This is a genomic window from Pseudomonas sp. SWRI50, from assembly GCF_014269095.1.
Taxonomy (GTDB): Bacteria; Pseudomonadota; Gammaproteobacteria; order Pseudomonadales; family Pseudomonadaceae; genus Aquipseudomonas; species Aquipseudomonas kermanshahensis.
The window spans coordinates 1-115,343 of sequence record NZ_JABWRW010000004.1 but is presented as its reverse complement, the minus strand read 5'-3'; the positions used below and the strand labels follow the sequence as shown (position 1 = coordinate 115,343).

93 protein-coding genes and 1 tRNA gene (1 of these 94 running past the window's edge) are annotated in these 115,343 nt (G+C 63.1%); 40 read left to right on the top strand and 54 right to left on the bottom strand.

Going from position 1 to position 115,343, the window contains the following annotated elements; all coding sequences use genetic code 11:
• Window positions 1–2,952 carry the 5' portion of a multidrug efflux RND transporter permease subunit TtgB gene (gene ttgB, locus HU750_RS06030; RefSeq protein WP_186677644.1) on the bottom strand. The gene continues 201 nt to the left of window position 1, outside the view, so only the first 2,952 of its 3,153 coding nucleotides appear in the window; its start codon is at window positions 2,950–2,952; its stop codon lies off the left edge, out of view.
• A gap of 3 nt (window positions 2,953–2,955) precedes the next feature.
• Window positions 2,956–4,110 (bottom strand): toluene efflux RND transporter periplasmic adaptor subunit TtgA, encoded by a 1,155-nt coding sequence (ttgA, locus tag HU750_RS06025; protein ID WP_099455197.1) that lies wholly within the window; start codon window positions 4,108–4,110, stop codon window positions 2,956–2,958.
• A 254-nt stretch (window positions 4,111–4,364) separates the two neighbouring features.
• On the opposite strand from ttgA, the gene ttgR reads away from it, so the two are divergent.
• The gene (gene ttgR / locus HU750_RS06020) at window positions 4,365–4,997 is read left to right on the top strand and encodes an efflux transport transcriptional regulator TtgR (protein ID WP_027594099.1); all 633 of its coding nucleotides are present in this window, start codon (window positions 4,365–4,367) and stop codon (window positions 4,995–4,997) included.
• 169 nt (window positions 4,998–5,166) lie between these two features.
• On the opposite strand, the gene HU750_RS06015 is transcribed toward ttgR, so the two are convergent.
• Window positions 5,167–6,618 (bottom strand): MFS transporter, encoded by a 1,452-nt coding sequence (locus HU750_RS06015; RefSeq protein WP_186677639.1) that lies wholly within the window; start codon window positions 6,616–6,618, stop codon window positions 5,167–5,169.
• 347 nt (window positions 6,619–6,965) lie between these two features.
• On the opposite strand from HU750_RS06015, the gene HU750_RS06010 reads away from it, so the two are divergent.
• Window positions 6,966–7,835 (top strand): oxaloacetate decarboxylase, encoded by an 870-nt coding sequence (locus tag HU750_RS06010; RefSeq protein WP_027594101.1) that lies wholly within the window; start codon window positions 6,966–6,968, stop codon window positions 7,833–7,835.
• Between the two features lie 18 nt (window positions 7,836–7,853).
• Here HU750_RS06010 and HU750_RS06005 read toward each other — a convergent pair whose 3' ends face one another.
• Together HU750_RS06005 and HU750_RS06000 are read right to left on the bottom strand one after the other, a co-directional pair.
• The gene (locus tag HU750_RS06005; RefSeq protein WP_172960383.1) at window positions 7,854–8,027 is read right to left on the bottom strand and encodes a hypothetical protein; all 174 of its coding nucleotides are present in this window, start codon (window positions 8,025–8,027) and stop codon (window positions 7,854–7,856) included.
• Between the two features lie 68 nt (window positions 8,028–8,095).
• Window positions 8,096–9,004: a LysR family transcriptional regulator gene (locus HU750_RS06000; RefSeq protein ID WP_186677638.1), complete on the bottom strand. Its 909-nt coding sequence runs from the start codon at window positions 9,002–9,004 to the stop codon at window positions 8,096–8,098.
• Window positions 9,005–9,108: 104 nt separating this feature from the next.
• On the opposite strand from HU750_RS06000, the gene HU750_RS05995 reads away from it, so the two are divergent.
• Window positions 9,109–9,984 (top strand): MBL fold metallo-hydrolase, encoded by an 876-nt coding sequence (locus HU750_RS05995; protein ID WP_186677636.1) that lies wholly within the window; start codon window positions 9,109–9,111, stop codon window positions 9,982–9,984.
• A gap of 27 nt (window positions 9,985–10,011) precedes the next feature.
• Complete coding sequence (locus HU750_RS05990) at window positions 10,012–10,626, top strand: NAD(P)-dependent oxidoreductase (RefSeq protein WP_027594104.1); 615 nt, start codon at window positions 10,012–10,014, stop codon at window positions 10,624–10,626.
• On the opposite strand, the gene HU750_RS05985 is transcribed toward HU750_RS05990, so the two are convergent.
• Window positions 10,620–11,492: a LysR substrate-binding domain-containing protein gene (locus HU750_RS05985; protein ID WP_099430317.1), complete on the bottom strand. Its 873-nt coding sequence runs from the start codon at window positions 11,490–11,492 to the stop codon at window positions 10,620–10,622. The two genes, HU750_RS05990 and HU750_RS05985, sit on opposite strands and share 7 nt — an antisense overlap.
• Before the next feature lie 114 nt (window positions 11,493–11,606).
• On the opposite strand from HU750_RS05985, the gene HU750_RS05980 reads away from it, so the two are divergent.
• Window positions 11,607–13,244, top strand: coding sequence for a 5-guanidino-2-oxopentanoate decarboxylase (locus HU750_RS05980; protein WP_186677634.1), 1,638 nt, complete (start codon window positions 11,607–11,609; stop codon window positions 13,242–13,244).
• A gap of 19 nt (window positions 13,245–13,263) precedes the next feature.
• Here the strand turns inward: HU750_RS05980 and HU750_RS05975 are convergent, their stop codons facing one another.
• Entirely contained in the window at window positions 13,264–14,184 is a 921-nt protein-coding gene (locus tag HU750_RS05975; protein ID WP_027594107.1) for an AraC family transcriptional regulator, read from the bottom strand.
• Between the two features lie 199 nt (window positions 14,185–14,383).
• Between HU750_RS05975 and HU750_RS05970 the strand changes: the two genes are divergently transcribed.
• Together HU750_RS05970 and HU750_RS05965 are read left to right on the top strand one after the other, a co-directional pair.
• Window positions 14,384–14,677 (top strand): putative quinol monooxygenase, encoded by a 294-nt coding sequence (locus tag HU750_RS05970; protein WP_027594108.1) that lies wholly within the window; start codon window positions 14,384–14,386, stop codon window positions 14,675–14,677.
• Between the two features lie 56 nt (window positions 14,678–14,733).
• Window positions 14,734–14,967, top strand: a complete 234-nt coding sequence (locus tag HU750_RS05965; protein ID WP_027594109.1) for a hypothetical protein — start codon at window positions 14,734–14,736, stop codon at window positions 14,965–14,967.
• Here HU750_RS05965 and HU750_RS05960 read toward each other — a convergent pair whose 3' ends face one another.
• Window positions 14,968–15,579, bottom strand: coding sequence for a flavin reductase family protein (locus HU750_RS05960; RefSeq protein WP_027594110.1), 612 nt, complete (start codon window positions 15,577–15,579; stop codon window positions 14,968–14,970).
• Window positions 15,580–15,696: 117 nt separating this feature from the next.
• Window positions 15,697–16,023 (bottom strand): hypothetical protein, encoded by a 327-nt coding sequence (locus HU750_RS05955; protein WP_099455190.1) that lies wholly within the window; start codon window positions 16,021–16,023, stop codon window positions 15,697–15,699.
• 339 nt (window positions 16,024–16,362) lie between these two features.
• Between HU750_RS05955 and HU750_RS05950 the strand changes: the two genes are divergently transcribed.
• Window positions 16,363–17,121 (top strand): COG4705 family protein, encoded by a 759-nt coding sequence (locus HU750_RS05950; protein WP_186677633.1) that lies wholly within the window; start codon window positions 16,363–16,365, stop codon window positions 17,119–17,121.
• On the opposite strand, the gene HU750_RS05945 is transcribed toward HU750_RS05950, so the two are convergent.
• The 5 genes from HU750_RS05945 to bglX form a co-directional block, all read right to left on the bottom strand.
• Window positions 17,100–18,143, bottom strand: a complete 1,044-nt coding sequence (locus tag HU750_RS05945) for a DUF4172 domain-containing protein (RefSeq protein ID WP_186677631.1) — start codon at window positions 18,141–18,143, stop codon at window positions 17,100–17,102. The genes HU750_RS05950 and HU750_RS05945 overlap by 22 nt on opposite strands.
• A 111-nt stretch (window positions 18,144–18,254) precedes the next feature.
• On the bottom strand, window positions 18,255–19,574 hold the full coding sequence (locus HU750_RS05940) for an MFS transporter (RefSeq protein WP_085273593.1): 1,320 nt from the start codon (window positions 19,572–19,574) through the stop codon (window positions 18,255–18,257).
• A 281-nt stretch (window positions 19,575–19,855) separates the two neighbouring features.
• Window positions 19,856–21,181 carry a two-component system response regulator MifR gene (mifR, locus tag HU750_RS05935; RefSeq protein ID WP_085273592.1) on the bottom strand — a complete coding sequence of 442 codons (1,326 nt, stop codon included), beginning with the start codon at window positions 21,179–21,181 and terminating at the stop codon, window positions 19,856–19,858.
• Window positions 21,175–22,932: a two-component system sensor histidine kinase MifS gene (gene mifS / locus HU750_RS05930; protein ID WP_186677629.1), complete on the bottom strand. Its 1,758-nt coding sequence runs from the start codon at window positions 22,930–22,932 to the stop codon at window positions 21,175–21,177. The genes mifR and mifS overlap by 7 nt, the downstream gene beginning before the upstream one ends.
• Window positions 22,933–23,060: 128 nt before the next feature.
• Window positions 23,061–25,352, bottom strand: a complete 2,292-nt coding sequence (gene bglX / locus HU750_RS05925; RefSeq protein ID WP_186677626.1) for a beta-glucosidase BglX — start codon at window positions 25,350–25,352, stop codon at window positions 23,061–23,063.
• A gap of 186 nt (window positions 25,353–25,538) precedes the next feature.
• Between bglX and HU750_RS05920 the strand changes: the two genes are divergently transcribed.
• Both HU750_RS05920 and HU750_RS05915 read left to right on the top strand, forming a co-directional pair.
• Window positions 25,539–26,156, top strand: coding sequence for a TPM domain-containing protein (locus HU750_RS05920; RefSeq protein WP_186677623.1), 618 nt, complete (start codon window positions 25,539–25,541; stop codon window positions 26,154–26,156).
• Window positions 26,157–26,251: 95 nt separating this feature from the next.
• A complete protein-coding gene (locus HU750_RS05915) occupies window positions 26,252–27,472 on the top strand; it encodes a class I SAM-dependent methyltransferase (protein WP_186677619.1) in 1,221 nt (406 codons plus the stop codon).
• 309 nt (window positions 27,473–27,781) lie between these two features.
• On the opposite strand, the gene HU750_RS05910 is transcribed toward HU750_RS05915, so the two are convergent.
• On the bottom strand, window positions 27,782–28,792 hold the full coding sequence (locus HU750_RS05910; protein ID WP_186677618.1) for a DUF4917 family protein: 1,011 nt from the start codon (window positions 28,790–28,792) through the stop codon (window positions 27,782–27,784).
• Between the two features lie 134 nt (window positions 28,793–28,926).
• On the opposite strand from HU750_RS05910, the gene HU750_RS05905 reads away from it, so the two are divergent.
• From HU750_RS05905 to HU750_RS05890, 4 genes are all read left to right on the top strand, one after another.
• A complete protein-coding gene (locus HU750_RS05905; RefSeq protein ID WP_186677616.1) occupies window positions 28,927–29,466 on the top strand; it encodes an RNA polymerase sigma factor in 540 nt (179 codons plus the stop codon).
• A complete protein-coding gene (locus HU750_RS05900; protein ID WP_186677613.1) occupies window positions 29,459–30,421 on the top strand; it encodes a FecR family protein in 963 nt (320 codons plus the stop codon). The genes HU750_RS05905 and HU750_RS05900 overlap by 8 nt, the downstream gene beginning before the upstream one ends.
• Window positions 30,422–30,493: 72 nt before the next feature.
• Window positions 30,494–32,875 carry a TonB-dependent receptor gene (locus HU750_RS05895; RefSeq protein ID WP_186677611.1) on the top strand — a complete coding sequence of 794 codons (2,382 nt, stop codon included), beginning with the start codon at window positions 30,494–30,496 and terminating at the stop codon, window positions 32,873–32,875.
• Window positions 32,876–32,882: 7 nt separating this feature from the next.
• Entirely contained in the window at window positions 32,883–34,481 is a 1,599-nt protein-coding gene (locus HU750_RS05890; protein ID WP_186677608.1) for an alpha/beta hydrolase-fold protein, read from the top strand.
• Between the two features lie 154 nt (window positions 34,482–34,635).
• Here the strand turns inward: HU750_RS05890 and HU750_RS05885 are convergent, their stop codons facing one another.
• The 6 genes from HU750_RS05885 to HU750_RS05860 form a co-directional block, all read right to left on the bottom strand.
• Window positions 34,636–36,336 (bottom strand): SulP family inorganic anion transporter, encoded by a 1,701-nt coding sequence (locus HU750_RS05885; RefSeq protein WP_027594124.1) that lies wholly within the window; start codon window positions 36,334–36,336, stop codon window positions 34,636–34,638.
• A 227-nt stretch (window positions 36,337–36,563) separates the two neighbouring features.
• A tRNA-Gly gene (locus HU750_RS05880) sits at window positions 36,564–36,637 on the bottom strand.
• A gap of 124 nt (window positions 36,638–36,761) precedes the next feature.
• Window positions 36,762–37,646, bottom strand: a complete 885-nt coding sequence (locus HU750_RS05875; protein WP_186677605.1) for an alpha/beta fold hydrolase — start codon at window positions 37,644–37,646, stop codon at window positions 36,762–36,764.
• 496 nt (window positions 37,647–38,142) lie between these two features.
• A complete protein-coding gene (locus tag HU750_RS05870) occupies window positions 38,143–38,835 on the bottom strand; it encodes a pseudouridine synthase (protein ID WP_186677602.1) in 693 nt (230 codons plus the stop codon).
• 33 nt (window positions 38,836–38,868) lie between these two features.
• A complete protein-coding gene (locus tag HU750_RS05865) occupies window positions 38,869–39,090 on the bottom strand; it encodes a cysteine-rich CWC family protein (RefSeq protein ID WP_027594127.1) in 222 nt (73 codons plus the stop codon).
• Window positions 39,083–40,573 carry a sensor domain-containing diguanylate cyclase gene (locus HU750_RS05860; protein ID WP_027594128.1) on the bottom strand — a complete coding sequence of 497 codons (1,491 nt, stop codon included), beginning with the start codon at window positions 40,571–40,573 and terminating at the stop codon, window positions 39,083–39,085. Before HU750_RS05860 ends, HU750_RS05865 begins: the two co-directional genes overlap by 8 nt.
• Before the next feature lie 212 nt (window positions 40,574–40,785).
• Here HU750_RS05860 and HU750_RS05855 point away from each other — a divergent pair, with 212 nt between their 5' ends.
• Complete coding sequence (locus tag HU750_RS05855) at window positions 40,786–41,226, top strand: hypothetical protein (protein ID WP_186677599.1); 441 nt, start codon at window positions 40,786–40,788, stop codon at window positions 41,224–41,226.
• 137 nt (window positions 41,227–41,363) lie between these two features.
• On the opposite strand, the gene dspII is transcribed toward HU750_RS05855, so the two are convergent.
• Window positions 41,364–42,470 carry an enoyl-CoA hydratase/isomerase DspII gene (gene dspII / locus HU750_RS05850; RefSeq protein WP_186677595.1) on the bottom strand — a complete coding sequence of 369 codons (1,107 nt, stop codon included), beginning with the start codon at window positions 42,468–42,470 and terminating at the stop codon, window positions 41,364–41,366.
• Between the two features lie 126 nt (window positions 42,471–42,596).
• On the opposite strand from dspII, the gene ung reads away from it, so the two are divergent.
• Entirely contained in the window at window positions 42,597–43,289 is a 693-nt protein-coding gene (gene ung, locus HU750_RS05845) for a uracil-DNA glycosylase (RefSeq protein WP_027594131.1), read from the top strand.
• Window positions 43,290–43,325: 36 nt separating this feature from the next.
• On the opposite strand, the gene HU750_RS05840 is transcribed toward ung, so the two are convergent.
• The 5 genes from HU750_RS05840 to HU750_RS05820 form a co-directional block, all read right to left on the bottom strand.
• Window positions 43,326–44,357 carry an AbrB family protein gene (locus HU750_RS05840; RefSeq protein WP_186677592.1) on the bottom strand — a complete coding sequence of 344 codons (1,032 nt, stop codon included), beginning with the start codon at window positions 44,355–44,357 and terminating at the stop codon, window positions 43,326–43,328.
• Window positions 44,350–45,864 carry a tripartite tricarboxylate transporter permease gene (locus tag HU750_RS05835; protein ID WP_027594133.1) on the bottom strand — a complete coding sequence of 505 codons (1,515 nt, stop codon included), beginning with the start codon at window positions 45,862–45,864 and terminating at the stop codon, window positions 44,350–44,352. Before HU750_RS05835 ends, HU750_RS05840 begins: the two co-directional genes overlap by 8 nt.
• A gap of 3 nt (window positions 45,865–45,867) precedes the next feature.
• Window positions 45,868–46,326: a tripartite tricarboxylate transporter TctB family protein gene (locus HU750_RS05830; protein ID WP_027594134.1), complete on the bottom strand. Its 459-nt coding sequence runs from the start codon at window positions 46,324–46,326 to the stop codon at window positions 45,868–45,870.
• A gap of 139 nt (window positions 46,327–46,465) precedes the next feature.
• Window positions 46,466–47,446: a Bug family tripartite tricarboxylate transporter substrate binding protein gene (locus tag HU750_RS05825; RefSeq protein WP_186677589.1), complete on the bottom strand. Its 981-nt coding sequence runs from the start codon at window positions 47,444–47,446 to the stop codon at window positions 46,466–46,468.
• 32 nt (window positions 47,447–47,478) lie between these two features.
• Window positions 47,479–48,768, bottom strand: a complete 1,290-nt coding sequence (locus tag HU750_RS05820) for an OprD family porin (RefSeq protein ID WP_186677586.1) — start codon at window positions 48,766–48,768, stop codon at window positions 47,479–47,481.
• A 200-nt stretch (window positions 48,769–48,968) separates the two neighbouring features.
• Here HU750_RS05820 and tctD point away from each other — a divergent pair, with 200 nt between their 5' ends.
• A complete protein-coding gene (gene tctD, locus HU750_RS05815; RefSeq protein ID WP_027594137.1) occupies window positions 48,969–49,640 on the top strand; it encodes a two-component system response regulator TctD in 672 nt (223 codons plus the stop codon).
• Entirely contained in the window at window positions 49,633–51,012 is a 1,380-nt protein-coding gene (tctE, locus tag HU750_RS05810) for a two-component system sensor histidine kinase TctE (protein WP_027594138.1), read from the top strand. The genes tctD and tctE overlap by 8 nt, the downstream gene beginning before the upstream one ends.
• Before the next feature lie 166 nt (window positions 51,013–51,178).
• Here the strand turns inward: tctE and HU750_RS05805 are convergent, their stop codons facing one another.
• Together HU750_RS05805 and ygfZ are read right to left on the bottom strand one after the other, a co-directional pair.
• Window positions 51,179–51,985, bottom strand: coding sequence for an HDOD domain-containing protein (locus HU750_RS05805; RefSeq protein ID WP_027594139.1), 807 nt, complete (start codon window positions 51,983–51,985; stop codon window positions 51,179–51,181).
• Between the two features lie 55 nt (window positions 51,986–52,040).
• On the bottom strand, window positions 52,041–52,982 hold the full coding sequence (gene ygfZ, locus HU750_RS05800) for a CAF17-like 4Fe-4S cluster assembly/insertion protein YgfZ (RefSeq protein ID WP_186677583.1): 942 nt from the start codon (window positions 52,980–52,982) through the stop codon (window positions 52,041–52,043).
• Between the two features lie 133 nt (window positions 52,983–53,115).
• Here ygfZ and HU750_RS05795 point away from each other — a divergent pair, with 133 nt between their 5' ends.
• Together HU750_RS05795 and HU750_RS05790 are read left to right on the top strand one after the other, a co-directional pair.
• A complete protein-coding gene (locus HU750_RS05795) occupies window positions 53,116–53,370 on the top strand; it encodes an FAD assembly factor SdhE (protein ID WP_027594141.1) in 255 nt (84 codons plus the stop codon).
• The gene (locus tag HU750_RS05790; protein WP_186677581.1) at window positions 53,354–53,818 is read left to right on the top strand and encodes a protein YgfX; all 465 of its coding nucleotides are present in this window, start codon (window positions 53,354–53,356) and stop codon (window positions 53,816–53,818) included. The genes HU750_RS05795 and HU750_RS05790 overlap by 17 nt, the downstream gene beginning before the upstream one ends.
• Window positions 53,819–54,114: 296 nt before the next feature.
• Here the strand turns inward: HU750_RS05790 and nadB are convergent, their stop codons facing one another.
• Window positions 54,115–55,719, bottom strand: a complete 1,605-nt coding sequence (nadB, locus tag HU750_RS05785; protein WP_099430295.1) for an L-aspartate oxidase — start codon at window positions 55,717–55,719, stop codon at window positions 54,115–54,117.
• Between the two features lie 433 nt (window positions 55,720–56,152).
• On the opposite strand from nadB, the gene rpoE reads away from it, so the two are divergent.
• From rpoE to pdxJ, 10 genes are all read left to right on the top strand, one after another.
• Window positions 56,153–56,734 (top strand): RNA polymerase sigma factor RpoE/AlgU, encoded by a 582-nt coding sequence (rpoE, locus tag HU750_RS05780; RefSeq protein ID WP_003252049.1) that lies wholly within the window; start codon window positions 56,153–56,155, stop codon window positions 56,732–56,734.
• Between the two features lie 31 nt (window positions 56,735–56,765).
• Entirely contained in the window at window positions 56,766–57,359 is a 594-nt protein-coding gene (locus HU750_RS05775; RefSeq protein WP_027594143.1) for a sigma-E factor negative regulatory protein, read from the top strand.
• Window positions 57,360–57,367: 8 nt separating this feature from the next.
• Window positions 57,368–58,333 (top strand): MucB/RseB family sigma factor regulatory protein, encoded by a 966-nt coding sequence (locus HU750_RS05770; protein WP_186677578.1) that lies wholly within the window; start codon window positions 57,368–57,370, stop codon window positions 58,331–58,333.
• A gap of 209 nt (window positions 58,334–58,542) precedes the next feature.
• Window positions 58,543–59,949, top strand: coding sequence for a DegQ family serine endoprotease (locus tag HU750_RS05765; protein WP_371097684.1), 1,407 nt, complete (start codon window positions 58,543–58,545; stop codon window positions 59,947–59,949).
• Window positions 59,950–60,221: 272 nt separating this feature from the next.
• Complete coding sequence (gene lepA / locus HU750_RS05760; RefSeq protein WP_024717450.1) at window positions 60,222–62,021, top strand: translation elongation factor 4; 1,800 nt, start codon at window positions 60,222–60,224, stop codon at window positions 62,019–62,021.
• A gap of 5 nt (window positions 62,022–62,026) precedes the next feature.
• Window positions 62,027–62,881, top strand: coding sequence for a signal peptidase I (gene lepB / locus HU750_RS05755; RefSeq protein ID WP_027594147.1), 855 nt, complete (start codon window positions 62,027–62,029; stop codon window positions 62,879–62,881).
• Window positions 62,882–63,042: 161 nt separating this feature from the next.
• Window positions 63,043–63,732: a ribonuclease III gene (rnc, locus tag HU750_RS05750; RefSeq protein ID WP_027594148.1), complete on the top strand. Its 690-nt coding sequence runs from the start codon at window positions 63,043–63,045 to the stop codon at window positions 63,730–63,732.
• Window positions 63,725–64,627, top strand: a complete 903-nt coding sequence (era, locus tag HU750_RS05745) for a GTPase Era (protein WP_186677565.1) — start codon at window positions 63,725–63,727, stop codon at window positions 64,625–64,627. Before rnc ends, era begins: the two co-directional genes overlap by 8 nt.
• A 149-nt stretch (window positions 64,628–64,776) precedes the next feature.
• Complete coding sequence (recO, locus tag HU750_RS05740) at window positions 64,777–65,460, top strand: DNA repair protein RecO (protein WP_186677562.1); 684 nt, start codon at window positions 64,777–64,779, stop codon at window positions 65,458–65,460.
• A 61-nt stretch (window positions 65,461–65,521) separates the two neighbouring features.
• Entirely contained in the window at window positions 65,522–66,244 is a 723-nt protein-coding gene (gene pdxJ / locus HU750_RS05735) for a pyridoxine 5'-phosphate synthase (RefSeq protein WP_189662533.1), read from the top strand.
• A 127-nt stretch (window positions 66,245–66,371) separates the two neighbouring features.
• Here pdxJ and HU750_RS05730 read toward each other — a convergent pair whose 3' ends face one another.
• Entirely contained in the window at window positions 66,372–67,754 is a 1,383-nt protein-coding gene (locus HU750_RS05730) for a heavy metal sensor histidine kinase (protein ID WP_186677558.1), read from the bottom strand.
• On the bottom strand, window positions 67,751–68,425 hold the full coding sequence (locus tag HU750_RS05725; protein ID WP_027594153.1) for a heavy metal response regulator transcription factor: 675 nt from the start codon (window positions 68,423–68,425) through the stop codon (window positions 67,751–67,753). The genes HU750_RS05730 and HU750_RS05725 overlap by 4 nt, the downstream gene beginning before the upstream one ends.
• Window positions 68,426–68,664: 239 nt before the next feature.
• Between HU750_RS05725 and HU750_RS05720 the strand changes: the two genes are divergently transcribed.
• The 4 genes from HU750_RS05720 to HU750_RS05705 all read left to right on the top strand — a co-directional run bounded on the left by HU750_RS05720 (window position 68,665) and on the right by HU750_RS05705 (window position 72,456).
• Entirely contained in the window at window positions 68,665–68,868 is a 204-nt protein-coding gene (locus HU750_RS05720) for a hypothetical protein (protein WP_186677555.1), read from the top strand.
• Window positions 68,869–69,068: 200 nt separating this feature from the next.
• On the top strand, window positions 69,069–70,232 hold the full coding sequence (locus tag HU750_RS05715) for an alpha-xenorhabdolysin family binary toxin subunit A (protein ID WP_186677552.1): 1,164 nt from the start codon (window positions 69,069–69,071) through the stop codon (window positions 70,230–70,232).
• A 13-nt stretch (window positions 70,233–70,245) separates the two neighbouring features.
• The gene (locus tag HU750_RS05710; RefSeq protein ID WP_186677539.1) at window positions 70,246–71,241 is read left to right on the top strand and encodes an alpha-xenorhabdolysin family binary toxin subunit B; all 996 of its coding nucleotides are present in this window, start codon (window positions 70,246–70,248) and stop codon (window positions 71,239–71,241) included.
• A 69-nt stretch (window positions 71,242–71,310) separates the two neighbouring features.
• The gene (locus HU750_RS05705; protein WP_186677523.1) at window positions 71,311–72,456 is read left to right on the top strand and encodes an alpha-xenorhabdolysin family binary toxin subunit A; all 1,146 of its coding nucleotides are present in this window, start codon (window positions 71,311–71,313) and stop codon (window positions 72,454–72,456) included.
• Between the two features lie 3 nt (window positions 72,457–72,459).
• On the opposite strand, the gene cmoB is transcribed toward HU750_RS05705, so the two are convergent.
• The 7 genes from cmoB to HU750_RS05670 form a co-directional block, all read right to left on the bottom strand.
• Window positions 72,460–73,416, bottom strand: a complete 957-nt coding sequence (gene cmoB / locus HU750_RS05700; protein ID WP_186677508.1) for a tRNA 5-methoxyuridine(34)/uridine 5-oxyacetic acid(34) synthase CmoB — start codon at window positions 73,414–73,416, stop codon at window positions 72,460–72,462.
• Window positions 73,413–74,156 carry a carboxy-S-adenosyl-L-methionine synthase CmoA gene (gene cmoA, locus HU750_RS05695; RefSeq protein WP_186677507.1) on the bottom strand — a complete coding sequence of 248 codons (744 nt, stop codon included), beginning with the start codon at window positions 74,154–74,156 and terminating at the stop codon, window positions 73,413–73,415. Before cmoA ends, cmoB begins: the two co-directional genes overlap by 4 nt.
• Before the next feature lie 132 nt (window positions 74,157–74,288).
• A complete protein-coding gene (locus HU750_RS05690) occupies window positions 74,289–74,681 on the bottom strand; it encodes a protease inhibitor I42 family protein (RefSeq protein ID WP_027594160.1) in 393 nt (130 codons plus the stop codon).
• A 108-nt stretch (window positions 74,682–74,789) separates the two neighbouring features.
• Window positions 74,790–77,210 (bottom strand): endopeptidase La, encoded by a 2,421-nt coding sequence (gene lon / locus HU750_RS05685; protein ID WP_186677506.1) that lies wholly within the window; start codon window positions 77,208–77,210, stop codon window positions 74,790–74,792.
• 148 nt (window positions 77,211–77,358) lie between these two features.
• Entirely contained in the window at window positions 77,359–79,770 is a 2,412-nt protein-coding gene (locus HU750_RS05680; protein ID WP_186677504.1) for a glucose/quinate/shikimate family membrane-bound PQQ-dependent dehydrogenase, read from the bottom strand.
• Between the two features lie 31 nt (window positions 79,771–79,801).
• Window positions 79,802–81,136, bottom strand: a complete 1,335-nt coding sequence (locus HU750_RS05675; RefSeq protein ID WP_186677502.1) for a carbohydrate porin — start codon at window positions 81,134–81,136, stop codon at window positions 79,802–79,804.
• Between the two features lie 320 nt (window positions 81,137–81,456).
• Window positions 81,457–83,508: a TonB-dependent receptor gene (locus HU750_RS05670; RefSeq protein WP_186677500.1), complete on the bottom strand. Its 2,052-nt coding sequence runs from the start codon at window positions 83,506–83,508 to the stop codon at window positions 81,457–81,459.
• A 164-nt stretch (window positions 83,509–83,672) separates the two neighbouring features.
• On the opposite strand from HU750_RS05670, the gene HU750_RS05665 reads away from it, so the two are divergent.
• Window positions 83,673–83,894 carry a VF530 family protein gene (locus HU750_RS05665; protein ID WP_027594165.1) on the top strand — a complete coding sequence of 74 codons (222 nt, stop codon included), beginning with the start codon at window positions 83,673–83,675 and terminating at the stop codon, window positions 83,892–83,894.
• Between the two features lies 1 nt (window position 83,895).
• Window positions 83,896–84,537, top strand: a complete 642-nt coding sequence (locus tag HU750_RS05660; protein ID WP_186677498.1) for a Pr6Pr family membrane protein — start codon at window positions 83,896–83,898, stop codon at window positions 84,535–84,537.
• 172 nt (window positions 84,538–84,709) lie between these two features.
• Here HU750_RS05660 and HU750_RS05655 read toward each other — a convergent pair whose 3' ends face one another.
• From HU750_RS05655 to HU750_RS05645, 3 genes are all read right to left on the bottom strand, one after another.
• Complete coding sequence (locus HU750_RS05655; RefSeq protein WP_085273569.1) at window positions 84,710–85,471, bottom strand: siderophore-interacting protein; 762 nt, start codon at window positions 85,469–85,471, stop codon at window positions 84,710–84,712.
• A complete protein-coding gene (locus HU750_RS05650) occupies window positions 85,464–86,009 on the bottom strand; it encodes a PadR family transcriptional regulator (RefSeq protein ID WP_186677494.1) in 546 nt (181 codons plus the stop codon). Before HU750_RS05650 ends, HU750_RS05655 begins: the two co-directional genes overlap by 8 nt.
• Window positions 86,010–86,096: 87 nt before the next feature.
• Entirely contained in the window at window positions 86,097–89,234 is a 3,138-nt protein-coding gene (locus HU750_RS05645) for a transglycosylase domain-containing protein (RefSeq protein ID WP_186677493.1), read from the bottom strand.
• A 419-nt stretch (window positions 89,235–89,653) separates the two neighbouring features.
• Here HU750_RS05645 and HU750_RS05640 point away from each other — a divergent pair, with 419 nt between their 5' ends.
• Window positions 89,654–91,072 (top strand): amino acid permease, encoded by a 1,419-nt coding sequence (locus tag HU750_RS05640; RefSeq protein WP_186677492.1) that lies wholly within the window; start codon window positions 89,654–89,656, stop codon window positions 91,070–91,072.
• A gap of 38 nt (window positions 91,073–91,110) precedes the next feature.
• Here HU750_RS05640 and HU750_RS05635 read toward each other — a convergent pair whose 3' ends face one another.
• The 3 genes from HU750_RS05635 to HU750_RS05625 form a co-directional block, all read right to left on the bottom strand.
• A complete protein-coding gene (locus tag HU750_RS05635; RefSeq protein WP_027594171.1) occupies window positions 91,111–92,730 on the bottom strand; it encodes an FMN-binding glutamate synthase family protein in 1,620 nt (539 codons plus the stop codon).
• Window positions 92,731–93,056: 326 nt separating this feature from the next.
• On the bottom strand, window positions 93,057–93,854 hold the full coding sequence (locus HU750_RS05630) for an RHS repeat-associated core domain-containing protein (protein WP_186677491.1): 798 nt from the start codon (window positions 93,852–93,854) through the stop codon (window positions 93,057–93,059).
• Between the two features lie 326 nt (window positions 93,855–94,180).
• Window positions 94,181–98,461: a DEAD/DEAH box helicase gene (locus tag HU750_RS05625; RefSeq protein ID WP_186677490.1), complete on the bottom strand. Its 4,281-nt coding sequence runs from the start codon at window positions 98,459–98,461 to the stop codon at window positions 94,181–94,183.
• Between the two features lie 127 nt (window positions 98,462–98,588).
• On the opposite strand from HU750_RS05625, the gene HU750_RS05620 reads away from it, so the two are divergent.
• Complete coding sequence (locus tag HU750_RS05620; protein WP_186677489.1) at window positions 98,589–99,002, top strand: NUDIX hydrolase; 414 nt, start codon at window positions 98,589–98,591, stop codon at window positions 99,000–99,002.
• On the opposite strand, the gene metR is transcribed toward HU750_RS05620, so the two are convergent.
• On the bottom strand, window positions 98,986–99,903 hold the full coding sequence (metR, locus tag HU750_RS05615) for a transcriptional regulator MetR (RefSeq protein WP_027594174.1): 918 nt from the start codon (window positions 99,901–99,903) through the stop codon (window positions 98,986–98,988). The genes HU750_RS05620 and metR overlap by 17 nt on opposite strands.
• A gap of 196 nt (window positions 99,904–100,099) precedes the next feature.
• Here metR and HU750_RS05610 point away from each other — a divergent pair, with 196 nt between their 5' ends.
• Window positions 100,100–101,095 carry an alpha/beta fold hydrolase gene (locus HU750_RS05610; RefSeq protein WP_186677487.1) on the top strand — a complete coding sequence of 332 codons (996 nt, stop codon included), beginning with the start codon at window positions 100,100–100,102 and terminating at the stop codon, window positions 101,093–101,095.
• 36 nt (window positions 101,096–101,131) lie between these two features.
• Here HU750_RS05610 and aauR read toward each other — a convergent pair whose 3' ends face one another.
• From aauR to HU750_RS05580, 6 genes are all read right to left on the bottom strand, one after another.
• On the bottom strand, window positions 101,132–102,460 hold the full coding sequence (gene aauR / locus HU750_RS05605) for a two-component response regulator AauR (RefSeq protein WP_085273564.1): 1,329 nt from the start codon (window positions 102,458–102,460) through the stop codon (window positions 101,132–101,134).
• Window positions 102,457–104,361 carry a two-component sensor histidine kinase AauS gene (gene aauS / locus HU750_RS05600; RefSeq protein WP_186677485.1) on the bottom strand — a complete coding sequence of 635 codons (1,905 nt, stop codon included), beginning with the start codon at window positions 104,359–104,361 and terminating at the stop codon, window positions 102,457–102,459. Before aauS ends, aauR begins: the two co-directional genes overlap by 4 nt.
• A gap of 67 nt (window positions 104,362–104,428) precedes the next feature.
• Window positions 104,429–105,163: an amino acid ABC transporter ATP-binding protein gene (locus HU750_RS05595; RefSeq protein ID WP_027594178.1), complete on the bottom strand. Its 735-nt coding sequence runs from the start codon at window positions 105,161–105,163 to the stop codon at window positions 104,429–104,431.
• On the bottom strand, window positions 105,160–105,831 hold the full coding sequence (locus HU750_RS05590) for an amino acid ABC transporter permease (protein WP_099455152.1): 672 nt from the start codon (window positions 105,829–105,831) through the stop codon (window positions 105,160–105,162). The genes HU750_RS05595 and HU750_RS05590 overlap by 4 nt, the downstream gene beginning before the upstream one ends.
• The gene (locus tag HU750_RS05585) at window positions 105,832–106,578 is read right to left on the bottom strand and encodes an amino acid ABC transporter permease (protein ID WP_027594180.1); all 747 of its coding nucleotides are present in this window, start codon (window positions 106,576–106,578) and stop codon (window positions 105,832–105,834) included.
• 142 nt (window positions 106,579–106,720) lie between these two features.
• Window positions 106,721–107,638 (bottom strand): glutamate/aspartate ABC transporter substrate-binding protein, encoded by a 918-nt coding sequence (locus HU750_RS05580; protein ID WP_027594181.1) that lies wholly within the window; start codon window positions 107,636–107,638, stop codon window positions 106,721–106,723.
• 319 nt (window positions 107,639–107,957) lie between these two features.
• On the opposite strand from HU750_RS05580, the gene HU750_RS05575 reads away from it, so the two are divergent.
• Window positions 107,958–112,355 (top strand): NEL-type E3 ubiquitin ligase domain-containing protein, encoded by a 4,398-nt coding sequence (locus HU750_RS05575; protein WP_186677484.1) that lies wholly within the window; start codon window positions 107,958–107,960, stop codon window positions 112,353–112,355.
• Between the two features lie 39 nt (window positions 112,356–112,394).
• Here the strand turns inward: HU750_RS05575 and glpD are convergent, their stop codons facing one another.
• Together glpD and glpR are read right to left on the bottom strand one after the other, a co-directional pair.
• Window positions 112,395–113,933 (bottom strand): glycerol-3-phosphate dehydrogenase, encoded by a 1,539-nt coding sequence (glpD, locus tag HU750_RS05570; protein WP_186677483.1) that lies wholly within the window; start codon window positions 113,931–113,933, stop codon window positions 112,395–112,397.
• A gap of 451 nt (window positions 113,934–114,384) precedes the next feature.
• Window positions 114,385–115,140: a DNA-binding transcriptional repressor GlpR gene (glpR, locus tag HU750_RS05565; protein WP_186677481.1), complete on the bottom strand. Its 756-nt coding sequence runs from the start codon at window positions 115,138–115,140 to the stop codon at window positions 114,385–114,387.
• Between the last annotated feature and the right edge of the window lie 203 nt (window positions 115,141–115,343).

The window sequence follows — 115,343 nt, the reverse complement described above, 5'->3', positions numbered from 1 at the left end:
TACCACGCCAAGGATGAACGCCAGCGAGGTCATGATGATCGGGCGCAGACGCATGCGGCACGCCTCGATCGCGGCGTCGTACAGGCTGCGGCCCTGCTCGTGCAGTTCTTTGGCGAACTCGACGATCAGGATCGCGTTCTTCGCCGCCAAGCCGATGGTGGTCAACAGGCCGACCAGGAAGTACACGTCGTTGGACAACCCGCGCAGGCTAGTGGCGATCAGTGCACCGATGATCCCCAGCGGTACGACCAGCACGACGGCGATCGGGATCGACCAGCTTTCGTACAGGGCTGCCAGGCACAGGAACACGAACAGGACCGAGAGGGCGAACAGTGCCGGCATCTGCGAGCCGGAGAGTTTTTCCTCGTAGGACATGCCGGTCCAGGAGAAGCCGATACCGCTTGGCAGTTCGCCAGCGATACGCTCAACCTCGGCCATGGCCTCACCGGTACTGTAGCCAGGCGCTGGCGCACCGAGGATTTCCATCGCCTCGACGCCGTTGTAGCGGGACAGCTTCGGCGAACCGTAGGTCCATTCACCTTTGGCGAAGGAGGAGAACGGCACCATCTCGCCTTTGCCGTTGCGCACATACCACTTCTGCAGGTCTTCTGGGCTCATCCGGGCGTTCGGTTCGCCTTGGATGTACACCTTCTTGACCCGGCCACGGTCGATGAAGTCGTTGACGTAGCTGGCACCCAGGGCAATCGACAGGGTGTTGTTGATGTCGGCAATGGTCACGCCCAAGGCGCTGGCACGTTCGTCATCGATGGTCAGCTGGTACTGCGGCTCATCGTTCAGGCCGTTCGGGCGCACGGCGCTGAGCACCTTGCTCTGCGCGGCTTTTGCCAGGAACTGGTTGCGTGCTTCCATGAGTTTGGCATGGCCGACACCGCCGCGGTCTTGGAGGAACACGTCGAAGCCGGTGGCGTTACCCAGTTCGAGTACGGCAGGCGGGGCGAAGGCGAATACCATCGCATCGCGGAAGGTGAAGAAGTGCTGCTGGGCACGCTGGGCCAGGGCGAACACGCTGTTCTCCTTGGAGCGCTCATCCCACGGCTTGAGCATGATGAAGGCCATGCCCGAGCTTTGACCGCGGCCGGCGAAGTTGAAGCCGTTGACGGTGAACACTGACGACACGGTATCGGCTTCGTCCTTGAGCAGGTACTCACGCATCTGGTCGACCACCGCCTGGGTGCGTTCAGCACTGGAGCCTGCCGGGGTCTGCACCTGGGCAAACAGCACGCCCTGGTCTTCTTCAGGCAGGAACGCCGTCGGGATGCGGGCGAACAGCCAGATCATGCCGACCACGATCAGCGCGTAGGCCAGCAGGAATGGCACCTTGTTGCGCAGGATGGTACCGACGCTGCGCTCGTAGCCGTTTACGCTGCGGTCGAAGTTACGGTTGAACCAGCCGAAGAAACCACCCTTGGCCACATGGTGCTCGCCCTTTTTCAGCGGCTTGAGCATGGTGGCGCACAGTGCAGGGGTGAAGATCAGCGCCACCAGCACCGAGAGGCCCATGGCCGAGACGATGGTGATGGAGAACTGCCGATAGATCACACCGGTGGAGCCGCCGAAGAAGGCCATTGGCAGCAGTACCGCCGACAGCACCAGGGCGATACCCACCAGGGCTCCCTGGATCTGCTCCATGGAGCGCTTGGTCGCTTCCTTGGGTGGCAACCCCTCTTCGGACATTACCCGCTCGACGTTTTCCACCACGACGATGGCGTCGTCCACCAGCAAGCCGATGGCCAGGACCATGGCGAACATGGTCAGGGTGTTGATGCTGAAGCCCGCAGCGGCAAGGATGCCGAAAGTACCCAGCAATACCACCGGTACGGTCATGGTGGTGATGATGGTGGCGCGGAAGTTCTGCAGGAACAGGTACATCACCAGGAACACCAGGACCACGGCTTCGATCAGGGTGTGGATTACCCCGCTGATCGATTCGGTGACCACCGGCGTGGTGTCATACGGGAACACGGCCTTCACGCCAGGCGGGAAGAACGGCTCGAGGTCGCTGATGGTCTGGCGCAGGGCCTTGGCGGTGTCCAGGGCGTTGGCACCGGTGGCCAGCTTGACCGCCAGGCCCGACGCCGGCTTGCCGTTGAACTGGGCGCTGACGGCGTAGTTCTCGCCACCCAGGCCTACTTCGGCGACATCGCCCAGGCGTACTTGGGAACCGTCGCTGTTAACCTTGAGCAGAATCTTCTCGAACTGCTCGGCGGTTTGCAGGCGGGTCTTGCCGATGATGGTGGCGTTGAGCTGGGTACCCGGCAAGGCCGGCAGGCCGCCAAGTTGGCCGGAGGACACCTGCACGTTCTGCGCGGCGACTGCGGTCTTGACGTCGACTGGGGTCAGCTGGAACTTGTTCAGCTTGGCCGGATCGAGCCAGATACGCATGGCGTACTGCGCACCGAACACCTGGAAGTCACCCACGCCGGCAGTCCGCGAAATCGGGTCCTGCATGTTCGAGACGATGTAGTTGGCCAAGTCGTCCTTGGTCATGCTGCCATCTTCGGACACCAGGCCGATCACCAGCAGGAAGTTTTTAACCGCCTTGGTGACGCGGATACCTTGTTGCTGCACTTCTTGCGGCAACAGCGGCGTAGCCAGGTTCAGCTTGTTCTGAACCTGTACCTGCGCGGTGTCGGCGTTGGTGCCTTGCTCGAAGGTAGCGGTGATGGTCATGCTGCCGTCGGAGTTACTTTCCGAAGACACATAACGCAGGTTGTCGATACCGTTGAGCTGCTGCTCGATGACCTGCACCACGGTGTCCTGCACCGTCTGCGCCGAGGCGCCCGGGTAGGTCACGGCGATGGCGATGGCCGGTGGCGCGATGCTCGGGTACTGGTTGATCGGCAACTTCAGGATCGACAGTGCCCCGACCAGCATGATCACCAAGGCGATCACCCAGGCGAAGATCGGGCGATCGATAAAGAACTTCGACATGGTTTACTCCGCTTTGGCGTCTGCTTTCGCCGCGTTGGCCTGATCAGGGCTGGCCGGCTTGTTGACGTTGGTGGCTTCGCTGACCTTGACCTCGACGCCTGGGCGCACGTATTGCAGGCCTTCGGTGATCAGGCGGTCGCCTGGGTTCAAGCCTTCCTCAATCAGCCAGTCGCTGCCCAGGGTGCGGCTGGCCTTGAGCTGACGCAGTTCGACCTTGTTTTCCTGGTTGACCACCAGTGCGGTCGGCGCGCCCTTGAGGTCGCGGGTCACGCCCTGCTGTGGGGCCAGGATGGCGTTGGCGTTGACCCCGGCGCGCAGGCGGGCATGCACGAACATGCCAGGCAGCAGGGTGTGGTCGGGGTTCGGGAAGATCGCGCGCAGGGTCACCGAGCCGGTGGTCTCGTCGACCGCGACTTCGGAGAATTCCAGGCGACCCTGCTGCTTGAACAGGCTGCCGTCTTCGAGCACCAGTTGCACTGAGGCGGCGTTGTCGCCGGCCTTTTGCAGCTGGCCGCTTTCCAGGTCACGGCGCAGCTTGAGCAGCTCGGCGGTGGACTGGGTGACGTCAACGTAGATCGGGTCGAGTTGCTGGATGGTCGCCATGGCGTTGGTCTGGCCATTGCTCACCAGTGCGCCCTCGGTGAACGTGGAACGGCCGATGCGGCCGCTGATCGGTGCCAGGACCTTGGTGTAGCGCAGGTCGATCTGGGCGCTTTTCAGTGCTGCCTCGGCCTGCAATCGTTTGGCATTGGCGTCGTCGTATTCCTGTTTGGAGACGGCTTGTTCATCGATCAGCTGCTTGTACCGCTCGGCCAGCGAGCGGGTCGCCTGCAGGTTGGCCTGGGCATTGGCCAGGTTGGCTTCATAGACGGCAGGGTCGATCTGGTAGAGCTGCTGGCCTTCCTTGACGTCGCTGCCTTCTTTGAAGAGGCGCTTGAGGATGATGCCATTGACCTGTGGGCGCACTTCGGCGACGCGATAGGACGTGGTACGCCCCGGCAATTCCGAGGTCAGGGTGAAGGCTTGTGGTTGGAGGGTCACGACGCCGACCTGAGGAGCCTGCGCGGCAGGCGCTGCTTCTTCTTTCTTGCAGCCACTGAGCAGTGTTGCCAGGGCGACGGCGGAAACCAGAGCGGTAACGGCTGGCTTGAATTGCATGAGGATCCTCGGGGCGCTGGAGCAGGAGACGCTCAAGAGTAATGGAAGAGTCTTGTCAGAAAAATGCTATCGGGTGGATAAATAGCTTGCTAAGGAATATACTTACATTCATGGTTGTTTGTAAATACCGCTGGGTAGTACTTGGCTACTGCCGCAGCCCTTGATTAGCCCATCCGGGAGGCGCCCTGCAGAGGCGACCCCGGCGGTTTCCCCGTATGCGCCGCGCGCTCGGGCCCAGATGAGGTTGTACTGCCATGGTCCGTAGAACCAAAGAAGAAGCCCAGGAAACCCGCGCCCAGATTATCGAGGCGGCGGAAAAGGCCTTCTACAAGCGCGGGGTTGCGCGAACCACCTTGGCTGACATCGCCGAATTGGCGGGCGTGACCCGAGGTGCGATCTACTGGCACTTCAATAACAAAGCTGAACTGGTGCAGGCGTTGCTCGACAGCCTGCACGAAACCCATGACCACCTTGCGCGTGCGAGCGAAAGCGAGGATGAACTGGACCCGCTTGGTTGCATGCGCAAGCTGCTGTTGCAGGTGTTCAACGAGCTGGTGCTCGATGCCCGAACCCGGCGTATCAATGAGATTCTGCATCACAAGTGCGAGTTCACCGATGACATGTGTGAAATTCGCCAGCAGCGCCAGAGCACGGTGCTGGATTGCCACAAGGGCATTACCCTGGCGCTTGCCAATGCAGTGCGCCGGGGCCAGTTGCCTGCCGAGCTGGATGCCGAGCGCGCGGCGGTGGCCATGTTTGCCTATGTCGATGGCCTGATCGGGCGCTGGTTATTGCTGCCAGACAGTTTCGATCTGCTGCGTGACGTCGAAAAATGGGTCGACACTGGGCTGGATATGCTGCGCTTGAGCCCGGCTCTGCGCAAATGACTCTTTGTTAAGGATTGTGAGGGAGTGTTTCCTCATTGTATTAACGGGGCATTAAAAGCGGGGGCCGCGCTGCGGCCCATCGCAGGCAAGCCAGCTCCCACAGGCGTGGCGCTGTACTTGTAGGAGCGGCCTTGTGTCGCGAAAGGGCCGCAACGCGGCCCCAGCAGGCTCAACGCCCACGCAATTGCCGGTCCGGCAACGCCAACGCCACCACCAGCCCCAGCAGTGCGATCACACCACTGCCCATCAGCAAATGCCTGAACGTCTCCAGCAACCGCGCTTGGGTCTGCGGGTCTGCTTCGCCAGCCTTCAGGCTCCCCAGCAATGGATTGCCCAGCAACTCGAACCCACCTTGGTGCAGCAACGCCAGCAGCAGGCTGGACATGCACGCCACACCCATGGCGCCGCCGAGTGAGCGGAACAGGTTGGTGGTACTGGTAGCCACGCCGATGTCCTTGATGTCTACGGCGCTCTGCGTGCCCACCAGCGAAGTCGGAAATTGTAGCCCGCAGGCTATGCCGGTCAGCAGCATGAATACGGCACTGAGCAGGGCCGACTGCGGCGGTGTGATCGCCATGGCGAAGATGGCCACCGGCATCAACAGCGCCCCGGCGAGAATTTGCGGCTTGTAGCGCCCGGTGAGGCTGGTCATGCGGCCCCCGGTAAAGGCGCCCATCGGCAGGCCCATCGCCAGTGGCAGCAGGTGCAATGCCGCGCTGTCGGCGCCTGCCCCGGTGATGCCTTGGTAGCGCAAGGGCATCAGCATGGTCAGGGAAATCGACTGGAAACTGGCGAAAAAGATCACGCCCCAGCACAGCACCGCGACGCGGTTGCCGAACAGGCCGAGGGGCAGCAGGGGCTCCTGGCAGCGCCGCTCGTGGGCAATGAACAGCATCAGGCCAAGCACCGCGCAGGCGAACAGCGCCAGCACCGGCGGCGCTGTCCAGGCGTGCCCTTGGCCAACCAGGGTAATGCCCAGCAGCAGGCTGCCCAGGCCAAGAATCAGTAGCACCGCGCCCAGGTAGTCCACCTGGGCCTCGCGCCGCTTCAACGGCATGTCGCCGAGCGCTCGGTGGATCGCCCACAATGCGACCAGCCCCAGCGGCAGGTTGATCCAGAACACCCAGCGCCACGACAGGTACTCGGTCAGCCAGCCACCGAGCACCGGCCCGGCGACGCTGGCCACGGCGTACATACTGCTGAAGTAGCCCTGGTAACGCCCGCGTTCGCGGGGCGGCACGAAGTCACCGATGATCGCCTGGCTGACCGACACCATGCCGCCCGCGCCAACCCCTTGCAGCACGCGCGCCAGCACCAGTTGCTGCATGTCCTGGGCCAGGGCGCAGGCAATCGACGCCAGGGTGAACAGCGAGATGCCGGTCAGGATCATCCGCCGCCGGCCGTACAGGTCGCCCAGCTTGCCGTAGATCGGCACCGCCACGGTCATCGCCACCATGTAGCCAGAGATCACCCAGGCAAGCAGGCCGACATCGTTGAACTGGGCCGAGATGGCCGGCAACGAGACGGCGACAATGGTTTGGTCCAGCGCACCGAGGAAGATGGCCAGCATCAGGGCGGTGAGCACGTTGCGCAGCACGGTCGGGGGCAGGGCGGCAGTCACGGGGTTACCTTGGCAATGGGCTTGAGGCCGATGAATTGTAACCTGACTTAGGTAGCTTCCTATGTACTATCTGCATCCCCTATGCAAGATCGGCATTGGCGCATTCATCCAGTGAGGCATGGCTGCGTGATATCGTGGCTAGACCGCAGGGGCTGTAATCCGTGGCCTGCACCAGCTTGGTGCAGCTATTTGCCGCAGGGTTTTCGTGCCGCTGTATCCCACACCTTTTATTCCTCTGCCTGCATGTCGAGCATGACCGCCCAGATGGCGACGGTTGGAACAGGTCAGGTAGACCCGATTCAGGGGTCGGTAGCAACCGTTCAATTTCACGTTATTGCGGAGTGATCATGCCCAGGGCTTCCCACCAAGATTTGCGTTTTGCCTTCCGCGAGCTGCTCGCTTCAGGTTCCTGCTACCACACAGCGTCGGTGTTCGACCCGATGTCGGCGCGCATTGCCGCCGACCTGGGCTTTGAAGTCGGCATTCTTGGCGGTTCGGTGGCTTCGCTGCAGGTACTGGCTGCGCCGGATTTTGCCCTGATCACCTTGAGCGAGTTCGTCGAGCAGGCCACGCGCATTGGCCGTGTGGCGCAACTGCCGGTGCTCGCCGATGCCGACCACGGCTACGGTAACGCGTTGAATGTCATGCGCACGGTCATTGAACTGGAGCGTGCCGGTGTGGCGGCGCTGACCATCGAAGATACCCTGCTGCCGGCCCAGTTCGGGCGCAAGTCCACCGACTTGATTCCGGTTGAGGAAGGCGTCGGCAAGATTCGCGCTGCGCTTGAAGCACGGGTCGATTCGTCGCTGTCTATCATCGCCCGCACCAACGCCGGTGTACTGACCACCGAAGAAATCATCGTGCGTACCCAGAGCTACCAGAAGGCCGGGGCCGACGGTATCTGCATGGTCGGGGTGAAGGATTTCGAGCAGCTCGAGCAGATCGCCGAGCACCTGACCGTGCCCTTGATGCTGGTGACCTACGCCAACCCCAACCTGCGCGATGACGAGCGCCTGGCGCGCCTGGGCGTGCGCATCGTGGTCGATGGCCACGCCGCGTACTTCGCCGCCATAAAGGCTACTTATGACTGCCTGCGCCTGCAGCGCGGCCAGCAGAACAAGTCCGAGAACCTCAGCGCCACCGAACTCTCGCACACCTACACCCAACCCGAGGATTACATCCGCTGGGCCAAGGAGTACATGAGCGTCGAGGAGTGACCGGCAGGGCGCCGTCGCTCAACGCACGGCGCTCAAGGTGGCGCTTTGTGGCACGCAGTGTTCGTGCTGACAATGGGCGGCCGAGCTGGGTTGGTTGCGCAGCAGCTCGACCCGCCAGCAAGCCGACCCGTACAGCCCGGCGATGGCAAACAGCGCCATGACCAGCGCGAACCTTCTTGTTTTGATGCCCATGGTGCTCACCTCCTGTTACAACGCCAGGTGATACCTCTAAGCGTAGGCCAATCCTCGGCGCCGTGGGGTTACACCAGGTCCTGATCCCATTCCGGCTCGTCCTTGAACCGCTGCGCGAGAAAATCCAGCATGCTGCGCAAGGTCGCCGGCATGTGCTTGCGCGAGGTATAGACCGCATTCAGGTTGAGTTCGCGTGGCCGTGCTTCGGGCAGCAGGCGCACCAGTTCGCCCGTGCGCAGGGCGGCGGCAGCCTGGTAGGTCGGCAACATGGCGATGCCGGCACCGGCCAGTGCCGCCTTTTGCAGGGTCATCGCCTCATTCGCACTGATGTTGCCCTCGACCGGGACGGCAACGGCTTGGCCCTGCACCTCGAAATGCCAGAGGTGATGGCCGAAGTAGGCATGGGTCAGGCAGTTGTGCCCGCTCAATTCCTCGATCCGCTGCGGCGTGCCGTGCTCACGCAGGTAGGCCGGTGCCGCGCACACCACCGAACGGCACACGGTCAGACGCCGGGCGATCAGGTTCGGGTCCAGGTCGTTGCTGGTGCGGATGGCCAGGTCGATGCGCTCGTCCACCAGGTTGACCGTGCGATCGAGCATCTGCAGCTCGACCTTCACCCCGGGGTAGCGCCGTACATATGCGGCCACGGCATCCACCAGTTGAGCCTGCCCGAATGACGTACTGACGCTGATGCGCAGCGCGCCGCGTGGGGCGTCGTCCGGTTGGCGCACGGCCACCTGCAGTTCACCGGCAAGTTCCAGCAGTTGGCGGCAGCGTGGCAGTGTTTCCTGGCCGGCGGCGGTCAGGCTCAACTTGCGCGTGGTGCGCTGCATCAGCCGCGCACCGACCCAATCCTCCAGTTCCGCCAGGTAGCGTGAAACCACCGGCCTGGACAGTTGCAGGTGGTCCGCTGCCGCCGATTGGCTGCCCAGGTCGATGACAGTGACAAAAACGCGCATCGCGTTGAGACGGTCCATGATTTGCCCGATTTTAGAAACAAACTATGTTTGAGCATCGCATTTTTTGTTATGGATCGGGCAACTAAGCTGTTGAGCATTCTTCTTCAAGACGGACCGTTGCGATGTCGCTATTCACTCCCTTGCGTGGCCTGATGCTGGCCTGTGTTGCGCTGACCGGCCAGGCGCTGGCTGCCGAACCTTTGCAGTTGGACGTCTACAACCCTGGCCACGAGGCGATTTTCCCGGTCAGTTCGGTGATTGTCAGTGGCGAAAAGGACGCCGTGCTGGTCGATGCCCAGTTCGGCAAGGCCCAGGCCGAACAGGTGGTCGAGCGCCTGCGTGCCGGTGGCAAGCGGCTGACAACCATCTACATCAGCCATGGCGACCCGGACTACTACTTCGGCCTCGACACACTGACCCAGGCTTTCCCACAGGCCAAGGTCGTCGCCTCTGCGGCTACCGTCGCGCATATTCGCCAGACCATGGACGCGAAGCTGGCCTACTGGGGCCCGCAAATGGGCGCGGATAAACCGGCTCGCCTGGTCGTGCCTGAGGTGCTCGACGGCCATCGCCTGACCCTGGAGGGCCAGGCGCTCGACGTGGTCGGCCTGGACGGCCCGCAACCTGATCGCAGCTTTGTCTGGATTCCGTCGATCAAGGCGGTGGTCGGTGGGGTGGTGGTATCGGAACACATCCATGTGTGGATGGCCGATACCCAGTCGGCCACGTCGCATGCCGACTGGCTGGGCACGCTCAAACGGATCGAGCAGCTGGCACCGCGCACCGTGGTCCCCGGCCATTACCTTGGCCAAAGCAGCCGTTCGCTCGCGGCCGTGCGCTTCACGGCGGACTACATTCAGGCATTCGATGCCGAAACCGCCAAGGCAAAAGACGCCGCTGCGTTGGTGGCTGCGATGAAAAAACGCTACCCGGACCTGGCCGACGAGAGCTCGCTGGAGCTCGGCGCCAAGGTCGCCAAGGGCGAGATGAAGTGGTAATTCCGTTCAACTGATGGAGTGTTTCTCATGAGCAAGATCGCAATCATTGGCGCCACCGGCCGTGCCGGCAGCCAGTTGCTGGAAGAAGCCCTGCGCCGTGGCCACAGTGTGGTGGCCATTGCCCGCGACCCGTCGCAGCTGCAGGGACGTGAGGGGGTGACCGTCAAGGCACTCGATGCCAAGGACAGCGCAGCGCTGCAAGCGGCTGTCGCCGGTGTGGACGCGGTGTTGAGTGCTGCGCATTTCTCGACGATCGAAGCGCACGCCATCATCGAGCCGGTCAAGCGTGCCGGGGTCAAGCGCCTGCTGGTGGTGGGCGGGGCGGGTAGCCTGCTGTTGCCTTCAGGGCACCGGGTGATCGACAGCCCGGACTTCCCCGAGGCCTACAAGGCCGAAGCGAGCGCGGGTGTGCGTTTTCTTGAGGTACTGCGCCAAGAGCCGAACCTGGACTGGACCTTCCTGTCACCGTCGGCGGAGTTTGTCGAAGGCGAACGCAGCGGGCACTACACGCTAGGCAAGGATCATCTGCTGATCGGTGCCGATGGCAAGAGCTGGATCACCTTTGCCGACTACGCGATTGCCATGCTCGATGAGCTGGAGAAACCCGCGCATTCGCGGGCGCGGTTCACCGTCGGTTATTGAGCCACTGCCTGCAGCCAGTCCAGCAACTCGACCAGCCCGGCTGGCTGTTGCCTGGCCTGGCTGACCAGGTAATAGCCTTTTCCGGTCGTCACCTTCAGGGCAAACGGCATGCACAGCCGCTTGCTGCGCAGGTCATCGCCGATCAGCGACCAGTCGCCGATGGCCACTCCGGTGCCCTGGGATGCCATGGCCATCGCCATGTCCAGCGTTTCGAAATGCTGCTTTGGCCCCTGTACATCGAACGTGGCCCCGGCCGCCTGCAGCCATAAACGCCAGTCATGCTCGTCACGCGAGGGGTGCAGGAGCATGTGGCGCATCAAGTCGTCGATATTGGCCAACGGCAACGGGCCTTGCAGCAGGGAAGGGGCGCACACTGGCGTCAGTTGCTCGTCGAACAGCTTGCGCACCTGCAAGCCCTGGTTCGGCGCGCTGCCATACACCACCGCCGCATCAAAGCCTTCGCGGGCAAAATCCACCCCATGCTGCACCGTGGTAGTCAGCTCTACTGGCACATCCGGGCGCAGCGCCTGCCATTCCATCAGGCGCGGCAGCAGCCAGCGCATCACGCAGGTTGGCGCCTTGAGTTGCAATGTGGCGCTATGCCCGCCGACTTCCCGCACGCCTTGTTCGATCAGGGCAAACACCTGTTGCACCCTGGGCAGCCAGTCCTGGCCTTCACGGGTCAGGCTCAGGCCACGGGCCTGGCGCTGGAACAGGGCGTAACCGAGGTGCGCTTCAAGCGCGGCGATCTGCCGGCTCACGGCACCTTGGGTGATGTGCAACTGCTGCCCCGCACGGGTGAAATTGCAGTGCTGGGCAGTCACCAGGAAGGTGTGCAAGGCGGGCAGGGGAGGAAGGCGTTTCATTGCACTGAGCCATGATTTGAAGACATGGCTAGTATGTGTTTTTTTGCATTGTGGCGATAGCGCTGCCTTGGGTCCAATAAGCGCAGATTTCAACAAGACTCAAGGTAAACACACATGGCAACCTGCGGCGAAGTACTGGTCAAACTCCTTGAAGGCTATGGTGTGGACCATGTCTTCGGCATTCCAGGCGTGCATACCGTTGAGCTCTATCGCGGCTTGGCAACGTCCTCCATTCGTCATATCACCCCGCGCCACGAGCAAGGTGCCGGCTTCATGGCCGACGGCTACGCACGCACGCGCGGCAAACCCGGTGTGTGCTTCATCATCACCGGCCCAGGGATGACCAATATCACTACCGCCATGGGCCAGGCCTATGCCGATTCGATCCCGATGCTGGTGATTTCCAGCGTGCAATCGCGCGATCAGCTGGGCGGCGGCCGCGGCAAGCTGCACGAACTGCCCAACCAATCTGCACTGGTGTCGGGTGTGGCAGCCTTCTCCCAAACCCTGATGAGCGCAGACGACCTGCCCCAGGTACTGGCCCGGGCCTTTGCCGTGTTCGACGGTGCTCGCCCGCGCCCGGTGCATATCGAGATTCCGCTGGACGTACTGGTCGAGCCGGCCGATCACCTGTTGCCGGCCCGCCCGGTCCGCAGCAGCCGGGCAGGTGCCGCGCCGCAGGCCGTGGCGCAGATGGCCGAGCGCCTAGCCCAGGCGAAGCGCCCGTTGATCCTGGCCGGCGGCGGTGCATTGAACGCTGGCGCTTCGCTGGCACGCTTGGCAGAGCAGCTTCAGGCACCGGTGGCATTGACCATCAACGCCAAGGGCTTGCTGGCTTCCAATCATCCTTTGCAAATCGGCTCGACTCAGTCGCTGCCGGCTACCCGTGCGCTGGTGGCCGAAGCGGATGTGGTGTTGGCCATCGGTACCGAGCTGGCCGAAACCGACTATGACGTGACCTTCAAGGGCGGCTTCGAGATCCCGGGCAGCTTGCTGCGGATCGACATCGACCCGGACCAGACGGTGCGCAACTATCTGCCTGAGCTGGCGCTGGTCGCTGACGCCGACCTGGCCGCCGAGGCACTGTGCGTTGCCTTGCAACAGCAGCCGCTGCCGGCGCGTGAAAGTACCTGGGGGCCAGCACGCGTCACGCAGCTGCGCCAATCGCTGGCGGGCGGCTGGGACCAGCCGACCCTGAGCCAGACCCGCCTGCTGACCAGTATCCTCCAGACACTGCCCAACGCCATTCTGGTCGGGGATTCGACCCAGCCGGTGTACTCCGGCAACCTCACGCTGGACATGGATGAGCCTCGCCGCTGGTTCAATGCCTCGACCGGATACGGCACCTTGGGCTATGCACTGCCGGCGGCGATGGGCGCTTGGCTGGGCAGCGCCGCGCAGATCGCCGAGCGCGCGCCGTCGGTTTGCCTGATTGGCGATGGTGGCATGCAGTTCACCCTGCCGGAGCTGGCCAGTGCAGTCGAGGCGCAGGTGCCACTGATCGTGCTGCTGTGGAACAACCAGGGTTACGAAGAAATCAAGAAGTACATGGTCAACCGCGCCATCGAGCCGGTCGGGGTGGATATCCATACCCCTGACTTCATCGGCGTGGCCCGGGCGTTGGGCGCTGACGCGGAGCATGTGAGTGATGTCGCGCAGTTGCAGGCGGCACTGGGGCGTGCGGTGGAGCGCAAAGGGCCGACGTTGATTCAGGTTGATCAGAATCAGTGGCAGGCGGCCGTTGCAGGTTAACTGAAACTGCCGGTAACCCTTACCCCGCTGTGGCGCGCAACCGCGCCACATCGCGGATCGGTGGTGCGCCATACAGCCGGCTGTACTCGCGGCTGAATTGCGAAGGGCTTTCATACCCCACGCGATAGCCCGCCACCGCTGCCTCAAGCCCGTCATTGAGCATCAGCCGCCGGGCCTCCTGCAGGCGTAATTGCTTCTGATACTGCAGCGGGCTCATCGACGTCACGGCCTTGAACCGATGGTGCAAGGTCGAGGTGCTAAGGTTGACCTCACGGGCCAGGTCCTCGATGCGCAACGGCTGCTGGAAGTTCTGGTTGAGCCAGGTGATGGCCTGGCATACCCGATGGGTCTGGCTGTTGGCCAAGGCGATTTCATACAGCCGATAACCCTGCGGCCCACGCAGCAGGCGGTAAAGGATTTCGCGGCGGATCAGCGGCGCCAGCATGGCAATGTCCCGCGGCGAATCCAGCAGGCGGATCAGGCGCAGCAGCGCATCCAGCAACGCTGCATCGGTCTTCTCCACATACAAGCCACGGCCAGAAGGCAGGCTGGGCACCAACATCGGCCCGCTTTCGGCAATCAGCTGGCTGATCTCGGCCGGGTCCAGGTCCAGCCGCAGGCCCAGGCTTGGGTTTTCCGGGCTGGCATCAAGCTTCACGCCGCTCAGTGGTAAGGTCACCGACACCACCATGTAGTGCAGCGGGTCGTAGACGTACTGTTCGTCACCCAGAAACAGGCTCTTGCTGCCATGGGCAAGGACGCACAAGGCCGGCTGCGCCAAGGTGGGCACCGAGCGGACACTCTCCCGATAGCTGACCAGGTACAGGTCGTCGATGGCCGACGCGCTGCCGGGTGGGTCGCCGGCATGCCGGCGGATCAGCTCGGCCAGCTCCTGGCGTTGCACTTCCAGGGTCGGTTCGATGGACGTGGGGGTGGTCATGGTGGCTTCCTCTACTGACTGACGCAGCATAGGTTTGGGCAATGGCGGGCGCTAGTCGAAAGCTGCACGGCGATTGCCTGATCCTGCCGCGGTGCAGGATCAGGCAATCGCCCGGCAGTAATAGCCTAACGCGTCGCGCGGGCCAGCCTCTAACCTTGGCAGCCTGGTTTTTCGTCCGCCTGCTCAAGGAGATCGTGCAATGACCCTACGACAACCGGTCACCCACTTGGCTTTCATCCGTGCCAGCAGCGGTCGTTCGGCGGAGCTAGGCGCGCGCCTGCGCGATCTGCTCGAACCCTCGTTGCGTACACCGGGGTGCCTGAGCTTCACGGTCCAGCGCTCGCAGGCCGACGCCGACCTTTGGCTGCTCAGCGGCAGTTGGCGTGATCAGCAGGCGATGAGCGGCTACTTCGCTTCGCCAACCCTGGAGGTATTCGGTGAGCTGGTGCAGGCGCAAGTGGTCAGCAGCCTGGACCTGCATACCTTCGATTGATTGCTGACGGGCACAGGTTAAAATGTCGCCCTTCGATCAACTACCCAGAGCGCAGCATGGCACGTAGAGAATTCCCGCAGTTCGAAGCCGTTTCGGCGATGGTCCCGGTGGAAGGTGGTGGCTACAACGCCGCCATCGCGGTGAAGGCGCTGGGCATGGGCGGGGCGCCGCGCTTTCACAAGGTACTGGACGGCCAGGTGTTCAAGGGCGCCATGGCGGCCGATGAGGCCGCCTGCGCCGAGCTGGAACGCCTGCAGGGCGTCACTGAAGAGGGCGAGCTGATCTGGTGATCAGTTGCCCACTTGCGGCCTGGCCATCTTGAACAGGTTGCCCAGTTCGAAATAGTCCGCCGGGCCGCCGCCACGCAGGATCGGTTCGGCGGCGGCGGTGTCGTAGATACCGTTTTTCAGCAGGTGCTCGGCAATGTGCACCGCCACCACTTCACCGAGGATCAGCCAGCTGGGCACCGACTCCTGGTCTGCCCGTTTCAGCTGGACGATCTGGCTCACCTTGCACTCGAACGCCACCGGGGTTTCGCCCACCCGTGGCACTTTGACGACGCGTGACGGCGCTGCTGTCAAACCGCTGAGTTCGAATTCATTGACGTCTGCCGCTACCGCCGCGCAGCTCTGGTTCATCGCCTCGGCCAACGGCCGGGTCGCCAAGTTCCAGACGAACTCGCCGGTCTGCTCGATGTTGTTCAGGCTGTCTTTGCGCCCGACGCTGCAGAAACCGATGATCGGTGGGATGTAGTTGAAGGCGTTGAAGAAGCTGTAGGGCGCCAGGTTCAGGCGGCCTTCGCGGTCGTGGGACGAGATCCAGCCGATTGGGCGGGGGCCGACGATGGCGTTGAAGGGGTCGTGGGGCAGGCCGTGGCCTTTGGCGGGTTCGTAGTAATACATCGGTGCTGGGCTTGCTGGCCCTACCTCTTGGGGGACGAGGCGCTAGTGTGCCAAGCCTTTGCCCGGCTGGAAATGATCAAGCCCGGCCGAAGCCGGGCTGGTTGCACGCATCAGGGGTTAGCTGATGCGGTGGGCGTTGGTGCGGTCGAAGCCGTCTTCTGCAAAACGCTGGCCGCCGGTGCGGTCGAAGCCATCTTCTGCAAAACGTTGAGCGCCAGTGCGGTCGTAGCCGTCTTCGGCGAAGCGCTGGGCGCCGGTGCGGTCGTAGCCATCTTCAGCGAAGCGTTGGCCGCCTGTGCGGTCGAAACCGTCTTCAGCGTACGCGGCGGATTGGCTCTGTACCGCTGCGAAGGTGTGGGCGCTGGTGCGGTCGAAGCCGTCTTCGGCGAAGGCGCCAGTGGCGATTACCGAGAGGGCCAGGGTGAGGATCAGTTTGTTTTTCATGGTCGTTGCTCCAGGGGTGCGAGAGGTTGTTTGTTTCTATGGGTTTAATCCTACGCCGATAAAATTGATAAAAAAGCGCAAAAAATAGCGTCTAGTTATCGATTATATCGATGTGTATGCCCGTGTCAGCGATGAGCCCTCCAGTGGGCTGAGGGGAACGTTGCAGGGTATGGATCAGCGTTTCGCCAGCCATTGCAGGATGACGACGTCGAATTAATGCGGCGTTAAGGACGAAAATAAGCCTGCAGGCGGTAATGAACGCTTTTTTCATACGCCATAAACCGATTTTTCAGTCTTTGTTCAGCACCATCGCCGCACTTAAAACCGGAGCGGCAAGCAATGAATAAACTCCCGCAAATCACCTTGGCCTTCTGGGTCATGAAGATCTGCGCAACGACCCTGGGCGAGACGGCGGGCGATTTGCTGTCGATGACTCTGAATATCGGCTACGCGCTGAGCTCGCTGATGTTGATCAGCGTGTTTCTGCTGACCCTGCTCGGCCAGCTCTACTCACGGCGCTACCACCCGATGCTCTATTGGCTGGTGATTCTTTCCACCAGTACGGCCGGCACCACCATGTCCGACTTCATGGACCGCACGCTGGGCTTGGGCTACGCCGCAGGCTCGTCGATTCTGATCGGCATCTTGCTGCTGACCTTCCTGGTGTGGCGCCTGAGTGGTAACCCCTTGGACGTCACCCGTATCAAGAACCGCGCGGGCGAGTTGTTCTATTGGGTGGCGATTCTGTTCTCGAACACCTTGGGCACCGCCTTGGGCGATTACCTGGCAGATGATTCGGGGCTTGGCTTTGCCGGTGGTGCCTTGCTGGTGGGCAGTGCCATCGCGCTGGTGGTTGTGGCGCGTTACTGGACACGCATCCCTGGCGTTGTGCTGTTCTGGGTCGCGTTCGTCCTGACCCGCCCGTTCGGCGCCACCCTGGGCGACGTCCTGACCAAGCCACACGAGAAGGGTGGGCTGGACTTCGGTACGGTCGGCTCCTCGGCAGTGCTGGCCGGTGTGCTGCTGGTACTGGTGCTGATGCTGATGGCGACCTATTACCAACGGCGCGAGCCGCGTCAGGTGCTGGAGATGTCCTGAGTATTGATGCGATAACGGGTACTGCGGCCCCCGCCCGGCAGACGGGCCAGGCAAGCCTTGTCGAGCAGGTCGGTGAGGTGGCGGGTTGCAGTGGCCTTGGAGACTTTCGCAACGGCCTGGTACTGCGCGGCATTGATACCTTCTTCGAAGCCGCGTGGGCCCCCGTCGAGCAGCCGGTTGAGCACCTTGACCTGTTCGGGTAAAAGGCCGTCCGCCCGATGCACATGCCAGAACCTGGCTTTGGTGAGTATCCAGTCGATGTTCAGCAACGCCTGCTCGAGGCTGCGCAGCAGGGTTTCAAGGAACCAGGTCAGCCACCGGGTAATGTCGAGGCCGTCCTTCTGGCTGCTCTCCAGTATCTGGTAGTAGCCAGCCCGGTCTTCCAGGATGCTGGCAGACAGGGCGTAGAAGCGGATTGCCTGCTGCTCGGCCTGGGCCAGCGCCAAGTCGGTGATGGCGCGGGTCAGGCGGCCATTGCCATCGTCGAACGGGTGCAAGGTGACGAACCAGAAATGGGCGACACCTGCGCGTAACAGGGGGGCCAGGTGGGTGGCGTGGCGGCTGCTGGCAAACCAGTCGAGAAAAGCTGCAACCTGCTCTTCAAGGCCATCACGGGGCGGTGCCTGAAAGTGCACCGTGGGCTTGTCGAGGCGACCGGAGATCACCTGCAGGGTTGTCTCGTCACGCAGTTGGCCCACCAGAACTGCTTTGCTCAGGCCATCTTCCGCCGCTGGGAACAACCAGTGATGCCAGGTGAGCAGGCGCTGCAAGGTCAGCGGTTGGTCGTACCCGCGTGTCGCATCCAGCATCAACTCAGCCAGCCCTTCGCTCCGCGCAGTAGTCGCGCCTTGCTCATGGATGCCCAGCCGTCGAGCGAGGGACGAGCGCACCGAACCCACGTTCAGCTGTTCAAGGCGTCCTTGCATCTCGACGCAACTGCGTAGCAATGGGGCAAGGGCGTCGCTTTGCCACTGGAAATGGGGCCAGTCGGATTGCTGCCATATCCATAGTGGGCTGTTCATGATCGCTCCAACTTATCGGTGAGCCGAATAGGGCCGTTAATCGGCTCACGCCATAAAAAAGGGGCGCCCCGTGCAACGGAGCGCCCCTTTTTCATATCTGCCGGATCAGTATCAGTCGGTGGTGATGCGCGAATGATGCTTGGTGTCTTTCATGGTCGCGTACACCAGCAGCGAGCAGGCGATGCAGCCGGTGACGTACCAGTAGAAGCCGGTTTCCATGCCATTGCTCTTGAACCACAGGGCGACGTATTCGGCGGTGCCGCCGAAGATGGACACGGTCAGGGCGTATGGCAGGCCAACGCCCAGGGCGCGGATTTCAGTCGGGAACAGTTCGGCTTTGACCACTGCGTTGATCGAGGTGTAGCCACTGACGATGATCAGCGCCGCCATGATCAGGAAGAACGCGCCCCACCAGGTTTGCACGGTGTGCAAGGTGCTCAGGATCGGCACAGTGAACAGCGTGCCGAGTACACCGAAGGCGATCAGGATCGGGCGCCGGCCGATCTTGTCGGACAGGCCGCCGATCACCGGCTGCAGGCACATGAACAGGAACAGCGTGGCGGCCGAGATGGTGGTCGAGTCGCTGATGCTCATGCCCACGGTGTTGACCAGGTACTTTTGCATGTAGGTGGTGTAGGTGTAGAAGGCCAGAGTGCCGCCCATGGTCAGGCCGACCACGGTCATCAGCTCTTTGGGATGACGCATCAGGGTGCGCATCAGGCTTTCTTTGGACTTTTCCTTCTTGGTGAAGGAGGCGGTCTCTTCCATGCCGCGACGCAGGTACAGCGCAACCACCGCGCACAGCGCGCCGATCACGAAGGGAACACGCCAGCCCCAGGCATACAGCTGCTCGGTGGTGAGCGTCTGTTGCAGGATGATCAGCACCGCCAGGGCGATGAGCTGGCCAGAAATCAGGGTCACGTACTGGAAGCTGGAGAAGAACCCACGGCGCTCCTTGCTGGCCATCTCGCTGAGGTAAGTGGCCGAGGTGCCGTATTCACCGCCCACCGACAGGCCCTGCAGCAAGCGTGCGAAGACCAGCAGGATCGGCGCGGCGACGCCGATGGTTTCATAGCCGGGGGTCAGGGCGATGAGCAGCGAGCCCCCGCACATCAGCAGGACCGAGGCCATCAGCGCGGCCTTGCGGCCTTTGCGGTCGGCATACAGGCCCATCAGCCAGCCACCGATTGGGCGCATGAGGAAGCCCACGGCGAAGATCGCGGCGGTGTTGAGCAGTTGTGCGGTGGTGTCGCCAGCGGGGAAGAAGGCTTTGGCGAAGTACAGCGAGAATGCGGCGTAGACGTACCAGTCGTACCATTCGACCATGTTGCCGATGGACCCACTGAAGATCGACTTCAAACGGCTGGCGGTGGTTTTTTCTGCGGCCGGCGCGACGGCCGCCCCGGTTGGCAGGGAGGTGGCGTTATCCATCAGGGATACCTTCTCGTTGTTTTTGTGGAGCGCGCCGGAGCGCTGCTTACCACGGTGATTGCAGAAGGTGTGCCAAATGGGTGCGAGGTGATTCATTTGAGGGCGCTGCACCCCGTTCGCAGGCAAGTCCGGCTGCACCAAGCCCACTGCGCATGCGGGCTTGGTGGGAGTGGGCTTGCCCGCGAAAGGCCGCAAGGCAGCCCCATGCAGGTAAAGCGTTGGCGTCATGGATGAGCGGATTTCCGCTCATCTAGCGCTGAAGGTAAGCAGAAATTCGCCTATTACAGGAAGTCTTCGCGCACCAACCCGTGCCGCTGCATTTTCTCGTTCAGCGTACGCCGCGGCAGTTGCAAAGCCTCCATCACCCCCTTGATCTCCCCTTTGCTCTGTCGCAACGCCGCCCGCAAGCACTGCGCTTCAAACGCCTCCATCTGCTCGCCCAGCGACTGCCCGGCCGGTGCCACTTCTATGTTCGGCGAGCCCAGCCCCAGCGCATGCCGCTCTGCCGCGTTGGCCAACTCGCGCACGTTGCCCGGCCAGTCGTGGGAAAGCAGCTGTGCCAACTGGCTGCCGCTGAGCGGCGGCGCTGTTCTGCCCAGTTTTTCAGCGCCAGCACGGGCAAAGTGCTCGAACAGCAAGGGAATGTCCTCTCGTCGCTCTCGCAAGGGGGCCAAGCGCAGCTCGGCAACGTTCAAGCGATAGGCTAGGTCTTCGCGAAAGCGCCCTGCGCGGGCTTCTTCCAGCAGGTCCGGTTTGGTCGCGGCGATGATGCGCAAGTCGACGCTGATGCTCTGGTTGGCGCCCAGGCGTTCGAGCTTCTGTTCCTGGATCACCCGTAGCAGTTTTGCCTGCTGGGCCAGGGGCATGCTCTCGATCTCGTCAAGAAACACCGTGCCCCCGTTGGCATACTCAAGCTTGCCGATCCGCTTGCCCTGGGCGCCGGTGAAGGCGCCGCTCTCATGGCCAAACAGCTCGGCTTCGAACAGTGATTCAGGGATTGCCGCGCAGTTGAGGGCCACGAAGGGTTTGCCCGCACGCGGGCCGAAGTCGTGCAGGCAGCGGGCCACGCGCTCCTTGCCACTGCCGGTTTCGCCGCGGATCAGCACATTGACCGGCAGGCCGGCCAGCTCCAGCACCTGCCGGCGCAGCTGTTGCAGGCCCTGGGACATGCCCAGCAAGGTGTTTTCGAGGCGTGACTTGAGGTCGGCCTGCTCGTGCAGCCGGCGGTTTTCCAGCACCAGCTGGCGCTTTTCCAGGGCGCGACGCAGGCTGCCCAGCAGGTGCTGCGGTGTGAAGGGTTTTTCGAGGAAGTCGTAGGCCCCCTTGCGCATGGCGTCCACCGCCATCGGCACATCGCCATGGCCAGTCAGCAGGATCACCGGCAGGTCGGGGTCCTCTGCCTGCAAGCGCTCGAGCAGTTGCAGGCCATCCATGCCCGGCATGCGTACATCGCTGATGATCACGCCGGCAAAATGCTGTGGCAATTGCGCCAGGCAATCCTCGGCCCGGGCGAACAGTTGCACGCTGAAGCCGGACAGGCTCAGCCATTGCTCGACCGCCGTGCGGATACTGGCTTCATCATCGACGACGATCACTGAATTCAACATACAGGCTCCACGTCACGGGGCAGGGTAAGGCTCAGGCGGGCGCCGCCTGGCAGGTTCTCGGCCTGCAGTTGGCCGCCGGCTTCGTGGACGATGCCATAGGAAATGGCCAGGCCAAGGCCCAGCCCTTCGCCCACGGGTTTAGTGGTGAAGAAGGGGTCGAAGACCTTGGCCAGGTGTTCTTCGGCAATACCGCCTCCTGAATCGAGCACGCTCAGCCGCCATTGGTCGTGATCCAGCTCGATGCGGATCTCCAGGCGTTTGTAGCGCTTGTCGGCCATGGCGTCGAGGGCATTGCGCAGCAGGTTGATCAGCACTTGCTCCAGGCGGATGGCGTCCCCGCGCACCCAGGCTGGGCGTGCCAGGTACAGCGCGACCTCGACGCCCTCGCTGCGAATACGGGTATCCAGCAGGTGCAGGGCCTGGTCGACCACGCCGGCCAGGTCCAGGCGCTCGCGCAGCCCGACCGGGCTGTTGCGGGCAAAGGTCTTCAGGTGGCTGGTGAGCGCAGCCATGCGCGTGAGCATCTGTTCCAGGGGTTCAAGGGCCTTGCGCGCTTCGTCGTAGCGGCCATGGTCGAGCAGCAGGCGCAGGGTTTCCAACTGCATGCGCTGGGTGGTCAGCGGCTGGTTGATCTCGTGGGCCATGGCCGCCGACATCTGCCCGAGGGCGGCCAGCTTGGCTGATTGCACCAGGCCTTCTTGCGCTGTGCGCAGTTCACGGGTGCGTTCTTCGACCTGGCGCTTGAGTGCTTCGCGGCTGCGCTGGCGCAAGCGTGCCAGGCGCAGGCGCTGGCTGACGAACAGCGCCGCGAAGACCAGGCTCAGCCACACGGCCGCAGCGCCAAGGGCGGCGTTGCGGCCGTCGGCGGCGACCTGCGGTTTGCGCAACAGGTGCAAGGTCCAGTCTTCACCTTGCAGCGGCAGGCGTTCCCATAGGTACTCGGCGACGCCCTCCGGGCCTTGCACGCGGGCCAGGTGGCTATTGTCGGCAAAACGGGTCAGTACCTGATGCTGCAGGGGCACCAGGGGTTGTTTGTCATACTGGCGGGTTTCAGCCAGTTCTGCACGGTCAGCGCCGCTCAGCGGCTGCAGCTCGCGGTAGCGCCAGCCGTCCTGGTTGGCGATGAAGGTAATGCCACGGGCATCGCTGACCAGCAGGATATCGTTGCCCTGGCGCCATTCACGTTCCAGCTCGGGGAATTCGAGCTTGACCACCATGGCACCGAGGAAGCGGCCATGCTCATCATTCACCGCGCTGGCCAGGAAGTAGCCTGGCACGCCACTGGTCACACCCACCGCGTAGAAGCGGCCGCTGCCTTGGCTGCGGGTCTGTTTGAAATAGGGGCGAAAGCCGTAATTGGAGCCCACGTAGCTACTCGGCAGCCGCCAGTTACTGGCCGCGATGGCCAGCCCGGTGCGGTCGAGCAGTTCGAGGGTAGACGAGTTGGCTGCACCGTTGATGCGTTCGAGCTTGCGGTTCAGGGCGTCTTGTACCGGCTCGCTGACCGGGCCGCGCAGGGCTGCGATCAGTTCCGGGTCGAGTGCCAGCACGGCGGGCAGGGCGCGGTAGCGTTCGATCAGGGTATGCAGGGCGTTGGCGTACAGGCCCAGTTGCTGGTTGGCGCGCTGGGCGTCGTCTGCCATGGCCTGGCGCTTGGCCTGGTGCATGGCCCAGCCGGCGCTGAGCGCGGTGCCGAGCAGGATGAACAGGACGATCAGCCCCAGACGCAGGGCGCGAAAGGAAAACGGCATGGGGCGGATCCGAAAGATGAGGAATTCAGTGCCGGCCCTATCGCTGGCAAGCCAGCTCCCACAGGTATTGCAAAGCCCCGGTGGGAGCCGGCTTGCCGGCGATAGGGCCAGTACCGGCGTTCAACCGCTTACAACAACTCGAAACTCTTCTGCTGAACCGCCTCGGAATCCAGCCCTACCTGGACATTGAACTCCCCAGGCTCTGCAACCCGCTGCAGTTGGCCATTGTAGAACTTCAGGTCTTCCTCACTGATGCTGAAGGTCAAGGTTCGCGACTCGCCCGCCTTGAGCATCAGTTTCTGGAAGTTCTTCAGCTCTTTGACCGGGCGGCTCATGGAGGCCGAGACATCCTGCAGATACAGCTGCACCACGGTCTCGCCGTCACGCTTGCCGGTGTTCTTCACCGTGACCTTGGCCTCCAGCGTACCGCCACGCTTGAGGTCCTTGCTCGACAGGGCCAGGCCCGACAATTCGAAGCTGCTGTAGCTCAAGCCATAACCAAACGGATACAGCGGGCCGTTGGGCTCTTCGAAGTACTGCGAGGTGTAGTTGCCGGGCTTGCCGGGTGTGAACGGCCGGCCAATACGCGTGTGGTTGTAGTACATCGGAATCTGCCCGACCGAACGCGGGAAGGTGATGGCCAGCTTGCCGGACGGGTTGTAGTCGCCGAACAGCACGTCAGCGATGGCATTGCCGCCTTCGGTGCCGCTGAACCAGGTTTCCAGCAGGGCGTCGGCCTGCTCGCGTTCCCAGGCGATCGACAGCGGGCGGCCATTCATCAGCACCAGTACCAGCGGCTTGCCGGTGGCTTTCAGGGCCTTGATCAGTTCGCGCTGGCTGGCCGGAATTTCCAGGGTGGTACGGCTCGACGACTCGTGAGACATGCCACGCGACTCGCCGACCACCGCGACCACCACGTCGGACTGCTGCGCGGCCTTGACCGCTTCATCGATCAATACCGCGGCAGGGCGCAGGTCGTTGACGATTTCCGGGGCGTCGAAGTTGAGGAAGTTCAGGTAGTCGAACATCGCCTTGTCGCCGGTGACATTGGAACCCTTGGCGTAGACCAGCTTGGCCTTGCCTTCCACGGCGCGGCGCAGGCCTTCGCGAACGGTCACCGAATGCACCGGTTTGCCGTCGGCCGCCCAGCTGCCCATCATGTCGATGGGCGCATCGGCCAATGGGCCGACCAGGGCAATGGTGCCGGCCTTCTTCAGTGGCAGGGTCTGGTTGCGGTTTTCCAGCAGGACCAGGCTGCGGCGGGCCACGTCACGCGCGGCATCGCGGTGCAGGCGGTCGTTGCCGTAGTAGTCCTTGAGGTCGGTTTCGGCTTTGCCGATCCGCACGTACGGGTCTTTGAACAGGCCCATGTCGTACTTGGCGCCAAGCACTTCGCGCACCGCCTGGTCCAGTTCGCCCTGGGTTACTTCACCGTCCTTGAGCAGCCCTGGCAGCTCTTCGCCATACAGGGTGTCGTTCATGCTCATGTCGATACCGGCCTTGATCGCCAGTTTGGCCGCTTCACGGCCGTCACGGGCAACCCCGTGGCGGATCAGTTCCTGGATGGCGCCGTGGTCACTGATGGTCACACCTTTGAAGCCCCACTCCTTGCGCAGCAGGTCGTTCATCAACCAGGTGTTGGAGGTGGCCGGCACGCCGTTGATCGAGTTCAACGCCACCATGACCCCGCCAGCACCGGCATCGAGCGCGGCGCGGTAGGGCGGCAGGTAGTCGTTGTACATTTTCGTCAGGCTCATATCGACCGTGTTGTAGTCGCGGCCGCCCTCCACCGCGCCATACAGGGCAAAGTGCTTGACGATGGCCATGATGCTGTCGGGGTTGGCCGGGCTGCTGCCCTGGAACGAGCGGACCATCACCTGGCCGATTCGCGAGGTCAGGTAGGTGTCTTCACCAAAGCCTTCACTGGTGCGGCCCCAGCGCGGGTCGCGGGCGATGTCGACCATCGGCGCGAAGGTCATGTCCAGGGCGTCGGCAGCGGCCTCGATGGCCGCAGTGCGGCCGACCTTGGCAATCGCGTCCATGTCCCAGGTCGCGGCCATGCCCAGGCCGATCGGGAAAATGGTGCGCTCGCCGTGAATAGTGTCGTAGGCGAAGAACATCGGAATCTTCAGGCGGCTGCGCATGGCGGCGTCCTGCATCGGCCGGTTCTCGGGCGCGGTGCGCGAGTTGAAGGTGCCACCGATGCGGCCTGCGGCGATTTCTTCGCGGATTTGCTCGTGGGTCATCTCCGGGCCGATGCTGATCAGGCGCAGTTGGCCGATTTTTTCGGCCTCGGTCATCTGGCTGATCAGGTGATCGATGAACGCCTGCTTGTCCTGCAGGGGCGGAGCGGTAGGGGCGGCGAGGGCCGCCTGACTGACAAGGCCCATGGCCAGGCCCAGCAAAGACAGTTTCATCATCAATTCCGTTGTGGGGCCTCTGCCGTATCCACCGTGATACGCGCGCGGCCGAAGTTTTCAGGCGGCTATTGTTGTACAGTTCGGGGGCGATTCTTCCAGCGGCGGATTATGCCTGAATATGTCGGCGGCTGATGGCACCCTGAATGCCTGGACAACAACAATAAGAACGATCGAGAGACCGCTGGCATGACCCCCCTCAACGAATACGATCAACGTCAGATCGCCGAAGCCATTGCCCGTGCCGAACGGCGTACCGATGCCGAACTGGTAACGGTGCTGGCCCGCCGTGCCGACGATTACGCCTACCTGCCACTGTTCTGGGCCGCGGTGCTGGCGCTGGCCGTGCCGGGCTTGCTGCAGATGCTGCTGGGCTGGCCCGGTATCCGTGGCCTGCTGGTGGCCAACGTCGTGCTGTTCATCGGCTTGTGCCTGCTGCTGCGCCACCCGCGCCTGGTCGGCTGGCTGATCCCGCGTGCCTGGCGCCGCTGGCGGGCGTCGAGCCTGGCCCGCCAGCAGTTTCGCGAGCAGAACCTGCAGCGCACCCGCGGTGCCACGGGGGTGCTGATTTTCGTCAGCGAAGCGGAGCGGCACGTGGAAATCCTGGTCGACCAAGGGGTGGAGCAATACCTCGATGCCAGTGCCCGTGCGGCCATCGTAGGGCGCTTTGCCGAACAGGTGCGTCAGGGCCGGACCTTGCAAGGCTTTGTCGATTGCATCGACACCTGCGGTGAGTTGCTCAGTGAGCACGTGCCGCGCACCCATGCCCGCAACGAACTGCCCAACCGTTTGGTGATTCTGGACTGACAAAAGCGGGCGTATGGATTGGGGGGCCAGCCTCACACCTGTAGAATGCGTGGCATTGCGCAACGCGCTCCCCGCAACTCGAGGCACCGTTTTTCATGTCCGCCAGTCCTTCCGCTTCCACCGCGCCAGAGGCGCGCGCCCAGTTCCTTGAGCTGCTGAGCGCTGCCCTGCACGGCAATACCTTGGTCAAACTGGTGCTGGCGCGCCATGTGGGTGCCGATCAGACCCTGCAGCGGATCATCGCCAAGCCACTGCAGGTCAAGGGCCAGCCCTGCCTGTCATTGGTGTATCGCCACCAGACCCGTGACATCACCCGCAACCTGCCACTGGAGCAGGCCGAAGCGCTGGTTGCCGAGCTGCTGCCTGACAGCTTTCGCAATGCGCACCTGTTCGATGCGGACGGCGAAGTGCAGCTGACCTTCAGCAAGAAAGGCAAGCCCATGCTCCAGCGCCACGGCGCCCAGGCGCCGCGTGATGCGGCTGCGAGCAGTGGCCATGACCGGGAGAAAAAGCGTTACCTGGAGCTGTCGCGGCCCTTTTTGCGTGACCTGGGCGTGACCGATGCGCAAGGTGCGCTGATCCCGTCGATGTCGCGCAAGTGGAAGCAGATCAACAAGTTCATCGAGGTGTTCGAGCACGCCCTGGCCAGCGCGCCGCTGCCGGCCGAACAGGCCCTGCGCGTAGCCGACTTTGGCTCGGGCAAGGGTTACCTGACCTTCGCCATGCACGACTACCTGCGCAACACGCTGGGCCGCGATGCCCAGGTGACCGGCGTGGAGCTGCGCCAGGAGATGGTCGACCTGTGCAACGCCGCGGCCTCGCGCCTGGACCACCCAGGCCTTGAATTCCAGTGCGGCGATGTACGCAGCGTGGTGCCCGAAGCCATCGAGGTGATGATCGCCCTGCACGCCTGCGACATCGCCACCGACTACGCCATCCACACCGGCATCCGCTGCAACGCCGCGATCATCATGTGCTCGCCGTGCTGCCACAAACAGATCCGCCCGCAACTGCACAGCCCAGGCTTGCTACAGCCGATGCTGCAGTATGGGTTGCACCTGGGGCAGCAGGCCGAGATGCTCACTGACAGCCTGCGAGCGCTGTACCTGGAAGCCTGTGGCTATGAAACCAAGGTGTTCGAGTTCATTTCGTTGGAACACACCAACAAGAACAAGATGATTCTCGCGGTGAAGCGCAAACAGCCGGTGGATAACGCGGCGCTGCTGGAGAAGATTGCGCAACTCAAGGGGTTTTATGGGGTGCAGGAGCATTGCCTGGAGACGTTGTTGCGGGGGGATGGGTTGATTGAGGGTTGAGGGGTGGGCTTTTGTGCGCATGCCGTGAGTACTGCAGCGGCTGTAAGACCGAGCGCCGCCCGCGCGGCGCTTCGCAGCACAAGGCTGCTCCTACAATCTGTTTCGGGCCAATTATTCCTGTGGCATGGTCGCGCGGCCCCTTCGTGCCCGCCTCAATATCGAGTCGAACCAAGAAGGCGTTCGCGCGCCGCCTTCACAGGCGTGACTGGCCCGAAACAGATGTAGGAGCAGCCTTGTGCTGCGAAGCGCCGCGCGGGCGGCGCTCGGCCTCAAAGGCGCCAAAAATGTTGTGGCGAACAGATACCTAACTCAACGCCGAGCAGCCGGCACGTCGATCGCCAAGTCAGCCAACCCCAACGGGTGCGTACTCGCATCGAAAAAGTGCAGCGCAGTCGCCGGTAAATCCCCGAACCGGTCGATGAAGTGCTGCTTCTGATTGATCACCGACGCCTCCCCCAACGGCCGAATGGCAATCGACAAATGGCGAGGGTGTGCCTGTCGAACCGCCTCGACGAGGTGCTGGTCACTGCTGTCCAGATGCTGCCCGAACAGGCATAGCCCCTGGCTCTCCTGCGCCAATTGCGCCAAGCACCAGCTGAGGTAGTCCGAGTGACGAATGGCGCGCAGCTTTTCGTCGCTGCGGTCTTCATTGATGAACAAGGGCACTTCACCCGGAATGTTCACGGCAAAGCCATCGAGCAACTCGGCGCTCTCTGCGCTGCGTTGGCGGGTGGTGCCATCCGGCAGTTTCAACAGGTGCAGGCCGCCATGCAGGTGCAGCACGCGGGTGCCTTCACTGCGGGTGCGGCGTACGTCGAAAAAGCCTTGCTCGTCGAACAACTCGGCAAAACCTTGGGGGGCGTGCTGCACGGCCCAAGGCACGATCAGGTCGTAGTTGCTGGTGTAGACGTTGCGATAGCCGCGCAAGGCCTGGTTCAACATGGCCAGCGTGGCGGCTGGCATCAAAGGCCATGGCAGGTGCACCGTGCGCACGGCATGAATCAGCGCTTCCTTGATCGAGTAGTAGCGGTTCAGCGGTGCCGTGGAGTTGATGGCCAGGGCCGCGTTGACCCGCACCGTGCTGTTGAGGGCACTGAGCACGGGCTCGAACAATTCGGTGGCGAGTGACTTGAACAAGGCTTGGTCGCTGATCGCCAGGCCTTTTTTGCGGCCCGCGCGCTGCGCTTCCTCGAACAGCGAGAAATAGCCAAACGGCTTCCACAGTGCACGGCTGGCGCCGTTGCCCAGCAGCAGGGCGTCGCAAGGGTGGCGTTGGTCGAGTTCTGGCCAGGGGGTGAGGTAAGCGTCAAGTGCGGGCATGCGGGGTCCGTTGGGCGGAGCGGAAAACGGGGCGACTGTAGCATGTCATTCAAGCGCGAGGTGATTGAGGCTGGCGAGGACAAGAAGTCATGTGTGAGAATGATACGGATTCCTATTAGCGACGCTCACCTTCAATGACATCCTTTTCCACACCCTGGAGCGGCCCTGCGCCGGCCTTGCAGGCGGTCGTCGATGATCTGCTGGCCAACTACAGTGACCTGCGTCGCTACCTCAGCGGGCGCCTACGCAACCCCGACGACGCCGCTGACATCGCTCAGTCCAGCTTTGCCCAGGCCTATGCTCACGCGCTGAATGCGCCGGTACTCAATGCGCGCGCGTTGTTGTTCCAGGCGGCGCGTAACTTGTGCATCGATCAGTACCGGCGGCGCAGCACCGAGTTGACGGCGCTGGAGGACTGGCTGGTGCGCGTCGACGGCTTGAGCCCCAGCGTCGAGGACATCCTGATCGCGCGCGAGCAGTTGCAGCAACTGATTGCACTGATCGAGCGCATGCCGCGCCTGCGCCGTGAAGTGTTCGTGCGGGTGCGGCTGTATGGCCAGAGCCACCGCGAAGTGTGTGAGGCGCTGACGCTGTCGGCCAAGTCGGTGGAATTGCACATCGCCCGCGCGGTGTTCGACCTCTCCGAACTGCGCCTGGCCAGCCGCCATGGCTGACCCGGTTGCCGCACGCAAGGTGCAACAGGCCTTGGTCTACCTCGCGGCGATGCATGGCGACGACCCCACGCGTGTGCGCGAAGCCAGCGGCCAGGCGCTGCGCTGGCGGCGTAAGAGCGACGAACATGAGCGCGCCTGGCTTGAGGCCGAGCAGCGCTGGCAACTGGTGCATCGCCTGGCGCCGCAATTGCGCGGTGCCCTTCAGCCGCAGCCGCATGACCCGAGCCGTCGGCGCCTGCTGCGCCAGGGCGGCGCGTTGGCGGTACTGCTGGCGGCAGGTGGCTGGCTGGGCTGGATGTGGCAGCGCACCGCTGCATTCCACCAAGACCTGCAGACCGCGCACGGCGAACAGCCCCGCAGCCTGGCCTTGCCCGATGGCAGCCAACTGCTGGTGGCGGCCGAGAGCAACCTGCGTATCCGCTTCGACCATGGCCAGCGCCAGGTGATGCTGTTGCACGGCAATGTCTTCTTCGACGTCGCCCATGAGCACTGGCGGCCCTTCCATATCAGCACCCGTGTGGGCAGTGTGCAGGTGCTGGGCACCGCCTTCACGGTCAGCGACCGGGGTGACCGGGTGTTCGTGGCGGTGGCCCGCGGCCGGGTTCAGGTGCGTGACCTGCACGGTGGCGAGCGCACCCTTGGCGCTGGCGAACGCGTCTGCATTGATGGTCAGGGGCGCCTGAGCAACCTGCATGCGCAGGGGCAGCTCGGCCCGGACGTCGACCATTGGCAACGCGGTTGGTGGTCTTACACCGACCAGTCGCTGCGTGAAGTGATCGGCGAGCTCAATGCCTATCTGCCGCGGCCCGTGCTGCTGGCGCCGGAAGTCGCCGAACTGAAGCTGACCGGCAGCTTCCCCATCGACCAGCCGCAGAAACTGCTGGATGCGTTGCCACGCATTCTGCCGGTGCGCCTGAGCGAACGGCAGGGCAGGGTGGAACTGTTGGCGCGCTGAAAAAAGTTTTGAGGGGTAAGCCGCAGGAGCGGCGTCATCAACGGTGAACCCCTCCAAGAGCAAGGACCCTTCATGTCGTTCGCCTCCACCCGTTTATCCGTGCCCCTGCGCCACCTGGCCCTGGCCTGTGCCTTGGGCAGCCTGTTGTCGCCGGGCATGGCCCTGGCTGACAGCCAGCCATTGGCCCTGGATTTTCCGAGCCAATCGCTGGAAACCACGGTGCACGCGCTTGCCCGCCAGTCCGGTGTGGCCATTGCCGCTGACAGCCGGGTACTCGCGGGCCGCACTGCGCCAGCCCTGCATGGGCGCTTCAGCGTGCTGCAAGCCTTGCAGCAGTTGCTGATCGGCACCGACCTGGTGGCCGAGGAGCACAACGGCGTGGTGACCCTGCGCAGCACCGCCGAGGACGGCGCCTTGACCCTCGGCGCCACCAACGTCAACGCCGCCGGTTTCAACAGTGAACTGCCCGAGGCCTACAGCGGCGGCCAGGTGGCGCGCGGTGCACGGCTTGGCATGCTGGGCAATCGCGACATCATGGACACGCCGTTCAACATCACCGCCTACACCGCCAAGACCATCGCCGACCAGCAGAGCGGCACGGTTGGCGCCGTGCTGCGCAATGACCCGTCGATCCGCTTCAGCACCGGCGAAGGCCATGCCTACGAGAACTTCATGATCCGTGGCTACGGCCTGGAATCCTCGGAGCTGGCGGTAAATGGCCTGTACGGCCTGGCGCCGGATGGCCATGTGCCGACCGAATTCCTCGAACGGGTCGAAGTGCTTAAAGGCCCAAGCGCATTGCTCAGCGGCATGGCGCCCAATGGCGGGGTGGGCGGCAATGTCAACCTGGTACCCAAGCGTGCCGGCGATGCTCCACTGACCCGGTTGACCACAAGCTACGTTTCCGACGGCTACTTTGCCCAGCACATCGACGTGGCCCGACGCTTTGCGGATGGGCGCTTGGGTGTCCGCTTCAATGGGGTGTATGGCAGTGGCGACATGGGCGTCGACGAACAGTCGAAGGACCGCACGCTGGCCGCCCTGGCGCTGGATTACCGAGGTGACGACTTCAAGCTCGAATTGGATGCCTACGAGACCCATGAGAAACTCGACAACGGCAGCCCGATGATGGCGGGCTTCAGCGAGCTGGGATACGTGACCAAGGCGCCCAAGCCCGATACCAACGTGCTGGAAGGCATCTATGCCAAACAAGTCAGCAAGGCAGTGGTGCTGCGTGGCGAGTACCAGCTCAACGACGACTGGACGGCATTTGCCAGTGTGGGTGGGGCGCGCACGTACTACGACGGCTTCCTGAACGGCACCCGCATCCGAGTACAGGCGGCCGATGGCAGCGCCAAGGGGCAGACATACAACCAGGCCGGCTACACCCACAGCCTGGCCAGCGAGGCCGGCCTGCGTGGAAACTTCATGACGGGGCCGGTCACCCACCAGCTGGTGTTGACGACGTCGCTGCTGCACCAGGACATCGGCCGAGCGCCCACGGTCACCGGCGCCACCTACGACACCAACCTCTATCGCCCGGTCAAAGGGGTGATTGCCGGTGATCACGGCTCGAACGACAAGACCGGCGACAATACCTTGTCCAGCTTCGCCCTGGCCGACACCCTCGGTTTCTTCGACGAGCGTGTGTTGCTGACCCTGGGTGCGCGTGCCCAGCGGGTTCGGCAGAAGATGAGCAAACCAACGGCCTATGACGAACGCAAACTGACCCCGGCCTTTGGCATCGTGGTCAAGCCTTGGGATGCGCCGGTGTCGCTGTACGCCAACTACATCGAAGGCCTGACCCAAGGTGGCACGGTGACCGAGGTGGGGGCCCTGAACAAGGACGAGCAATTTGCGCCGTACGTGGCCAAGCAGATGGAAGCGGGCGTGAAGTGGGACCTGGGCACGTTCAGCCATACCCTGGCAGTGTTCCAGATCGAGAAACCCAGCATGGTCAAGAACACCCGCGGCGACACCTTCTGGTACACCGATGATGGCGAGCAGCGCAACCGTGGCGTGGAATGGAACATGTTCGGTGAAGCCGCCCCTGGCGTACGCCTGCTGGGCGGGGTGACCTACACCCGCGCCGAACTGAGCAAGACGGCCAACGGTACCCTGGATGGCAACACCGCCCGCGGTGTACCGGCCTGGTCGGCCAACCTCGGCGCCGAGTGGGACCTGCCCTGGGTCGATGGCCTGACCCTGACGGCACTGGGCATTCACAGCAGCTCGCAGTACCTGGACGACGAGAACACGCTGAAAATCCCACAATGGACGCGCTACGACCTGGGCGCGCGCTACGCCACCCGCGTGCTGAGCAAGGACGTGACCCTGCGCGCCAGCCTGGAGAACGTCGAGAATCGTGCCTACTGGGCGGGGGTGTTCAACCCGGGGTATGCCACCGTCAGCGAACCGCGCACCTTGAAGCTGTCCGCCAGCGTCGACTTCTGAGGTGCGCATGAACCGCATCTCTCTCATCCGTTGCGCCTTGCTGCTGGCCTTGACCAGCGCCGTGGCGCAGGCTGCAAGCGAAGCCACGCTGCAGCCCGGTCAGGCTGTCAACGGCCAGGCCATGTCCGCAGGCAGCACGGTCTGGCACGTTGGGCTCAAGGCGGGCGACCTGGTGCGCGGCCGGGTCGACGGCGACGTCAGCCTGCGCCTGCTGGACCCGCAGGGCAGGCCCTTGCGCCTGTTGATCGACGGCCAGGACCAGCCGCGCGCGTTCATCTTTGTCGCCGACAGCCCGGGGGCATACGGCTTGCGTGCAGAGCCACTGGACGGGCGCCCGGGCGCCCCTTTCAGCCTGCGCCTGGAGCAGGTACTGGCGCGTGCCGAGCAGCAGCAAAGCCCACCACGGCTGGCCAGCCCGGCCCTGGCCGAGTTGGCCGGGCAGCTTGCCCAGGGCGGTGATACCGAGGCGTTCTGGAACGCGCGAAAGGTCCAGGGCACGCCACTGGTCGAGCGGCTACCGGGCCAGCCGCAGCAGCGCCTGGTGACGTTTCTGTGGCGCGGCGCCCAGCACAATGTGCGGATGTTCGGCGCGCCTTCGGGCCGTCACGAAGCGCTGCAACGGCTTGGCAGCAGCGATGTCTGGTACGCCAGTTTCGAGGTCCCGGCCAGCACCCGGCTCAGCTACCAAATGGCGCCTGATGTGCCACCGTCGGATGACCGCCGGGTGATTCTTGCCACCACGCGCCGCGACCCGCTCAACCCTGCCACCTTCGCCGACAGCAGCGGTGATGCCTGGCTGTCGCGTTCACGCCTGGAATTACCGGATGCGCCGCCGCAACCCTGGGTAGCCGAGCGGCCGGGTATCGCCCGTGGCACGCTCGAACGCAAGCGCCTGGCCAGCGACGAGCTGGGCAACACGCGCGATGTCTACCTGTACCGACCGGCTGGCTGGCGCCCGGGTGCTGCAGGCCAGGCCTTGCTGGTGCTGTTCGATGCCCACGCCTATACCCGCCAAGTGCCTACGCCGACCCTTCTCGACAACCTGATCGCCGATGGCCTGATCCCGCCCACGGCAGCCATCATCATCGCCAACCCCAGCGACCTCAGCCGCCAGCAGGAGCTGCCACCCAACCCACGGTTCGCCCGCTTCATGGCTGAAGACCTGATGCCCTGGGCGCGACAACACGGCTTGAGTGCACCCGCGGCCCGTACGGTCATCGCCGGCTCCAGCTACGGGGGGCTGGCCGCGTCCTACCTGGGCCTGATGCACCCTGAGCTGTTCGGCAATGTGCTGAGCCTGTCGGGGTCGTACTGGTGGGCCAAGGACGGGGAAGAGCCAGGCTGGCTGACCCGTGAGTACGTCAAGGCAACCCCCAAGCCGCTGCGTTTTTACCTGCAATCGGGGCTGTTCGAAGGCCCGACGATTCTGGATACCAACCGCCACCTGCGCGATGTGTTGCGTGCCAAGGGCTATGCGGTGGAAGCGGTGGAGTACCCCGCGGGGCATGATTACCTGCAATGGCGCGGGTCACTGCCGTGTGGCCTGGTGAGCCTGATCGGCAGGCCGGGTGAGGCCAGTTCCCAGGCGTGCGCTGAATACCGTTGATGCCCTGCATCCCCTGTAGGAGCAGCCTTGTGCTGCGAAGAGGTCAGCGCTAACAGCGAAGGGTATGTGTTGTCACTGGCCTCTTCGCAGCACAAGGCTGCTCCTACAGTAGAGGGTGATTGGCCTGGATTCAGCGTAAGCACGTTGACGCGTTTTACTCCGGCGTTGACACGTGGCGACTCCTGTTCCGCCATACCCGATACGCGCGGATCCCGGCGCGTACCGAGCCGAACAGCAGTTTGTCTTCCATCTCCCGTGCCATCCCTGAGCGCACCAGCATGCGCAGGAAGGTGCCGCGGGCGCGGGCGATGGCGAAGAAGATGCCTTGGGCAGCCAGGGTGTCGCGGACTTCGCGCAGCGCGGCAATGCCGCTGACGTCGATGCTGGTCACCGCTTCGGCATCGAACAGCACGACCTTGGGCTGGGCCTGGCTCTGCACGGCTTCCAGCAGGCGCATCTTGAAGTAGTCGGCATTGAAGAACAGGATCGCATCGTCGAAGCGGTACACCACCAACCCCGGTACGGTGCGGGCGTCCTTGAACTTGCGGATGTCGACTTGGCCCTCGGTGCCCGGCAGCCAGCCCAGCACTGCGTCGGTGGGCTGGTAGATGCTGTACAGCAGGCGCAGGATCGCCAGGGTCACGGCAAACACGATACCCGGCAGCACGCCCAGGCCCAGCACGCCGACCGTGGTCAGCAGGCAGAGCCAGAACTCGAAGCGGCTCAGGCGCCGGATACTCTTCAACGACTTGATGTCGATCAGCCCCCAGCCCGCCATCAGCAACACGGCCCCCAGCGCCGCCTGGGGGATCCAAGCCATGGGGGCGGTGAAGAACAGCAGGATCAGGGCGATCACCAGCGCAGCGATGATGCCGACCAGCTGGCTCTTGCCGCCGACCATGTCGTTGACTGCGGTACGCGAGTCGGCGCCACTGATGGCAAAGCCTTGGGACATCCCGGCCGCCAGGTTGCTCACCCCGAGCGCCACGAACTCATGGTTGGCGTTGATAGCGTAGCCATGGCGTGCGGCAAAACTGCGCGCTGTGAGCATGGCGCTGCAGAAACTGACGGTGGCAATACCCAGGGCGTCGCGCAGCAGGCTTTTCATTTCTGCCAGGTTGCTTTGTGGCCAAGCCAGTTGCGGCATGCCGGCCGGTACCGGGCCGAGGATGGCGACACCGAAGCGGTCCAGGCCGAACAGGCCTACCACAACCGTGAACAGCGCCACCGCCACCAGCGCCGCCGGTAGCCGTGGGTAGCGCTGCGGTAGCCAGATCAGCAGCGCCAGCGCGGACAGGCCGATGGCCAGGGTCACCCCATGAATCTCGCCCAGGCGCTGGAGGAAGTTGACCAGGCTCAGGATGAACCCATCGCCCTCGATCTTGAACCCGACCACCTTGGACAACTGCCCGGCGATCAGGCTCAGGCCAATGCCATTGAGGTAGCCGATCAGGATCGGCCGTGAGAAGAAGCTGGCGATGAACCCGGCCCTGGCCAGGCCCGCCCCGATCAGCATCACGCCCACCAGCACGGTGACAATTACCGACAGCTCGGCAATACGCTGCGGGTCGCCCAGCGCCAACGGTGCCACGGCCCCGGCGATCATCGCGCAGGTGGCGGCATCCGGGCCGACCATCAGCTGACGCGAGCTGCCAATCAGCGCATACACCATCATCGGCAGCACGCAGGCATACAGGCCATATTGCGGCGGCAGGCCGACGATTTGTGCGTAAGCGATGGCGATGGGGATCTGGATAGCCGCCACCGAAAGCCCAGCCTGCAGGTCGGCATGAAACCACTCACGGCGGTAGTGCAACAGGTTGGCGAGGCCAGGTAGCCAGCGGGACAGAAACATGCGCGGTCCTTTCGAAATGTTTCACGAATCCATCAAGCATATGCGCTTCAAGCCGTTTCGCTTGCAAGCGGATTCGCCGGCCGCGCATTCAAGCGCAACGGCTGGGAAGTGGCCATGGGCCAGATCAACAAAAGGGGCATGAAAACGAATAGGCAGAAACGAAAAAAGGAGCCGAGGCTCCTTTTGACAGCGATGACGTTACTGGAACGCCATGCGGGAATGCGAGGTGGAGCGGGTAGAGGGAATCGAACCCTCAACTAAAGCTTGGGAAGCTTTCGTTTTGCCACTAAACTATACCCGCGTCTGCGTTCGACTTTTTACCAGAACCCTCATTGAATTAGAAGCCCAAGTTATAAAAAGGGCTATAAAAAAGCTTGTCGGCGACCCATAGCCTGCGGGTAATGGGCTACAGGACGCCGAGGCGCTCAGATGGCCAGTGCATGCTGCCCCTGTACGTGCTGGTAGCGTTGACGTGGCTCACGCACGGTCGGCTTGAGGAAGCCGAGCAGCGCACTGCGGGTGTCTTCGCAGGCCGCCTTGGTCTCCATGTCGAGGAAGTGCCCAGCATCGCGAATCACGCTGAAGTGGCTCTTGCCCACATGGCGACCAAACTCGCGTGCATCTTCAGCCGTGGTGTACTCATCGCGGTCGCCGTTGATGAACAGCACCGGGATATCGATGTTGCGCGCACCACTCAATGCCCGTTCCAAGTCATGTTGCAGCACTTCGTTGATGTGGAAGTGCATCTGCGCGTACTCGTGGCTGTCCAGGCTGCTCACGTGGCGATAGTTGAAGCGCTTGAACAGCGACGGCAGGTGCTTGCCGATGGTGTCGTTGACCAGATTGCCGACCTGGTAGCGATCACAGGCGGCCAGGTACTGGCAGCCACGGTCGAGGTAGTCGCGCATCGGCTCGTTGATCACCGGCGAGAACGAGCTGACCACGGCCTTCTTCACTCGCCGCGGCTGGTGCGCCAGCGCCAGCAGCGTGCTCGCACCGCCCCACGAAAACGACATCACGTGATCGGCCTGGAAGTGCTCGATCAGCTCAAGGAGGATATGCGCCTCGGTCTCCTTGGTGATCAGCCGTTCCTGGCGGTTGTGCGGTTTGGATTTGCCGGCGTACGGCTGGTCGAACAGCACGACGTTGAATTGTGGGTGCAGGTTCCGCACTGTCTGGGCGAACGAGGCCGTGGTGGCCAGCGAACCGTTGATCAAAATGATCGTCTTCTCGGCTTCATCCGCGCGATGGAACTCCGTGTAAACCCGATACTGACCTTGGATATCAAGTACAGCGATTTCTGGCCTCATGTCATCGACTCCTGGCGCAAAAAGGGTATTCGCGTCACCTAGGGTGCACGTTCTTTATGACAGGTAGGCATTTGCCTTGAAGAGTAACCGCGGGCCCTGTGTCGATCCTTGGCACACATGTCGACGGTATTGTTTTTGGCGGGCAATTTGCCGTGCCCCAAGGCATCTAGGCGTTGGGTGGCCGGCAAAAAGGTGTCTTCGACTGCGGGCGTGACTCATGAGTCACATGCAGACTGACGATTTGGATTCAAGCAGTGGGCTGGGGATCCTGCAAGTGCCGTTCGGGGAAAAATGTGACTTGGGCCGCCGGGCGGTCGTGTGACACTGCCAGTGTTGCCTTTTCTGGCCTCTTCGCGGGCAAGCCCGCTCCCACAAGATCTCCACAGCGCTGGAAGCCTGTGCAGTACCTGTGGCTCCCACAGGACTCCACAGCTTTGGAAGTTTGTGCAGTACCTGTGGGAGCGGGCTTGCCCGCGAAGAGGCCAGTGCAAATACCCTAGACCGAGGCGATTTCCTCGGTCGTCAACGCCCTGAATGCCCCCGGTGCCAACGCCGGATCCAGGCGAATCGCGCCCATGCTTTCGCGGTGCAGCCCCACCACCTTGTTGTCGAAATGGCCAAACATGCGTTTGACCTGGTGGTACCGCCCCTCGACGATTGCCAACCGAGCCTGGCGGGGGCCCAGAATGTCGAGTTGGGCGGGCAGGGTGGTAAGGTTTTCGAAGGCGAAATACAGGCCTTCGTGGAACTTGGCAGCATAATGCTCGCCAATCTCGTCCTCGGTCTCGACCAGGTAATGCTTGGGCAGTTTGGTCGTTGGTTGGGTCAGGCGACGCGACCATTGGCCGTCGTTGGTCAGGATCAGCAGGCCGGTGGTGTTGAAGTCCAGGCGCCCGGCAATGTGCAGGTCGTCGCGCAGTTCGGCGGGAAGTAACTCGAGGACCGTGGGGTGTTGTGGGTCCTGGGTGGCGCTGACGCACCCGGTCGGCTTGTTGAGCATCAGGTAGCGCGCCGGCCGCCCGGCCTGCAGCAGTTGCTCATCCACTTCGACGCGGCTGAACTCACGCACGTCCGTCAACGGGTCGACTGCCACTTGGCCATCGATCCGCACGCGGCGCTGCACCAGCAGCAGGCGAACGTGCTGGCGGTTGTAGCAGGGCAAGTTGGCAAGAAAACGGTCGAGGCGCATGGCGAAGGGGGCTGAAGTTAAAGGCCGCGCAGTCTAGCGCTTTGTGCCGGGCGGCGCTGCCTGCAGTTGCGCTTCGACCGCTGCGCAGCGCGGGCACAGGCAGGCCTTGTCACGCAACTCGGCGGGCAGGGCCTGGAGCACGGCGGGGTCGATGGTCACGCTGTAGCACCAACAGGCCTGCGTGGCGCTGCGGGGGTCGGCCAGGCTGCACTGGTTGAGGGCACCGCAGGCGGGGCAGTGCTGGCTGTCATTCATGGTCGGGTCCGGAAACTTCACTGCAGACGCGGTTGCGGCCGGCCTGCTTGGCACGATAGAGCGCACGGTCGGCGCGGGTCAGCAGGGCATGCAAGGTATCGCCCGGTTGCAGGCTGCTCAGGCCGATGCTGGTGGTCAGGCGCAACGGTCGGTCGTCGTAGCTGAAGGTCAGCTGTTCGGTGCGGCGGCGGATTTTTTCCGCCACTTCCACCGCTTGCCGGCCTTCTGCCTCTCGCAGCAGCACGATGAATTCCTCACCGCCCCAGCGGCAGAGTATATCCGACTGGCGAAGGCTGCCCTGCAGCACATTGGCGAACTGGCGCAGCACTTCGTCGCCGGCCAGGTGGCCATGGGTGTCATTGAGCACCTTGAAGTGGTCAAGGTCGATCAACAGGGCCACCAGCGGGCCGCTGTCGCGCTGGGCCTCATGCAGGGCCTGGGCAGCCAGCAGGTCGAAGCTGCGCCGGTTGGGCAGGCCGGTGAGGCTGTCGAGGGTGGCCAGTGCCTCGGTGCTGGCCTGGTGGCGCTTGACCATCGCATGCACCAGTAACAGCACCACCAGGGTGATCATCGCGCAGATTGCCAGGTTCAGGTACAGCGAGTGGCGGATGCGGTCCAGGGTACCGGTTTCGCGCTTGTCCACCAGCAGGTACCAGTCCAGCTCGGGCAGGTGCCGCACATTGAGAAAGTGGCTGTGGTTGTCGCTGTCGCGGTATTCGTGGCTGCCTTCGCCAGGTACCGGTTGCTGTGCCAGCAGGTCGCTCAGCTCGGGGTTGTCGCTAAGCGGCTGGCCGACGCGCAAGCCGTGGGGGCCACCTTCGGAGCCGGTCAGCAGGACCTTGCCCTTGGCATCGGTGAACAGCACCGAGCGCTGGTAGCGGCGCTGGTACTCGTCGATCAGCTTGACCACCGACGACACACTCAAGCCCACCCCGGCCGCGCCGATGAAGCGGTGTTGGTAGTCCAGCACCTGATAGTTGATGAACACCGTCAGGCTGTCCTGGTTGGCCATGTCCAGGTCGACGTTGATCTCATAGGGTGCCTTGAGGTCGCGCAGGCGAAAGTACCAGGCATCGCGCCAGCTGCCGGGCTTGATCTGCTTGAGTACGCCCTTGGCCTGGTAGTAGGTGAGGCTGCGGTCGGAGACGAAGAACGAGGTGAATATGTCCTGCTTGCCCATGATCTCGCCCAGGTAGCGGGTGATGCGCTGGGTGTCCTGCTCACCGGACAGTACCCAGTCCCGCAAGAAGGTGTCCTGGGCCATCATCGAGGCGATCAGCACAGGGCGGATCAGGTCTTTCTGGATTTCCGAATAGACCGTGTCGGAGGTCAGTGGCAATTCGGTATTCACGATGCCATCGCGAATGGCACTGCGTGAGGCGAAGTAGCTGAGCAGGGAAGTGGCGAGAAAGCCGCTGGCCAGCAGCATCAGCAGGGTGACGATCAGCGAACGCTGCGAAAACAGAGCGGAACGTGCAGGCATGATCTTCCCGTGATGTGTGCCAAGGCGGTCATTCTAGTGAGATGACCGGTAAATGACTGCAAGTTTTTCAGGGTTATCGCACCTGTTTCAAATTATTGCAAAAATGGCACTGCACCTCGGTATGGCGGTCTTATTCGGTGTCGATGAACGCGTTTTGCATCGACGCTCGCCAGCGCCGCTGTTCGGGCACTCCAGCGGTCCAGGAGGCCGCCATGTCCTATCGAATACTGTTGATCGCCCTGTTGGGTCTGATGACGTCTGCCTGCGCCCCTTACTACGGCGGCGGGGGCTACTACCGATCGGATTACTACGCCACCGACCGTTATGTGTCGCCGGGGTATTACCGATACGACCGCTACTATGTAACGCCGCAGCCGCGTTACTACTACCAGCCCGCCCCACGTTATTACCGCCCGGCGCCGGTGCCGCAGTACAGGCCCCACCCGCAGCCAGGCATGAACCAGTGGCATGGCAACCCGCGGTATGACTACGGCAATCGCCAGCGCTATGACTATGGGCGTGACCGTGAGCGTCATGACTATCGCAATGGCAGCCAGCGGTATCAGAATGATCGTTGGCATTCCAATGGGCGAGGGGACCGTGACCGCAGGCCAGATGGCGGCCGGGGGCAGGGCCGCAACTGGCAGCGGTGATGAATTGGGGCCGCTGTGCGGCCCAATCGCCGGCAAGCCGACTCCCACCCGTACTGTATAGCCTCCAAGGCTAGCGCCGCACCTGTGGGAGCCGGCTTGCCGGCGATTGGGGTGCGCAGCGGCCCGGTTGCAGATAATCAATCCAAATCCGCCAGGGGATGGCGCCCCTCCCAGACCTTGGTAAAATGCGCCTCGACCACCGCCGCTGGTACCTGCGCCACATCCGGCCAGTGCCAGCGCGGCTGATTGTCTTTGTCCAGCAGGCGCGCGCGCACCCCTTCGCTGAATTCCGGATGACGGCAGCAATTCAGGCTCATGCCGTACTCCATCTGGAATACCTGCGCCAATGACAGGTGCCGGGCCCGGCGGATCTGTTCCCACACCAAGTGCGCGGTCAACGGGCAGCCCTCATGCAGGCGTCCACCCGCTTCGGCCAGCAGAGGGTCGTTGTGATATTTCAGGCCTTGCAGCGCATGCCACGCGCCGGCGGGGTCGGCGACATCAAGCAGCTCATCGATCACTTGGCGCCGGGGCAGCCATTGTGCCTCGGGTAGCTCCTCGCAGGCGCGATGCTGCTCAGCCTTGAGCAGGCTGTTGAGCTGCAACTCGGTCTGCTCCTGCCAGTTCAGCTGCAACAACTCTTCGATCAGCTCCTCCTGCTGGTGCTCGCCGAAGCAACGATCGGCGAGCCCCAGGTCGAGGGCATCGCGGGCATTGATCGGGGCACCGGTCAGCCCCAGGAACAGCCCCAACTTGCCCGGCAGGCGGGCGAGGAACCAGCTGGCCCCGACGTCGGGGTAGAGGCCGATGCTGATCTCTGGCATCGCCAGCCGGCTGCTGGGCGTGACGATGCGCACATTGGCGCCTTGCAGCAGCCCCATGCCGCCACCCAGCACATGCCCGTGCCCCCAGCACAGCAGCGGCTTGGGGTAGGTGTGCAGCAGGTAATCGAGGCGATACTCGTCCGCGAAGAAGGTGGCGGCCAGCGGCGGCACGCTGCCCGGGTGATCGCGGCAAGCCTGGGCCAGCGCCCTGACGTCGCCCCCGGCACAGAACGCCTTGGCGCCATTGCCTCGCAGCAGCACGCAGACCACACCAGGGTCGCGGGCCCAGGCGTGCAACTGCTCGCCGAGCACTTCGATCATTCTCAGGTTCAGCGCATTGAGCGCCTTGGGTGCATCCAGGGTGGCGATGCCGATACAGGCGCCATCGGCACCGGTGAGTACCTCGCAATGAATAGACATGGACTACCTCTCGCAGGTCATCGCACAAGTATGGCCTGCCTGCGCGATCATGCCGGTCGTCGGTCGGATCGTTTGACAAGCGGAGGAGGCTTACCTAGTGTCGCGCCATTGTTTACGGATGGCCCCATGACTGACGACGATCGCATCAAACTCGAACCCAGCTGGAAAGCCGCATTGCGCGACGAATTCGACCAGCCCTACATGCATCAGCTGCGCGAATTCCTGCGCCAGGAGCACGCGGCCGGCAAAGAGATCTACCCCCCAGGCCCGCTGATCTTCAATGCCCTTAACTCGACGCCGTTGCAGCAGGTCAAGGTAGTGATTCTCGGCCAGGACCCGTATCACGGCCCGGGCCAGGCCCATGGCCTGTGCTTCTCGGTGCAGCCGGGCATCGCCACGCCGCCGTCGCTGGTCAATATCTACAAAGAGCTGCAGCGCGACCTGAACATTCCGATCGCCAGCCACGGCTACCTGCAGAGCTGGGCCGAGCAAGGCGTGCTGCTGCTCAACACGACCATGACCGTGGAACGCGCCAATGCGGCTTCACATGCCAAGAAGGGCTGGGAGTTCTTTACCGACCGGGTCATCCAGGTGGTCAGCGAGCAGTGCCCGAACGTGGTGTTTCTGCTGTGGGGCGCGCATGCCCAGGGCAAGCAAAAGCTGATCGATGGCACCAAGCACCTGGTGCTGAAGTCGGTGCATCCGTCGCCCTTGTCGGCGTATCGGGGCTTCCTCGGTTGCGGGCACTTCAGCCGGGCCAACAGCTTCCTCGAACAGCGTGGGTTGGCACCGATCAACTGGGCCTTGCCGCCGCTTTGATGGCATGAAACACCGCGAAGCAGGCGACGCGGTGTTTCAGGCTTTTCCTGCATTCCAGCGCCGGAACAGCGGCTCTGCCAAAAACAACACGAGCAATAAGCGCATTACCTGCAAGGCCGTCACCAACGGCACCGACAGCTGCAGGGTCTCCGCCGTCAGGCTCATCTCCGCAATCCCGCCGGGCATCATCCCCAGGGTCAGCGAACGCAGGTCTAGCGCCGTCATCACGCTCAGCGCCCACGCTGCGCTGCCGGCAATCAACATGCACAGCGCCGTGGCCAGCAACGTACGGCCCAAAAACGAAGGTGCGCGGCGGAAAAACGCGCGGTTGAAGTGGCAGGCCAGGCCGCTGCCAATCAGCCACTGGCCGATTTGACTGGCGCCATCAGGCAGGCCGATCTGCAGGTTGCCCGCCAGGCTAACCGTCGCCGCCACCAGCAGCGGCCCGAACAGCCAGGGGTTGGGCTGGCGCAGCCGCTGCCAGATAAAGCCCGCGGCTATACCCAGCGGGGCGATCAACGCTAGCCAGCCCCAGCTCACACTGCCGGCATGATTGAGCGGTACGCCGTTACCCATCAAGAACTTGAACAGCGCCGGCACGCACAGCACCACTGCCAACACACGCAGGCTTTGCGCTGCCGCCACCTGGCTGAGCACCGCGCCATTGCGCGCGCCCAGGTTGACCATCTCACCCGAACCGCCCGGCATGCTGGCGAAGAAGGCGGTTGCGCGGTCTTCGCCGGTACGTCGCAGCAACCACACGCTGATCACGCTGGACAGGGTAGTGAACAGCGCACCAAAGAAGATCAGCAGAAAATGGCTGCCCACCTGTTCGATCACGGCGGGGGTGAAGTGCAGGCCGATGCCCAGGCCGATGATGCATTGCCCGCATTTGCGCCCATTGGGGATTTCCGACAGCTGCCAGGGGGTCAGGCAGCGCACCAGGATGATCGCCAACAACGCGCCGACCATCCAGGGCAAAGGCCAGCCGACCTTGCTGGCGAGATACCCGCCAGCAAGGCCGACCAGCCCGGTCGCCCAATACAGGGGCAACGACCGATCAGGCATCAGCCATGGCCCGGCGCTGCAGGCTGCGCTTGCGCCAGATACGCAGCAGCGGCAGGCACAGCATGCACACCACCAGTACCCACACGCCCATGCTGATCGGGCTCGACCAGAGGATGCCCAGCTCACCGTTGGAGATCGACAGCGCACGGCGCAGGTTTTGCTCCATCAGCCCGCCGAGGATGAAGCCGAGCAGGATCGGAGACAGCGGGAAGTCCAGCTTGCGCAGGATGTAGCCCATGATGCCGATGCCGACCATCAGGAACAGGTCGAAGGTGGTGGCGTGCACGGCATACACGCCGATCCCGGTGATGATTGCGATCACCGGCACCAGCGCCCAGTTCGGCACGGCGAGGATGCGGGTGAAGATGCGGATCATCGGGATGTTGAGGATTACCAGCATGATGTTGGCGATGAACAACGAGGCGATCAGGCCCCAGACGATGTCTGGCTGCTGTTCGAACAACAGCGGGCCGGGGGTGATGTTGTACAGGGTCAGTGCGCCGATCATCACCGCGGTGGTGCCCGAACCTGGCACGCCGAGGGTCAGCATGGGGACCAAGGCGCCGCAGCAGGAGGCGCCGATAGCGGTTTCTGGCGCGGCCAGGCCACGGGCATCACCCTTGCCGAACTTGCCGCTTTCGCCAGCGATACGCTTCTCGGTCATGTAGGCCACGGCACTGGCCAGGGTCGCACCGGCACCTGGCAGCACGCCCATGATGAAGCCGAGCAGGCCGCAGCGGATGTTCACTGCGAACACCGAAGCCGCTTCCTTGACGTTGAACAGCATGCGCCCAGTGGCCTTGACCGCCTGGTGGCCATGGTGGGTCTTTTCCAGCAGCAGGAGGATTTCGCTGATCGAGAACAGCCCCAGCACCAGCACCACGAACTGGATGCCGTCGGCCAGGTGCACGCTGTCACCGGTGAAGCGGTAGACGCCGCTGTTGGCGTCGATGCCGACTGCCGACAGGAACAGGCCGATCAGCGCAGCGATGAAGGTCTTCAACGGTTTGTCGCCGGCCATGCCGCCCAAGGCGACTATGGCGAACACCATCAGCACGAAGTATTCCGCCGGGCCGAAGGCGATCGCCCATTTCGCCAGCAGCGGGGCGAACAGCACCATGCCGCAGGTGGCGATGAAGGCGCCGATGAACGAACTCCAGGCAGACAGCGACAAGGCAACGCCTGCCAGGCCCTGGCGGGCCATCGGGTAGCCGTCGAGGGTGGTCATCACGGTCGAAGCTTCGCCCGGGATGTTCAGCAGGATCGAACTGATGCGCCCGCCGTATTCGCAGCCCAGGTACACCGCGGCCAGCAGAATCAGCGCCGACTCAGGCGGCAGGCCCAGGGCAAAGGCGATGGGGATCAGCAAGGCCACGCCGTTGATCGGGCCCAGGCCCGGCAACAAGCCGACCACGGTGCCGATCAGGGTGCCACTGAGGGCGGTGACCAGGTTGTACGGGCTCAGGGCGACGCCGAAGCCCTGGCCCAGGTAGCTCAAGGTATCCATGTGTCAGTTCTCCAGTACGCTCAGCAGGCCAAGGGGCAGGGGCACGTCCATCACGCGGTCGAACAGCCAGTAGAGGAACAGGCTCATGCCGACCACGACGATGGCGCTGTGCAGCCAGCGGCCGCCGTACAGCCGAGCCATGGGCAGGCCGACCAGGATGGCGCTGAGGATGAAGCCCAGCGGTTCGAAGGTGGCAGCGAAGACGATCAGCAGGCCGACGCAGGCGGCGATCTTGATCAGGGTTTCGCGGTCCAGTTCTGGCTCGTCATCCTTGCGCACGATGGGCGTTGGGCGGATGGCCAGGTAAAGCAGGCCCAGGCCCATCAGGCCGAGCATCAGCAGCGGATAGGCCCGTGGGCCAACCGGTTCGTAGGAAAACGCAGCCTGGTACGGCCAGGCCATCACGGCCAGGGCGGCGCACACCGCCAGCAGGACCAGGGCGAAGAGGCGTTGCAGGATCATCGGGGAATCCTCGTTGGACGCGGACTCTGTGGGAGCGGGCTTGCCCCGCGAACACCGGCAAAGCCGGTGCCATGCACCGAGGTGCCAGCTTCGCGGGGCAAGCCCGCTCCCACAGGGATCTGTTCAGGTAGTCGGCGAGTTACTGAATCAGGCCGAATTCCCTGGCCAGTGCCTTGTAGTCAGCCACCTGCTTCTTCACATAGCCGTCCAGCTCTTCGCCGGTCATGGCGAACGGGAACAGCTCGCGCTGGTCACGCAGCTTGGCGAAGTCTTCCGAGGCCAGCATCTTGTCGAACGAGGCCTTCCACCAGGCGTAGTCCTCGTCGCTCACCTTCGGCCCCAGGTAGAAGCCGCGTACCACCGGCCAGACGATGTCGTAGCCCTGCTCCTTGGCGGTAGGGATGTCTTTCATCTCTGGCTCGTCCAGGCGGTTTTCGGAGAACACCGCGAGGATGCGCATGTTGCCGCTCTGGATGTGGGGCATGGAGTCGGAGATGTCGGTGGAGCCGACCTGGATGTGCCCACCCAGCAATGCAGTGGCAATTTCACCGCCGCCTTCCAGGGCCACGTAACGCAGGTCACGCGGGTTGATGCCGGCAGCCTTGGCGATCAGCGCGGTTTGCATCCAGTCTTGGCTGCCGACCGTGCCACCGGAGCCGATCACGACCTTGCTCGGGTCTTTCTTCAGGGCAGCAACCAGGTCGTCCAGGGTTTTGTAGGGCGAATCGCTCTTCACGGCGATGGCCCCGTAGCTGGTGCCGACGGCTGCCAACCACTTGACCGCGTTCTCGTCGAAGCGGCCGAACTTGCCTTGGGCCAGGTTCAGCAGCGAGCCGCTGGACCATGCCACCAGGGTGCCGGCATCCGCTGGGCGGTGGGCCACCACGGCGTTGTAGGCCACCGCGCCGACGCCGCCGGGCATGTAGGTGACACGCATGGGCTTGCTGAGGATCTTCTCCTGCACCAAGGCGCTCTGCACCAGTTTGCAGGTCAGGTCGAAGCCACCGCCGGGCGAGGCAGGGGCGATGCATTCAGGGCGTTTCGGTTCGGCAGCGAGGGCGTTGCCGGCCAGCAGCAGGCAGCCGGTAGCGAGGACGAGGCGGCGCAGTGAAAAGGTCATCGTCAATCTCCGTGAGCGTTGTTGTTATTGGGTTACCACAGGGCCACGCTGTAGCTCACCAGCAGCCGCACTTCGTCGGCGTCGCGGGCAAAATTCGAGCGGAAGGTGGCGTTGCGCAAGCGCACGGCGACGTTTTTCAACGGGCCGCTTTGTACCACGTACTTGAACTCGGTGTTGCGTTCCCACTCCTTGCCCTCGCTGCCATCGGCGCGGCTGACGTTGTCGCCGCTGATGTAACGGGTCATGAAGGTCAGGCCGGGGATGCCCAGGGCCGCGAAGTTGTAGTCGTAGCGCATCTGCCAGGAGTGCTCGTCGGCACCGGCGAAGTCGTTGATCTGCACGAAGTTGACCAGGTACGGGTCGGCGCCATCGATGTAGGGGAAGGCGCTGTCGCCGGACAGGTGCTGGTAGGCGGCACTGACCTTGTGCCCGCCCAGGGCGTAGCTGAGCATGCCGTTGACGGTGGTGTTGTCGATGTTGCCGGCCTTGGCGGCGCCGGCATCGTCACTCACGGCCAGGCGCAGGTCAGCGCCCAAGGTGCCCGGCCCCCACGGCTGGGTGGCGACCATGCCGAGGAAGTGCTGGCGGTAGATGTCGTCGAGTTGGGCGAAGTGGTAGCTGCCGGTGATGCGATCGGTGAACTGGTAGTCCAGGCCCGCGAGGTCGAGGTTGTCGGCGGTGAAGGTGCCACCGAAGCGGCCGTTCTTGTTGTTGAGGGCTAGGTCTTCCCAGTTGGTATCGTTGCGGTCCTTGGCCTTTTCCAGGCGCCCGCCGGTGAAGGTCAGGTGGCTGATTTCTTTCGAGGTGAGCAGGCCGCCTTCGAAGGTTTGCGGCAGGATGCGCCCGTCGTTGGGCTGCAGGGTCGGCAGCTCGGGGATCAGCGTGCCGATCTTCAATTCGGTCTTGGACACTTTGACCTTGCCGGTCAGGCCGAGCTTGGCGTACTCGTCGGCGGCCTTGCCGTCGTCATGGGTCGGCAGCAGGCCGGTGTCGGTGCGGTCGGGGCTGGAGTCGAGCTTGATGCCCAGCATGCCCAGCGCATCCAGGCCAAAGCCCACGGTGCCGTCGGTGTAGCCAGACTCGAAGTTGAGCATGAAACCCTGGGCCCATTCGTCGCGCTTGGATTGCTGCGCGCTGGTGCCGTCGCGAAAGTCGCGGTTGAAGTACATGTTGCGGGTTTCGAAGGTCGCCGTGCTGTCTTCGAAGAAGGCGGCCTGGCTCATGGGCGCGACACCGGCGAGCGCAAGGGCGCTGGCGATGGCAGAAGGGCGTGCGGCAAAGGAACGGGTAGGCACGAATGCCTGCGGCTGCGATGACAGCATCGTCGATGACTCCGTTTATTGTTCTTATTCGTTGCACCTTGCTGGTGCTTTTTTCGGCGCGTGGGGCGACCGTGGTGCGATGCTAGGTAACGAACCTTTCGCTAACCTTTCAGCGTGAAAGGTTTGTCAGAAGGGGCTTCACAGGCCGGTCGACAGCGGTACACTCCGCGCCACCGCCCCACCCGAGCAGGGAGAATCCGATGCGTGTGCTGCTGGTCGAAGACCACCTGCAACTGGCCGAAAGCGTGGCCCAGGCCTTGAAAAGTCACGGCCTGACCGTGGATGTACTGCATGACGGCGTGGCTGCCGACCTGGCCCTGGCCAGTGAGGAATATGCCGTTGCCGTGCTCGATGTCGGCTTGCCGCGCATGGATGGCTTCGAAGTGCTGGCGCGTTTGCGTGGCCGCGGCAAGACCCTGCCGGTGCTGATGCTGACCGCGCGCAGTGACGTCAAGGACCGGGTCCACGGGCTGAACCTGGGGGCTGACGATTACCTGGCCAAGCCGTTCGAACTGACTGAGCTGGAAGCCCGGGTCAAGGCCTTGCTGCGCCGCAGCGTGCTGGGTGGCGAACGCCAGCAGCGTTGCGGGCCGTTGGTGTACGACCTGGATACCCGGCGCTTCAGCCTGGGCGAGGACAACCTGACCCTGACCTCGCGTGAACAGAGCGTGCTTGAAGCGCTGATCGCCCGCCCAGGCCGGGTGATGAGCAAGGAGCAACTGGCCGCCCAGGTGTTTGGCCTGGACGAAGAAGCCAGCCCCGACGCCATCGAAATCTACATCCACCGCCTGCGCAAAAAGCTCGACGGCCACCCGGTGGCGATTGTCACCTTCCGTGGCCTGGGGTATCTGCTCGAGCATCGCGATGCGTGACAACGGTAGCTTGCGCGGGCGGCTGTTGGGCAACCTGGCACTGTTGCTGGTGGTGCTGATGCTGGCCAGCGGCCTGAGCGCCTATTGGAACGGCCGCGAAGCCGCCGACACGGCCTACGACCGGACCTTGCTGGCCTCGGCACGGACCATCGCCGCGGGCTTGTCGCAACGCGACGGCTCGTTGAGTGCGGACGTGCCCTATGTGGCCCTGGATACCTTCGCCTACGACAGTGCCGGGCGTATCTACTACCAGGTGCTGGACATCAAGCAGCGCTTGATTTCGGGCTACGAGAACCTGCCAGCGCCGCCGCCTGGCACGCCGCGCACCGACGACTACCCGGCGCTGGCGCGGTTCTACAATGCGACGTACCTCGGCCAGGACGTGCGCGTGGTCAGCCTGCTCAAGCCGGTCAGCGAGCCGAACATGAACGGCATGGCGGAAATTCGCGTGGCCGAGACCGAAGAAGCGCGGGTGCGCATGGCGCGCGGGCTGATGGCCGATACCCTGCTGCGCCTTGGGATGCTGGCACTGGGCGCCTTGGTGATGGTGTGGTTTGCGGTCAGTGCCGCGCTACGCCCGCTGGAGCGCTTGCGCACCGCCGTGGAAGAGCGCCAACCCGATGACCTGCGGGCTTTGCCGGTGGTGCAGGTGCAGCGCGAACTGGGCCCACTGGTGCGGGCCTTGAACCACTTTACCGAGCGCTTGCGCGGGCAGTTCGAGCGCCAAGCCCAGTTCATCGCAGACGCCGCCCACGAGTTGCGCACGCCCTTGGCGGCGCTCAAGGCGCGGGTCGAGTTGGGCTTGCGTTCATCCGAGCCGCAGGAGTGGCGGCAGACGTTGGAATCAGCTGCCCAAGGCACGGACCGCTTGACCCACCTGGCCAACCAGCTGTTGTCATTGGCACGGGTCGAGAATGGCGCCCGGGCAATCGCCGAAGGTGGCGCGCAGCGCCTGGACCTCAGCCAGTTGGCCCGCGAACTGGGCATGGCCATGGCGCCCTTGGCGCATAACCGTGGCGTGGCATTGGCCCTGGAGGCCGAGGCGCCCGTGTGGCTCAAGGGTGAGCCGACCTTGCTCAACGAGCTGCTGAGCAACCTGGTGGATAACGCCTTGGCGCATACCCCGGCCGGTGGCAACGTGATCCTGCGGGTGCTGGCGCCGGCGGTGCTGGAGGTCGAGGATGACGGCCCGGGTATTCCCGAGGATGAGCGCGAACGGGTGTTCGAGCGCTTCTACCGCCGCAGTGCCCAAGGCAGTGGGCTGGGGTTGGCGATTGTCGGCGAGATCTGCCGCGCGCACCTGGCGCAGATCAGTCTGCACGATGGCGAGAAGGGCGGCTTGCGGGTGCGGGTGAGCTTCATCGCTGACTAGGGTTTTACTGTCCATTGGCCCGCCGGCACCGTAGGAGCAGCCTTGTGCTGCGAAAGGGCCAGTGACTGCAGCGAAGATTTGCTGTGCTGTTACCGGCCTCTTCGCAGCACAAGGCTGCTCCTACCTGAATCGCGCAGGAGGGTAGGTGTAGCGGGCTTTCGGCGGCCTAGCGCAACAGGCTCCGCGCCTCGAGCAGCTCTTCGACTTCCAGTTCGGTGCCGAACGGCAGCCCCAGGTGCCGATACGCCGGCAGTGCCGCCAGTGGCCGGCTACGCCCACGTTGGCTGATGCAGCGGGCGATCTGCACGACGTCGATATAGTCGACCTTGTCAGTCTGCCGGTCGAGGTCCTGAACCTGGCTCGGCAGGTTGACCAATTGCTCGGGAAACTCCCACGCCTTGAGAATCTTGTCACCCAGCACGGGCTGTATCTGCTCGATCACGTAGTGCAGGCAGACCGGGTCGGACAGCAGCTCGTTGTGTTCTTCGGCGTAAATCAGCACCGGCAGGGCACCGATCTGGTTGACCAGCCCACCGAGGGTCGCCTGGTCGGGTTTGAGGTGGGTGAAGCGGCGGCAGATTTCGTAGCTGATGCCTGCCACTTCCAGGCTGTTGACCCAGATATCGCGCAGCTTTTGCTCAACAGCCGGCGAGCGGGCATGAAAGATCTGTTCGATCACCAGGCCGATGGCCAGGTTGCAGCTGTAGTTGATGCCCAGGCGAGTGATTGCGGTATGCAGGTCGGTGACCTCGACCGCAGCGCGCAACAGTGGGCTGTTGACGACTTTGATCAGGCGCGCCGAGAGGGCCGCGTCGCGACCGATCACCTTGCTCAGGGCCGACACGCTGATCTCGCTATCCTCGGCGGCCTCGCGGATGCTCAAGGCAACCTCGGGCAGGGTCGGCAGGACCAGGTCATCCTTTTCGATGGCATCGAGCAACTGTGCTTGAACCATCTCGGCCAGCTTGTTCATGGACTTCTCTACCGCAGTGGTGGTGCGGCCCCGTCACGCGGACGGGGCAGGCTGGTCAGCGCTGGATTTCCCGGTCGCGGTCCAGTTCGTAGGGCAGGCTCAGCACGTGCAGGCGTGGCCCTTCCAGGCTGCCCAGGTGCAGGTTGTCGTCGGCCACCGCATCGGCGCTGATTACCGCGAGCAACTCGCAACCGGTACCCGTATTGGCCGCCATCACCACTTCACCGACCGACGAGCCATGGGTGGGTGAGAAGATCTCGGCACCTGGCGCGGGGATGTCCTGCTGATCGAGCGCCAGGCGATACTGACGGCGCTTTAGCTTGCCCAGGTACTGCATGCGGGCAACGATTTCCTGGCCGGTGTAGCAGCCCTTCTTGAAGCTGACGCCGTCCACGGCCTGCAGGTTGATCATCTGCGGGATGAACAGCTCGCGGGTAGGGCCCATGACTTGGCCAATACCTGCGCGGATCTGGCCCAACAGCCAGTCGTTGAGGCTGCCCTCAGGCAGGCTGGCGGCGAGTGCCGCGCCTACGTGGGCGGCCTGCTCGGCAGGTACCCACAGCTCGACGCGGCCTGCGGACACGGCGATGGCGATCAGGCCCTCATGGCGCACGGTGGCGCCCGCTTCGACCGGCGGCGTCAAGCCCAAGGCTTGCAGAGCCGCCTCGCCACCCTGCAGGCCAAAGCGCGCCCAGGCGGCGCTCTCGTCGCTTAAGGTGGCCTTGGAGAACACGGCGTACTTCTTGAGGTCGGCCAATTGGGCATCGAGCAGCTCACTGGCCATGGCCAGCAGGTAACCGTTGCCTTCGGGCACGATACGGAAACTCGACTGCATGCGCCCTTTGACCATGCAGCGGGCACCGAGGCTGGCATGTTCCTGACTGAGGTAGTTGATGTTGCAGGTCAGCTGGCCCTGCAGGAACTTGCCTGCGTCGGAGCCGCGGACGGCGAGGATGCCCTCGTGGGACAGGGGGCTGAAGAAAGCGGAATCGGCCATGGGTCATCGCGGTGGCTAAAGACTGGCGGCCATCATAGAACGCCAGTAACAAAATAGGTAGGTGACTAGACCAACGCCCTGTGCCGCTTCGCTCGCCTGGCTGTATACTGGCGGGCCATTCGAGGAGGGCCCCATGGTCGAACAAACTGAACTCAACCGGCTTTTCTGGCACAGCCGCCGCGGCATGCTGGAACTGGACGTACTGTTGGTGCCTTTCACCCAGGAAGTCTACGCCACCCTCAACGAAGCCGACCGCGAACTCTATGTACGCCTGTTGAGCTGCGAAGATCAGGACATGTTCGGCTGGTTCATGGAGCGTACCGAGTCTGAAGACCCGGAGCTGCAGCGCATGGTCCGCATCATCCTGGACCGTGTCCAGCCCAAGTGAGTTTTTCGAAAGCCGTTGGCAAGGCTCGCGCCTGCTGCTGACGGCATACTTGAGTTGCCAGGTGCTGGCGCTGTTCGCCGTATGGGTGAGCGCGTTGCCCTGGTGGCTGTCCCTGGCGGCCACTGCCGCGTCTGTCGCCCACGCCTGCTGGGCCATCCCCCGACGAATTTTGCTCACGCATCCGCATGCGGTTACCGGGCTGCGCCGAGACCTGCTTGGTTGGCGGGTGTTCACCTGCGCCCAGGGTTGGCAGCCGGTGCGTTTGTGCCGGGACAGCGTTGCGTTGCCGGGGATGGTGGTGTTGCGGTTTGTGCGGGAAGGGCGTTGGCTGGGGGAGGGGCAGTGCGTTCCCTGGGATGCCCTCGGGGCTGATGAGCATCGGCGGTTGCGGGTAAGGCTGAAGTTCAGCCGGCGCAGGTGGGCTGAGGTGGGAGCGATTCAGGGCTGAAAGGTTTTCACCGTGGCAGGTTCAGTGCCTGTGAGATCGAGCGCCGCCCGCGCGGCGCTTCGCAGCACAAGGCTGCTCCCACATCTGTTTCGGGCCAATTATTCCTGAGGCATTGGCGCGCGGCCCCTTGGCGCCTGACACGATATCGAGTCGAACAAACAAGGCGGTCGCGCGCCTCCCTCACAGGCTTTACTGGCCCGAAACAGATGTAGGAGCAGCCTTGTGCTGCGAAGCGCCGCGCGGGCGGCGCTCGATCTCACAGGCGCTGCAACTTTCAGACCAGACCGCTGCAGCTTTCAGACCGGGCTGAGGATGGTGTCTTTAGCCTCGTCCAGCATCCCCGGATAATCCAGCGTGTAATGCAACCCGCGGCTTTCCTTGCGCTGCATCGCCGAACGAATCATCAGCTCCGCCACTTGCGCCAGGTTGCGCAGCTCGATCAGGTCGCGGCTGACCTTGTAGTTGCTGTAGAACTCGTCGATTTCGTCGAGCAGCAGGCGGATGCGGTGTTCGGCGCGCTGCAGGCGCTTGCTGGTGCGCACGATGCCGACATAGTCCCACATGAAGCGCCGCAGCTCGTCCCAGTTGTGCGCGATGATCACATCCTCGTCCGAGTCCGTTACCTGGCTGGCATCCCAGCCGGGCAGGGCTTTGGGCATGTCGACCTGTTCCAGGTGCGCCTGGATGTCGGCGGCAGCGGCGCGGCCATAGACGAAACATTCGAGCAGCGAATTGCTGGCCATGCGGTTGGCGCCATGCAGGCCGGTAAAGCTGGTCTCACCGATGGCATACAGCCCAGGCACATCGGTATGCCCGCGGTCGTCCACCACCACGCCGCCGCAGGTGTAGTGGGCTGCGGGTACTACCGGGATCGGCTGGCGGGTGATGTCGATGCCGAAGGCCAGGCAGCGTTCGTAAACGGTGGGGAAGTGGCCCTTGATGAAATCGGCCGGCTTGTGGGTGATGTCCAGGTACACGCAGTCCACGCCCAGGCGTTTCATCTCGTGGTCGATGGCGCGGGCCACGATGTCGCGTGGGGCCAGTTCTTCGCGGGGGTCGAAGCGCGGCATGAAGCGCTCGCCGTTGGGCAGGCGCAACAGGGCGCCTTCACCGCGCAGTGCCTCGGTGATCAGGAAACTCTTGGCTTGGGGGTGGTACAGGCAGGTCGGGTGAAACTGGTTGAACTCAAGGTTGGCCACCCGGCAGCCCGCGCGCCAGGCCATGGCGATGCCGTCGCCGCAGGCACCGTCCGGGTTACTGGTATACAGGTAGACCTTGGCTGCGCCTCCGGTGGCGAGCACGGTGAAGCGCGCCCCGTAGGTGTCTACTTCGCCCGTATTGCGGTTTAGCACATAGGCACCCAGGCAGCGCTCGCCGGGCAGGCCCAGGCGGCGCTCGGTGATCAGGTCGACTGCCACGCGCTGCTCCAGCAGCTGGATGTTCGGGCGTAGGCGGGCCTGGGCCAGCAAGGTGGTGAAGATCGCGGCGCCTGTGGCATCGGCGGCGTGGATGATGCGCCGGTGGCTGTGGCCACCTTCGCGGGTCAGGTGGAACTCGAAGCCCCCATCGTCGACGCCGTGCTGCTCATCCCGGGTAAAGGGCACGCCTTGCTCGATCAACCACTGGATGGCTTCGCGGCTGTGCTCGACGGTGAAGCGCACGGCATCTTCATGGCACAGGCCGCCGCCGGCATTGAGGGTGTCCTCGACATGCGACTGTACGGTGTCGGTGTCGTCCAGCACGGCGGCAACACCGCCCTGGGCCCAATAGGTCGAGCCATTGGCCAGGTCGCCTTTGCTGAGCACGGCGATACGCAGGTGGCTGGGGAGGTTCAGTGCCAGGCTGAGACCGGCGGCGCCGCTGCCGATCACCAGGACATCATGTTGGAATTGTTGGCTCATGTCGGGACACTAGTAATCTACGGAAGGGGCACGGCACAATAGTCACGCGCCGATGGCATTGTGAAACTATCGTTAAACCAGGCCGGGTTGCCTTTATAGCAGCCCCGGGTGGCCAATTTCCATGCCACTTGCCAGGAAGCAGCGACCTTGTGGGAACTTTCCGACAGCTACGGAAATCCTATGAAGGCTGCCCGCACGCCACAAATGTCGCGGCGACGCACGGCGGCAGCTCTATTCGGGCTGACACCTGCGTATTCGAAACCTGATTATTGACGTTGCCGGCCGTGACCGCGCCGCGTCTTCCGTGCGAGCCGACCAAGGGCTGCAGGAAACTTGCTTGGAGGGGAGAACTTTTGCGCAAAGCCCGAGTCTATGTTTGCAAGCCTGAACGATGGCTGTTGCAACGCTCCTTCGAGTCTACCGAGGAGTGTTCATGCTAACCCAGGAAGAGGATCAGCAGCTTGTCGAGCGCGTGCAGCGCGGTGACAGGCGAGCGTTCGATCTGTTGGTGCTGAAGTATCAGCACAAGATTCTCGGGTTGATCGTGCGGTTCGTTCACGATACCCACGAGGCCCAGGATGTAGCACAGGAAGCCTTTATCAAGGCCTACCGTGCGCTTGGCAATTTTCGCGGAGACAGTGCGTTTTATACCTGGCTGTACCGCATCGCCATCAACACGGCGAAGAACTACTTGGTGTCCCGTGGAAGACGGCCACCAGACAGTGATGTGAGCTCCGAGGATGCGGAGTTTTACGACGGCGATCATGGTCTCAAGGATCTCGAGTCCCCAGAGCGCTCGTTGTTGCGGGATGAAATCGAAGGCACGGTCCATCGCACCATCCAGCAACTGCCCGAAGACCTGCGCACGGCATTGACCCTGCGCGAGTTCGACGGATTGAGTTACGAAGACATTGCCAGTGTCATGCAATGTCCGGTGGGTACCGTGCGCTCTCGAATCTTCCGCGCTCGGGAGGCCATAGATAAAGCCCTGCAGCCGTTGTTGCAGGAAACCTGAGACAGCGGCTACAGCCAAGAGAGGAACCGCCATGAGTCGTGAAGCGTTGCAGGAATCGCTGTCCGCGGTAATGGATAACGAAGCGGACGAACTGGAATTACGTCGGGTACTGAGTGCCGTCGACGATGCCGAAACCCGTGCCACCTGGTCGCGTTACCAGGTCGCTCGCGCAGCGATGCACAAGGAACTGCTGCTGCCCAACCTCGATATCGCCTCGGCGGTGTCGGCAGCGTTGGCCGACGAAGCGGTACCGGCCAAGGTCAATAAAGGCCCATGGCGCAGCGTCGCTCGCCTGGCAGTCGCTGCCTCGGTGACGGTTGCCGTGCTGGCGGGTGTGCGCATGTACAACCAAGATGAAATCACCGGTGCAGAGCTTGCTTCCCAGCAACCGCAGCAGGGGCTGAGCGTGCCACAAACTCAAGGCCCGGCGGTATTGGCAGGCTATAGTGAAAGCAGTGAGCAACCGACCGGGCCGATGGCCAACGGTGTGCTGCAGAACCAAGCCGGCTGGGATCAGCGTCTGCCAGGCTACCTGCGCCAGCACGCCCAGGAATCTGCGCTCAAGGGCAGCGAAACCGCGTTGCCGTATGCCCGCGCCGCCAGCCTGGATAACCCCGCTAAGTAAGGAGGATCATGCGCGCGCTACCTCTCCTGTCGCTGCTGATAGGCAGCTGCATGACGGTGCCAGCGTTGGCGGCCAATTCTTCGCCCGAGGCGAATGAGTGGCTGAACAAGCTGGCACAGGCCGAGCAAAAGCAAAGCTACCAAGGCTCTTTCGTCTACGAGCGTAACGGCAGCTTTTCTTCCCACGATATCTGGCACAGGGTTGAGGACGGCAAGGTCAGCGAGCGGCTACTGCAGCTCGATGGCACTGCCCAGGAAATCGTGCGCGTGGATGGCAAGGTTGCATGCGTCAGTGGTGCCTTGGTCAACGGCGTTACGACGCCGCCCGATGCGGCGCCGCGTGCGCTGGATCCCCTCAAATTGATGGGCTGGTACGATCTGGGTGTGGCGGGCAAGTCACGTGTCGCCGGGCGCGACGCGGTGATCGTCACCCTCACACCGCGCGACCAGCACCGTTATGCGTTCGAATTGCACCTTGACCGCCGCACCGGCTTGCCGCTGCGCTCGTTGATGCTCAACGACAAGGGGCAATTGCTTGAGCGCTTCCAGATGACCCGCCTCGATACCGATGACCTGCCTACCGCGGATGACTTGCGCCCCAGTGCCGCTTGCAAACCGGTGGAACGTGGCACCAGCACCGGCCAGGAAACCGTCGCCGGATGGCGCTCAGACTGGCTGCCGCCGGGTTTTGAGCTGGTCAACAGCTCGGTGCGCCGCGACCCGGCCCGCAACAGCACAGTTAGCAGCCTGATGTATGACGATGGTCTGGCGCGCGTTTCGGTATTCCTCGAGCCGGTCAACGACAACTCAGGCACCGATACACGCGTGCAACTCGGGCCAACCGTGGCGGTATCGCGCCGTCTGAACACGCCGAAGGGCAAGGTTCTGGTCACTGTGATAGGTGAAATACCCCTGGGTACTGCAGAGCGCATTGCGCTGTCGATGCGGCCTCAGGATGCCCAGGCGCGGCAATGATGGCGTGCGCTTTTCAGGTGGTTTCCGGCGTGAGAGACATGCTCCTGAAATGAAATTAAAGCATTGTCATTTGCAATCTTTCCGTAAATTTTCTATAGGTCAGGCTTCTTGGAGCCTGGCCTTTCCTGCTTGTGCAGGGGCCTTACGCTAACCACGCTCGTTGTGACGGGAGCCGTATGTCTATACCACGCTTGAAATCCTACCTATCGATGTTCGCCGCCGTGCTCATGCTCGGCCAGGTGCTCACCGCCCAGGCCGAGGAAGCCCTGCCGGACTTCACCACGCTGGTCGAGCAAGCCTCGCCGGCCGTGGTCAACATCAGTACCAAGCAGAAGCTGCCGGACCGCCGCATCGCCGCTGGGCAGATGCCGGACCTCGAAGGCCTGCCGCCGATGTTCCGCGAATTCTTCGAGCGCAACATGCCGCAACAGCCCCGCTCGCCGCGCGGTGATCGTCAGCGTGAAGCCCAGTCGCTGGGTTCGGGTTTCATCATTTCCAGCGATGGCTACGTACTGACCAACAACCATGTGGTGGCCGACGCCGACGAGATCATCGTTCGCCTGTCGGACCGCAGCGAGCTGCAAGCCAAGCTGGTCGGCACCGACCCGCGCACCGACGTCGCGCTGCTCAAGGTCGAAGGCAAGAACCTGCCGACCGTCAAGCTGGGCGACTCCGAGAAGCTCAAAGTGGGTGAGTGGGTGCTGGCCATCGGTTCGCCGTTCGGCTTCGACCATTCGGTGACCAAAGGTATCGTCAGTGCCAAGGGCCGTACCCTGCCTAACGACACCTACGTGCCGTTCATCCAGACTGACGTTGCCATCAACCCGGGCAACTCCGGCGGCCCGCTGTTCAACATGCAGGGCGAGGTCGTGGGTATCAACTCGCAGATCTTCACCCGCTCGGGCGGCTTCATGGGCCTGTCGTTCGCCATCCCGATCGATGTGGCGATCGATGTATCCAACCAGCTGAAAAAAGACGGCAAGGTCAGCCGTGGCTGGCTGGGCGTGGTGATTCAGGAGGTCAACAAGGACCTGGCTGAGTCCTTTGGCCTGGACAAACCGGCCGGTGCCCTGGTGGCCCAGGTGCTGGAAGATGGCCCAGCCGCCAAAGGTGGCCTGCAGGTGGGTGACGTGATCCTGAGCATGAACGGCCAGCCGATCGTCATGTCGGCCGACTTGCCGCACCTGGTCGGCAGCCTCAAGGACGGCGACAAGGCCAAGCTCGAGATCATCCGCAACGGCAAGCGCCAGAACCTGGACGTGAGCGTCGGTGCGCTGCCGGACGATGACGCTGACATTGGCACCGGGACCGGTGCAGATGGCAGTGCCGAGCGCAGTAGCAACCGTCTGGGCGTTTCGGTCGCTGACCTCAGCGCCGAGCAGAAAAAAGCCCTCGAACTCAAGGGTGGCGTGGTCATCAAGGAAGTCCAGGATGGCCCGGCCGCATTGATCGGCCTGCGCCCAGGTGATGTCATCAGCCACCTGAATAACCAGGCCATTGGCTCGGCGAAGGAATTCACCGAGATCGCCAAGGACCTGCCGAAAAACCGCTCGGTGTCCATGCGCGTACTGCGCCAGGGGCGTGCGAGCTTCATTACCTTCAAACTGGCTGAATAAGCGGGTCTTCAGGTAGGAAAAGGGGCAGCGTTGGCTGCCCTTTTTCGTGGAATCTACGGAGAAATGGGCTGGTCCGATCGCCGGCAAGCCGGCTCCCACAGGTGGGGTGGAGCTTTCAGGTACGGCGCTGCGGCGTTACGAAGCGGCTTGCCAGCGACACTGTCGGCACAGACAGCCGATCAGGAATCTCCCATATCCCTGCTGCTTGAGGTACAATTCCCGGCTATTTTTCGGCGGGCGTCCCGGCTCGCAGCCTTTTCGAGTGTTGACCCGTGAGTGATTTGAGTCATATCCGCAATTTCTCCATCATCGCCCACATCGACCATGGCAAGTCGACGCTGGCCGACCGTTTCATCCAGATGTGCGGTGGCCTGTCTGCGCGCGAAATGGAAGCCCAGGTCCTCGACTCCATGGACCTGGAGCGCGAACGCGGGATCACCATCAAGGCCCACAGCGTCACGCTTCATTACAAGGCGCAAGACGGCAAGACCTACCAGCTGAACTTCATCGACACCCCCGGCCACGTCGACTTCACCTATGAAGTCTCGCGCTCGCTGGCCGCCTGTGAAGGCGCACTGTTGGTGGTGGACGCCGGTCAAGGCGTCGAAGCCCAGTCCGTGGCCAACTGCTACACCGCCATCGAGCAAGGCCTCGAGGTCATGCCGGTGTTGAACAAGATGGACCTGCCCCAGGCTGACCCGGACCGCGTCAAGGACGAGATCGAGAAGATCATCGGCATCGACGCTACCGACGCCGTGGCGTGCAGTGCCAAGAGCGGCATGGGTGTCGACGAGGTGCTCGAGCGCCTGGTGCACACCATCCCCGCGCCGGAAGGCGAGATCGACGCGCCGCTGCAGGCGCTGATCATCGACTCCTGGTTCGACAACTACCTGGGCGTTGTCTCGCTGGTGCGCGTGCGCCAGGGTCGCGTCAAGAAAGGCGACAAGATCCTGGTCAAGTCCACCGGCAAGGTGCACCTGGTCGACAGCGTCGGCGTCTTCACCCCGAAACACACCCAGACCGCCGACCTCAAGGCCGGTGAAGTGGGCTTCATCATTGCCAGCATCAAAGACATTCACGGTGCACCGGTCGGTGACACCCTGACCCTGTCCTCGACCCCGGAAGTCGAAGTGCTGGCGGGCTTCAAGAAGATCCAGCCACAGGTCTACGCCGGCCTGTTCCCGGTCAGCTCGGACGATTTCGAGGACTTCCGCGACGCGCTGCAGAAGCTGACGCTCAACGACTCCTCGCTCCAGTACATGCCGGAAAGCTCCGACGCTCTGGGCTTCGGTTTCCGTTGCGGCTTCTTGGGCATGCTGCACATGGAGATCATCCAGGAGCGCCTGGAGCGTGAGTACGACCTGGACTTGATCACCACTGCGCCTAGCGTGATCTACGAGCTCGAACTGAAAACCGGCGAAACCATCATCGTCGACAACCCGTCGAAGCTGCCGGATGTTTCGTCCGTCACCGACTTCCGCGAGCCGATCGTCACCGCGACCATCCTGGTGCCGCAGGAGCACCTGGGTAACGTCATCACCCTGTGCATCGAGAAACGTGGCGTTCAGCGCGACATGCAGTTCCTCGGCAGCCAGGTTCAGGTGCGTTACGACATGCCGATGAACGAGGTGGTACTGGACTTCTTCGACCGCCTCAAGTCGACCAGTCGCGGTTACGCGTCGCTGGACTATCATTTCGATCGCTACCAGTCGGCCAACCTGGTCAAACTGGATGTACTGATCAACGGCGACAAGGTCGATGCCCTGGCGTTGATCGTGCACCGCGACAACGCGGCCTATAAAGGCCGTGCGTTGACCGAGAAGATGAAGGAACTGATCCCTCGGCAGATGTTCGATGTGGCGATCCAGGCAGCCATCGGCGGCCAGATCATCGCGCGGACAACCGTCAAGGCGCTCAGAAAGAACGTACTGGCCAAGTGCTACGGTGGTGACGTCAGCCGTAAGAAAAAACTGCTGGAGAAGCAGAAGGCCGGTAAGAAACGCATGAAGCAAGTGGGCAACGTGGAGATTCCACAAGAGGCCTTCCTTGCTGTGCTCAGGTTGGATAGCTAGGTCCTATGTCGCTAAATTTCCCGCTGTTGCTAGTCATCGCCGTAGCTGTCTGCGGCCTGTTGGGCTTGATCGACCTGCTGTTCCTGGCCCCGCGCCGGCGAGCGGCAATCGCCAACTATCAGGGGCGCGTCAATCCGCCCGAGATGGCGGTGGTCGAGCGCCTGAACAAGGAGCCGCTGCTGGTCGAATACGGCAAGTCGTTCTTCCCGGTGCTGTTCATCGTGCTGGTACTGCGCTCGTTTTTGGTCGAGCCGTTCCAGATCCCTTCGGGGTCGATGAAACCGACCCTGGAAGTGGGCGACTTCATCCTGGTGAACAAGTTCTCCTATGGCATTCGCCTGCCGGTGATCGACAAGAAGGTCATCGAGGTGGGTGACCCGCAACGCGGCGATGTGATGGTGTTCCGCTATCCGAGCGACCCGAACGTCAACTACATCAAGCGTGTCGTTGGCCTGCCGGGCGACCAGATCCGCTACACCAACGACAAGCGGCTGTACGTCAATGGCCAACCCATTGCCGAACAACTGGTGGGCACCGAACCGGGCACCTTGGGCAGCGCCGAGCTGTACAAAGAGAAGCTGGGCGAGGCCGAACACCTGATCCGCAAGGAAATGAGCCGTTACCGCATGCCGCCGGACCAGCAATGGACCGTACCGGCTGGCCATTACTTCATGATGGGCGACAACCGCGACAACTCCAACGATAGCCGTTACTGGGATGACCCGAACATTCCCAAGGAACTGCACGGCATGGTTCCGGACCGGAACATTGTCGGCAAGGCCTTCGCGGTCTGGATGAGCTGGCCAGAGCCCAAGCTCAGCCATATGCCCAACCTGTCGCGGGTCGGCCTGATCCATTGATACCCTTCGGCGCTGTCCAGCAGACAGCGCCGAATGCATTTCTGACATAGGCTGTGTTCTCAGGGATCGAGAGTTTCGCCGCGTACAGCGGCGGACCACAGCCAAACAGTCTTTCAGGATGTTGATTTGAACAACGCGTTGAACAACGAACGGGTGGCCGCATGAGTGCTTCCCTCGCCGCACTGGAGCGAAAGCTCGGTTACACCTTCAAGAACCAGGACCAGATGCTTCTGGCCCTGACCCATCGCAGCTACGCCGGGCGCAATAACGAACGCCTGGAGTTTCTGGGCGACGCCATTCTCAACTTCGTGGCCGGCGAGGCGCTGTTCGAGCGCTTCCCGCAGGCCCGTGAAGGCCAGTTGTCGCGCTTGCGTGCGCGCCTGGTCAAGGGTGAGACCCTGGCCCGCCTGGCGCGAGGCTTTGATCTGGGCGAGTACCTGCGCCTGGGTTCGGGGGAGCTGAAAAGCGGCGGTTTCCGCCGCGAATCGATCCTGGCCGATGCCCTGGAGGCGCTGATTGGCGCCATCTACCTGGACGCGGACATGCAGACCGCCCGGGAGCGTATCCTGGCCTGGCTGGCCGATGAATTCGAAAGCCTGACCCTGGTCGATACCAACAAGGACCCCAAGACCCGCCTGCAAGAGTTCTTGCAGTCGCGCAGCTGTGAGCTGCCGCGCTACGAGGTGGTGGATATCCAGGGCGAACCGCACTGCCGTACCTTCTTCGTCGAATGCGAAGTGGTGCTGCTGAACAACAAGAGCCGTGGTCAGGGTGTGAGCCGGCGTATCGCTGAGCAAGTCGCCGCTGCGGCTGCATTGATCGCCCTGGGCGTGGAGAATGGCAATGATTGATAACAACCCGACTCGCTGCGGCTACGTGGCCATTGTCGGCCGCCCCAACGTGGGCAAGTCGACCTTGCTCAACCACATCCTCGGGCAGAAGCTGGCGATCACCTCGCGCAAGCCGCAGACCACCCGCCACAACATGCTCGGCATCAAGACCGAGGGTGATGTGCAGGCGATCTACGTCGACACGCCGGGTATGCACAAGGCCAACGACAAGGCCCTGAACCGTTACATGAACCGTAACGCTTCGGCCGCCCTGAAAGACGTCGACGTGGTGATCTTCGTGGTTGACCGTACCCGCTGGACCGACGAGGACCAGTTGGTGCTCGAGCGCGTCCAGTACGTCAGCGGCCCGGTCATCCTGGCGGTCAACAAGACCGACCGCCTGGAAGAAAAAGCCGATTTGATTCCACACCTGCAATGGCTGCAGGAGCAACTGCCGAACGCGGAAGTGGTACCGATCTCCGCGCAACAGGGGCATAACCTCGAAGCGCTGGAAGGCCTGATCGCCAAGCACCTGCCGGAGAACGAGCACTTCTTCCCGGAAGACCAGATCACCGACCGCAGCAGCCGTTTCCTGGCCGCTGAACTGGTGCGCGAGAAGATCATGCGCCAGTTGGGTGCGGAGCTGCCGTACCAGATCACCGTAGAGATCGAAGAGTTCAAGCAGCAAGGGCACGTGTTGCACATCCATGCGCTGATCCTGGTCGAACGCGATGGCCAGAAGAAGATCATCATCGGTGACAAGGGCGAGCGTATCAAACGCATTGGCTCCGACGCGCGCAAGGACATGGAAGTGCTGTTCGACGCCAAGGTCATGCTCAACCTCTGGGTCAAGGTCAAAGGCGGTTGGTCCGACGATGAGCGCGCCCTGCGCTCGCTGGGCTACGGCGACCTGTAACCCCTGCTGTATGGGCTTGGGGCTGCCTTGCAGCCCATCGCCGGCAAGCCGGCTCCCACACAACCGCAGCGCTACCGAGCCCTGTAGGAGCCGGCTTGCCGGCGATGGGCCGCATAGCGGCCCGATTGGCCTTGGGACAAGTGATTGCCATGGAACAACCTGTCGGCCAGCCGGCCTATGTGCTGCACAGTCGTGCCTACAAGGAAACCAGCGCACTGGTGGACTTCCTCACGCCGCAAGGCCGTGTGCGGGCCGTGTTGCGCCGTGCGCGAGGCAAAGGTGGCAGCCTGGTGCGGCCGTTCGTGCCGCTGGAAGTGGAGCTGCGCGGGCGCGGCGAGCTGAAGAATGTTGTCCGCCTGGAGACGCTCGGTATCGCCGCCTGGTTGCACGGCGATGCGCTGTTCAGCGGGTTGTACCTCAACGAGCTGCTCATGCGTTTGCTGCCCGCCGAAGCCCCTCACCCTGCGCTGTTCGAGCACTACACCCTGACATTGCAGGCGCTGGCCGCCGGGCGCCCCCTGGAGCCGTTGTTGCGTTCTTTCGAATGGCGCCTGCTGGACGAGCTCGGTTATGCGTTTTCGTTGCAGCATGACGTGAACGACTTGCCGATCGCCGCCGATGGCCGCTACCGCTTGCGCGTGGATGCCGGGCTTGAGCGGGTCGAGTTGCTGCAGCCCGGGTTGTTCCTGGGGGGCGAGCTGTTGGCCCTGGCGCAAGCCGACTGGGAAGCCCCGGGGGCGCTGCTCGCAGCCAAGCGGTTGATGCGTCAGGCACTGGCCGTTCACCTGGGCGCCAAACCCCTGGTCAGCCGGGAACTGTTTCGCAAGCGTTGATCACGTCGTATGCTGTGGGGCTCAATCTTCAGGAGAGCCTTTCGTGACTCACAGCAACCGCATGCTTCTCGGCGTAAATATCGACCACGTGGCGACGCTGCGCCAGGCCCGGGGCACGCGTTACCCTGATCCGGTCAAGGCTGCCCTGGACGCCGAAGAAGCGGGTGCCGACGGCATCACCGTGCACCTGCGCGAAGACCGCCGGCACATTCAGGAGCGCGATGTGGTGGTGCTCAAGGATGTGCTGCAGACCCGCATGAACTTCGAAATGGGCGTCACCGAAGAGATGATGGCCTTCGCCGAGAAGATCCGCCCGGCGCACATCTGCCTGGTGCCCGAGACCCGTCAGGAACTGACCACCGAAGGCGGCCTGGACGTAGCGGGGCAAGAGGCACGGATCAAGGCAGCAGTCGAGCGCCTGGCCCGCACCGGTGCCGAAGTGTCGCTGTTCATCGACGCCGACGAGCGGCAGATCGAAGCCTCGCGCCGCGTAGGCGCGCCGGCCATCGAGCTGCACACCGGCCGTTACGCCGATGCACAGACGCCGACCGAAGTCGCTGAAGAGCTCAAGCGCATCGCGGACGGTGTTGCGTTCGGGGTGGGCCAAGGGCTGATCGTCAATGCCGGCCATGGCCTGCATTACCACAACGTCGAGGCAGTCGCGGCGATCAAGGGCATCAATGAGCTGAACATCGGCCACGCGTTGGTGGCCCATGCGCTGTTCGTCGGCTTCAAGGCTGCGGTGGCGGAGATGAAGGCGTTGATCGTGGCGGCTTCGCGCTGATCGCAGGTTGACGGAACTGGCCTCATCGCCGGCAAGCCGGCTCCCACAGGTACAGCGCTAGCCTTGAAGCCTACGCAGTTCATGTGGGAGCCGGCTTGCCGGCGATAAGGCCGTTACCAGCAGCCGGTCACTCGGCTCTGAACACCAGGGTAAACCGGGTCGGCCCTGCCGGGCTGCTCATCACCTCGACCCGCCCACCATGCAACTGCATGATCGACTTCACGATCGCCAGCCCCAACCCGGTGCCCCCCTCAAGCCGAGAGCGCCCGGCGCCCACGCGATAGAAACGCTCGAACAACTGCGGCTGATGCTCTGCGCCAATCCCTACGCCCTCATTTTCCACCCAGACCCTGACATCGCTTGCGTGGCGCTCGATACCGAGGTCAATGCGCGTGCCTACCGGCGCATGCCGAATGGCATTGCTCAACAGGTTCGACAACGCACGCTGGAACATCAGCCGATCACCCAAGGCCGTACCCCAGCCTTGAAGGTGAAGCTCAATGTCCTTGAGCTCCGCGCTGATGGCAAACAGCTCCACCACCTGTGCAGCCTCATCGGCCAGCGCCAGGGGCTTGAGCGCCACCTGCGCCTGAGGCTGGCTAACCTGGGCGAGAAACAGCATGTCGTTGATGATGCGGTTGAGCCGGGTCAGCTCTTCGATGCTGTCCTCCAGCACTTCCCGGTAGTTGGCGTTGTCGCGCTCGCGGCTGAGGGTGACTTGGGCCTTGCCCATCAGGTTGCTTAGCGGCGTGCGTAGCTCATGGGCAAGGTCGTCGGAAAACTGCGACAACTGTTGCACGCCTAGGTCGAGCCGGTCGAGCATCACGTTGATGGCCCTGGCCAGCTCGCCCAGCTCTTGTGGCAGACCTCTGTCGGGCAGGCGGTGGCTGAGGTCCTGGGCCGAAACCTGGCCGGCCACCCGGCGAAAATGGCGCAAGGGTTTCAGGCTGCGTTGCACCAGCTTCCAGGCGCAGATGCCGATCAGTATCAACAGCAAGGGCAGGGCGATCAGGGTCGAGTGCAGGTAGGCCTGGAGCAGGGCGTTGTCGTCGGCGCGGTCGAGCGTCATCATCACCCGTACTGGTGTCTCGTCGCGCAAGCGCATCTGGCGTGTCGCAGTGAGCATTTGGTTACCGCGGCTGTCGCGCCATACGTGAAACGTCAGCCGGGCGCCGGTCGCCAGCGCGCCCACGCTCGACTCCAGGGCTGGGCCCAGGCTGAGCAGGTGCGGGTGGCGGCCCTCGAGCGCGAGCACGCTAAGGCTAAGGTTGTCGTGCCCCATGACCAGGTCGAGCAGGGGGTGGGCGCGGCTGCCCAGGTCCTCGCTGCGCAGGTCGACACGCAGGTTATGTTCCACCTGCAACATCTTGCGCGCGAGGTCCTTGCGCGCGCGGCTGTCGAGTTCGTGATCGAGCGCCAACACCGCCAGGCAGGCCAGTAGTAGCACCAGCATGGCGCCCATCAGGGTCACGCTCAGGCCTAAGCGCAACGACAGGCTGGCAGTCTTCAATGGCGCGCCTCGAGCACATAGCCGACACCGCGCAGGGTATGGATCAACTTGTCTTCGAAGGGGTCGTCGATCTTCGCCCGCAGGCGCCGGATGGAAACCTCGACGACATTGGTGTCACAGTCGAAATTCATATCCCAGACCAGCGAGATGATCTGCGTGCGCGACAGCACTTCGCCGCTCTGGCGCATCAGCAGGTGCAGCAGGGAAAACTCCTTGGCGGTCAGGTCGATGCGCTTGGCGCCGCGCCAGGCCCGATGCCGGCCTGGGTCGAGTTCGAGGTCGGCGACCCGCAGGGTGGTGGGTTGCAGCGGCTGCTCGTTGCGCCGCAGTAGGCTGCGGATGCGCGCCAACAGCTCGGGGAATTCGAACGGCTTGAGCAGGTAGTCATCGGCGCCCAGGTCGAGGCCCTTGACCCGGTCCGCCAGGCGACCGTGGGCGGTGAGCATCATGATCCGCGTGGCGGATTCGGCGCGCAGCCGCTGGAGCACGCTCCAGCCGTCCAGCTCGGGCAAATTGACGTCGAGGATCACCAGGTCGTAGGCCTGTTGACGGGCCAAGTGCAGGCCGTCGATGCCGGTGTGGGCGCAATCGACCACGTAGCCGTTCTCACGCAGCCCCTGCTGCAGGTAATCGGCGGTGCGCAGTTCGTCCTCGATGATCAGTAGACGCATGATAGGGCTCGGTTGAATGAAAGACGGCGATTCTCGGCCCTGTAGCGGGAACAGGGTCAAGCGCCGGAATGTTACGCCATGCGGGCGCCGGACATCGCTGGATAACAGATTTGTAATCATGTCGCCATGTGCCGGACAGCTGCCGCCCAGCTTGCAGGACTGTAATGTGCGCCTCACCTTGGTGTTAGCTGGCGTGCCCCAGGATGGCCTCATCTGAACCACTCGATGAGGTAACCCTGATGAACCTGACTCGGTATGTGTTGTGGGTGCTACTGGCGCTGGGCAGCACCAGCGCGCTGGCGGAGGGCGGCGCAGAACGCTCGCGGCAGTTCTGGGAGGCGTTCCGCGAAGACCAGCAACGCCTGCATGGCCAGCCGGACCAGGCGCTGGCGGAACGCCAGCGCAAAACCCAGCAAACCACCGAGAAGCTGGCCAAGGACTGACTTCGACCTCCGCCTTTGCGTGCTCCCGCAACGACGGTTCGTTTGGCGCCCCAGGTGGGCGCCTGTTTTGCGTGTGCCAGGCGCAACGCCCGGTGCACCGCTGCAAATGGCGGAAAAACTGCCCGCTGCTGTGCGTCCTGTCGCTGCCTTAGCGTGGTCGGACCAAGCCTTCCCAGGGCTTGATTCGAGGAGACACGACCATGAGTACACAAACGGCTGAGTACGATCAGCTACAGGCGGATGCGGCAAAGACACCGGCCAAGCTGATCCAGGCCATGGCCGAGCGCGATGGTGAGGATGAAGGCGGGCTGACCCTCAGCCGCGAGCACATCATCACCCTCAATCGGTATGTCAATTTTGTTTTCGGCCTGCCATCGACCCCCGACAACCTGCAGCGCTGGCTGGGCTACACGCAGATCGACGAACCCGAACTGGCCCCCGCCGGCATGACCGCGCTGTTCGATGCGTTGCGTGGCCATGCGCGCAGCTGGGGCCCGCTTTCCGACAGCAACAAGAAGCTCGCCAGCGAACTGGCCTCCACGGCCGCGTCGATCAACGCTGCCGGGGAAACAATCGTCGATGAGTGCCGGCAGATTCGCGCGTTGGGCTCCGACATCAAGGCGTGGGACAAGGTCGTGCTGGGTACCCCGGTGAAACTGGACCGTGCCGACCAGCGGGCGGTTTCGTCGCTGGTCGATTACCTGCAGATCCTTCAGGAGGATGTGCAGCGCTACGCGGTGCGGGTCGCCACCGTGCGCGGCGAAACCGAGACGTTCCGCGACGCCGCGCGCTTCAAGCTGATCCCGGCGGTGAAGCAGAAGGGGCAAGCGGTCGAGCGCACCAAGGGTGATGGTGAGGTGGAGCGCCTGCGCGTGAAGCTCAAGGAGCTGGACGACGATATCGCTGGCTTGAGCAAAGAGTATGACCAGTACGTCAAGCAGGCGCTCAGCGGCCTGGCCGCAGGGCCGATCGGCGCGGTGATCACCGGCGGCATCTACGGGAGCAAGGCCGAGAAGGTTCGCAAGGAGCGCAAGCGTCGCCAGGCAGAGCGGCGTGCTACCAGCGAGCAACTGCGCGTACGGGTGAATTTGGAAGGCCGCATGGAAGAGATGGCGACCTTCGTCGACGAGCTCGATACCCGCTTGCAGGACGTGGTGACTGCGGCGTCCCACCTGCAGACCGCCTGGGAAATCGTCGGCGCGTACATCGACGCGTCGATCGGCAAGCTCGAACAGATCTCCGACAACCGCGCCTTGGCCAGGTTTGTCATTTATTTCCGGCAGTTCCTGGCGCAGTGGATACAGATCGAAAAGACCTCCCTGCAACTGACCCGCATCTTCGACGACGCCGCTTCGGCCCACTAACAGGTGAACGACCATGAATGACAATATCAGTGTGCTGCATACCCGCGCCAATCCGCCTGAATTGGGCAGCGTGTTGGGTGCAACGCGAAGCTTCACCGAAGCCTGGCAGCGCGGCGAGTTGAAATTTCAGCCGGTGATCCACGAGTCGCTGGAGCGCCACATGAAGCTGTTCATCAACTGCGCCGAGGTGATGGCGCGCAACGCCCAGCGCGTTGTCGCGGAGATCGCCAACGATCCACTGCGCGATATCCTCGACGCCCTGGAGGATGTCGATGATGAGGATGTGCTGGCAATTGCTGGAGAAGTCGCCAACACGGTGAAGTCTCTGTTGGCCACCCAGGTGGCCCACCTGGGCAAGGAACAGCAGGCGCTGGCCACCCTGGCTGCGCCCGCTTGGTCCCGTGACGAACAGCGGCTGCTCAAGCAACAGCAGGATCAGGCCAACCTGCACACCCAGGTAAGCGCCGAGCATGATCGCGAGAAGCACAGCCAGTCGGCGATCGAGCAGGCCATTGCCACCCTGGAGGCCCAGGGCCTGCAGACCCGCTTCGGCGGTGTCGTACCTTCGGCGCAAGACCTGGCCAAACTGGCCGTACCTGGCGCCGAAGCCGCGGCGATGGCCGACGCCGTGAACACGGCGGTGGAGCAGCTGCAAACCCTGCTCGGCGATGTCGTCGAAGGCATGCGCTACGCCCAGTTGCAGCAAGAGCGGCGGGCTGCCCGCGAGAGGGTGGCGAACCTGGCGCGGCAAGTGCGCGAACTCGATCAGCGTCAGCAGGTGGTGAGCGCGCAACTGGCGGCACTGCTAACGATGCCGCGTTTGCATGAGCAACGCATCGAGTGGGACGCCGGCATCAATGTCGTGCGCCAGGCCCTGGCCAACTTCGTGCCGCGAATAGGCACTGCGGCCCCCAGCAACGTTGCGCAGGTGCAAGCCCTGGACGACACCTTCAAGCAACTGCTGGCCTATCAGCGACAACTGCTCGAGCAGCACCGTCGCGGGCTGTAATGGATCAGGCCGACCGTGCTCATCAGGCGCGGTCGGCTGCGCCATATCCAAGTGGATGAGAGTCGAACAATGAATCCCCGGACATTGAGTTTCCAAGAGCAGCAACAAAAGGCGATTGTCCTGCCTGGCGCCTTGATTGGCGCCATGGACGACCGTGACGGACAGGGCCGGGCGGGCCTGATCCTGACCCGTGAATCACGCCAGACCCTCAGCGACTACAGCCTGCGCATGCTGGCGCTGCCGGGCGATCGCACGCAGACCTTGCGCTGGCTTGGCTACACCAGCATTTCCGAGCCAGAGTTGACGCCTGATCGTATGCTCGCCATGTTCAAGCGGTTGCGGGCGCACGGGCAAAGCTGGAGCCATCTGGAGCGCAGCACCCAGGCGGTCACCCTTCAGCTCGATGCGCACGCCAGTCAGGTCGAGGATTGCGGTGCCGAGGTCGTGCAACTGGTCGCGCGCACACGTGCGCTGGGGCCCAATCGACCTTCGTGGGACAACCTGCGCGAGGCGCCCGATGTACCGCTCGATGAGCATGACCGCACGTTGATCAGTTCGATGGCTGACCGGCTGATGGGCTTGCATGCCCTGATCGACGATTTTGACCTGCAACTGGATGGCGTGCGGCTGGGCTTCGAGCGCTTTCGCGACGAGGCGCGCTTCAAGCTGCGCCCAGAAGTGGTCGAGAAGTGCCGAGCGGCAGCGCGCTTTTCACAGGCCCCGGATGGCGAAAACCTGGCCTGGGAACTGGCCAGCCTGGATGAGGACATCAAAGCGGTGCGAAGTGAGTATGAGCGTTACTCCAGGCAATCCTCGCTCGGCTGGGTCGGCGGCCCTTTCGGCGCGTTGATCGGTAATTCGATCTATGGCGCCAAAGCCAAGTCAGCGCGCGCCGAACTTCGCCGCCTGGAGCATCGGCGTAGCGCCGTTAGCCAGCAGCTGAGCGAGTTTCGTTGTGTGGAGGGGCGCGTACAGAAGGTGAACTCCACCATGGGCGAGCTGGAGTTGGACCTGTGGGATGTGGTGCTAGCGGCGGGTCACCTGCACACGGCCTGGCAAACCATCGAGGCCTACCTGGAAAGCGCGGCAGGCCACCTGGGCAAGATGAACACCCGCCAGCAACTGGCGGTGTTCATTTACTACTTCAGGCAGTTTCTCGCCCAGTGGGCAGGGATCCGCGAACATTCCCGGGAGATGGCAAAGATCTTCAACTAGGCGCTACTTGCGCGCCACGATCGTCGCCCGCCGTGGCGCGGGCAGGCCTTCGATGGTCAGGCTTTGGTCATTGGGGTCGAGGAAGTCGCTCAGCGACTGGTAGCGCATCCAGTCGGTGCTGCGCTGTTCTTCGATGCTGGTGACGCTGACATCAACGCAGCGTACATCGCTGAAACCGGCACGGCGCAACCAGCGTTCCAGGGCGGGTACCGAGGGCAGGTACCAGACGTTGCGCATTTGTGCGTAGCGGTCTTCAGGGACCAGCACCTGTTGCTCGTCGCCTTCGACCACCAACGTCTCCAGCACCAGCTCGCCGCCTTTGACCAGGCAATCCTTGAGCGCCAGCAGGTGCTCTATGGGGGAGCGGCGGTGGTAGAACACGCCCATGGAGAACACCGTGTCGAACCCTTCAAGGTTGGCTGGCAAATCTTCGAGGGCGAACGGCAAGTGCCAGGCTGGCAGGTCGGGCAAGTACTGCTGCACCGCCTGGAACTGGCAGAAGAACAGCCAGTTGGGGTCGACCCCGACCACCATATCGGCACCGGCGCCGAGCATGCGCCATTGGTAATAACCGTTGCCGCAGCCGACATCGAGCACGCGCTTGCCCTTGAGGTCCAGGTGCGGGCTGACCCGCGACCACTTCCAGTCCGAGCGCCATTCGGTGTCCACGTGCACGCCGAACAGGTCGAACGGCCCTTTGCGCCAGGGCGACAAGCCCATCAGCGCCTCACGCATTTGCGCGCGGGTGGCATCGTCGCAGTCACAATCCAGGCGCAGCCCGTTGACCAGGTCGATTTCGCTGGGTTGCAGGGCGGGAAGCGCATCCAGCGCGCCGCGCCAGCGATCGAGGTCACCGTGGCCTTTTTCCAGTTTGGCTTCCAGTTGCGCTTGCAGGCCTTGTGACCAGGAAGCCAGGGGGGTGCCCGCCAGGCGGCGGACCAGAGGGGACAGATCGATCATGGCAGGGCTATCAACGAGGCGAAGTTGAGGCATTGGAACCACGGCACGACCTTGGAGAAACCCGCAGCGCGCAGGCGCGCCTTGTGCGCATCCAGGGTGTCGGGCTTCATCACGTTCTCGATGGCACTGCGCTTCTGGGCAATTTCCAGTTCGCTGTAGCCGTTGGCCCGTTTGAAGTCCAGGTGCAGTTCATTCAGCAGGTTTTGCTCGTCATCGTCGGCGAAACGCAGTTTTTCCGAGAGGATCAGCGCGCCGCCCGGCAGCAGGGCCTGGCGGATACGGCCGAGCAACTCAAGGCGTTGGTCGGGTGCGATGAATTGCAGGGTGAAGTTCATCGCCACTACCGAGGCCGGCTCGAAGGGCAGGGCGAGGATGTCGGCTTCCAGCACGTTGACCGGCAGCAGCTCCTGGAACATCGAGTCCTGCGCGGTGAGGTACTGGCGGCAGCGCTCGACCATCGCTGCGGAGTTGTCCACGGCGATGACTCGGCAGCCGTCGCTGCGTACATGACGGCGCAACGACTGGGTGACAGCGCCCAGTGAGGCACCCAGGTCGTACAGCGTACTGTTCGGCTGGGCGAAGCGTGCGGCCAGCACGCCGAGGTTTTCGACGATGGTCGGGTAGCCTGGTACCGAACGCTTGATCATGTCCGGGAACACGCGCACCACGTCTTCGTTGAAGGCGAAGTCGGGTATCTGCTCCAGAGGTTGGGCAAAGAGGCGGTCGGGTTGTTTGCTCACTGCGGGCTCGATACGGGGTGAAACGGAGACGCATTTTAGCCAAAGGCGAAGCATCTTGCCATGGCAGTGCTTCGGGGCCAGTGCACCTACCCGCAGGCAGTCAAGATTGCCAGCGACAGGCGTAAAGCGCGGTCAGCGGACAATGACCTTGCATTCGAAGCTCTGCACCGGTGCTACTTCAGCCTCCCAGGGGCGTTGATACACCAGCACCAGTTGGGCTTCTCCAGCACTGCTGGCAAGGTAGCGCCAGGTGGACGAGCCAGCACTGCCGACCACATCGGTGTCATCGGGGGCACTGTAGACCTCGGGGCCGAGGCTTTTCAGGATGCTTGCGGCAGGGTTCTCAATGCGCCAGCGGTAGCCCGTTGAGGGGTTTCCTGGAAGGGTCAGGGTCAGTGCCTGGCCCACCTTCAGACGCTGGGGGCATTCGCTTTCGGCGTCCAGCTCGACGGTTTGCAGGGGGTGCTGGGCGCAGGCAGCAAGCAGGGTAAGGCTCAGAGGAACGAGCAGACGAGGGGCGGTCATGTTGGCTCCGTGGGCTGGCGATGACCTGAGGATAACCGAAGCACGTGCAAATTTGTGCCACCGGTACAGGCCTGTTCACGGCGAATGCCGCAAACAGGCCAGGACTGATCAGAACAGCACTTTCGCCACGTCGGCAAAGCGCTTGGCAAAATGCACCGTCAGCCCTTCACGCAGGTAGTCTGGCAATTCTTCGAAGTCGCCGCGATTGGCCTCGGGCAGGATCAGCTCGAAGATCTTCTGCCGCTTGGCGGCAATCACCTTCTCACGCACCCCGCCAATGGCCAGCACCTGGCCGGTCAGGGTCAGTTCACCGGTCATGGCCACGCCCTTTTTCGGCGCCTGGTCCCGCGCCAGCGACAGCAGCGCGCTGGCCATGGTCACCCCCGCGCTTGGGCCGTCCTTGGGCGTAGCACCCTCTGGCACGTGCAGGTGGATGAACGCCTCGTTGAAGTAGCCTGGGTCACCGCCAAACTGCTTGAGGTTGGAGCTGACGTAGCTGTAGGCGATCTCGGCGGACTCTTTCATCACATCCCCCAGTTTGCCGGTCAGCTTGAAGCCGCGGCTGAGGGTATGAATGCGGGTGGCCTCGATCGGCAGCGTGGCGCCGCCCATGCTGGTCCAGGCCAAACCCGTTATCACGCCTTTGCCGGCCAGCACCTGCTCGCTGCGGAATACCGGCATGCCGAGCGCGGCCTCCAGGTCTTTGCTGCCAATCTTGAGCTTGGCATCCGGGTCCTCCAGCAACTTGACCACGGCTTTGCGCACCAGTTTGCCCAGTTGCTTCTCCAACTGCCGCACCCCAGCCTCACGGGCATAGCCCTCAATCACGGTGCGCAGTGCGCTGTCAGTGATGCTCAGGCTGGTCTTGGCCACGCCGGCCTTGTCCAGCTGCTTGGGCCACAGGTGGCGCTTGGCGATGGCCAGCTTTTCTTCGGTGATGTAGCCGGAGAGGCGGATCACTTCCATGCGGTCGAGCAACGGCCCGGGGATTGAGTCGAGGGTGTTGGCGGTGCAGACGAACAGCACCTTGGACAGGTCCAGGCGCAGGTCCAAGTAGTGGTCAAGGAAGTCGACGTTCTGCTCGGGGTCGAGGGTTTCCAGCAGCGCGGAAGCCGGGTCGCCCTGGTAGCTCTGGCCCATCTTGTCGATCTCGTCGAGCATGATCACCGGGTTCATCACTTCGACGTCTTTCAGCGCCTGCACCAGCTTGCCCGGTTGGGCGCCGATGTAGGTGCGGCGGTGGCCCTTGATTTCCGCTTCGTCGCGCATACCGCCGACGCTGAAGCGGTAGAACGGCCTGCCGAGCGATTCGGCAATGGACTTGCCAATACTGGTCTTGCCCACACCTGGCGGGCCCACCAGCAGCACGATCGAGCCGCTGATCTCGCCTTTCCAGGCGCCCACGGCGAGGAATTCGAGGATGCGTTCCTTGATGTCATCAAGGCCGGCGTGGTGCTGGTCGAGCACCTTGCGCGCGTGCTTGAGGTCGAGCTTGTCTTTGCCGTAAACGCCCCACGGCAGGGCGGTGGCCCAGTCGAGGTAGTTGCGGGTCACGGCGTATTCCGGCGAGCCGGTCTCGAGGATCGCCAGCTTGCCCATTTCTTCGTCGATGCGCTTCTGCGCCTGGGCGGACAAGGTCTTGCCCTCAAGGCGCTGCTCGAACTGTTCGAGGTCGGCGCTGCGGTCGTCCTTGGTCAGGCCCAGCTCCTGCTGGATGACCTTGAGCTGCTCCTTGAGGAAGAACTCGCGCTGGTGCTCGCCGATCTGGCGGTTGACCTCGGCCGAGATCTCGTTCTGCAGGCGCGCCACTTCGACCTCTTTGCGCAGCATCGGCAGGACCTTTTCCATGCGTTTGAGCATGGGCACGCAATCGAGCACTTCTTGCAGCTGGCTGCCGGTGGCCGACGTAAGGGCCGCGGCAAAATCGGTCAGCGGTGACGGGTCGTTGGGGCTGAAGCGGTTGAGGTAATTTTTCAGCTCTTCGCTGTACAGCGGGTTGAGCGGCAGCAGCTCTTTGATCGCATTGATCAGCGCCATGCCGTAGGCCTTGACCTCGTCGGTAGGCTCGGTGGGTTGGCGTGGGTATTCCACTTCGACCAGGTAGGGCGGGCGATGGTGCTTGAGCCAGGTACGGATGCGCACCCGGGTAAGGCCCTGGGCCACGAACTGCAGCTTGCCGTTCTCACGGCTGGCGTGGTGCACCTTGACCAGGGTGCCGTACTCCGGCAGGGCGGAGGTGTCGAAATGGCGGTGGTCTTCGGGCGGGGTGTCCATGAAGAACAGCGCCAGGCAGTGGTCGGGTGACTTGGCGACCAGGTCGAGGGTTTCTGCCCAGGGCTCTTCATTGACGATCACGGGCAACACTTGTGCCGGGAAGAACGGGCGGTTGTGAATCGGGATCACATAGACCTTGTCCGGCAGCTGCTGGCCGGGCAGGGCGAGGGCGTGGCCGGGGGCGGCCTGGGTGTCGGTGTGCTCGACTTCGCTGTGTTCGTCGGGGTGTTCGGGGAAATCCTGCTGGTTGCTCATGGGGCACCTGCGTGAATGACTATGGTGCTTAGATGGGGCGCGGGGGGATGGGTTTCAAGCTTTGCGTTAGAAGCTGCAAGCGGCAAAAAAAAAACGGGGCCCTGCAGGCCCCGCTTTCTCTTGTGGCTTGTAGCTTGCCGCTAGAAGCTTAGTCGGCGAGTTTGTAAGCGATGATGTAATCACCCATCTTGGTGCCCAGCGAGCCGTGGCCGCCAGCGGTCACGAGCACGTACTGCTTGCCGTCCTTGCCGCTGTAGGTCATCGGCGTGGCCTGGCCACCGGCCGGCAGGCGGGCTTTCCACAGTTCTTTACCGTTGTTGGTGTCGTAGGCACGCAGGTACTGGTCCAGGGTGCCGCTGAGGAAGCCGACGCCGCCTGCGGTGACGATCGAACCGCCCATGCTCGGCACGCCTACCGGCAGGCCGATTGGCACAGGTGTGCTGTCGCGGGTGGTGCCGTTCTTGTGCTTCCACACGACTTTGTTGGTGAACAGGTCGATGGCCGCCACATAGCCCCAGGCAGGCGCCTGGCACGGTACGCCCAGCGGCGACATGAACGGGTGCATGGTCACCGCGTACGGTGCGCCGGTGTTGGGCTGCACGCCGCTGGTCTCGCTTTCGCGCTTGCTGCCGGCGGCCACTTGCTCGCGCGGCACCATCTTCGACACGAAGGCCATGTAGTTGGGCGAGGTGAACAGCAACTGGCGTACCGGGTCGACCGACACGCTGCCCCAGTTGAACACGCCGACGTTACCTGGGTAGATCAGCGAACCCTGCTCGGACGGCGGGGTGTACTGGCCTTCGTAACGCAGTTCGCGGAACTGGATGCGGCACAGCATCTGGTCGAACGGTGTGGCGCCCCACATGGCCTGTTCGGTCAACTCAGGGCCGAGCAGGTTGAGGTCGGAGCGGGCCTGGGTCGGCGAGGTGTGGTCACCTTTCACGGCGCCTTGCGGGGTCGGGATTTCACGGATCGGCACGATCGGCGTGCCGTCGCGGCGGTCCAGCACATACAGGCTGCCCTGCTTGGTCGGCACGATGATCGCCGGCTTCACGCCATCGGCGGTCTTCAGGTGGACCAGGGTTGGCTGGCTGCCGACGTCCATGTCCCACAGGTCGTGGTGCGTGAACTGGTAGTTCCAGCGGGCCTTGCCGGTGGTCAGGTCGAGGGCGACAACACCTGCGCTGTACTTTTCCGCACCGGGGGTGCGGTCGGCGCCCCACTGGTCTGGGGTCTGGTTGCCCAGCGGCAGGTAGATCATGCCGAGGTCTTCATCGACACTGGCGATCGACCACATGTTTGCCGAGTTGCGGCTGTAGGTCTTGCCGGGTGCTAGAGGCTTGGTGTCGTCCGGGTTGTTGCTGTCCCAGTTCCACACCAGGTGGCCGTCGTGCACGTCGTAGGCGCGGATGACGCCGGAGGGCTCGTTGGTCGACTCGTTGTCGGTGACATGGCCGCCGATGATCACCAGATCACGGGTGATCGCCGCCGGCGAAGTGGAGTAGTAGCCGCCGGCGGTGAACGGGCCGATGCCGGTGGTCAGGTCGATCACGCCCTGGTTGGCGAAGCCTTCGCAGACCTTGCCGTTGTCGGCGTTGATGGCGATCAGGCGGGCGTCGGCGGTAGGCAGGTACAGGCGGCGCGGGCAGGCCTGGGCGACGGCTTGGCCGGCATCGGTGATTTTCGGTGCTGGGCTGCCATCACGGCTGACGTAGTTGTTCTCGTCATAGTACGAGACGCCGCGGCAGGTCATGTGGGCGAAGCCCTTGAAGGTCCCGACCGGGCTCTTGACCTGCGGGTCGTAGCGCCAGATTTCGGCGCCGGTGTCCGGGTCCAGGGCCAGCAGCTTGCTGTGCGCGGTGCAGGCGTAGAGCATGCCGTTGACTTTCAACGGGGTGTTCTGGTTGGTCAGCTCCACCGGGTCGTTGTCGGTCGGCAGGTCGCCGGTACGGATGCGCCAGGCTTCTTCCAGGCGGTAGGCGTTCTGCGGGGTGATCTGGCGCAGCGGCGAATAGCGGTCACCATGCTCGGTGCGGCCGTAGGCTTGCCATTCGCCGTCGGGCATGGCCGGCGCGGCGCTGGCCATTTCACTGCTCTCGCGGCCCAGTTCGCCGAACACTTCACCCGGGTGGGTGAACTGGCTGCCCAGGGCGCAGGCACCAGAGGCGACCACGGCGACGCTGAGCAGCGCGGTGTTGGCCTTGGCGGCCGGGCCGATCAGTGGGCGACGTGCCCAAGGCAGCAGCAGGACCACGCCAATGGCGAACCAGATGGCCAGGCGCGGCACCAGTTGCCACCAGTCCAAGCCCACTTCCAGCAATGCCCAGGCGGTGCTGCCGAGCAGCACCAGGCCGTACAGCCCGAGGGCGATGCGGCGCTGGGCCAGCAGCAGGATACCGGACAGGGCAAAGCCGATGCCGGCGATCAGGTAATACAGCGACCCCCCCAGCTGGCTCAGCTTGATGCCGCCAGCCAGCAGCGCCAGGCCCATCAGCAACAGCAGCACGCCCAGAAGGCGCGGTAGCCAGCGGGTTCCATTCTTGGCACTGTCAGTGCTCATCGTAGGTTCTCCGTTATGTCAAAAAGTTGATTCAGAAAGTGCTTTGGATCTTCAGGCCGCCGATCAGCGCATCGTCAACCTGCGACACCCCGCCCGGGTGGCGGATGTACTGCAGGTTGGGGCGCACTGTGAGCCAGTCGGCCAAGTGAATGCCGTAGTACAGCTCGGCGCTGTACTCCGTGTCCTGCACGGGCAGGAAGCCAGGGTTGTCGTAGTCGTCGAGGCCGGCGGCCTGGTTGGCCAGGCGGGCGTTCTTGCGGTAGGCCGGGTTGACGTGCACGCGGGCGAGGGCGAAACCGATGTCGTCCTTGGCGCGGGCATCGAAGGGCCCTTTGTATACCAGTCCTGCCTGAACATAGTTGTCGATGGCATTGGTCTTCTTGTCGTGCAAGGTGGCGTTGGCGAACAGGCTCAGGCCACGCGACTGGTCGGATGCCAGCGAGGTGACCTGCTGCTGGGCGCCGAGCCACATGCCGTGCTTGCTCGAACGGCTGCGGTAGGCGGCGCCACTGAGCGCGGCCGGCTGGCCGTTGCTGTCGTCGAGCACATCGTGTGCCTTGGCATTACTGTAGTAGTAGCCGGCGCGATATTCCCCTTTCAGGCCATTGACCTGTGGGCTCCACACCAGTTCGACCGGCAAGATGGCGCCCTGGGTGCCGCTGCCACTGAGCTTGAAACCGTTACCCGACTCCAGGTTGGAGGGGTTTTGCTCGTACACGCCGACCTGGGCATAGAGTGCGTCGGTGAGGTTGTAGCGCACGCGCAGGGCCCATTGGCTGACAGGCCAGTTGTACCAGATGCCACCCACCCAGTTGCCTACCTGCGAGCCACAGAAGGCCAGGTTCTGGAAATCGCAGGGGAAGCTGTTGAAGTCTTCGCCTTCGCCGAAACGGCCGAATTTGACGTCCAGCGCGCCGTCGAAGTACTTCTGCTTGACCCACAGTTGCGTGAGCCGCCAGGTTTCACCGCGGCCCCAGACTTCCTGGGCAGAGGTGAAGCCGCCGACACGCGGGTCGTTGATGCGGTCGTTGCTGATGTTGTCGCCGTGGCGCTCGGTGAGGGTCAGCTGGAATTCGGTGTCGTTCCAGCCGAGGATCTTTTCCAGGTCCAGGTGGCTACCGAAGGTGAACTGATCGCTGTAGCGCGCGGTACGGTCGTGGTCGAAGCCGCCGTGCAGGTTGCTGCCCATCTCGCCGGTATAGCCGAGGGTGAAGTCGTAACCTTTTGCCAGTAATTCACTGCGGGTGCCGCCCCAATCGCCCAGCATCCACTGGGAATCGCTGGCGAACATTTCGCTGGCGCTGGCAGGGGTTGCACAGGCGGTGAGGGCAAGGCCGATGAAACAGGTTTTGGGCAGCTGGAACATGAGATAGCGCTATCTTTTGATTATTGAACAAACGACAAGGGCATCGAAGGGCGGGCCCTTCAATGGAGTAGACAACAAGGTGGAGTCGATGAAGCGATTCAGCTTGCGGCGGGGAGGATATAGGGGAAGTTGTAAGAAAAAAAGACAAATTGTCGCAGTTGATTGTTGTCGATCCGGTAATAGTGCCGTTTGTAGGAGCAGCCTTGTGCTGCGAAGAGGCCGGTGAAATCAGTGAAGATTTGCTGTGTTATCTCCGGCCTCTTCGCAGCACAAGGCTGCTCCTACACGCGAATGGGGGCGCAGGGCGCCCCAATGGCAGCTCAAAACGTCGTACGCAGCCCCACTTCCACACTGCGCCCCGGCGCTGGCGCAATATCTCGCAGAATCGAACTGGCATAGCGCACCGTCTGATCCGTCAGGTTTTCACCCCGCACGAAGGCCAGCCACTCGCTCTGCCCGATGTCGAAGCGATAGCCAACACTCGCGCCCAGCGTGGTGTAGCCATCGGTGCTGGTTTCGTTGGCCGGTGTGCGATGTTGCGACGCGGCATGCTGCACATCGACCCGCGCCTGCCAGCGGTCCAGCGCCCAGACCAGGCCGCTGTTCAACCGCAGCGGTGCGATTCGTGGCAATGGCTCGCCACTGTCGAGGTTCTTGGCCCGGGTGTAGTCGCCCGACAGCTCCAGCGCGAAGCTGCCATAGCGGTTCTCGACCAGTTGCCAGCGGTCTTGCGCCTCGATGCCATAGAAGCGCGCCCGCACGCCCTGATACTGGTATTCCGGGAAGCCGTCATGGTCGTGATCATGATCGTGGTCATGCTCGTCCTCGCCATGGTCGTGGTCATGGCCCTCACGCAGGTTGCCTGTGCCGATCAGGCCAATGTAGTTGCGAAAGTGGCTGTAGAAGACCCCGACGCTGCCTTTGTGGGTGCCGTTGTCGAAGCGCAGGGCCAAGTCGCCGGAAATGGCCTTTTCCTTGTTCAGGCTGGCATCGCCCACCTCGTAAGCCCCGGTGGCCACATGCGCACCGTTGGCATACAGCTCATAGAAGGTTGGGGCGCGCTCGGTGTAGCCAAGGTTGGCGGCCAGTGCCCAGACCGGGTCGAGCTGGTACACCGCCCCGGAGGACAGGCTGAAAGCATTGAAACTGCTGGCGCTGTTGGCCGCGGCAAACGTCTCGTTGCCCTTGGCATCCGGGTCGACGCGGGTGTGCTCCAGGCGCGCGCCGAGGCTCAGGTTCAGGCGCTCGGTGGCCTGCCATTGCTCAAGCATGAACAGCGCCAGGCTGTCGGTATCGGTATGCGGGACGAACGCTTCCTCCCCCAGTGCCGAGAACTCGTTACGGCTGACCTGGGCACCGATCACCCCTTCAACCGGCCCAAGGGGCTGATGGCGCGCCTCGATGCGTGCCTCGTAGCCCTTGTTCTTGAAGGTGGTGTGCACCTCGCCTTCTTCGATTTCGCTGTGCTCGTAGTCGGTATAGCCGGCATCGACCTTGACCGAGCTGAACGGGCCTTCGAGGTCACGCAGTTCAGAGGCGAATGCGTAGTGGTCTTGCTGCATGTCCAAGCGTACGCCGGGTTCGGCCACCGAGCCGTAGTTGCTGTCGTAGCGGCTGTAGGACAGGCCGGCATAGCCATGGTCCCACTGGTAAGAGCCGCCGACGGCGCCCCCGTCCTGACGCCCGTCGCTGTTCTCCAGGCGGTGTTTGCTGCCCGGCTCGTCGGCGTCACGCACCTTAGAGCTGTGCGCGTAACCAGGGATGCGCAAATCGTTGAACTGGCGGCTGTTGGCGTCCAGGTGCAGGGCGAAGGCGCCGTTGCCGGCTTCCAGTTTACCGGCGCTGCTGCGGGTGGTGTCGGCGCCGCCATAACGCAGCTCACCCGCCCCGTGGATGCCTTCGATCGGCGCATCGGGGATGCGGTTATCGAAGGTATTGACCACACCGCCAATGGCATTGCCGCCGTAGAGCAGGGCAGCGGGCCCGCGGACGATTTCGACCCGCTCCACGGTCACCGGGTCGAGCGGTACGGCGTGATCGTAGGACAGCGACGAGGCATCCAGTGCACCGACGCCGTTGCGCAGGATGCGGATGCGGTCGCCGTCCAGGCCGCGGATTACCGGGCGGCTGGCGCCAGGGCCGAACCAGGTAGAGGCGACGCCTGGCTGTTTGTTCAGGGTTTCACCGAGGCTGCCGTGTTGCTGTTGCAGCAGGTTGTCACCTTCGAGGACCGTACTCGGGGCGGCCAGTTGGCGATTGCCCAGCGGGTTGGCAGTGATGACCTGGGGTTCGAGTTCAACGGCCTGGCTGGGTGATGAGGACAGCCACAGCGCGACGGCGAGGGGGGAGAGGCGGAGCGGGATGTACAGCATGGGGATGGGGCGTTCCTTGGCAGAGGCTTTTGTATTGTTACTGTATAACATTTCTATTTCAGCATAAGGCTTTCGCCTCTGGCCAGCGGTTTTTCAAGCGACCTGAGTCCCCTGGCCACTACACTCGTGTAAGGTGCGCACCTTTCCCACGCTGGAGCACTGGCATGAGCACGGCCCAACACAACGCGCTGCACGGCAAGACCCTGGAGCAGATCCTCACCGAACTGGTGGCTCACTACGAATGGCAGGGCCTTGCCGAGCGCGTCGATGTGCGTTGCTTCAAGAGCAACCCGACCATCAAGTCGAGCCTGACCTTCTTGCGCAAGACGCCCTGGGCGCGGGAGAAGGTCGAACAGCTGTACGTGAAGCTGCAGCGCAAGGCCTGAGGTGCGGCGCCATCCGTGGCTGAGCCTGGCCGCCGTGCTCGGTTGGTTCGGCCTTGCGGTGCAGGTCTATCTGGTGCTGTTGGCGCGCTGGCAGGAACAGGCCAGCCTGATTGGCGGCCTGGTCAACGTGTTCGGTTATTTCACCGTGCTGACCAACACCTTGGTAGCAACGGTTTTGAGCTATGCCGCGTTTGGCCGGGAGGGCAGCGCCAGGCGCTTCTTTCTGTTGCCGTCGGTCAGCTCCGCCGTGGCGGCCAGCATCGTGCTGGTGGCATTGGCCTACAGCGTGCTGCTGCGCCACTTGTGGCAACCCGAGGGCTGGCAATGGCTGGCAGACGAGTTGCTGCATGATGTGATGCCGGCGTTGTTCGTTCTGTACTGGTGGTGCGCGGTGCCCAAGGGCCATTTGCGGCTGTGGCACCTGGCGGGCTGGGCGCTGTACCCGGCGGGGTACTTTGCCTATGCGCTGTGGCGGGGCAGTGAGATTGGCGTGTATGCCTACCCCTTCATCGATGTGGCGAGCCTCGGGTATGGGCGGGTGATGCTCAATGCCCTCGGGGTGTTGGCGGGGTTCTGGGGTATCGGGCTGGTGTTGCTGGGGTTGGACCGCTGGCGCGGCCGGCAGTTGGCGGTCAGCGTGTAGGAGCAGCCTTGTGCTGCGAAGAGGCCAGTGGTACCTCTGAAGAACTGGGGTGATGCTACTGGCCTCTTCGCAGCACAAGGCTGCTCCTACAGAAAGCTGAGCTGCGCCCCAGATGTTGGGCACCCGTCCATTATCTGGGGCGAAGCTCGAGCGCGTTAGGCGAGAGCGGCGCTTACTCGTCGTCCGCAGTACCGTCCGCCCGCCAGTAGGCTGCTGCCTTCAAGGCATCGTCAGGCACGCCTTTTTCCAGCAGCAACGCCTTGGCCTGGCGGGTCAGGGCTTTTTCCAGCGCCACCCAGCCGTACAGCCTGCCTTGTGGCAAGGTCAGGTTCTTCAGCAGGGCGAGCAGGTCCTCTTCCTGGCGCCGGACCCAGATCACATCTACCTGCGCCTTGCTTGGCAGCGGCTGGCGTTCCTGTTCGTCTTCGATCTGGATTACCGCCAGCACGTGCCGGCCCGCGGGCAGTTCTTCAAGGCGGCGGCCGATAGCGGGGATCGCCGTCTCGTCACCGATCAGCAGGTAGCTGTCGAAGATATCCGGTACCACCATCGAGGCCCGTGGGCCGGCGATGTTCAGGTGTTGGCCTGGCGCAGCCTGGGCGGCCCAGGTGGAGGCAGGGCCATCACCGTGCAGGACGAAGTCGATGTCCAGTTCGTTGGCCACCAGGTCAATGCGCCGTGGCGTGTATTCGCGCATGGTGGGCCGTGCGCCGCCGTCGCGGCCCAGGTTACGGGCGTCGATGGCCTGCTGTTGTGCTGGCGTTTCGGCAAACAGCAGCTTCACATGATCGTCGGTACCGACGCTGGTAAAGCCCGCCAGTTCCGCACCGCCCAGGGTGATACGGCGCATGCGTGGGGTCAGGTCGGTGACGCGCAGCACGTCAAGGCGGCGCTGGCGGATTTCGTGGTTGACGCGGTGAATAGTGTCACTCATGGGTGTTCTCCGTAACGGCATCGTCCGGCCCGGAGGCAATGGCCTTGGCCGTGTTGTTGAGCAGGTCGCGGACCCGTTCGATTTCTTCTGGTGTCCAGCGCCCGCTGTGCATGTGCAGCGCATGGCGCAGGTTGCCGACCGCTTCGTGGATCTCGGGTGGGCGGTCGTGCCCGCGCAGGGCGCGTTTGCTGACTTCAATGCGCATGCGCACGCCGTCGAGGGCAACCGCCTGCTCGGCCAGGGCGGTGCGGCCGGCATCGGTGATGGCGTACAGGCGTTTGCTGCCCTGGACCTGGCCGCTGATCAGCTCGGCCTCTTCAAGGAAGTTGAGGGTCGGGTAGATGACGCCGGGGCTTGGGCTGTAGCTGCCGTCGAACAGGTTCTCGATCTGGCGGATCAAGTCATAGCCGTGGCCAGTTTGCTCAGCCAGCAGGGCCAGCATCAGCAGCTTGAGGTCGCCGGGGGCGAATACGCGAGGGCCGCGTTCGCCGCGGCCGGGGCGGCGCTCGAAAGGATCGTGGGGTGCAGGGTCGCGCATCAACATGGGCTCCGTCTTGTGCGATATATCTTAAGATATTACTCAAGATATATCTAAAGACAAGCCTTTAATGCCAATGATTATCATCTAAATATTAGATGAGTCGCTCCCGTGCATCGCAACCTGCGGCGCTTTACATTCATTCGGATTGCCCGGCTGCAGGTACGGCATGAGTATCGGCGCCATGCCCTTGAGCACTTGCACGGGCAACGCCGAGGTGAATTTGAACGCTTCGGCCGAGCGCCCCGGCACGAATGCGGTCAATGTGCCGAAGTGGTTATCGCCCAGGAAGAACACGAAGGTGGCGGTGCGGTTCAGCGAACGCGAGCCGATCAAGCGACCCCCGGCACCGAAGCTTTCGATGCGGTTGTCGCCGGTACCGGTCTTGCCGCCCATCACCAGCGGTGTACCGTCCTGCAGCTTGAAGCTGCCAGAAATACGCCGCGCAGTCCCCGCGTCGACCACTTGCGACATGGCGCCTTTGAGGGCCCGCGCGACCTCTACCGGGAGGATCCGCTGGCCGCGATCGGGGTCACTTACCAGCTTGGTCTCGTAGGGGGTGTTAGCGGCGAAGTGCAGGGTGTCGATGCGCAAGGTCGGCAGGCGCACGCCGTCGTTTTGAATGATGCCGACCAGTTCGGAGAGGGCGGCCGGGCGGTCACCCGAGCTGCCGATGGCGGTGGCCAGTGACGGCACCAGGTGGTCGAACGGATAGCCCACGCGCTTCCAGCGCTGGTGAATGTCGAGGAACGCCTCAATCTCGACCATGGTGCGGATACGGCTGTCGCGTGCGCCCTGGTGGCGGCTCTTGAACAGCCAGCCATACACCTCCTGGCGTTCGAAGCGGCTGGCATTGACCATTTCGGTCAGCGTCGAGCTTGGGTGCTTGAGCAGGTAACCGAGCAGCCACAGGTCCAGCGGGTGGACCTTGGCGATGTAACCCTGGTCGGGCAAGTCGTACTTGCCCGGGCCGTAGGCGTCGTACATTTCCGACAGGCGACCGTCGGTGAGTTTGCCCAGGGCACTCTTGTCGTCCTTGCTGTGCGCGCGTACGAAGGCGTTGAAGGTTTCCTGGCCGGCTTCGGGGAACAGGTAGCGGTGCACCGCCGCCAGGCGCTGCGGGGTCACGCGCATGCTGTCGAGGAAGGTGTCCAGGCGTTGTTGCGAGGTTTTGCGCTGGTACTTCTTCCAGAAGCGCATCAGGTAGTTGGTGCCCTCCGTGTCGGCGAAACGGGCCAGGTATTCCTGGCGGCGGGGGTCGGCGTCGTCCTTGAGCAGCGGTACCCGATTGAACGGCTGTTGATAGGTGACGTAGCGCACCAGGTCGCGCATCAGGCGGATGAACGGCAGGTTGATCGATTCGCGCAGGGCGATCTTCAGCGTTGGGTTGCGGCTGTTGTCTTCCTTGCGGAAGTTGTTGAACACGTGCATGCCACCCCCGGTGAAGAAGGCTTCGCCGGTGTTGGCCGAATACTTGCGTTCCAGGGCGGCGTCGAGCATGGCATCTAGGTTCTGGTCCTTGCTGTTCTGCATCAGCCATTCCAGTGACCACTGGGTGATGCGGTCCAGTTCGGCCACCTCGACCTTCTTCAGTTCGGCAACGGGCTTGCCGGCATACTTGTCGTGCAGCTCGGCGATGATTTCCAGGTAGGTGGTGAGCACCCGCAGCTTGGCCGTCGAGCCCAATTCCAGCTTGCTGCCTTCGTTGATGTCGAACGGCTGGTCGGTGCTGTCGGTCTGCACCCGCACCCTCGAGCCATCGGCGGTGCGCTCGAACAGTGTGAAGCTGTAGCGCACTTGGTCGGTGGTCTTGGTGGTCAGCAGGCGTTCGCCGATCAGCCCGATCTGCGCCGCGAACTCAGGGTCCGAGAGGTTCTTCAGGTACTGGCTGACCTGCATCTGCAGGTCGGCCTGCAGGGTGCTGGTGGCCGACAGGTCGAGGCGGTCGAGGTCGTACAGCGGGCGGTTGAGCATGGCCGCCAGGCGATTGCGGGCCAGGCTGATGCCCTTGTTGGTGATGATCGGCACGATGGTCGGTTGTGCCACCCAGTCGCGATACACCGCCTTGCTGGCCAGCGCCGCATCGGCCAGCGGCTGGTCGATGACTTTGTTGGCGGCGAGCACACGCACATGGGAGTCGGTGAGTTCGGCCAGTTCGACCCGGCCTTTGGACAGGTAATGCGAGGGGCGGCGCTGGGCGATCATCAGCGACAGTACCTGGCGCAGGGCAAGGCCACGCGCGGCCAGGCTTTCGGGGTCGCTGGCGGTCGACAGCAGGGCCTGGTTGACCTGGTCGAAATCGGCGCCGTACCACACCCGCAAGCCTTCAGCCATGCCATGCACTTCACCGTGGCCGGGCACCGCCGAGAGCGGCACGCTGTTGAGGTAGTCGCGCACGATGCGCTGCCGGGCCTCGGTGGTGTCCGGGCCGCCCTGGTAGGCACGCACGCTGGCGGACACCATCTGGCGGATCTTCTCGGCGCCGGACACGGTCAGGCCGTCCGGCGAGTGGCGGTACTTCTCCAGCTGCGTCGCCAGGGTACTGCCACCGGCCGACTGGCCGGGCAAGGCAAAGTACTTGGCCACCTGGCTGTAGGCGGCCTTGGCGAAGCGCGGCCAGTCGACGGCCGGGTTGTTGCGCGGGTCGGTGGTGTCGAGCAGGTCGCGGTTTTCGATGAACAACAGGCTGTTGACCATCACCGGCGGGATCGCTGCAAAGTCCGGGTACAGGTGTTGCGGGTAGTTGTACTGGTAGAGCGTGTCGCCACGGCAGTCGGTAATCGACAGGCCAGCCTGAATTTTCTCGATATAGGGGGCGAACAGGCCGTGATCGACGTAGTCCATCAATGCGGGCGAGAACTGCACCTGTTCGCTGATCAGGTAGTCGCGTTTGAGCAGCCGCGGCAGGAATTCGCCCAGCGCGCTGTAGCCCAGGCGTTTGTCGAACGGGCCTTCACCGGGGTAGACGATGGCATCGCTGGGGCCTGGCTGCAGCGAGTAGGTCAGGGTGGTGGCGAGCTTGCTGAACTCCCGCGATTGCAGGTTGGAGGTGCGGAATTCGTCATAGGCGGCAAAGCCCAGGGCGATGAGGGCCACCAGCAGGATCAGAATGATCAGCCGCCACCAGAGCCGACGCTGACGTGGGGACTTTGCAGGTGGCGTCTCGGCCGGAGGGGTTGCGGGTGCTTCCGTTCTGGTTGGTTCCGATTGCCACAGTGCGCCCATAGTCTTCAATCCGGCCAGGTATTTTCGTCTTGCTTGTCTGAAGCTTAGACGTTGACCGGGTTAGGTGAAAAATTTGTAGGAAGGCGAGAAAAGTGGCGTAGGGATATGCGGCTTTGGTGTGGGTTTCGGGGCCAGGTGATGTTGATAAGGTGTCGCCCTGAATCTGCGGCGTGTAACAGCCTCAGAACCCTATCAGCGGTGAAATAGACCCGAGATTTCTCGCCAAATTTCCCCGTTTATACAGTGAAAATCCCTACAGGTAGCTTCCTATACTGCTCGCCCCTTCGGCCTGCCGGACGCTCTACTTCGGCACACGGGCCGGCCCACAAGGCCAGCCCGGCCAGGTCACCGCCCCGCCTATCGGCGCGGCAGTTGCGGCACGAAGGTCAAATCCAATAACAAAATGAGGTTGTATTGCTATGCCAGTCGGCAACCACCCTGCCCATGCCGAGACCGCACAAGGCGGCCCTCTCAAGCGTGAACTGGGCGAACGGCACATCCGTCTTATGGCGCTGGGCGCCTGTATCGGTGTCGGTCTCTTCCTCGGTTCGGCCAAAGCCATCGAAATGGCCGGCCCTGCCATCATGCTTTCCTACATCATCGGTGGCCTGGCCATCCTGGTCATCATGCGCGCCCTCGGTGAGATGGCCGTGCACAACCCCGTTGCCGGCTCGTTCAGCCGCTACGCCCAGGACTACCTTGGCCCATTGGCCGGTTTTCTCACCGGCTGGAACTACTGGTTCCTGTGGCTGGTGACCTGCGTGGCGGAAATCACCGCGGTGGCCATCTACATGGGCATCTGGTTCCCCGACGTACCCCGCTGGATCTGGGCCTTGGCAGCGCTGGGCAGCATGGGTGCGGTCAACCTGATTGCGGTCAAGGCGTTCGGTGAGTTCGAGTTCTGGTTCGCCCTGATCAAGATCGTCACCATCATCGCCATGGTCCTGGGGGGCATCGGCATCATTGCCTTCGGCTTGGGCAACGACGGCGTGGCAGTAGGTATTTCCAACCTGTGGAGCAATGGCGGCTTCATGCCCAACGGCGTGACCGGTGTGCTGATGTCGCTGCAGATGGTGATGTTTGCCTACCTGGGCGTGGAAATGATCGGCCTGACCGCCGGCGAAGCGCGCAACCCGCAAAAAACCATCCCGCAGGCCATCGGCTCAGTGTTCTGGCGCATCCTGCTGTTCTACGTGGGCGCGCTGTTCGTGATCCTGTCGATCTACCCATGGAACGAAATCGGCAGCCAGGGCAGCCCGTTCGTGATGACCTTCGAGCGCCTCGGCATCAAGACTGCGGCCGGCATCATTAACTTCGTGGTCATCACGGCGGCCCTGTCGTCGTGCAACGGCGGTATTTTCAGCACTGGGCGCATGCTCTACAGCCTGGCGCAAAATGGCCAGGCCCCGGCGACCTTTGCCCGCACCTCGAAAAACGGTGTGCCACGCAATGCGTTGCTGCTGTCGATTGGCGCGCTGTTGCTGGGCGTGCTGGCCAACTACCTAGTGCCGGAAAAAGTCTTCGTCTGGGTGACCTCGATCGCCACTTTCGGCGCGATCTGGACCTGGGTGATGATCCTGCTGGCGCAGCTCAAATTCCGCGCCGGGCTGTCGACTGCCGAGCGCAAGGCGTTGAAATACCGCATGTGGCTGTGGCCGCTGAGCTCCTACCTGGCACTGGCTTTCCTGGTGCTGGTGGTGGGGCTGATGGCGTATTTCGAGGATACCCGCGTGGCGCTGTACATCGGGCCGGCGTTCCTGGTCTTGCTGACCGCCTTGTACTACACCTTCCGCCTGGCGCCGAAGGAGGCGCAGGGGGTAGCGAGCACCCCATCCTGATGTGAACTGGCTGGGGCCGCAGAGCGGCCCCAGCCATGTCAGGCTGCCACCTCACTGTTCGGCTCGAAGCTGTCCGCCCTGGCCAGCTGCCACATCCGCGAATAAAACTGCCCATTCACCTCGCCGGTCAGCAACTCGCCCGGCTTGAGGAATACGTGCATCTGCGAGAACAGCTTGATCTCCGTGGCCGAAACGCGCCGCACCAGGTGCTTGGCCTCCAGTTGCGCGGGGTGGTCCAGGCCGGCCGCTGCCAGCATTTCGGCCAGGGCGCGCAGGGTGTTGTGGTGGAAGTTCAGCACCCGCTGGGCTTTGTCCGGCACCACCAGCGCACGCTGGCGCAACGGGTCTTGCGTGGCCACGCCAGTCGGGCACTTGTTGGTGTGGCAGCTTTGCGACTGGATGCAGCCAATGGCGAACATGAAGCCGCGCGCCGAGTTGGCCCAGTCGGCGCCGATGGCCAGCACGCTGGCGATATCGAACGCGCTGACGATCTTGCCGCTGGCGCCGAGCTTGATCTTGTCGCGCAGGTTCAGGCCCACCAGGGTGTTGTGCACGAACAGCAGGCCTTCGCGCAGCGGTACGCCTATGTGGTCGGTGAACTCTACCGGCGCAGCGCCGGTGCCGCCTTCCTTGCCGTCGACGACGATGAAGTCGGGCAGGATGCCGGTTTCCAGCATGGCCTTGGCGATACCCATGAACTCCCACGGGTGGCCCAGGCAGAACTTGAAGCCGACCGGCTTGCCGTCCGACAGCTCACGCAGTTGGGCGATGAACTGCATCATTTCTATCGGGGTGGAGAAGGCGCTGTGGCGTGACGGCGAGATACAGTCCTCGCCCATGAGCACGCCGCGGGTTTCGGCAATCTCCTGGGTCACTTTGTGCTTGGGCAGGATGCCGCCGTGGCCTGGCTTGGCGCCCTGGCTCATCTTGATCTCGATCATGCGCACCTGCGGGCTGCGAGCCTGGGCGGCGAAGCGCTCGGGGTCGAAGCGCCCGTCAGGCGTGCGGCAGCCAAAGTAGCCGCTGCCCAGCTCCCAGACCAGGTCGCCACCGTGTTCCCGGTGGTAAGGGCTGATGCTGCCTTCGCCGGTATCGTGGTGGAAGTTGCCCAGCTTAGCGCCCTGGTTGAGGGCGCGGATGGCGTTGGCGCTGAGTGAGCCGAAGCTCATGGCGGAAATGTTGAAGATCGACGCCGAATACGGCTGCCGGCACTGCGGCCCGCCGACGATGACGCGGAAGCTCGCCGGGTCGGTCAGCGGTGCCGGGCGCATGGAGTGGCCGATGAATTCGAATCCGGACTCATACACGTCGATCAGGGTACCGAAGGGTTTGTCCGAGGCTTCGTTCTTGGCCCGGGCATAGACCAGCGAGCGTTGCGCGCGGGAGAAGGGCAGGGCGTCGCTGTCGGCTTCGAGCAGGTACTGGCGAATCTCTGGGCGAATGCCCTCGACCAGGTAACGGATGTTGCCGAGGATCGGGTAGTTGCGGCGTACAGCGTGGCGTTGCTGCAGCAAGTCGAACACACCGATCAGGCTGAGCACGGCAGTGGTCAGGGTGAACGGCCACAACCATTCATGGTGGGTGAACGGCAGGCTCGCCAGGGTGAACAGTACACAGGCGGCGAAGAAGGCGTAGCGGCTGAGAAGTGACAGGCTCATACGGGGTCCTTGCGATGGCGCGGTCAGGCTCAGGGCCTGGGGCAAACCCCGACCATAGCCCGGTTGGGCGATGCTGAAAATGAAAATCGGGGTATCGAAAATCATTCGTATGCCGGTTCGTCATCTGCGTGGTCTCCCCCAGCGAACTCCTTCGCGTCCTAGTCATCCCCACTTATATCTGCCTAATGCACAGGCTCACCTCCACTGTGACACAACCTGAATGAGGGACATTAGAGTCTTTGGGATACGCGAAATTTTAAGGTCATTAAACAGGGTGGTGTAAAGATGCGCTGCACATTTGGGAGTAAGGTGTTCCCCTTGAATAATTAATCCCTAATATTTCGATGCTTCTGACGAATGCTAACTTGTTCAAGGGGGGCGTGGCGTGGCATAAGTGCTTCCAGGCTATCGTTAGGATATAGTTCTTTTAGCTTGGCCGCAAAAGGTTTATAGTTGTCTGAAGCGTACTGGTAGTTGATAAAAATACGCCACATATTCTTGTCAACATGGTCTATCTGCCTATTGTGTTTGGTTGCAAATTCCGAAGTTTTTGTTGACAGGGTTGGTATGGTCGGAAAGGGCTCGTTATCGGTGATGCGCTTGTCGATTCTGCTCACTCCATCTCTTGTAGGGTTATAGTTTTTGAGCTCTCTAGGAGGTCTGTCAAATAGAGTGGTGTCAGTGTCAAGTATTCTATCTAAGTAGTTGTTTATTTTGGCGACTGCAAAGTTATGGCGATTAATTTCATTGATTTTGTCAAGCGTTTTTATTGTTTTTCTATGTTTCAGGTTTGAGATGTATTTGGATAGTGCGGAAAGGGCGTGGCCAGTTGGGTCAATATTATTAATGGGGTCTCCGCCGCAATAGGCATAAGCATTTAATCCGCCGGCGAGAAAAGGGCTTAAATTGTCAGCGGAATGAAAGCGCATAAGGGGCGGGCTATACGTCCGATAGCCATTACCCAACAGGTAGGTACCGCTAATCGTCGGAGGTTCACAGTTAAATGCTAAGAGTGAACGTGCTAGCCCATCAGCAGGCTGGTGTCCGTAGGGGGTATAGACACCTGTGTGAGCCCCGGCTCGGGTGTGGATGCCTAGAATTGAGCCTTGGGTGTCGATAGCCAAAAGTGCGTCACTACTTTCGCTTTTTTTTTAGCTCTGCTAGAGCGGTGTGCTGATGGCGAAATACTGCGCTATGGTGGTCTCGTAGTTTCACCGTGCTTAGTCTATTGCCCTGATAAAAGTATAAATGGGTCCCCGGTGGATATGAGTTCATCGTCTGCTCGCGTGTGATAAAAAGATGCCGAGCTTCAGTGTCAGACACCGAACTCAGGAGCACAACTGGCAAAAATGATAGGTCAATGCTTATCTCCTACACGTATTCGAGTCCTCCAGATTGTCCGGAACATAAGGTAGTGATCGGCAGGGTAGGAGAAGTAATTGGGGGCGCTTCAGCGTGCATCGCTCAACAACCTGCGGCGCCAGGTGTCCTGTTCCTCCACCGAGGCCTCGATGAGGAACTGGTAACGCCCGGCGACTCGCACCGCCACCGGCACCCCATCGCGGTACAGCAAGCGGTTACCGCTCACCGCGGGTAGTTTCGCCCCCGGCAGCAATGACCCGACCACATTGAGCGGGTCGCTGGCGCTGACCATCACCAGTGCGCCCTCCAGCTCACGCCGGCGCACTTGCCGCAACAGGCCCACAGCCTCTGGCAAGGCGAACTGCTCACCGGCCAGCCCAGCAATGAAGCGCCCACCCCGGATTTCGCCGCGGGCCTCCAGGCGGTGATAGCAACGCAGCAATTCGCGCCAGGGCGGCAATACATCACTTTCCCGCTCCAGCAGCCGCCAGCAGATCACCCCATAGCGGCGCAACAGGGCGCGGGCGATGTGCTCCAGACGCTGGCTGTCGTCTATTGCAGCAGTGCCCCTGCGCAACAGCGCCCAGCGGCCGGCGTGGGCCATGCTGGTGGAGAGGGGGGCATGGCCGCGCCTGCTGTTGCGCGAGGTGCGTTTTGCCGCTGGCGTGATCAGGCTGCGCAGCCCGGTGAAGCTGTCGGCACCCACCAGGCCAAAGCCCACCAGTGCCTGCAATGCGGTTTCCAGTTCGCTGGGCAGCAGGTGGGCTTCCTGCGTCAGTTCATCGAAGAACAACGCCCCATGCGCCTGCAACACGTCATGCACGCGTTGCGCCCGCGGGCCGAGCTCGTCTACTGCCGGTACGGGCGCCAGGCTGCGCCAGAGGCCCAGGTGTTCGCGCGGCAGCAGCACCAGCGGTGTACTGGCCAAGGTCGTGCTGGCCACCGTGGTCGCCAGCCGGCTCCAGACAAACTGCCCGCTGCGGCAGGTGTCGTCGAGCCAGTGCGGGCTGTAGTCCTGGATGCGTGCCGGCAGCAGCTCCGCCTCCCAGGCGCCGGCCGCAGCGGGGAAGCCCTGCAACTGTGCCAGCACTTCAGCTACGGCCTGTGGCCCGCGCAGGCGCTCATCTGCGGCCAGGTGCTGCCAGTCGAACAGAAAACGCATGAAGTCTTGCAGGCTGACCGGTTCGATCTCCCGGCGCAGGCGTTTGACCGTGTAGCGGTGAATGCGCGCCAGCAAGTGCCGTTCGCACCACTGCAGCTGTTGTTCCGCAGGCCTGAAATAGCCGCGCAACACGTAGCCCTCGGCCTCCAGGCGGGCCAGGGCCTGTTCGATGTCTGGCTGCGGCTTGCCTAGAGGGGTGGCGATCTGCGCCACGGTTTGCGGGCCGTGGCCACTTAAGCGGGCACGCAGCAGTTCGCTTAGCGCATCGTCCGCCTCGATGGCCTGCTCGAAGCCTGGCAGCACGTTCAGCGCAGGTTCGGTGACTGAACCTGGATACACACGTTGCAGCAGGCTCAGGCGTTCACGCGCGAGCCACAGCTGTTGATCCGGCAGGCGCAGGGCGCGCCCCGCTTTGGCCAGTTGCCGAAGCAGTAAATCCCAAGGGGCGTTGGCCTGCACTTCATGGACAGTGATGGCCCCCAGGCTCATCAACGCTTCGTGCATCTCGTCGGCGTTAGCCGCTTGCGGCCAGGCCTCGCTCTCTACGGCGGCGATGGCATCGGTGTCCAGCGCGCCCAGCTCATCCGCGCTGTGCAGTTCGTTCCAGCGCCGGTTTAGCACGGCCTGGGTGCGTCGCTCTTCCAGGGGCGCATCGTCAAGAAAGGCGTAGGGCCTGGCGTTGAGGATGGCCGAGGCCAGTGGCGACGGGGCCGGCAGGTCACGGCTGAGCAAGCGCACCTCACCGCCTTCGATGCGGCGCAGCAAGGCCAGCCAGCCTTCGCTGTCCATGGCTTCGTGCAGGCAGTCGTCGAGGGTCTGCTCGACCAGCGGATGATCCGGAATCTGCCGTTCGCCGGCGATGTTTTCCAGGCAGGCGATCTGGTCGGGGAACACCGAAGCGATCAGGTCCTCGCTTTTCATCCGCTGGAGCTGCGGGGCCACCTTGCGCCCACCGACGAAGCGCGGCAAGGCCATGGCCACGGCAGCGTTCCAGCGCCAGCGCACGCCGAACAATGGCGCATCGAGCAGGGCCTGGATGAGAAGCTGTTCGGCGCTGCGGCTGGACAAGTAGCGCCACACCTCATCCAGCGTAAAACTGTGGCTGGTGGACAGCGACAGGACGATGGCATCTTCGCTGGCCGCCGCCTGCAGTTCAAAATTGAAGGTACGGCAAAAGCGCTTGCGCAGGGCCAGGCCCCAGGCACGGTTGATGCGGCTGCCGTAGGGCGAGTGGATGATCAGCTGGGTACCGCCGGACTCATCGAAGAAGCGCTCCATGATCAGCGTCTGTTGCGAGGGCAGGGCGCCCAGCACGTCGCGGGTGCGCCCCAGGTAATCGAGCAACTGGCTGGCGCTGTCTTCGCCCAGCTCGAAGGTGCGCTGCAGCCAGCCCTGCACGGCGGTACTGTCGGCGCCGGGCAACCCCAGTCGCTCATCAATGCGTGCCTGCAGCCGAGCGACCGCGGCGGACAATTCGTCACTGCGCCCCGGTGCTTCGCCCAGCCAGAAAGGGATGGTCGGCGGCAGGCCGTGGGCGTCTTCTACCCGCACCCGGCCCGATTCGACGCGCAAGATCCGGTAGGAGGCGTTGCCCAATTGGAAAATATCGCCGGCAATGCTTTCCACGGCGAAGTCTTCATTGACGCTGCCAATGTTCAGTGCCTGCGGCTCGAGTAGCACCGCGTAGTCGGCGGTTTCGGGGATGGTCCCGCCACTGGTCAGCGCAGTCAGTTGGCTGCCGCGGCGGCCGCGCAAGGTGCCGCTGACCGCGTCGCGGTGCAGGTAGGCGCTACGGATGCCCTGGCGGCCGTTATAGCCTTCGGCGAGCATGCGCAGCAGCGCCTGATAATGGTTGACGTCGAGTTCGGCGTAAGGCGTTGCCTGGCGCAGGCAGTCGAACAGCGCTTGTTCCTGCCAGGGCTGATTACTGGTTTCGGCGACAATCTGCTGGGCCAGCACGTCGAGGGGCGCAGTGGGAATGTGCAGTTGGTCGAGCTCCCCGTGGCGCACGCAGTCCAGCAGGGCGATGCATTCGATCAAGTCGTCGCGCGAAGTGGGGAACAGGCGCCCTTTGGGGATGCCCTCGACTTGGTGCCCGGAGCGCCCAACGCGTTGCAAGAAGGCCGCGATCGAGCCCGGTGAGGCGATCTGGCAGACCAGGTCGACATCGCCGATGTCGATGCCCAACTCCAGTGACGCCGTGGCCACCAGCACCTGCAACTGGCCGGTTTTCAGGCGCTGTTCCGCATCCAGGCGCAGTTCCTTGGCCAGGCTGCCGTGGTGAGCGGCCACCGCGTCCTTGCCCAGGCGGTCGCTGAGGTGACGGGTCAAGCGTTCGGCCAGGCGCCGGGTGTTAACGAACACCAGCGTGGTGCGGTGCTCGCGGGCGAGGGTTGCCAGGCGGTCGTAGACCAGGTTCCACACGTCCGTGGCCATGACTGCGCCTAAGGGCACGGGCGGCACCTCGAGGGCCAGGTCGCGCCGGCGGGCGTGGCCGATGTCGACGATCGCGCAAGGGCGCTGATGGCCGACCAGAAATTGCGCCACGCGCTCCACCGGCCGCTGGGTGGCCGACAGGCCAATACGACGTAACGGCCGCCCGCTCAGCGCCTGCAGGCGCTCCAGGGTCAGTGCCAAGTGTGCCCCCCGTTTGTTGCCGGCCAGGGCATGGATCTCATCGACGATCACTGTGTGCACGCTGGCAAGGCCCGCGCGGCCCGAGGCCGAGCCCATCAGCACATAGAGTGATTCCGGCGTGGTCACCAGGATATGCGGGGCCAGCTTGCGCATGGCTGCACGTTCTTTTTGTGGTGTATCGCCGGTGCGCACTGCGGTGCTGATGCGGGGCGGCTTGAGGCCCTGGTCTTCCAGCGCCTGGCTGATGCCTTCGAGCGGCGCTTGCAGGTTCAGGCGAATATCGTTGGACAGCGCCTTGAGCGGCGAGACATACACCACTTGGGTGCACGCGGGCAGTTCGCCGCCGTGTTGGAGGCCTTGGCAGAACAGTTCATCGAGCACGGCCAGAAAGGCGCTCAAGGTCTTGCCGGAGCCGGTCGGTGCGGCCAGCAGCATCGACTGGCCGCCGTGAATCAATGGCCAGGCACGCGCCTGGGCGTCGGTGACCGTGGCGAAATGGCGACGGAACCAGGTGCCGACGGCGGGGTGGAACAGCGCCAGCACCGGGTGCTGTTGGGCGGGTAGGCTCATGTGTTGGTTATGGCGGGTGGGCGGCGGATTGGCAAGGGGCCGTTCGTCTGTGAGGGCAGGCTGCACCGACCTTGTCAGGCGATCAACCCCATGGGATCCTCTCAGGCTTTTCCAGCGAGCCCATCCCATGCCCAACACCCTTCGCATCGCCGCCGCCCTGCTGATCGACCCCCAGGGCCGCACCTTGCTGGTGCGCAAGCGCGGCACCGTGGCCTTCATGCAGCCCGGCGGCAAGATCGATGCGGGTGAGTCGCCGGTAGAGGCGCTGGTGCGTGAGCTGCATGAGGAACTGGGCCTGCGCATCGACCCCGCCCAGGCCATCCACCTCGGCCAGTTCAGCGCGCCGGCTGCCAACGAGCCAGGCTACCAGGTGCAAGCCGAACTGTTTCGCGTCGACAGCGCCGAAGCCGTGACCCCGGCGGCGGAAATCGAAGAAGTGGTGTGGCTGGCGGCGGACCAGGCGCCTGCGCTTGAGCTGGCGCCGCTAACCCGCGACCTGATCCTGCCGTTGTACCGCCAGGCCGTCAGCGTACAGCGCTGACCCCATCGAGGGTAGCGAACGAGGTGTCCTTGGCGGTCAGCAAGAAATCGCGCATGTACGGCGCATCGAGCATGTCGGTGCGCACCGCCGCATAAAGCGTGGCGAACAGGCCCTTTTCGCCCAGGCGCTTGCCTTTCACGTAGCCCCGCGAGCTGTACTCGTGCAGTGCCCAGTGCGGCATGCCGCACACGCCACGGCCGCTGGCGACCAATTGCATCATCATCACCGTCAGCTCCGAGGTACGCACGGCGGCTGGCTCGATGTCGGCCGGCTCCAGGAAGCGGGTGAAGATATCCAGGCGATCGCGTTCCACCGGGTAGGTGATCAGGGTCTGGTCGAGCAGGTCTTGCGGCACCATGTAAGGCTTGCTGGCCAGCGGGTGCTGGTTGGCCACGGCGAGCATGGCTTCATAGGTGAACAGCGGCACATAGGTGATACCGGCCAGGTCCAGCGGGTCGGAGGTGACCACCAGGTCCAGGTCGCCACGGGCCAGCGCGGGCAGGGGAGCGAAGGCGAAACCCGAGGCCAGGTCCAGCTCGACTTCCGGCCAGGCATCGCGGAACTGGTCGATGGTCGGCATCAGCCATTGGAAGCAGCTGTGGCATTCGATGGCCATGTGCAAGCGCCCGGCGGTGCCACCGGCCAAGCGCGCGATGTCACGCTCGGCGCCGCGCAGCAGCGGCAGTGTGGCATCTGCCAGTTGCAGCAAGCGCAGGCCGGCACTGGTGAAGCGGATCGGTTTGCTCTTGCGCACGAACAGCGGCAAGCCCAGGCGCTCTTCCAGCTCTTTGAACTGGTGCGACAGCGCCGACTGTGTCAGGTGCAGGCGTTCGGCGGCCTCTACCAGGCTGTCGGCCTCGCGCAGGGCATGAAGGGTTTTCAGGTGGCGGATCTCCAGCACTGCTGACTCCGAGGGTTGAATGCCAAAGGGAAAGAATTGAGTTGAGTTTCGCTCATGTTGCCCAGGCTGTCGACTGGACCGTTGGCCACACCACTCAGCGGGGGTCATCAAACTGTCACTGAACTGTGGCAGCGCGCCCGGCAGAAATTCATCAAACTCGCGCTCTACTGGGGATTTGCATTCTGGTGTTTCTTTCATGCGGGCTTTGCTGCTGTTTCTCTTCTTCCTTTTCAGCGTGCCGGCGAGTTTCGCCGACCAACGCTGTGACACGCAGGTAGCGGTACAACGGGCTGAACTGGGTGATTTGAGCCTGGTTTACCAAAGCGTCGGTGCGCCGCGAGACCCTGCATTGCTGCTGGTCATGGGCCTGGGCGGGCAACTGATCCATTGGCCGGACGACGTGGTCGAGGCTTTGTGCCGCCAGGGTTTTCGGGTCATACGCTACGACAACCGCGATGTCGGCCTGTCGCGCTGGAACCAACTGCCACCCTCGGCCAACCTGACGGTCGAGCTGCTGCGCTACAAGCTCGGCCTGCCGGTTTCCGCCCCCTACACGCTCACTGATATGGCGGGGGATGGGCTGCGCTTGATGGATTCATTGGGCATACGCCAGTTTCATGTGCTGGGTGTCAGCATGGGCGGGATGATTGCCCAGCACCTGGCGGCAATGGCGCCGGCGCGGGTCCGTAGCCTGACACTGGTGATGTCCAGCTCAGGCGCGGCAGGGCTGCCGGCGCCGGCCCCTGCCCTGGTGCAGCTGTTGGCCCGGCGCAGTGCGCCCAACCGTGAGGTAGCGATCGAGCAGCAGGCTGATTTGCTGGCGGCACTGGGCAGCCCGCAGGTGCGTGATGATCGGGCCGTCTTGTTGCAGCAGGCGGCGGTGGCCTATGACCGGGCATTCAACCCGGATGGCGCCAAGCGCCAGATCATGGCGATCCTGGCCGAACCGAGCCGGGTGGCGTTGCTCAACCAGCTGCGCGTGCCGACGCTGGTGGTGCATGGCACGGCCGACCCGTTGTTGCCGGTGATGCATGGGGTGCACTTGGCGGCGCATATCCAGGGCAGCCAGCTGCGCTTGATACCGGGGCTGGCGCACCGCTTTCAGGAGCCGTTCAAGGCGCCGTTGTTGGGGGCGGTGCTGCCTTACCTGCAATCGCATCGGCAGGATGTGACGCATATTGCGGGTCTGTGAGATTGGCATTGCCCGCGAAGCAGGCGCCGCCGTTTTTCAGCCCAGCCCGTACTTTTTCACTTTGTCGAACAGCGTGGTCTTGGCCATGCCCAGCTCCTGGCTGGCCTGGCTGAGGTTGCCGCCGGTGCGTTGCAAGGCATCGCTGAGCAGGTTGCGTTCAAACGCCTCCACCGCCTCGGAAAAGCCCAGGCCCTGGCTGGCGCCGCCACTCGGGCCCTTCTTGAAGGCCGGTAAGCCCAACGCATGACGCTCGGCAACGTTGCGCAGCTCACGCACGTTGCCCGGCCAGTCATGGGCCATCAACCGCGACAAGGTCTGGCTGTCCAGCGTCGGTGCTTCACGGTCGAAGCGCAGGGCCGATTGCTGCAGGAAGTGTTCGAACAACTGCAGGATGTCTTCGCGGCGCTCACGCAGGGGGGGGAGCTCCAGCGTCACCACGTTCAGCCGGTAGTACAGGTCACTGCGAAACTGCCCGTTCTGCCCCATGGCATCGAGGTCGGACTTGGTCGCGGCGATTACCCGGCAATCCACCGCGATGCTCTGGTTCGAGCCCAGCCGCTCCAGTGTGCGCTCCTGCAACACCCGCAGCAGTTTGATCTGCAGGTTGATCGGCATGCTCTCGACCTCGTCGAGGAACAGCGTGCCGCCATTGGCGTGTTCGATCTTGCCGATTCGGCGTTTACCTGCGCCGGTAAAGGCGTTGGCTTCGTGGCCGAAAATTTCGCTCTCGAACAGGTTTTCGGGCAGGCCGCCGCAGTTCAGCGCCACGAAGGGTTGGCCCTGGCGGCGGCTGAAATCGTGCAGGCAGCGGGCGACCAGTTCTTTGCCGGTGCCGGTCTCGCCTTCGATCAGCACGTTGGCCGAGGTGTCGGCGACGTTGGCGATCAGTTCCCGCAGGTGCTCCATGGCCGGCGAGCGGCCAATGATGCGGCCCTCCAGGCTGCTCTGTTCGGCCAGCTGGCGGCGCAAGGCAACCACCTCGCGGGACAGGCCGCGCTGTTCGAGGGCGCGGCGTACCACGTCGACCAGGCGCTCGGGCGAGAAGGGCTTCTCCATGAAATCGTAGGCGCCGTTGCGCATGGCGCCTACCGCCATGTCGATATCGCCGTGGCCGGTGATCAGCACCACTGGCAGGCTGCGGTCGCGGGCCTTGAGGCGGTTGAGTAGCTCAAGGCCATCGATGCCTGGCAAGCGAATGTCGCTGACGACGATGCCGGCAAAGTCGTCGCCGATGCGTTCCAGGGCCTGTTCGGCGCTGCCGACCCCTTCGCAGGCAATGTCTTCCAGGGCCAATGCCTGCTGGCAGCCGAGCAGCACATGCGGGTCGTCTTCGACAATCAGGACGGTGAGAGGCGCTTGGTTCATGGGTGCTCTGCCGGTTCGCTAGGGGGGGATACCAGGGGCAGGACAAGCACAAAGGCCGTGCCGCCACTGACAGGATGCTCGACGTTCAGGCTGCCCTTGGCAGCGGCGGCAAGGCTCGCCGACAAGGTCAGCCCCAGGCCCAGGCCATGTTCGCCCGGTTTGGTGGTGAAGAAGGGTTCGAACAAATGCTTGCGTGCCTCGGCGTCGATGCCATGGCCGTTGTCGCGCACCCGCAGGCGATACTTGTCACCCTGCAGTTCGCCTTCGAGCCACAGCTCTGGTAGGGGCTGGGTCGCCATGGCGTCGATGGCGTTGCCGATCAGGTTGACCAGGATCTGCTCCAGGCGGGTCTGGTCGATGGCCAGTTGATGGTCTTCGAACTGGTTGTGCAATTGCAAGTGGCAGCCACTGACGCGGTTGGCCAGTACCTGCAGGGTGGCGTCCACTGCCTTGGCCAGCGAGGCCTGGCCACCGTCGTCGCCACGGCGGGCGAATGAACGCAGGCTGGCGGTGATACGGCCCATGCGGTCGATCAGGTCGTTCATGGTACGCAGGTTGGTGCTGGCCGTTTCCAGCGCACCACGTTCGAGGAAGCGTACGGTGTTGCCGGACAACGTGCGCAGCGCGGCCAGCGGCTGGTTGAGTTCGTGGGCGATGCTGGTCGACATCTGCCCGATGGCAGCCAGCTTGCCCGCCTGCACCAGCTCATCCTGGGCATGGCGCAGGGTTTGCTCAGCATGCCGGCGCTCGCGGATCTGCCCCTTCAGCCGCTCATTGCTGGCGCGCAAGTCGGCGGTGCGTTCGGTGATGCGGCGTTCGAGTTGGCTGTTGGCTTCCTGCAGCGCCTCACGGGCAGCCAAGCGGGTGGCGATGACTTTGCGGCGTTCGTTCCAGGCGATGCCCAGGATGGCCAGCAGGGCGAATGCCACCCCGACCAGGATGCCTTGCACCATCGATTCTCGGCGCAGGTCTTGCAGCGGGGTCAGCAGGGTGAAATGCCACGGGGTGTCGACCAGGCGACGGGTCTGGGCCAGGTAGGCCACTTCATGGGCCTTGCCTTGCGCTGTTTCGCTGTTGGCCGGGAAGGTCAGCTTTTCAACACCATCGGCGAGGGTTTCCCGCGCCAGAGGTTGCAGCTCGTTCAGCGGCCACCAGTAATACTGCAGGCTACGCGCCAGGCGTTCCTTGATTTGCGGGGTCAGCGGGCGCACCGACTTCAAGCGCCGGGCCGGGTCACTGGACAGAATGATGATGCCGTTCTCATCGCTGACGAACGCTTCCAGGCGGGCACGCTGCCAACGTTCTTCGAGGGTGTCCAGGCGTACCTTGATCACCGCAACGCCTATGATCTTGCCGTGTTCTTCCAGGCCATGGGCCAAGTAGTAGCCGGCCTCGCCGGTGGTGCTGCCGATGCCATAGAAGCGCCCGGGTTCGCCGCGCACGGCAGTCTGGAAGTAGGCCCGGAACGACAGGTCTTCACCCAGAAACGAATCGGCATCGCGCCAGTTGCTGGTGGCCTGCACCCGGCCGTTGGTGTCGAGCACGAAGATTGCCCGGCTGCGGCTGCGCCGGTTCAGGCCTTCGAGGTATTCGTTGACCGCCTGGCGGGAGCCGCCATCGGGCTCGGTGAGCAGGTGCGAGACGCTGTCTTCAAGCTCCAGCAGGCTGGGCAGGTAGGTGTATTTGCTGATCTCGCTCTCGACCGTGCGCGCGTGCAGCTCCAGCTGACGCTCGCCGTTTTCGCTCAGGCTGCGGATGCCATTGCTCTCGCTGACCAGGTAACCGGCCATACCGAGGCCGACCATCAGCAGGATGATCAGGGGGGGTAACAGCAATTGACGAATCAGGCGGGAATTCACGGCAGGTCTGGCAGGGAGAAGAAGCGAAGGATCGCATTTCATCACAGTGGCCTTGTCACGACCAGCGTCCGCTGCCCGATGGGGGCGGGCAGCGGAGGCTGAGGCCGGCTTAGTGTTGCAGGATCTTGCTGAGGAAGTGCTGGGTGCGTTGGTCGCGGGCGTTCTGGTCGCCGAAGAACTCTTCCTTGGTGCAGTCTTCGATGATGCTGCCTTTGTCCATGAAGATGACCCGGTTGGCGACCTTGCGGGCAAAGCCCATCTCGTGGGTCACGCACATCATGGTCATGCCCTCGTTGGCCAGCTGAACCATCACATCGAGCACTTCACTGACCATTTCCGGGTCCAGTGCCGAGGTGGGTTCGTCGAACAGCATGACGATTGGGTCCATGGCCAGGGCGCGGGCGATCGCCACCCGTTGCTGCTGGCCGCCGGAAAGCTGGCCGGGGTGTTTCTTGGCATGCGCGCTGAGGCCGACGCGATCGAGCAGGGCCAGGCCTTTTTTGGAGGCTTCTGCCTCGCTGCGGCCGAGCACCTTGCGCTGGGCGATGGTCAGGTTTTCGGTGATGGTCAGGTGCGGGAACAGCTCGAAGTGCTGGAACACCATGCCCACCCGCGAGCGCAGTTTCGGCAGGTTGGTCTTTGGGTCGGCAATCGAGGTGCCATCGACCACGATGTCGCCCTTCTGGAACGGCTCCAGCGCGTTGACGCACTTGATCAGGGTGGACTTGCCCGAGCCCGACGGCCCGCACACCACTACCACTTCACCCTTCTTGACGTCGGTGCTGCAGTCGGTCAGTACCTGGAAGTCGCCGTACCACTTGTTGACGTTCTTGATGGAAATCATACGGTGATCCTTTTTTGCAGGCGCTTGACCAGCCACGAAGCGGAGAAGCTGATGAGGAAGTAGACGACCCCGGCGAAGATCAGGAACTCATGAGAGCGCCCGATGATGTCGCCGTTGGAGCGTGCCGAGTTGAGGAAGTCGACCAGGCCCACGGTGTACACCAGCGAGGTGTCCTGGAACAGGATGATACTTTGCTGCAGCAGCAAAGGGGTCATCTTGCGGAAGGCCTGGGGCAGGATGATCAGGCGCATGGTCTGGGCGTAGTTCATACCCAGCGCTTGCGCGGCGCCCATCTGGCCCTTGGAGATCGACTGCACACCGGCACGGACGATTTCGCAGAAGTAGGCCGCCTCGAACATCATGAACGCGACCACGCAGGAGGTGAACGCACCGACCGGCGTATCTTCACCGGTGATCCAGCGCAGCACGAACGGCACTGCCAGGTAGAACCAGGTGATCACCAGCAGCAGCGGGATCGAGCGGAAGTAGTTGACGTAAGCGCCCGCCACCCTCGACAGCAGCTTGCTTGATGACAGGCGCATCAGCGCCAGGACGGTGCCGAGTGCGATACCGCCGACCACGCCCATGACCATCAGTTGCAGGGTCATGATCATGCCTTCCCAGAGGGCGGGCAGGGCGGGGATGATTTCGCTGAAATCCATGTCCATTTACTTGCCCCCCACGGAAATCAGGCCAGGTACTGCGACTTTTTTCTCGACCAGGCGCATGAGCAGCATCAGGCCCATGTTCAGGGTGAAGTAGATCAGCGTGGCCAGGGTGAACGCCTCGAACAGGTTGGCAGAGAACTCTGCGGTCTGCTTGGTTTGTGCCAGCAGCTCCATCAGGCCGATCAGCGAGGCCACCGAGGAGTTCTTGAACACGTTGAGGAACTCGGACGTGAGCGGCGGAATGATGATCCGGTAGGCTTGCGGCAGCAGCACGTTGGTATAGATCTGCGGCAGGCTGAAGCCCATGGCGCGGGCTGCGGATTCCTGGCCGCGGGGCAGCGCCTGGATGCCGGTGCGCACTTGTTCGCAGACACGGGCCGCAGTGAACAGGCCCAGGCACACAACCACGCTGATCAGCGCCGAGGTGGTCGGGTTGAGGTCCTGCTTGAACCATTCCTGCAGGCCTTCGGGCAGCAGGTCCGGTACCAGGAAGTACCAGATGAACAGCTGCACCAGCAGCGGCACGTTGCGGAACAGTTCCACATAGACAGTGGCGATGCCCGATACCAGGCGGTTCGGCACGGTACGCATGACGCCAAGGACAGACCCCAGCAGCAGCGCGATGATCCAGGCGGTGATGGCGATGGCGATGGTCCAGCCCAGGCCGGTGATGTACCAGTCCAGATAGGTTTCGCTGCCCACGCCGGTGGACTTGAAGAACACGCCCCAGTCCCAGTTGTAATTCATCGGGATTTCCCCTCAGACGGTTGTTTCACGGGCACCTTCGAGCATCCGGGGGCGCTTGGCGCCCTCGGATGAAAGGTTAGACACTAATGAGTGGCCTGCAGAATTGATTCGTGCGCATGCGCACCAGGCCACTATCTGAGGATCAGGACTTCTTCTCGTCCGCCGCTTTGTCGGTCGGCTCGGCGATCAGTTTTTTCAGCTCGTCGCTCATCTGGAACTGCAGGTTCAGACCCTTTGGCGGGATTGGCTGCATGAACCACTTGTCGTAGCTCTTGTTGACTTCGCCCGACTTGAAGTAAGCCACGATGGCCTCGTCGACCGCTTTCTTGAACGCAGCGTCTTCCTTGCGCACCATGCAGCCGTAGATTTCGTACGACTGAGGGGTACCGGTGATAACCCAGTCGGCCGGTTTGCGAGCCTTGGCCATTTCACCGGCCAGCAGGGCGTCGTCCATCATGAAGGCCACGGCGCGGCCGCTTTCGAGCATGTTGAAGGCTTCACCGTGGTCCTTGGCGGAAATCACGTTCATCTTCATTTGCTTGTCGGCGTTCATCGCCTTGAGGATGCGCTCGGAGGTGGTGCCGGCGGTGGTCACCACGTTTTTGCCAGCCAGGTCCGGGAAGTCTTTATAGGAAGGCTGACCGTCCTTGACCTTGGTCAGCAGGCGGGTGCCGACTTCGAAGATGCCGACCGAGAAACCGACTTGCTGCTGGCGCTCGACGTTGTTGGTGGTGGAGCCGCACTCCAGGTCGACGGTGCCGTTTTGCACCAGCGGGATGCGGGTCTGGGAGGTGACGAGGTTGTATTTGACCTTGATGTCGGTGCCCAGTTGTTTTTTCAGGGCCTCGACCACGGCCAGCTGGATGTCGTGGGAGTAGCCCACGGGCTCCGGCTTGCCTGCCAGGTAGGAAAATGGAATGGAGGAGTCGCGGTGGCCCAATGTGATGGTGCCCGAGTCCTTGATCTTCTTCAGGGTGCCGGTCAGCTCCTCGGCCATGGCCGGCGAAGCGATGACTGCAGCCGCGATAGCGGCGCCCAGCAATTGACGAACGATACGCATCAAATTTTCCTCGACATGTTTGTTTTTTTTATGGAGCCGTTGGCGGACTCTTTCGTTCAACGAATACAACATGAAGCGGGTGCATTCGGCTAAAGAGTGTAGAGCATGAGTCGTGCCAAGCTTCCTTCTTGATCATAACGCCCCGAAATTACGGGGTATCGATCTTTTTTGACAGTAAATCGACAGCATGTGTTGTCCGTGATTCCGAATGGGTTGGCTTTTGGTGTTCGGAAACCCGAATGAATGGTGCCTTGATTTAGTTACCGCAGGTGACGGTTTGCCGTGTGGTCTGTTAGCGGTTTTTACGGATCTCACTGCCATGACCCATTCTGCCGATGAAGCGCCTGCTTCGATTGACGCCCTGATTTCTCAACGTTTGCCGGCCTGGCTCACGTCTGCCCCGGTCGAACAGCAGCGTGCGCTTCACCAGGCCCTGCGCCAGCAGCAGGACAGTGCCGAGCGTGTCCGGCAGGTGTTAAGCCGCATTCCGCCCCTGGATGATTTTGCTGCGACGTTGCTGCAAGAAGCGTTACGACAGCGTTTTCGGGTAAACACTGATGTACGCAAGGCAACGCTGCGCAAGGTGGTGCAGATCATTCTGGCGATGCCCATTCCGCCGACCCCATCGCCGAACATCACCCGTATTTCGACTCAACCCCTGTTGACGACGGCACTGCACAATTTCACCCAGGCGCAAACCAAGCCAGGCCCGTTCACGCAGGTCTCGTTGCGTGACGTGTCCGGCGTCACCCTGGCGGTATCGTTCGAGCGCTTCGCCAAGCTGTGCCGCACGCTCGATCTGGGTGGCCGCTACCAGGTCTTGCTGCGTGAGCATCTGTTACCAAAAGATCGGCCAGGGGATGAAGCTGGCCAGGCCCTTCGCGAGGTCGAGGCATTGCTGGAGGAGGCCCTGCGCTCATCGATGGAAGCGGCTGTACGCCTGGCAGCCCTCAAAGGCGAGATCAGCCATGCCCACTTCCTGCAAACGCTGCCGATCTTCGCCAAGCCAGCCGTAGTACCTGCCTACCCGGTAGTGTTGAGTACCCGCCAGGTGTACCTGTTGGGCAAGTGCCTGCACGGGGTGGTGGCCATCGAGATCCAAGACCGGGATCAGGCTATTCTGCGGGGCATCATGCTCTGGATTCCCGGGGACCCCTTGCAACCCGTGCAGGTATTCGAAACCTGGTGGGCGTTTTATCAGGCCATGGGGCTGCGCCTGCGTGACCCTCACTATGCGGCGTTTATTGCGCGGTTCATCGCCGAGCGCGACCGGGTCGCATTTTTTGGCACCTTGAGGCGCTTACTGTCGTCGAGCACCGAGGGCGCAGTACTGAAGCTCGATGGTCGTGACTTCGCTATCACTCAACCATTGTTTGCCTTTTTACGCGCCGCGCGCATCGAGAAGATGCTCGACGACGCCCGCGTGTTGGCCGTTCCGACGGCCGATGAGGACAGCGCGGCGCGGGACGAGCGGCTCAAGGGGTATCAGCAAGCGGGGCTGACGTTATTGAACCTGGCCGGGTTGTTCATGCCGGTAGTGGGGGAACTGATGCTCGCGGTCGCTGCCGTGCAGATTGCCGATGAGGTCTACGAGGGTTACCAGGATTGGCAACTGGGCGATCGCCAGGGGGCGCTGGAACACGTGTTCGGTGTCGCTGAAAGCGTCGCACTGGGGGCCGCGATAGGGGCTGGCACTGCAGTGGCGGGGCAAGTGCTCAAGCGTATTGCGTTTGTCGATGAACTGTCGCCGATTTGCACCGATGCCGGTCACGTCAAGCTCTGTGCCCATGATCTGGCTGCCTACCGGGTAAAGGAGCGGGGCGTGACGGTTGGCGAGCTGATCCCGGAGAATGACCAGTGGCAGTTGAAGTTGCACGAAGCCAGTTTTCAGTTGGCGGGCTACAAGGATGGCGAGCACCTGTTCATCCGTCATCCTCAGCGCAGCGAGGCTTTTCAGCCGATGCTCGAGCATAACGGCACTGGCGGCTGGCGGCATGCGCTGGAACGTGCAGAAGAGTGGGCGGAGCCTGCGCGCTTGATGCGGCGGTTGAGCGCTGAACTGGCCGACGTCAGCGATGAAGAAGTACGCAGGGTGCTCGACAGCACGGGCCTAGATGACGCACAGCTGAGGCGTCTGCACCTGGAAAATGCCCCACCTCCCGCACGGTTGCTCGATGCCTTGGAGCGCTACCGCTTGCATGAGCAATTCCCCACCGTGCAGGGCGAAGCGTTCGAGTTTCTGGTCAGCACATCGCAAGACAATGAGGAATTGGCCAGTGTCGTGCTGCGTCGGGACTTTCCTGGCCTGTCGCAACGCGGAGCCCATGAAATTGTCCAGCAGGTCGACAGCCAGCAGGTCGAGCAGATGCTCGCCAGTGATCGCGTCCCCTTGGCCTTGGCTGAACGCGCGCGCTGGTTTTTACGTGACAGCCGCCTTGACCGTGCCTGTGCAGGTTTACGTCAGGCTTCGGCAGCCAATGCCGACACCGCGAAATTGGCCGTTGGCCTTATCGAACATTTGGCGCCGTGGTTGGAGCCGTATGCCGTCGAAGTGCGAGCCGACAGCCGCACAGGGGCGGTATTGGCACACGCGGGCCCGGATACCGCCGCTCAGCGGTTCAGTATCGTCAAAACCCCAACTGGCTACAGCGCCTATGCTGCGACGGGCGAGCCGTTGGCAGGCTCTGCTCCAACTGACAGCCTGCTGCAGGCACTTTCGTTGACTTTGAGTGAAGCGCAAACAGGCGCACTGGGGACCCGCACGCTGGACACGCGAACATTGAGCGACCTGCTGGCCGAACACGCCCGCAGCCATCGCGACTTGGCCGCGCAGTTGATCGGCCAGGCGCCGATAGGCGGTGGCGTGCGGCCACCGGTGCGGTGGGGCGACGGGCGCCTCGGTTACCCTCTGAGTGGCCGGGGCGAAAGCCGCGGGCAGGCCAGCCGGCGTGGGATGCGGCAAATATTCCCAACCCTCGGCGAGAGCCAGTTGCAACGCTATCTGCTGGACCTGATTGCGCGCGGGGTCGACCCATGGCAGCACTACAGTGAACTCAGCCAGCACTTGTCGGGCCTGCGCCAGGTCCTGCGGCGATGGCGCATGGAACACTCTGGCGTGCTGGACCTGCTCCGGCGTGGCCGGGTAGCCAATAGTATCCGTCGTTGCTGGCGCTGCAAGACAGGCTTGCGCAGCGATGGTACTTACGCGCTGGACATTCGCGGTGAGCGTGTCGGCAGCTTGCCAGTACTGGAAGGGGGAGTCAGTTTCCCACATGTCACGCGCTTGACCCTGCGCGACATGGATTTGTCAGACATTGACCCCGACTTCCTCGCTCGCTTCCCTAATTTGCGCGAGCTTGACCTGCGCGAGAATCATCTTGCCGCCATCCCGCCGGGAGTAGAGCGCCTCACGCAACTGCGGGGGCTGCAGTTGGACCACAACCGGATCATCATGGACGTCGCCGGCAACCGCCGGCTCAATACCTTGACCCATCTACAAACGCTGGAACTCAATTACAACCCACTTGGGTTTGCCCCCGATGTCCGTGGGTTGATTCACCTCAGGCCCTTGGGGCTGCGTTCGACTGGCATCAGAGCATTCCCGTCGCGCCTGCAGCAGGTGCCGTTGCGGGGCATCGCCGACCTGCGCAACAACCAGATTCGCCAAGTCAATCGGGACTTGCACGGCCTTCGCCAACGTCTGCAACGCATGGCCCTGCATGACAACCCCTTGGATGAAGCGAGCGAGCATTACCTGGAGCAACTGCCTGGCCCATCAGGTAGCCACCATCACGAAGTCGTACATAGCCCGTCGTTCCGTCATCATCTAGTGCAGGCAAACGAACGCGAACAATGGTTGCTCGGCTCGACGGGCATGCAGCGCAGCGAGCGCGAGATGCAGTGGCGTAACCTGCAATTGGAAAGCACGTCCCGGCCTTTCTTCAACTTTATCCGCGACTTCGCTCGATCCTCCGACTTCGCGCAGCGGCCAGCCTATTACCGGGCCAGGGTCTGGAACATCATTGAGGCCTGCGAGCAGAACACTGAGCTGCGTGAACAGTTGTTCATCATGTCGGGCGGCAACGCTTCCTGCCAGGACCGCCTGTTGTGGCTGTTCAGCCAGATGGAGGTGAGGGTGTTGATCCACCGGCACACCTCGGGGATGTCCATTGCGCAAAGTGAGGTTGAGCTGATGCGCCTGAGCCGCTCACTGTTCCGTCTGGACGCGCTTGACGAGATCGCGACGCGGCGTATCCAGGGGATTCGCGCAGCAGGGCACGACGTGGACGATATCGAAGTCTATCTCACTTACCGTGTGCGGTTGGCGGGCCCGCTGCGCTTGCCGGCCCAACCTGCAGCCCTGCATTACGAAGCCTACGCCGGTCTAACACCTGCCGACCTGAATAACGCCAGGATCGAGGTACTGCGCGCAGAGACCCCAGAACGGTTGACTCAGGCGCTGGCTGATCAGGCGTTTTGGGAACATTACGTGCGAGACCGCTACGAGCGCCGCTTCACAGCGCTGGTGGACGCGTTCCGGGCTCCAGAAGAGGCCTACCGCGAGCGTGCAGAAGCGGGAGAGGTCACTGAGGAGCAGTACCTGACGTACTGCGAAGGTATCGTGCAAGCCATACAGGAGGGCGAGCGCAGCTTGATTCTAACGTTGGCCCGTGAGGCGTTTGACCGTTGGTTCAGTATCGGCGGTTTATTACCGTGAGCGGGTGCCGCTAAGGCGGCACTGGCTTCAACGTCGGCTTCAAGCGGCCTTGAACGATATCTGGCTTGCTGGTGCTTTCTCCAGGTAGTCGTGCAGCGCCTGCTGTTCCGCCGGTGATGTGAACAGGCCCAATTTAGTCCGGCGCCACAGGATGTCGGCGGCATCTACAGCCCACTCTTCGCTGCGCAGGTAATCGACCTCGCGGCTGAAGAGACCGCCGCCAATGGCCTGGCCCAGGTCTTCCGGGCCCTGAATACCATCAAGCAGGCGCCATACGCGGCTGCCGTAGGTCACTGCCCAGCGTTTGGCGATGTCCACCGGCAGCCACCCGTACTGCGCCAGAATGGCGTCAGTCAGTGCCTGCGCAGTCGTCATATCTTCCCCGCCTGGCAGCGGCGCTGTAGCGGTCCAGCTGGCGCGCATCTGGGTGAAGTATGGCTTGAGCTCGGCCATGGCCGATTCGGCCAGCTTGCGGTACGTGGTGAGCTTGCCGCCGAACACCGACAGCAACGGCGCCTGGCCTTCACCTGCCGACAGCGCCAGGGTGTAGTCGCGGGTCACGGCCGACGGGTTGTCCGACTCGTCGTTACACAGCGGGCGTACGCCGGAGTAGGTGTGCAGGATGTCGGCTCGGCTGAGCTGATGATTGAAGTGCGCGTTGACCACCTTGAGCAGGTAGTCGGTCTCGGCTTCGGTGATTTTCACCTGGGCCGGGTCACCGCTGTATTCACGGTCGGTGGTGCCGATCAGGGTGAAGCGGTCCAGGTAAGGGATGCAGAACACGATGCGCTGGTCTTCGTTCTGCAGGATGTAAGCGTGCTCGCCTTCGTAAAGGCGCGGGACGATCAGGTGGCTGCCCTGAATCAGGCGGATGCCGTAAGGCGCATCCAGCTTGAGGTCATCCTTGATGAAGCTGGCTACCCATGGGCCAGCAGCATTGACCAGGGCGCGGGCACGAATGCTCTGCAGGCTGCCGTCGGCATGCTGCAGTTCGACCTGCCACACGCCATCGACACGCTCGGCACGCAGGCAGCGGGTGCGGGTGACGATGTGCGCACCTTTTTCGCGGGCTGCCATGGCATTGAGCACGACCAGGCGGGCGTCGTCCACGGCGCAGTCAGCGTATTCGAAACCGCGGGTGATGGCCGGTTTGAGCGGGTAGCCAGGGCCAAAGCGCAGGCTGCGCGAAGCGCCCAGGCGCTTGCGCTTGCCCAAGTGGTCGTAGAGGAACAGGCCGGCACGGATCATCCAGGCCGGGCGCAGGTGCGGGCGATGGGGCAGCACGAAGCGCATCGGCTTGACGATGTGCGGCGCCTTGGCCAGCAGGACTTCGCGCTCGGCCAGGGCTTCACGCACCAGGCGGAACTCGTAGTGCTCCAGGTAGCGCAGGCCACCATGGATGAGCTTGCTGCTCGCCGACGATGTGTGCTGCGCCAGGTCGTCCTTTTCGCAAAGGAACACCTTCAGGCCGCGCCCGGCGGCGTCGGCAGCAATGCCCACACCATTGATGCCACCGCCGATCACGGCGAGGTCATAGCAGTCGGTGAGGGGGGGCTGGGACGAAACGGACTGGGACACGGGCAAGGCCTCCTGGGGCTGTTCACATCGAATATGAACATTGATGTTCGTTTCCGAAAATACTAGCGCAACAGAAGGCGGGTATCCAGTCAGTCTTTATAGAAAATACTGATCGGATGACAATAAAGTGAACATTTACGAAAATTCGGGTGTAGGGCTTGATTCATTAGGCGTTGTCGAAATCGAGCGCCGCCCGCGCGGCGCATCGCGAGCAAGGCTCGCTCCTACGTTTGTTTCGGGCCAGTCACGCCTGTGCCAGCGCACGCGACCGCCTGGTTGGTCCGACGCGACATTGAGGCGGGCGCCAAGGGGCCGCGCGCCAATGCCACAGGAATAATTGGCCGGAAACAAACGTAGGAGCGAGCCTTGCTCGCGATGCGCCGCGCGAGCGGCGCTCGATCTTGAGAGCGATAAAAATCTCAATCCATACGCTTCAGTCCCACAATCTGCTTCACACCACGTCGAGGCGGATCTTGTACTGGTTAAGCAAGTGGGCGAGGGCAGGCGTCGGCGTCTGGTCGGTCACCAAACAGTCCACCAGGCTGATCGAGCCCAGGCGAACCATGGCATTGCGCCCGAACTTGCTGGAGTCGGCGGCCAGGATAACCTGGCGTGCATTGGCGATCAGGGCCTGGGAAACCCGTACCTCCTGGTAATCGAAGTCCAGCAGGCTGCCATCTTCGTCGATGCCGCTGATGCCAACCAAGGCGAAGTCAACCTTGAACTGGTTAATGAAATCGACGCTGGCCTGGCCGACCACACCGCCATCGCGGCGCACCGTGCCACCTGCCACCAGTACTTCGAAATCGTCCTTGGCCGCCAGGATCGAGGCCACGTGCAGGTTGTTGGTAATCACCTTCAGGTGGTTATGGTTGAGCAGCGCGCGGGCGATCGATTCGGTCGTTGTGCCGATGTTGATGAACAGCGAGGCATGGTCGGGAATCTGCGAGGCCACGGCTTCGGCGATGCGCTGCTTCTCGTCGCGCATCTGGTCGGCGCGCATGGCGTAGGCGGTGTTCTCGATGCTCGAGTCATACGCGGCACCCCCGTGGTAGCGGCGCAGCAGGTTGAGCTCGGCGAGCTGGTTGATGTCGCGGCGGATGGTTTGCGGGGTGACGACGAACAACTGCGCCATTTCTTCGATGCTGACGTAGCCGCGTTCGCGGACCAGCTCGAGAATTTGTTGTTGGCGGGGGGGCAGATTCATGGGCGGTCCTTATGGGCTGCCGGACAAATTCTGCAATGATGCCGTAGGAAGCGGATGACGGCCAGTGGAGTATCGGGCCGCTACGCAGCCCATCGCCGGCAAGCCGGCTTGTGTCTTGAGGGGGTATTAGAATCAGGAGTGAGAGCGGTGAATGGCAAGCTGACTGCCGGAGGTGCTGCGAGCACGAGTGGGAGCACACGCTG

Coding starts and splice junctions, on each gene's coding strand:
- HU750_RS05705 (WP_186677523.1), top strand. CDS start 71,311: ATGAATCCCCGGACATTGAGTTTCCAAGAGCAGCAACAAAAGGCGATT.
- HU750_RS05915 (WP_186677619.1), top strand. CDS start 26,252: ATGTCCGCCAGTCCTTCCGCTTCCACCGCGCCAGAGGCGCGCGCCCAG.
- ttgA (WP_099455197.1), bottom strand. CDS start 4,110: ATGCAATTCAAGCCAGCCGTTACCGCTCTGGTTTCCGCCGTCGCCCTG.
- HU750_RS05805 (WP_027594139.1), bottom strand. CDS start 51,985: ATGAACAAGCTGGCCGAGATGGTTCAAGCACAGTTGCTCGATGCCATC.
- HU750_RS05580 (WP_027594181.1), bottom strand. CDS start 107,638: ATGCGTATCGTTCGTCAATTGCTGGGCGCCGCTATCGCGGCTGCAGTC.
- HU750_RS05590 (WP_099455152.1), bottom strand. CDS start 105,831: ATGGACATGGATTTCAGCGAAATCATCCCCGCCCTGCCCGCCCTCTGG.
- HU750_RS05625 (WP_186677490.1), bottom strand. CDS start 98,461: ATGAGCCTACCCGCCCAACAGCACCCGGTGCTGGCGCTGTTCCACCCC.
- HU750_RS06000 (WP_186677638.1), bottom strand. CDS start 9,004: ATGGACCGTCTCAACGCGATGCGCGTTTTTGTCACTGTCATCGACCTG.
- HU750_RS05960 (WP_027594110.1), bottom strand. CDS start 15,579: ATGTATTACTACGAACCCGCCAAAGGCCACGGCCTGCCCCACGACCCC.
- HU750_RS05855 (WP_186677599.1), top strand. CDS start 40,786: ATGTCCTATCGAATACTGTTGATCGCCCTGTTGGGTCTGATGACGTCT.
- HU750_RS05995 (WP_186677636.1), top strand. CDS start 9,109: ATGTCGCTATTCACTCCCTTGCGTGGCCTGATGCTGGCCTGTGTTGCG.
- bglX (WP_186677626.1), bottom strand. CDS start 25,352: ATGATGAAACTGTCTTTGCTGGGCCTGGCCATGGGCCTTGTCAGTCAG.
- HU750_RS05890 (WP_186677608.1), top strand. CDS start 32,883: ATGAACCGCATCTCTCTCATCCGTTGCGCCTTGCTGCTGGCCTTGACC.
- HU750_RS05920 (WP_186677623.1), top strand. CDS start 25,539: ATGACCCCCCTCAACGAATACGATCAACGTCAGATCGCCGAAGCCATT.
- HU750_RS05980 (WP_186677634.1), top strand. CDS start 11,607: ATGGCAACCTGCGGCGAAGTACTGGTCAAACTCCTTGAAGGCTATGGT.
- lepB (WP_027594147.1), top strand. CDS start 62,027: ATGTCGCTAAATTTCCCGCTGTTGCTAGTCATCGCCGTAGCTGTCTGC.
- HU750_RS05940 (WP_085273593.1), bottom strand. CDS start 19,574: ATGGATAACGCCACCTCCCTGCCAACCGGGGCGGCCGTCGCGCCGGCC.
- HU750_RS05885 (WP_027594124.1), bottom strand. CDS start 36,336: ATGTTTCTGTCCCGCTGGCTACCTGGCCTCGCCAACCTGTTGCACTAC.
- HU750_RS05900 (WP_186677613.1), top strand. CDS start 29,459: ATGGCTGACCCGGTTGCCGCACGCAAGGTGCAACAGGCCTTGGTCTAC.
- HU750_RS05775 (WP_027594143.1), top strand. CDS start 56,766: ATGAGTCGTGAAGCGTTGCAGGAATCGCTGTCCGCGGTAATGGATAAC.
- HU750_RS05575 (WP_186677484.1), top strand. CDS start 107,958: ATGACCCATTCTGCCGATGAAGCGCCTGCTTCGATTGACGCCCTGATT.
- HU750_RS05710 (WP_186677539.1), top strand. CDS start 70,246: ATGAATGACAATATCAGTGTGCTGCATACCCGCGCCAATCCGCCTGAA.
- ttgR (WP_027594099.1), top strand. CDS start 4,365: ATGGTCCGTAGAACCAAAGAAGAAGCCCAGGAAACCCGCGCCCAGATT.
- HU750_RS05835 (WP_027594133.1), bottom strand. CDS start 45,864: ATGGATACCTTGAGCTACCTGGGCCAGGGCTTCGGCGTCGCCCTGAGC.
- era (WP_186677565.1), top strand. CDS start 63,725: ATGATTGATAACAACCCGACTCGCTGCGGCTACGTGGCCATTGTCGGC.
- HU750_RS05720 (WP_186677555.1), top strand. CDS start 68,665: ATGAACCTGACTCGGTATGTGTTGTGGGTGCTACTGGCGCTGGGCAGC.
- ung (WP_027594131.1), top strand. CDS start 42,597: ATGACTGACGACGATCGCATCAAACTCGAACCCAGCTGGAAAGCCGCA.
- HU750_RS06010 (WP_027594101.1), top strand. CDS start 6,966: ATGCCCAGGGCTTCCCACCAAGATTTGCGTTTTGCCTTCCGCGAGCTG.
- HU750_RS05830 (WP_027594134.1), bottom strand. CDS start 46,326: ATGATCCTGCAACGCCTCTTCGCCCTGGTCCTGCTGGCGGTGTGCGCC.
- HU750_RS05945 (WP_186677631.1), bottom strand. CDS start 18,143: ATGAACAGCCCACTATGGATATGGCAGCAATCCGACTGGCCCCATTTC.
- HU750_RS05635 (WP_027594171.1), bottom strand. CDS start 92,730: ATGAGCCTGTCACTTCTCAGCCGCTACGCCTTCTTCGCCGCCTGTGTA.
- pdxJ (WP_189662533.1), top strand. CDS start 65,522: ATGCTTCTCGGCGTAAATATCGACCACGTGGCGACGCTGCGCCAGGCC.
- rpoE (WP_003252049.1), top strand. CDS start 56,153: ATGCTAACCCAGGAAGAGGATCAGCAGCTTGTCGAGCGCGTGCAGCGC.
- HU750_RS05585 (WP_027594180.1), bottom strand. CDS start 106,578: ATGAATTACAACTGGGACTGGGGCGTGTTCTTCAAGTCCACCGGCGTG.
- HU750_RS05665 (WP_027594165.1), top strand. CDS start 83,673: ATGAGCACGGCCCAACACAACGCGCTGCACGGCAAGACCCTGGAGCAG.
- aauS (WP_186677485.1), bottom strand. CDS start 104,361: ATGAAATGCGATCCTTCGCTTCTTCTCCCTGCCAGACCTGCCGTGAAT.
- HU750_RS05875 (WP_186677605.1), bottom strand. CDS start 37,646: ATGAGGCCAGAAATCGCTGTACTTGATATCCAAGGTCAGTATCGGGTT.
- rnc (WP_027594148.1), top strand. CDS start 63,043: ATGAGTGCTTCCCTCGCCGCACTGGAGCGAAAGCTCGGTTACACCTTC.
- HU750_RS05650 (WP_186677494.1), bottom strand. CDS start 86,009: ATGCGCGACCCTGCACCCCACGATCCTTTCGAGCGCCGCCCCGGCCGC.
- HU750_RS05865 (WP_027594127.1), bottom strand. CDS start 39,090: ATGAATGACAGCCAGCACTGCCCCGCCTGCGGTGCCCTCAACCAGTGC.
- HU750_RS05795 (WP_027594141.1), top strand. CDS start 53,116: ATGGTCGAACAAACTGAACTCAACCGGCTTTTCTGGCACAGCCGCCGC.
- HU750_RS05655 (WP_085273569.1), bottom strand. CDS start 85,471: ATGAGTGACACTATTCACCGCGTCAACCACGAAATCCGCCAGCGCCGC.
- recO (WP_186677562.1), top strand. CDS start 64,777: ATGGAACAACCTGTCGGCCAGCCGGCCTATGTGCTGCACAGTCGTGCC.
- lon (WP_186677506.1), bottom strand. CDS start 77,210: ATGAGCAACCAGCAGGATTTCCCCGAACACCCCGACGAACACAGCGAA.
- nadB (WP_099430295.1), bottom strand. CDS start 55,719: ATGAGCCAACAATTCCAACATGATGTCCTGGTGATCGGCAGCGGCGCC.
- HU750_RS05870 (WP_186677602.1), bottom strand. CDS start 38,835: ATGCGCCTCGACCGTTTTCTTGCCAACTTGCCCTGCTACAACCGCCAG.
- HU750_RS05640 (WP_186677492.1), top strand. CDS start 89,654: ATGCCAGTCGGCAACCACCCTGCCCATGCCGAGACCGCACAAGGCGGC.
- cmoB (WP_186677508.1), bottom strand. CDS start 73,416: ATGATCGATCTGTCCCCTCTGGTCCGCCGCCTGGCGGGCACCCCCCTG.
- mifR (WP_085273592.1), bottom strand. CDS start 21,181: ATGTTGAATTCAGTGATCGTCGTCGATGATGAAGCCAGTATCCGCACG.
- HU750_RS05595 (WP_027594178.1), bottom strand. CDS start 105,163: ATGATTTCCATCAAGAACGTCAACAAGTGGTACGGCGACTTCCAGGTA.
- HU750_RS05765 (WP_371097684.1), top strand. CDS start 58,543: ATGTTCGCCGCCGTGCTCATGCTCGGCCAGGTGCTCACCGCCCAGGCC.
- HU750_RS05985 (WP_099430317.1), bottom strand. CDS start 11,492: ATGAAACGCCTTCCTCCCCTGCCCGCCTTGCACACCTTCCTGGTGACT.
- HU750_RS05950 (WP_186677633.1), top strand. CDS start 16,363: ATGAATAAACTCCCGCAAATCACCTTGGCCTTCTGGGTCATGAAGATC.
- aauR (WP_085273564.1), bottom strand. CDS start 102,460: ATGAACCAAGCGCCTCTCACCGTCCTGATTGTCGAAGACGACCCGCAT.
- HU750_RS05680 (WP_186677504.1), bottom strand. CDS start 79,770: ATGAGCACTGACAGTGCCAAGAATGGAACCCGCTGGCTACCGCGCCTT.
- tctE (WP_027594138.1), top strand. CDS start 49,633: ATGCGTGACAACGGTAGCTTGCGCGGGCGGCTGTTGGGCAACCTGGCA.
- HU750_RS05610 (WP_186677487.1), top strand. CDS start 100,100: ATGCGGGCTTTGCTGCTGTTTCTCTTCTTCCTTTTCAGCGTGCCGGCG.
- HU750_RS05970 (WP_027594108.1), top strand. CDS start 14,384: ATGACCCTACGACAACCGGTCACCCACTTGGCTTTCATCCGTGCCAGC.
- HU750_RS05725 (WP_027594153.1), bottom strand. CDS start 68,425: ATGCGTCTACTGATCATCGAGGACGAACTGCGCACCGCCGATTACCTG.
- tctD (WP_027594137.1), top strand. CDS start 48,969: ATGCGTGTGCTGCTGGTCGAAGACCACCTGCAACTGGCCGAAAGCGTG.
- HU750_RS05675 (WP_186677502.1), bottom strand. CDS start 81,136: ATGTTCCAGCTGCCCAAAACCTGTTTCATCGGCCTTGCCCTCACCGCC.
- glpR (WP_186677481.1), bottom strand. CDS start 115,140: ATGAATCTGCCCCCCCGCCAACAACAAATTCTCGAGCTGGTCCGCGAA.
- ygfZ (WP_186677583.1), bottom strand. CDS start 52,982: ATGGCCGATTCCGCTTTCTTCAGCCCCCTGTCCCACGAGGGCATCCTC.
- HU750_RS05990 (WP_027594104.1), top strand. CDS start 10,012: ATGAGCAAGATCGCAATCATTGGCGCCACCGGCCGTGCCGGCAGCCAG.
- HU750_RS05825 (WP_186677589.1), bottom strand. CDS start 47,446: ATGACCTTTTCACTGCGCCGCCTCGTCCTCGCTACCGGCTGCCTGCTG.
- HU750_RS05715 (WP_186677552.1), top strand. CDS start 69,069: ATGAGTACACAAACGGCTGAGTACGATCAGCTACAGGCGGATGCGGCA.
- HU750_RS05910 (WP_186677618.1), bottom strand. CDS start 28,792: ATGCCCGCACTTGACGCTTACCTCACCCCCTGGCCAGAACTCGACCAA.
- dspII (WP_186677595.1), bottom strand. CDS start 42,470: ATGTCTATTCATTGCGAGGTACTCACCGGTGCCGATGGCGCCTGTATC.
- HU750_RS05905 (WP_186677616.1), top strand. CDS start 28,927: ATGACATCCTTTTCCACACCCTGGAGCGGCCCTGCGCCGGCCTTGCAG.
- HU750_RS06005 (WP_172960383.1), bottom strand. CDS start 8,027: ATGGGCATCAAAACAAGAAGGTTCGCGCTGGTCATGGCGCTGTTTGCC.
- HU750_RS05975 (WP_027594107.1), bottom strand. CDS start 14,184: ATGACCACCCCCACGTCCATCGAACCGACCCTGGAAGTGCAACGCCAG.
- HU750_RS05820 (WP_186677586.1), bottom strand. CDS start 48,768: ATGCTGTCATCGCAGCCGCAGGCATTCGTGCCTACCCGTTCCTTTGCC.
- HU750_RS05860 (WP_027594128.1), bottom strand. CDS start 40,573: ATGCCTGCACGTTCCGCTCTGTTTTCGCAGCGTTCGCTGATCGTCACC.
- HU750_RS05840 (WP_186677592.1), bottom strand. CDS start 44,357: ATGCCTGATCGGTCGTTGCCCCTGTATTGGGCGACCGGGCTGGTCGGC.
- mifS (WP_186677629.1), bottom strand. CDS start 22,932: ATGCCGTTTTCCTTTCGCGCCCTGCGTCTGGGGCTGATCGTCCTGTTC.
- HU750_RS05620 (WP_186677489.1), top strand. CDS start 98,589: ATGCCCAACACCCTTCGCATCGCCGCCGCCCTGCTGATCGACCCCCAG.
- HU750_RS05690 (WP_027594160.1), bottom strand. CDS start 74,681: ATGACCGCCCCTCGTCTGCTCGTTCCTCTGAGCCTTACCCTGCTTGCT.
- HU750_RS05965 (WP_027594109.1), top strand. CDS start 14,734: ATGGCACGTAGAGAATTCCCGCAGTTCGAAGCCGTTTCGGCGATGGTC.
- HU750_RS05895 (WP_186677611.1), top strand. CDS start 30,494: ATGTCGTTCGCCTCCACCCGTTTATCCGTGCCCCTGCGCCACCTGGCC.
- HU750_RS05955 (WP_099455190.1), bottom strand. CDS start 16,023: ATGAAAAACAAACTGATCCTCACCCTGGCCCTCTCGGTAATCGCCACT.
- HU750_RS05670 (WP_186677500.1), bottom strand. CDS start 83,508: ATGCTGTACATCCCGCTCCGCCTCTCCCCCCTCGCCGTCGCGCTGTGG.
- HU750_RS05645 (WP_186677493.1), bottom strand. CDS start 89,234: ATGGGCGCACTGTGGCAATCGGAACCAACCAGAACGGAAGCACCCGCA.
- HU750_RS05770 (WP_186677578.1), top strand. CDS start 57,368: ATGCGCGCGCTACCTCTCCTGTCGCTGCTGATAGGCAGCTGCATGACG.